Source organism: Rubritalea squalenifaciens DSM 18772 (assembly GCF_900141815.1).
Taxonomy (GTDB): Bacteria; Verrucomicrobiota; Verrucomicrobiia; order Verrucomicrobiales; family Akkermansiaceae; genus Rubritalea; species Rubritalea squalenifaciens.
On sequence record NZ_FQYR01000005.1, the window covers coordinates 573,699 to 664,655 of the forward strand.

The 90,957-nt window shown below is 52.0% G+C and carries 69 protein-coding genes and 1 tRNA gene (1 of these 70 cut by a window edge); 25 read left to right on the top strand and 45 right to left on the bottom strand.

The genetic code is table 11. The features are described 5' to 3' along the window. The 3 genes from BUB27_RS15725 to lipA form a co-directional block, all read left to right on the top strand. A protein-coding gene (locus BUB27_RS15725; RefSeq protein ID WP_159435006.1) for an SgcJ/EcaC family oxidoreductase crosses the window boundary here: on the top strand, positions 1 to 134 show its 3' end. Its footprint begins 817 nt before the window's first position; only the last 134 of its 951 coding nucleotides appear in the window; its start codon lies off the left edge, out of view; the stop codon is at positions 132 to 134. A 2-nt stretch (positions 135 to 136) separates the two neighbouring features. After that, positions 137 to 1,702 carry a hypothetical protein gene (locus BUB27_RS15730; RefSeq protein ID WP_143184816.1) on the top strand — a complete coding sequence of 522 codons (1,566 nt, stop codon included), beginning with the start codon at positions 137 to 139 and terminating at the stop codon, positions 1,700 to 1,702. 255 nt (positions 1,703 to 1,957) lie between these two features. Continuing rightward, positions 1,958 to 2,959 (top strand): lipoyl synthase, encoded by a 1,002-nt coding sequence (lipA, locus tag BUB27_RS15735; protein WP_234991771.1) that lies wholly within the window; start codon positions 1,958 to 1,960, stop codon positions 2,957 to 2,959. Between the two features lie 55 nt (positions 2,960 to 3,014). On the opposite strand, the gene BUB27_RS15740 is transcribed toward lipA, so the two are convergent. From BUB27_RS15740 to BUB27_RS15800, 14 genes are all read right to left on the bottom strand, one after another. Further along, the gene (locus BUB27_RS15740) at positions 3,015 to 3,329 is read right to left on the bottom strand and encodes a hypothetical protein (RefSeq protein ID WP_143184818.1); all 315 of its coding nucleotides are present in this window, start codon (positions 3,327 to 3,329) and stop codon (positions 3,015 to 3,017) included. A gap of 17 nt (positions 3,330 to 3,346) precedes the next feature. Further along, positions 3,347 to 4,252, bottom strand: coding sequence for a helix-turn-helix domain-containing protein (locus BUB27_RS15745; protein WP_159435007.1), 906 nt, complete (start codon positions 4,250 to 4,252; stop codon positions 3,347 to 3,349). A gap of 49 nt (positions 4,253 to 4,301) precedes the next feature. Further along, entirely contained in the window at positions 4,302 to 6,653 is a 2,352-nt protein-coding gene (locus BUB27_RS15750; RefSeq protein WP_143184820.1) for a heavy metal translocating P-type ATPase, read from the bottom strand. A gap of 17 nt (positions 6,654 to 6,670) precedes the next feature. Beyond that, a complete protein-coding gene (locus tag BUB27_RS15755) occupies positions 6,671 to 7,411 on the bottom strand; it encodes a sulfite exporter TauE/SafE family protein (RefSeq protein ID WP_143184821.1) in 741 nt (246 codons plus the stop codon). 205 nt (positions 7,412 to 7,616) lie between these two features. Next, entirely contained in the window at positions 7,617 to 9,047 is a 1,431-nt protein-coding gene (ccoG, locus tag BUB27_RS15760; protein WP_159435008.1) for a cytochrome c oxidase accessory protein CcoG, read from the bottom strand. Positions 9,048 to 9,198: 151 nt separating this feature from the next. Beyond that, positions 9,199 to 9,837, bottom strand: coding sequence for a cbb3-type cytochrome c oxidase N-terminal domain-containing protein (locus BUB27_RS15765; protein ID WP_143184823.1), 639 nt, complete (start codon positions 9,835 to 9,837; stop codon positions 9,199 to 9,201). Between the two features lie 33 nt (positions 9,838 to 9,870). Further along, complete coding sequence (locus tag BUB27_RS18965; RefSeq protein WP_159435009.1) at positions 9,871 to 10,032, bottom strand: hypothetical protein; 162 nt, start codon at positions 10,030 to 10,032, stop codon at positions 9,871 to 9,873. Between the two features lie 3 nt (positions 10,033 to 10,035). After that, the gene (gene ccoN / locus BUB27_RS15770; protein ID WP_143184824.1) at positions 10,036 to 12,537 is read right to left on the bottom strand and encodes a cytochrome-c oxidase, cbb3-type subunit I; all 2,502 of its coding nucleotides are present in this window, start codon (positions 12,535 to 12,537) and stop codon (positions 10,036 to 10,038) included. A 420-nt stretch (positions 12,538 to 12,957) separates the two neighbouring features. Further along, positions 12,958 to 13,638: a hypothetical protein gene (locus BUB27_RS15775; RefSeq protein ID WP_143184825.1), complete on the bottom strand. Its 681-nt coding sequence runs from the start codon at positions 13,636 to 13,638 to the stop codon at positions 12,958 to 12,960. A gap of 147 nt (positions 13,639 to 13,785) precedes the next feature. Further along, the gene (gene gatA / locus BUB27_RS15780) at positions 13,786 to 15,207 is read right to left on the bottom strand and encodes an Asp-tRNA(Asn)/Glu-tRNA(Gln) amidotransferase subunit GatA (RefSeq protein WP_143184826.1); all 1,422 of its coding nucleotides are present in this window, start codon (positions 15,205 to 15,207) and stop codon (positions 13,786 to 13,788) included. A gap of 39 nt (positions 15,208 to 15,246) precedes the next feature. Then, entirely contained in the window at positions 15,247 to 15,534 is a 288-nt protein-coding gene (gene gatC, locus BUB27_RS15785) for an Asp-tRNA(Asn)/Glu-tRNA(Gln) amidotransferase subunit GatC (RefSeq protein ID WP_143184827.1), read from the bottom strand. A gap of 92 nt (positions 15,535 to 15,626) precedes the next feature. After that, positions 15,627 to 16,094 (bottom strand): hypothetical protein, encoded by a 468-nt coding sequence (locus tag BUB27_RS15790; protein ID WP_143184828.1) that lies wholly within the window; start codon positions 16,092 to 16,094, stop codon positions 15,627 to 15,629. A 98-nt stretch (positions 16,095 to 16,192) separates the two neighbouring features. Then, positions 16,193 to 17,347 (bottom strand): prenyltransferase/squalene oxidase repeat-containing protein, encoded by a 1,155-nt coding sequence (locus BUB27_RS15795; RefSeq protein WP_143184829.1) that lies wholly within the window; start codon positions 17,345 to 17,347, stop codon positions 16,193 to 16,195. Between the two features lie 12 nt (positions 17,348 to 17,359). After that, positions 17,360 to 18,178, bottom strand: coding sequence for a YdjY domain-containing protein (locus BUB27_RS15800; RefSeq protein ID WP_143184830.1), 819 nt, complete (start codon positions 18,176 to 18,178; stop codon positions 17,360 to 17,362). A 127-nt stretch (positions 18,179 to 18,305) separates the two neighbouring features. Between BUB27_RS15800 and BUB27_RS15805 the strand changes: the two genes are divergently transcribed. The 4 genes from BUB27_RS15805 to BUB27_RS15820 all read left to right on the top strand — a co-directional run bounded on the left by BUB27_RS15805 (position 18,306) and on the right by BUB27_RS15820 (position 22,238). After that, positions 18,306 to 19,055 (top strand): ABC transporter ATP-binding protein, encoded by a 750-nt coding sequence (locus BUB27_RS15805; RefSeq protein WP_159435010.1) that lies wholly within the window; start codon positions 18,306 to 18,308, stop codon positions 19,053 to 19,055. Between the two features lie 16 nt (positions 19,056 to 19,071). Then, on the top strand, positions 19,072 to 20,208 hold the full coding sequence (locus tag BUB27_RS15810) for an ABC transporter permease subunit (RefSeq protein WP_159435011.1): 1,137 nt from the start codon (positions 19,072 to 19,074) through the stop codon (positions 20,206 to 20,208). 81 nt (positions 20,209 to 20,289) lie between these two features. Next, positions 20,290 to 21,288, top strand: coding sequence for a bile acid:sodium symporter family protein (locus BUB27_RS15815; RefSeq protein WP_143184833.1), 999 nt, complete (start codon positions 20,290 to 20,292; stop codon positions 21,286 to 21,288). 62 nt (positions 21,289 to 21,350) lie between these two features. Continuing rightward, entirely contained in the window at positions 21,351 to 22,238 is an 888-nt protein-coding gene (locus BUB27_RS15820; RefSeq protein ID WP_143184834.1) for a DUF3500 domain-containing protein, read from the top strand. 3 nt (positions 22,239 to 22,241) lie between these two features. On the opposite strand, the gene BUB27_RS15825 is transcribed toward BUB27_RS15820, so the two are convergent. Then, positions 22,242 to 22,706, bottom strand: a complete 465-nt coding sequence (locus BUB27_RS15825; RefSeq protein WP_143184835.1) for a low molecular weight protein-tyrosine-phosphatase — start codon at positions 22,704 to 22,706, stop codon at positions 22,242 to 22,244. A gap of 11 nt (positions 22,707 to 22,717) precedes the next feature. Continuing rightward, positions 22,718 to 23,971 (bottom strand): class I SAM-dependent RNA methyltransferase, encoded by a 1,254-nt coding sequence (locus BUB27_RS15830; RefSeq protein WP_143184836.1) that lies wholly within the window; start codon positions 23,969 to 23,971, stop codon positions 22,718 to 22,720. 94 nt (positions 23,972 to 24,065) lie between these two features. On the opposite strand from BUB27_RS15830, the gene BUB27_RS15835 reads away from it, so the two are divergent. Continuing rightward, a complete protein-coding gene (locus BUB27_RS15835; RefSeq protein ID WP_143184837.1) occupies positions 24,066 to 24,437 on the top strand; it encodes a hypothetical protein in 372 nt (123 codons plus the stop codon). An 8-nt stretch (positions 24,438 to 24,445) separates the two neighbouring features. On the opposite strand, the gene BUB27_RS15840 is transcribed toward BUB27_RS15835, so the two are convergent. Continuing rightward, a complete protein-coding gene (locus BUB27_RS15840; protein WP_143184838.1) occupies positions 24,446 to 24,883 on the bottom strand; it encodes a hypothetical protein in 438 nt (145 codons plus the stop codon). Positions 24,884 to 24,915: 32 nt separating this feature from the next. After that, positions 24,916 to 25,818: an alpha/beta fold hydrolase gene (locus tag BUB27_RS15845; protein ID WP_159435012.1), complete on the bottom strand. Its 903-nt coding sequence runs from the start codon at positions 25,816 to 25,818 to the stop codon at positions 24,916 to 24,918. Positions 25,819 to 25,993: 175 nt separating this feature from the next. Here BUB27_RS15845 and BUB27_RS15850 point away from each other — a divergent pair, with 175 nt between their 5' ends. After that, the gene (locus tag BUB27_RS15850) at positions 25,994 to 26,560 is read left to right on the top strand and encodes a polysaccharide biosynthesis/export family protein (RefSeq protein ID WP_159435013.1); all 567 of its coding nucleotides are present in this window, start codon (positions 25,994 to 25,996) and stop codon (positions 26,558 to 26,560) included. Between the two features lie 211 nt (positions 26,561 to 26,771). Beyond that, on the top strand, positions 26,772 to 28,439 hold the full coding sequence (locus BUB27_RS15855) for a glutamine--tRNA ligase/YqeY domain fusion protein (protein ID WP_143184841.1): 1,668 nt from the start codon (positions 26,772 to 26,774) through the stop codon (positions 28,437 to 28,439). Positions 28,440 to 28,490: 51 nt separating this feature from the next. Here the strand turns inward: BUB27_RS15855 and BUB27_RS15860 are convergent, their stop codons facing one another. Continuing rightward, positions 28,491 to 30,209, bottom strand: coding sequence for a sialate O-acetylesterase (locus tag BUB27_RS15860; protein ID WP_143184842.1), 1,719 nt, complete (start codon positions 30,207 to 30,209; stop codon positions 28,491 to 28,493). A gap of 18 nt (positions 30,210 to 30,227) precedes the next feature. After that, positions 30,228 to 31,076, bottom strand: coding sequence for a formyltetrahydrofolate deformylase (purU, locus tag BUB27_RS15865; protein ID WP_143184843.1), 849 nt, complete (start codon positions 31,074 to 31,076; stop codon positions 30,228 to 30,230). A 170-nt stretch (positions 31,077 to 31,246) separates the two neighbouring features. On the opposite strand from purU, the gene BUB27_RS15870 reads away from it, so the two are divergent. Beyond that, a complete protein-coding gene (locus BUB27_RS15870; protein ID WP_143184844.1) occupies positions 31,247 to 32,239 on the top strand; it encodes a 2-hydroxyacid dehydrogenase in 993 nt (330 codons plus the stop codon). Between the two features lie 188 nt (positions 32,240 to 32,427). Here the strand turns inward: BUB27_RS15870 and BUB27_RS15875 are convergent, their stop codons facing one another. From BUB27_RS15875 to BUB27_RS15950, 16 genes are all read right to left on the bottom strand, one after another. Beyond that, complete coding sequence (locus tag BUB27_RS15875) at positions 32,428 to 33,348, bottom strand: hypothetical protein (RefSeq protein ID WP_143184845.1); 921 nt, start codon at positions 33,346 to 33,348, stop codon at positions 32,428 to 32,430. Between the two features lie 511 nt (positions 33,349 to 33,859). Then, positions 33,860 to 34,039: a DUF6726 family protein gene (locus BUB27_RS15880; protein WP_143184846.1), complete on the bottom strand. Its 180-nt coding sequence runs from the start codon at positions 34,037 to 34,039 to the stop codon at positions 33,860 to 33,862. 7 nt (positions 34,040 to 34,046) lie between these two features. Further along, complete coding sequence (gene leuS / locus BUB27_RS15885; RefSeq protein WP_143184847.1) at positions 34,047 to 36,578, bottom strand: leucine--tRNA ligase; 2,532 nt, start codon at positions 36,576 to 36,578, stop codon at positions 34,047 to 34,049. Between the two features lie 160 nt (positions 36,579 to 36,738). Further along, positions 36,739 to 37,704 carry a DUF4339 domain-containing protein gene (locus BUB27_RS15890; protein WP_143184848.1) on the bottom strand — a complete coding sequence of 322 codons (966 nt, stop codon included), beginning with the start codon at positions 37,702 to 37,704 and terminating at the stop codon, positions 36,739 to 36,741. A gap of 153 nt (positions 37,705 to 37,857) precedes the next feature. Beyond that, positions 37,858 to 39,213 (bottom strand): argininosuccinate lyase, encoded by a 1,356-nt coding sequence (gene argH, locus BUB27_RS15895; protein WP_143184849.1) that lies wholly within the window; start codon positions 39,211 to 39,213, stop codon positions 37,858 to 37,860. A gap of 127 nt (positions 39,214 to 39,340) precedes the next feature. After that, positions 39,341 to 42,550 (bottom strand): PVC-type heme-binding CxxCH protein, encoded by a 3,210-nt coding sequence (locus tag BUB27_RS15900; protein WP_143184850.1) that lies wholly within the window; start codon positions 42,548 to 42,550, stop codon positions 39,341 to 39,343. Between the two features lie 106 nt (positions 42,551 to 42,656). After that, complete coding sequence (locus BUB27_RS15905) at positions 42,657 to 46,790, bottom strand: PVC-type heme-binding CxxCH protein (protein WP_234991772.1); 4,134 nt, start codon at positions 46,788 to 46,790, stop codon at positions 42,657 to 42,659. A 117-nt stretch (positions 46,791 to 46,907) separates the two neighbouring features. Next, the gene (locus BUB27_RS15910) at positions 46,908 to 49,085 is read right to left on the bottom strand and encodes a sulfatase/phosphatase domain-containing protein (protein WP_143184851.1); all 2,178 of its coding nucleotides are present in this window, start codon (positions 49,083 to 49,085) and stop codon (positions 46,908 to 46,910) included. A gap of 130 nt (positions 49,086 to 49,215) precedes the next feature. Next, positions 49,216 to 50,097 carry a 3-hydroxy-5-phosphonooxypentane-2,4-dione thiolase gene (gene lsrF, locus BUB27_RS15915; RefSeq protein WP_143184852.1) on the bottom strand — a complete coding sequence of 294 codons (882 nt, stop codon included), beginning with the start codon at positions 50,095 to 50,097 and terminating at the stop codon, positions 49,216 to 49,218. Between the two features lie 39 nt (positions 50,098 to 50,136). Then, positions 50,137 to 51,906 (bottom strand): dihydroxyacetone kinase subunit DhaL, encoded by a 1,770-nt coding sequence (gene dhaL, locus BUB27_RS15920; RefSeq protein ID WP_143184853.1) that lies wholly within the window; start codon positions 51,904 to 51,906, stop codon positions 50,137 to 50,139. A gap of 46 nt (positions 51,907 to 51,952) precedes the next feature. Beyond that, positions 51,953 to 53,926, bottom strand: a complete 1,974-nt coding sequence (locus BUB27_RS15925) for a bifunctional aldolase/short-chain dehydrogenase (RefSeq protein WP_143184854.1) — start codon at positions 53,924 to 53,926, stop codon at positions 51,953 to 51,955. Between the two features lie 95 nt (positions 53,927 to 54,021). Beyond that, positions 54,022 to 54,867: a sugar phosphate isomerase/epimerase family protein gene (locus BUB27_RS15930; RefSeq protein WP_143184855.1), complete on the bottom strand. Its 846-nt coding sequence runs from the start codon at positions 54,865 to 54,867 to the stop codon at positions 54,022 to 54,024. Between the two features lie 33 nt (positions 54,868 to 54,900). After that, entirely contained in the window at positions 54,901 to 55,704 is an 804-nt protein-coding gene (locus tag BUB27_RS15935; RefSeq protein WP_143184856.1) for an alpha/beta fold hydrolase, read from the bottom strand. Between the two features lie 36 nt (positions 55,705 to 55,740). Further along, positions 55,741 to 56,748: a sugar phosphate isomerase/epimerase family protein gene (locus tag BUB27_RS15940; protein ID WP_234991773.1), complete on the bottom strand. Its 1,008-nt coding sequence runs from the start codon at positions 56,746 to 56,748 to the stop codon at positions 55,741 to 55,743. 250 nt (positions 56,749 to 56,998) lie between these two features. Continuing rightward, a complete protein-coding gene (locus tag BUB27_RS15945) occupies positions 56,999 to 57,733 on the bottom strand; it encodes an AraC family transcriptional regulator (RefSeq protein WP_143184857.1) in 735 nt (244 codons plus the stop codon). Positions 57,734 to 58,065: 332 nt separating this feature from the next. Continuing rightward, positions 58,066 to 58,563: a Fur family transcriptional regulator gene (locus BUB27_RS15950; RefSeq protein WP_143184858.1), complete on the bottom strand. Its 498-nt coding sequence runs from the start codon at positions 58,561 to 58,563 to the stop codon at positions 58,066 to 58,068. Positions 58,564 to 58,658: 95 nt separating this feature from the next. On the opposite strand from BUB27_RS15950, the gene BUB27_RS15955 reads away from it, so the two are divergent. From BUB27_RS15955 to BUB27_RS16005, 11 genes are all read left to right on the top strand, one after another. Continuing rightward, on the top strand, positions 58,659 to 59,129 hold the full coding sequence (locus BUB27_RS15955) for a hypothetical protein (RefSeq protein WP_143184859.1): 471 nt from the start codon (positions 58,659 to 58,661) through the stop codon (positions 59,127 to 59,129). Positions 59,130 to 59,303: 174 nt separating this feature from the next. After that, positions 59,304 to 59,804, top strand: a complete 501-nt coding sequence (locus BUB27_RS15960) for an STAS domain-containing protein (protein WP_327289997.1) — start codon at positions 59,304 to 59,306, stop codon at positions 59,802 to 59,804. Between the two features lie 13 nt (positions 59,805 to 59,817). Then, positions 59,818 to 61,299 (top strand): PP2C family protein-serine/threonine phosphatase, encoded by a 1,482-nt coding sequence (locus tag BUB27_RS15965; RefSeq protein ID WP_143184861.1) that lies wholly within the window; start codon positions 59,818 to 59,820, stop codon positions 61,297 to 61,299. Positions 61,300 to 61,370: 71 nt separating this feature from the next. After that, a complete protein-coding gene (locus BUB27_RS15970) occupies positions 61,371 to 62,024 on the top strand; it encodes a hypothetical protein (protein ID WP_143184862.1) in 654 nt (217 codons plus the stop codon). After that, entirely contained in the window at positions 62,024 to 63,355 is a 1,332-nt protein-coding gene (locus BUB27_RS15975; protein ID WP_143184863.1) for an ABC1 kinase family protein, read from the top strand. The genes BUB27_RS15970 and BUB27_RS15975 overlap by 1 nt, the downstream gene beginning before the upstream one ends. A 39-nt stretch (positions 63,356 to 63,394) precedes the next feature. Then, positions 63,395 to 64,639 carry a competence/damage-inducible protein A gene (locus BUB27_RS15980; protein ID WP_200797139.1) on the top strand — a complete coding sequence of 415 codons (1,245 nt, stop codon included), beginning with the start codon at positions 63,395 to 63,397 and terminating at the stop codon, positions 64,637 to 64,639. A 182-nt stretch (positions 64,640 to 64,821) separates the two neighbouring features. Then, positions 64,822 to 65,601, top strand: a complete 780-nt coding sequence (locus BUB27_RS15985; RefSeq protein WP_159435014.1) for a LamG domain-containing protein — start codon at positions 64,822 to 64,824, stop codon at positions 65,599 to 65,601. A gap of 291 nt (positions 65,602 to 65,892) precedes the next feature. Beyond that, entirely contained in the window at positions 65,893 to 66,966 is a 1,074-nt protein-coding gene (locus BUB27_RS15990; RefSeq protein WP_159435015.1) for a zinc-binding dehydrogenase, read from the top strand. Positions 66,967 to 67,006: 40 nt separating this feature from the next. Further along, a complete protein-coding gene (gene phnA, locus BUB27_RS15995) occupies positions 67,007 to 68,242 on the top strand; it encodes a phosphonoacetate hydrolase (RefSeq protein ID WP_143184867.1) in 1,236 nt (411 codons plus the stop codon). A 16-nt stretch (positions 68,243 to 68,258) separates the two neighbouring features. After that, a complete protein-coding gene (gene phnY / locus BUB27_RS16000; RefSeq protein WP_143184868.1) occupies positions 68,259 to 69,677 on the top strand; it encodes a phosphonoacetaldehyde dehydrogenase in 1,419 nt (472 codons plus the stop codon). A 93-nt stretch (positions 69,678 to 69,770) separates the two neighbouring features. Then, entirely contained in the window at positions 69,771 to 71,081 is a 1,311-nt protein-coding gene (locus tag BUB27_RS16005) for a DUF5690 family protein (RefSeq protein ID WP_143184869.1), read from the top strand. A 63-nt stretch (positions 71,082 to 71,144) separates the two neighbouring features. On the opposite strand, the gene BUB27_RS16010 is transcribed toward BUB27_RS16005, so the two are convergent. The 9 genes from BUB27_RS16010 to mgtE all read right to left on the bottom strand — a co-directional run bounded on the left by BUB27_RS16010 (position 71,145) and on the right by mgtE (position 88,777). After that, positions 71,145 to 71,708: a helix-turn-helix domain-containing protein gene (locus BUB27_RS16010; RefSeq protein WP_234991774.1), complete on the bottom strand. Its 564-nt coding sequence runs from the start codon at positions 71,706 to 71,708 to the stop codon at positions 71,145 to 71,147. 363 nt (positions 71,709 to 72,071) lie between these two features. Beyond that, positions 72,072 to 75,521, bottom strand: a complete 3,450-nt coding sequence (locus BUB27_RS16015; RefSeq protein ID WP_159435016.1) for a LamG-like jellyroll fold domain-containing protein — start codon at positions 75,519 to 75,521, stop codon at positions 72,072 to 72,074. Positions 75,522 to 75,737: 216 nt separating this feature from the next. Further along, entirely contained in the window at positions 75,738 to 76,523 is a 786-nt protein-coding gene (locus BUB27_RS16020) for a LamG-like jellyroll fold domain-containing protein (protein WP_159435017.1), read from the bottom strand. 199 nt (positions 76,524 to 76,722) lie between these two features. After that, the gene (locus BUB27_RS16025; RefSeq protein WP_143184900.1) at positions 76,723 to 77,550 is read right to left on the bottom strand and encodes a LamG-like jellyroll fold domain-containing protein; all 828 of its coding nucleotides are present in this window, start codon (positions 77,548 to 77,550) and stop codon (positions 76,723 to 76,725) included. Between the two features lie 195 nt (positions 77,551 to 77,745). After that, a complete protein-coding gene (locus BUB27_RS16030; protein ID WP_143184901.1) occupies positions 77,746 to 78,633 on the bottom strand; it encodes a LamG-like jellyroll fold domain-containing protein in 888 nt (295 codons plus the stop codon). Positions 78,634 to 78,766: 133 nt separating this feature from the next. Further along, complete coding sequence (locus tag BUB27_RS16035) at positions 78,767 to 79,564, bottom strand: hypothetical protein (RefSeq protein ID WP_143184871.1); 798 nt, start codon at positions 79,562 to 79,564, stop codon at positions 78,767 to 78,769. An 18-nt stretch (positions 79,565 to 79,582) separates the two neighbouring features. After that, positions 79,583 to 83,020, bottom strand: coding sequence for a hypothetical protein (locus BUB27_RS16040; RefSeq protein WP_143184872.1), 3,438 nt, complete (start codon positions 83,018 to 83,020; stop codon positions 79,583 to 79,585). Positions 83,021 to 83,425: 405 nt separating this feature from the next. After that, positions 83,426 to 87,271: a methionine synthase gene (gene metH, locus BUB27_RS16045; protein WP_143184873.1), complete on the bottom strand. Its 3,846-nt coding sequence runs from the start codon at positions 87,269 to 87,271 to the stop codon at positions 83,426 to 83,428. Positions 87,272 to 87,388: 117 nt separating this feature from the next. Next, complete coding sequence (gene mgtE, locus BUB27_RS16050) at positions 87,389 to 88,777, bottom strand: magnesium transporter (RefSeq protein WP_143184874.1); 1,389 nt, start codon at positions 88,775 to 88,777, stop codon at positions 87,389 to 87,391. 128 nt (positions 88,778 to 88,905) lie between these two features. On the opposite strand from mgtE, the gene BUB27_RS16055 reads away from it, so the two are divergent. The 3 genes from BUB27_RS16055 to rnc all read left to right on the top strand — a co-directional run bounded on the left by BUB27_RS16055 (position 88,906) and on the right by rnc (position 90,444). Then, the gene (locus BUB27_RS16055; RefSeq protein ID WP_159435018.1) at positions 88,906 to 89,511 is read left to right on the top strand and encodes a hypothetical protein; all 606 of its coding nucleotides are present in this window, start codon (positions 88,906 to 88,908) and stop codon (positions 89,509 to 89,511) included. A 94-nt stretch (positions 89,512 to 89,605) separates the two neighbouring features. Further along, a tRNA-His gene (locus BUB27_RS16060) sits at positions 89,606 to 89,681 on the top strand. A gap of 79 nt (positions 89,682 to 89,760) precedes the next feature. Beyond that, a complete protein-coding gene (rnc, locus tag BUB27_RS16065; protein WP_143184876.1) occupies positions 89,761 to 90,444 on the top strand; it encodes a ribonuclease III in 684 nt (227 codons plus the stop codon). Positions 90,445 to 90,957: the final 513 nt, after the last annotated feature.

Below are 90,957 nucleotides of genomic sequence, written 5' to 3' on the forward strand. Positions count from 1 at the left end.
GGGAGGATATGGATCACTTGATCGTGGAGACTGTGAGTAAATCTCTCAATGGTCAGGTGCTGCCTAATACCAAGGCTTTCAAAATGATGAGAGCAGGAAGCGAAAATGACGATTTGAAACTAAGCGAGGAGTAATCATGAAAACGCGAATTTTACTAACAGTACTTCTGATGTTCAGCTTTGTGGTGCCGTTGGAAGCCGTCGGAATAAACCGTGGCGGCAAGGGCAGTAAGGGGGGGCATGCTTCCCGTCAGGCATCCAAGCCGAAGCCTTCAAACAAGGGACACTACAGGCCGCAGACTAGACCTGCTTCCAAGCCTGCATCACGTCCATCTAAGCCAGCTGCGAGACCTGCGCCAAAACCCTCTAAGCCAAGTGCGCGTCCTGCAACCAGACCCTCAGCGAAACCAGCAACGAGGCCAAGTGCCAAACCATCACCTAAGCCCAGCACAAGACCGGCTGGAAAACCTGCTACCAAGCCAAGTACGCGTCCTGACAAGAAGCCAGACAAACCTGATATCGGGAATCGTCCGGACAAACCCACGACTCGTCCGGGGAAAGTTCCTGATAAAAAACCGGGTAAGCCAGACCGCCCAGATATTGGCGACCGTCCTGGCCGTCCCGATGTAGGTGACCGCCCAAGCCGTCCAGGTTTTGGAGGTGGAAACAAAGTGCCAGAGCCTCCGGGCAAGAAGCCCAGACCTCCAAGGCCGGAGTGGGATAAGCCGCACAAAGACAAAGACCACAAGTATACCAAGGATACGGTGAACTGGATGTCGAACAACCGGGATACGGTGAACAAATTTGATCGAGATCGTGATCGTCGCTGGAAGGACATTGATGATCACTGGAGGGATCGCGATTGGCATAAGCACTGGGGTGACCGTGATTACCGCGATTGGCGCAGAGACATGTGGCATTATCGCGGAGATCGATGTCGTGAGGTTTGGTATCACAACAGGCATCACCATTATCATGACCACTTCTTTAACGTTCACTGGTGGGGGAGCTGCTATTGGTATCCCAGACCTATTGTCTACCATCATTGCTCGCCGTGGTGGTGGTGGAGACCCGTAGTATGGGGTACAATGGGCTATTTCTTCGGACAAGCCTTGAGCCCGGATCCGATCATCTATGACCCCGGAACGACGGTAGTCTACGAAGGCGATACGATATACATCAATGGTGAGTCGGCCGGGAATGCAGATGAATACAGGCGGGAGACGATTGCGCTCGCTAACCCTGAGCTGGAGGAGACCCCGATGCCCGGGCCACCTGAATTGGCGGAAGACGCCAGTGAAGAAGAAATTGCGGCTGCCAATGATTCAGAAAAACCAACAGGTGACTGGTTGCCTGTCGGGGTCTGGGCTCTCACTCAGCAAGAGCAGGGGGACGCCACGATGTTCTTGCAACTCTCCATCGACAAAGAAGGTGTCGTCGCCGGTGCTTACAAGAATGTGATGACGGGGGACGAACAACCTGTTGCTGGTCAGGTCGACTTCAAATCCCAGCGTGTGGCCTGGCATGTCGGTGAGGCTACCCAGACGGTGTATGAAACAGGCCTGTCCAATCTTGAGAATGATGTGGCCAGTGTTTTCGTGCATTTCGGGGAAAGCCAGACTCAAACCTGGCTACTGGTGCGTATGCCTTCCCCTGAGATGCCAGGAGAGACGGTAAAACTACCTGAGGTTACCGATAAATAGAGTGGAATACACCCTTGTTTTGAGACGGGCACCTCGACTCATGAGGTGCCTAAATCGTATGAATGGCTTCGTAGGTCCTCTAAATGGTCGGGAGTTTCGATACCTTATTGAATCAGTACGATAGCCCAAGTGCTTGATAATAGAATGCATAAGGGAAACTATGCATATCCTGAATTCAGGGTGATTTTGCGCTTTCGTTTCTGAAAATCCGTGATTACGTTCCGCCCCATGAGTTGCGCAGGCCCAAGAATGAAGATGGATCCCACCTTGCACACGGACAAAAAGCCGTCCTGGATCAAGGTACGTTTGCCCAATAACCCTGTGTTCTGGGACACCAAATCGATGGTGAAGGATCTCAATCTCGTGACCGTCTGTGAAGAAGCTCAATGCCCGAACCGCTGGGAATGCTGGGGACACGGTACCGCGACATTCATGATCGCTGGTGACAAGTGCACCCGTGCATGCGGCTTCTGTGCTGTGAAGACAGCCAGACCTGATCCACTAGAGGATGACGAGCCTCAGCGTGTTGCCGAGGCAACCAAGCGAATGGGCCTGAAGCACGTGGTGATTACCGCAGTGGCCCGTGATGATCTCAAGGATGGCGGTGCCGAGCACTTCCAGCGCGTTATTCAAGAAGTGCGCTCTGTCAATCCAGGCATCATCATCGAGGTGCTGGTACCTGACTTCAATGACCGTGACTGGGCTCTGGAGAAGGTGATGGTGGCTCGCCCACACATCTTCAACCACAACCTCGAGACGGTCGAGCGTCTTACTCCGCTGGTACGTAGCCGAGCGAAGTACTGGAGATCTCTCGCCGTTCTCAAGAAGGCTCACGAGATGGTCGAGGGCAAGGTAGCCGTAAAGAGCGGTCTGATGCTTGGTCTTGGGGAAACCCAGGAAGAGGTAGAGAAAGCCATGGATGATCTACTCGATCACAATGTTACCGTACTCACCCTCGGTCAGTATCTCAGACCAACACCTAGACACCTTCCGGTGGTGGAGTACATCAAGCCTGAGCAGTTCGACAAATACAAGGAGATCGCCCTAGCGAAAGGATTCCGCCATGTAGCGAGTGGTCCACTCGTTCGTAGTTCCTACCACGCGGCTGATTTCCGCCCAGAACTTGATGTGGTGGATGACATTGAAGCGGCACTTCGCGGAACTTCTGATTTGGAGCTCAAGCCCAGTGATCTGCCGATCCCAGGTGCCAGAGCGGACGTCTTCCAGTCCACTCTCAACCAAGAAAAAGGCGAGTAGTCCTTACCCGCCTTCCTAAAATTTTAATGTTGGTAATGAGCGCGAGAGATCGCGCTCATTCTACTTTACTGGCTGCGGCTAGGTACTTGTTGACGAGATCTTCTTCGCGCTTGGAAAGACCCGCATTCCACGCCATGCCGGGTACGACAACATGCCACTCTTCAGAGGAAATGTAGTTCGGAACGCGTTGCTCATGGCATTGAGAGCAATGCTTGAGGAAGATCGCGTGACCTTCACCCAATTCGTTAATCGGGGTGCCTGATTTTTCTGCCATGCTGGCTGATGGCGCGAATTGATCAGCAGGTTTATTCACGGTACATGCCGTCAGCAAAGCAATACCCGCGAGCGCAGAGATGATGAGTTTCTTCATTCGATTGGGTTTTGGGATTAAGCCTCCGTGAGGGCGGCTTGTTGTTGTTTGAATTCTGAAGGGGAGAGGCCGACATACCTCTGGAAAGAGCGGTTGAACTGTGAGAGGGACTGGAATCCGGTCGCATAGGCGATCTCGATGATCTTGGTGTCCTCATTCTTTGTCAGCAGTTTCTTTGCACGTTCTACCCGGTGGCGGTTGACGTATTCGATGATAGTCAGGCCAGTGGATTTCTTGAACTGCTTACAGAGGTAGCTGGAGGTGATATTGACTCTCTCGGCAAGCGTATCCAGACAGATTTTCTCCGCCAAATGCTCTTGGATGTAGGCTTTGGTGGAGTCGATGATGTCATGCTGGTGGTTGCACTTGCTGTGCAAGTGGGCAGCGAGATCGGAGAGCTGAAGAGCAAAGGCACCCAGCAGGGTAATTTGTGAATTGTAGTCCTTTCTCGTGAAGACCTTGGACTCCTGATAGAGGTTGTCTATTTTCTTGCCGCTAGAGGGTGGCAGTTGCTTCTTCACTTCGGCGAGAAATGAGGCTTCTGTCTCGCGGTCATCCACGCGAACCAGCCCGGATCGAAGGTAAGCCACGATTTTACCCTTCACATTCACCGGTATCAGTGTGGTGGTGATGTTCGCATCGCAGGAAGAAGTCAGGGCCTGGTGGTTGATGCGCTTGGAAAGCTGCAGTACGAAATCGTAGCAACGGTTTTCACAGACCTTTTGTTCCAATAGGTAGGAGCAGAACTTATTCTGGCACCGGCTCATCTCGTTCTCCGGGGTGCATCCTGTATCTGCGTGAATCAGTGAGAGGGTCTGGTTGGTGACTTGTTCGAATGCCTTTCGGTACACGGCAAACAGATCAGACTTCAGCAAAGCGAAGTAGATACTATCACGATCTATGTGCTCTTGAACATTATTCACAGACACTCCTTTAAGTTCTATTTGGAAATTACAAGCTACCATGGTCGGGTTAATTCGCAATGCAAGCAAAGCTTTGTTTGTTCGGATTATTTCTAGTGACGATTAGGATACTTAGGATAGAGCTCAGAGGCATGATGATTGCAGCGATCAGGGGAGACATGAGTCCTGAAATGCAAAATCCCAGTACGACGGCGTTGTAGAGCAGGGTGTAAGCGATGAGTTGTTTTTTGAGTCTGTTCCTCCAGCGGGACAAAAGAATGAGTTTGGGGAGAAAGCTCATGGTTTCATCGGTAAAAAGGAAATCCACGTTAGCCGTGAGCATGTTGATATTGGCAAAGGGGGCACCACTCAGGGTGGCTATGCGCATGGCGGGCAAATCATTGATGCCGTCACCCAGGTAAAGGGAGTGGTCGGTCCTCTCTATGGCTGCCACAGCGGCTTCTTTCTCATGGGGAAGAAGGCTGCCGTAGTATTCTTCGATATTTAGCTCTTGGGCGAGCTTGGCGACCCGTGACTCACTGTCACCAGAGAGAATCACGGGTTTATGCGGAAGCATCTGGTCGATCTTTCCAATGGAAGTTGGGGCTGACGCTCTGGCAGATTCCTCAAAGGTAAAGATTGCGATGTCCTCTCCGTTTTTGGTGAGACTGCAGCTGAGGTCATTCTTGGAAACCTGTTCTTCTGAAGGCCTGCCCAGAGAATACAAGTCTCCTGAGGCCGCATGGAGCGTGATGCACTTGCCAGGGATTTCTTCCAGTCTACCTGGCATATCTGGATGAATCATGCCCTCGGTGATCATGGAAGAGAACAGGGAACGGCTGAGTGGGTGGAGCGAGGCTCTGCTGAGCGTATAGACGGCTTGTTGGTCTTCCTGACTTAAGGCTTCCAGAGCGTAGGTACTTTTCAGTGTGGGTTTGTCCGGAGTGAGGGTGCCGGTTTTATCAAAGATGACTTTGCTGACTTTGCCGACGGCCTCCCAGAAGTCATCGGCAATCGGGAAGATGCCTTGGTCATGAGCCACACGGCTGCTTCGGTTATTGAGTAAGGGCAAGGCCAGACCGATGCCGCAGGGGCAGGAGACAACATAGATGGAGATCAAAACCTGAAGGGATTTGATCCAGTCTCCGGTAAAAACCATCCAGGAACCCGAGGCGAGGATGCCGATAAAGAGAATGGCCAGTAGATAGGTCTGAATGGCCTTTTGCTGGAACTTCCTGTCCTCGCTGCTTTGGTCGTCCGGGGTGAGCTGACAGAGCTTGGAAATACCTGAATCTGCCGATGTGGCTTTGGTGGTTTCTACCGTAATCGCTGTAGATGTCTGGTTGATGGCACCAGCAGGAATGGCATCAGTATGGTGATAGATCTTAGAGGTAGGCTCTCCCGTAATCCAAGCAAGTGAGAGGTCTGCTGATTTGGCGATCAGGCGTGAGTCTGCTGGTACAACCACTCCGGGTGGAATGATCAGGCGTGTGTGCTTGGGGATGTTTTCGGTAGGGATCAGTTCATTGTCTGTATCCGTGTAGTGCTCAGGGATGGTATTGTCCGTCTGGAAACGGTTCTTGGCGCGATTCAGGGAGGTAATCTGGATTTGCTTTCCCAGCAGCATGAGGAAGGTGAAGATGGCAACAAAGTCGAAGTAGAAGAGCTGCTCATGACTGGCCGCCCAGCCGATCAGTGAACCGATGTAGGCGAGGATGAGCCCCAGGGAAATGGGCAAGTCCATGTGTACGCCACCGGTTTTCAGCGCCTGCCAGGAACGTTTGAAGAAATAGGAGCCGCCAATCAGCAGAGCCAAGGTACTCGAGGCAATGGCGATTAGAGTGAGTAGCCCGGAGAGATCATCGCTGGTTTCCATGCCCGTGTAGCGAGGCAGAGTAAAAGCCATGGTGTTCATGGCCAGAGCTCCGCAGATTCCCAAGCGAATTACTAAACCGGATGAAGTTCCCTGAGTGCCGAGTTTGTTAGGCAAGATGTCGTAGCCTAGTTTATGTAGTTCGTCGGCGAAATCGCAGAGATTGGCCTTTGCCGGGATCAGAGTTACTTCAAGAGAGCCATGTGTATTGTCCGCGATGGTCTCGATGATGCCTTCCTGCTTTTTGGCAACGGTCTCGACGAGCCACACGCAGGCCATGCAGGACATGCCAGAGAGTCCCAGTTTGATATCGAGCGGCTTGTCTGGGTCACCATCGCCCAATGCTCGGTCAACGGTGTCTTGGAGCCATTTCCAGTCCCTTTGCTGGAAGGGTCTTTCACGTAGGGGTGAGAGGGAATCCTTCCCTTTGAGCTCATAGAAAACCCCGAGTCCTCCTTGATGGATGAGTTCGTAGACGGATTCACAACCACGACAGCAAAAGTCATGGTTGGATGGAGCGGGAGATGAGCAATGGAGACAGTTGGACACCGTGATGTGAGAGTGAGTTATTGACCGTTGCAGCAGCCGGGGAGCTCTTCGATGGTTTTTTCCGGGGTGGCTTCTGAGGCGGGCTGATCCTTGGCTTGCGTCGTCTCAACAAAGGGAAGCGTCCCTTGTAGCCTGACTAAGAGGATGATGGTGACCGCCACGAGGAAGGTGGATCTCAGTGGATTACGCCAAGGAGCAGGGATGATCTTGGTGATGAGCCTGGTAGAAGACTGGGCTGCCCAGAGCAGGGGAATTGTCCCCAGTGCGAAACAGAAAGCTAACAGGGCACCCGTGATGGGAGATCCACTCAGCAAGCATACTCCAAAAATCAGGTAGAGAGGGGTGCAGGGTAGGCAAGGAGAGATGAGCCCCAGCAAACCTCCAGCTATTCCGGCTGGTTTGTTCTGTGCCCAGAACTTGGCTTTGTAATAGGGGCGAGCCAGGAAGTTTAAGCGAGGCAGCTGGAATAATTTGGGAAAGGCGGTGACGATGAGAAAAGGAATCATCATCCACGGCAAGATTGCTGCCGGTGAGTGGAAGAAATAAGCCAAGGGTTGCTTGCCAATCAAACCCGCTAAAGAACCAATGAGAGTGTAGGAAACCAATCTGCCGAAGTGGTAGGAGAAGGTTTCGAGTAGAGCGTGCTCTCGGTTCTTTGCTTTGCTGGTGACCGCGCAGGCCAGAGGGCCGCACATGCCGACGCAGTGTAAGCTGGTGGCTAAGCCGGCGCTGAGCGCCGCTATGGAGGTCATTTCCATGGATTATAAGGGCATCTGTAGTAGGGCGACTACCATGAGGGCTATGCCTACTGCCATGATGGCAAACTGTGTGAAGAGGATGGTGTTTGTTCTCATTGTTAGACTGATTTGGATAACATGATGATGAACACCCAAGCGGCGATCAGAATCAGGTGCATGAGGATGACCCAGAACCAGAGGGATTTGTAAAAGTGCTTGATGCTCATCATTCAGGATTGGTTGTTTCTTGTTTTTCGTTGAGGCTGTCTTTGTAAAGGGTGGCAGCTGGTCCTAAGAATCGGGCAGTCAGTTCAGATTGGGTGCCGTCTTCAGAGGTGACTTCGATAAAGATATCAGCGGAACCTTTGTATTGGTCGACTGGTGAAAACACGGTGAAGGTCACGGTGTCTTTCTGCAGAGGTCCCAAGGTAATGGTGTTGGTTCCAGCGGAGAGTTCGAATCCAGGGCTGTTGATCAACTTGTAGGTATAGGTGATGTCCTGGTTTCTCTTGTTGGTGAGTTTGATCTGGTACTGGTTTCTCACCCCTTGCTCATTTGCGGTATACGTGGTGCCCATGACTCTGGTGATTCCGGCGTGGAAGGGCTTTGCTTTAGAGACAAAGACTGCGCCCAAGACACCTAGGCCAATTGCGGTGAAGATCATGTAAAGGAAGAGGCGGGGACGCAGGATCTTGCGCTTACCGGTAGAGATGCCAGCCGACGAATCATAGCGGACCAGGCCTTTCGGGCGATTGACCTTGGTCATGATCTCGTTACAGGCGTCCACACAGGCGGAGCAAGCCACACATTCGAGCTGGAGGCCGTTGCGGATGTCGATTCCTGTGGGACAGACATTGACGCAACGTCGGCAGTCGATGCAGTCACCGAGTTTCTTGTCCGCATCCTTGGTCATCTTGCCGCGTGGTTCACCACGGTTGTAGTCGTAAAATACGGTGACTGTTTGGTCGTCTGTCAGCGCGGACTGGAAGCGGCCATAAGGGCAGAGAATGATGCAGAATTGTTCCCTGAACCAGCCGAAGCAGAAGGTGAAAATACCGGTGAAGGCGAGGATGAATAAAAACTCAGTGATGTGCTCAGCCGGTCCGTCGGTGATGTTACTCCAGACTCCGGGTATGGAGATGAAGTAGGAAAGGAAGACGTGTGCCAGGATGAAGGAGACGAGTACGTAGAAGGACCATTTAATAGCGCGCTTGATGAACTTGGTCTTGTTCATGGGGGCCTCGTCTAGACGACGGCGCTTGGGGGCGTCACCGTCGACGAAACGTTCGATGCGGCGATAGAGATGCTCTAGGAAAACGGTGTAGGGACAGAACCAGCCACACCAGACTCGGCCTACGATGGAACTCAGCACAAAGAGCGTAAAGGCGAGTCCTGAGATGATGAAAAAGAGTACCCAGAAGTCCTGGGTGAAGAGAGTCAGCCCCATGAAGTGGAACTGACGCTTGTCGAGATCGAGAAATACAGCCGGGTACCCATTGATCTTTATCCACGGCAAGAGGATGTAGATGAGGATGAGTACCCAGGCTGTTAGCCTACGTCTCAGCGTGAAGGAACCTTTTACATCCGCAGGGTGGATGTTGTACTTTGACCCGTCTTGGTTGATAGTGGTGACGGTATCTAGATTTGGCTTCTTCACGATTGAGTCTATTTGGGTGGTTCAGGGGCTGATTCTTTTTCTGGGGAGGTTTTCTTGAGCTTGGCGCGTTCAGCGCAGTGCTTGCAGGCGGTGCATTTGTCTTTGCAGGGCTCTTTCTTTCGGTTCGGATCTGGATGGTCCATGGGTAGGGTTATTTCTTGTAGGACTTGAAGTCGTTTGGATTTGAGTCAATCAGGAAGGCAGTGATCTGGGCGACCTGTTCAGGGCTGAGCTGTGCGCCGCCCATCGGCGCCATACGCATGCCTTGTTTGTAGCCTTTGGAGTCGGCTGGCGTACCATGAAGGATCATTTTAAAAATATTCATGGGTTCACTGCCATAGGCCCATTCGCCGTCATTGAGTGGGCGTCCGGTCATGCCGCCATTCGCACCCAAATCAGCTGCATGGCAAGCCGCACAGCTCTGGATGTAGGCCTCCTTGCCCTTGGCCACAAAATCAGGATTGGTGCTGAATGTATTCACCAAGGTGTCATCATTCATGGACTCAAGTAGTTTCTGGAGTTCGGCTTGCTTGAGTTCTTCAATCTCTGTCACACGCTGGTCCATGCTTTCCTTGGAGGAAGGCAAGAGATCCAGGGTGTAGTAGACGAGATAGTAGGTCAGGAAGACTGCGATCGCTGCCCAGAGGGTGAACAGCCACCAGTTAGGGAGCTTCTGGTCAAACTCCTGAATGCCATCGTATTCGTGTTCACGAAGGACGACTTCACCTTTCTCGCGTGCATAGTCAGCGCGCTTGATAGCCTCGTTGGATGTAATGGGATCCTCGTTCATGGTCCGGTGATAATTGGTATTAGAAATGGTGGTTTATTCGTCGTGATCGATCACGGTTTTGGCGATGGCCTCGGCATGGTCCTTCTTCATTCTGACAGCATAGATGATGTTGAAGATGAAGATGCCCAGGGTCAGGAAGAAGAAGACAATGGCTGCTAGATCCTGCGGATTTTGAAGAACATAGTTTTTGATCATGTCTTATTCGTTGGTTGGGGTTTCTTTGCTGGCTTCGTCTGGGGTGAGCCATGACTTCTCTACAGGTGGCAGAGGATTGCCGTCTTCATCGACACGCTCAGGGATATTGTAGGTTCCCAGCTTCTGCATGTAGGCGATGAGTGCGATGATTTCCTTCTGGGCCAGAGTGGCTTCGATTTCCTGTCTGGGCATTTCGCCCTTCACCCATGGGATGCTTGGATTGTTATCCACAATGTTCTTGGCGATCTCGAGAGCCTGGTCTTGAGCGTGCTGCTCGATTTCAGAAGGGGTCATTTGGGGCCAAGGTACTCCGATGAGTGCCTGTACGCGGATCTTGTTAGGCAGGGCCTTGAAGTCGGTGTCCTTGCTCGCGAGGTGTGAGTAGGATGGCATGTTTGACTTGGTGTCCATGTCGCGAGGGTTCATGAAGTGGCGGTAGTGCCAGTTATTGTCTCGCTTACCGGAACGCATGACTTCGCTGCCTGTGGTGATATTGCCACCCTCACGAGCAAGGTCTGGACCTGTACGCTTGGAGCCCCACTGGAATGGATAGTCATAGATGGACTCGCCAAGGCGTGAGTAGTCACCGTAACGCACGTAGTCGGTTTCCAGCATACGGATCATCTGGGAGTGGCAGTTATAGCAGCCCTCGGCGATGTAGATGTCACGTCCAGCAAGCTCAAGCGGGGTGTAGAGTTCCTGAAGGTGGTCATCCACAGCCTCAGCTTTGGTAGTGATCGCGTTCGGGATGATCTGAACAGCACCACCGATGGCAGCAGCGAAGAAGGTGACTACTGTGAAGGGCAGGTAGTTCTTGGTGATGGTCTCATGCCATTGGCTCCAGCCAGGAACGTTCTTCTTGAAGCGATAAGCTGCAAGAGTAGCGAAGAAGACCATGCCTGCGAGGGCGAACCAGTTACCTGGATTGGTAACCCAGGCTGCGAGGGCAATGATGAAGCCCAGGAAAGCTGCGAACGGGTCCTGCTTGACGATGGTTCCGATGGTGGTGCGGTCTACTTCTGAACGGTCACGCATGACAACCTCCGCAGTCGCGTCTGTAGCCTTGCCTCTGCGACAGGTCATGAAGAGGTTGAAGGTCAGGATGAAGAATCCGAGGAGGTAGAGACCACCGCCGATTGAGCGGAAGAACAGTGGGTACTGGATATCTTCCAGAGTCTGGACGAACTGGTTCACGACAGTGCCGTTGTTAGCCTCGTTAAGAGCGAGTGACTGACCGATACCAGCAACCCAGAGAGCGGAGATGTAGAGAAGGATACCTACGAAGCCGATCCAGAAGTGGAAGTTGGCGAGAGCCTTTGAGTAGAGCTCTGTTTTCCAGAGTCTTGGGACGAGCCAGTAGAACATACCGGCGGCCATGAAGCCATTCCAACCGAGTGTTCCTGAGTGCACGTGACCAATGGTCCAGTCAGTGTAGTGGGAGAGGGCGTTGACTGACTTGATGGAGAGCAGTGGTCCCTCGAAGGTAGCCATGCCGTAGAAAGTGACACCTGCTGCGAAGAACTTGATCACGGGATCAGTCTGGAGCTTGCTCCAGGCACCGCGCAGGGTGAGGAGACCGTTGAGCATACCACCCCATGATGGAGCCCAGAGCATGACTGAGAAGAGCATGCCGAGGATCTGCAGCCACTCAGGAAGAGCTGTATTCAACAGGTGGTGTGGGCCTGCCCAGATGTAGATGAATACCAGTGACCAGAAGTGAATGATGGACAGACGGTAGGAGTACACCGGACGGTTCGCTGCCTTAGGCAGGTAGTAGTACATGATACCCAAGATCGGCGTCGTGAGGAAGAAGGCCACGGCGTTGTGCCCGTACCACCATTGGACCAATGCATCCTGCACGCCGCCGAAAATTGGGTAAGAGTGTGTGAGTGAGGTGGGGATCTGGAGGTTGTTGACCACGTAGAGCATCGTGATGGTGATGATCGTCGCGATGTAGAACCAGAGTGAGACGTAGAGGGATTGCTCGTTTCGCTTAATCAGCGTCCAGAAGAAGTTATAGCCAAAGATCAGCCAAGAGACAGCCACCAAGAGATCGATCGGCCAAATGAGCTCAGCGTATTCCTTACCTTGTGTAAGACCCAGTGGCAGGGTGACAGCTGCAAGGACGATGACGAGCTGCCAGCTCCAGAAATGAAGCCAGGTAAGCTTGTCTGATGCTACTCGGCAGCGGCAGAGGCGCTGAGTAGAGTAGTAGATACCGGCAAACATCATATTGCCCACAAAGGCAAAGATAGCTGCATTGGTGTGCAGTGGGCGGAGGCGACCGAAGGTGATGTATGGAATCCCTTCAGTTTCCAAAGTGCCGCCGGAGAGGAACTCCACAATGGGTCTAAGCCATGGGGTATCTCTAACGAAATCGATAGAGATGTTCATCTGGAGGGCGGCGAGTAAGCCTGCGCCCATTCCTACGAGACCCCAAATGATGGAGGCCCAAAGGAAATAGCGAACGCACTTGTCGTTGTAGGTTATGGTGGTCTGATTCATTTGGAATCGTTGGCTTTGGTTTGGTTGTGAGATTCTTCGTGATCGTCGTCTTCAAGGAGCGGCAACAGCGCAGATCGATCGCTTCCACGGCCTTTGTTTCGCCAAATCTCCAGTGTGAAGCACACGATGAAGACGGCGGCCAGGATAAGAGAAATAAAGATTGTTAGATGAAGGACGGGCACAGAAAGAAGAAGTTGATTACGGGCGAAACGAGCTTCGCTTTCTTGATGGTTAGACTGTCAGACTAGTGGGGGGATGGCTTCGCACATCTTGCACCGAAATAAGCAAATTTTGCACACTCTACAGAGTTTCTGATAGAAATACTAGATTAAATATCAAAGGGTTGTGCGTATTTTGCGCAAAAAGCCGCTTCGAGATGAAGCGGCTTTCGAAATCTAGTGAGGATAAAATGAGAGGATTTTAGCTTTTTTTGAGAATGCTGTTCCAGAATCTCGGGAGGTTCTCGATCAGCTGGTCATAGGCCTTCTGTTGGGCTCTTTGTTTGGCAGATTCCTTAGAGTCACCATTTCCCCAGCTTGTGGAGAGGGACTTGGTGCGGGCTGTTTCCTCAGACACGCCGTAGATGTAGCCAGTGGAGGCATCAATCAGGGTGAGGCTCACCGTGGCATTGGTGGTGTGGCTGTTGGTGGGAGCGGCGCCGAGAGTGGCTACAGAGAGTAAGGTCGAAGCATTTTTGCTCTGGTGGCTGGAGTGGAAGCGGTACACGGCAAGCATGTTGCAGCCTAGGCGACGTGCGGCTTTGCGGAGCTCAGGGTAGGACGTATCGGTGCTTTCGAGTTGCCCGGGGTCGACATTGACCATGCCTCTGATTTGAGGAAGTGAGGAGATGACTTGTTGGTGTTCCTCCCTTTCAAAATCCCGGTCCTCGATAAGGCGTATTTGGGAGCCACGGGTTTGAACGCGTGCTACGGCGATTCGCACAGGGAACTTGGCTTGAGGTCGCAGTGTTTTTTCGCTGTAGCCATGAGCTTTGCTCCCTGGGATAGGCTTAGTGGGGGCGACGTAGGAGTCAGCAGTATCGTAAACACAGCTTGTCATAAGGCTGGATGCGAGAACTGGTAGAAGGATGATTGGTTTCATAACGCTGACGTTTTAGCATCTGCAGAAGATTCGAGGTAATCGATTATCCTTTGCGATTCATCGACTGGATTGATGTTGTGAGTCATAAAAAAACCCAAGGTAAGAACCTTGGGTTTAGAAAGCTGGGGAGTATTGAGAAAGAAGTGCTTAGGCAGTTTCCAACGTTTTGCCGATCTTCAACAGAGTGTGTTCACCGAGGTCAGGGCCGAGAATCTGCAGACCTACCGGAAGCTTAGTGCCGGAGTCGCTCTCTACAGTGCCAGCTGGTACGGAGATGCCTGGAATTCCTGCCAAGTTGGCCGCGAGCGTGCAGATGTCTGCAAGATACTCCTGCAATGGATCGTCAGCATTTTCACCGTGCTTGGGAGCCGCTGTTGGAGCCGTTGGTGAGAGAATGGCGTCTACTTTCTCAAAGGCGTCCGTGAAATCCTTGCGGATCAGGGTGCGGACCTTCTGAGCGCGGGTGTAGTAGGCATCATAGTACCCGGAAGAAAGCACATAGGTGCCGAGGATGATGCGGCGCTTCACTTCAGGACCGAAGCCTTGTGCGCGGGACTTGCGGTAAAGGTCGATCAGGTTCTCTGGATTCTCTGCACGGTTGCCGTAGCGGATGCCGTCGAATCGGGAAAGGTTGGAGGATGCCTCAGCCGGAGCAATGATGTAGTAGGTGGCTACCACGTACTTGGTGTGAGGCAGAGAGATCGGAACCAGCTCAGCACCTGCTGCTTCCAGTTTGGCAGCCGCAGCATCAAAGAGAGCTTTGACCTGTGGATCGGTCGCCTCTGAGAAATACTCAGCTGGGATACCAAGCTTCAGGCCTTTGACTCCTGCATCCAGATCAGCCGTAAAATCAGTAGATTCGACATCCAGTGAGGTTGAGTCTGCCTTGTCATAGCCAGTGATCGCATTGAGGAGAAGAGCGGCGTCCTCGACTGTCTTGGTCATCGGGCCGATCTGGTCGAGTGAGGAAGCGAATGCTACCAGACCATAACGGGAGACAAGTCCATAGGACGGCTTGAGGCCCACGATTCCGCAGTGGGAGGCTGGCTGGCGGATAGATCCACCTGTGTCAGAGCCCAGGGCTGCGATGGCTGTATCGGCTGCGACTACTGCGGCTGAACCACCAGAAGAACCGCCTGGGGTGCGCTCAAGGTCCACCGGGTTGTTGGTGCGCTTGATCGCAGAGTTATCGCAGGTAGATCCCATCGCGAATTCGTCCAGGTTGGTGCGGCCCAGCGGGATAGCGCCAGCGGCACGGAGTTTTTGGATGACCGTAGCATCGTAGGGAGAGGTGAAGGCGCCTTCGAGGAACTTGGAAGCACAGGTCAGAGGCTGGCCTTTGACGTTGATGTTGTCCTTGATGGCAATCGGAATACCTCCGAGTGGCAGGGAAAGGTCAGCGTTTTTGGCTTCTTCACGGGCGGTCTCGAAATCGCAGGAGAGGTAGCCGCCGATGTCGCCGTCTTTGTCTTTCACGGCGGTTTCGATGGAATCGATGATATCGAGAGGGGTGATTTCTCCGGCGGTGAGTTTGGCACGGAGGGAAGAAATGGATTCTGTAGCTAGCATGGTGACTGGTGTCTGTTAGCGGTAATAGGTGAAAAATGATTATTCGATGACCTTCGGGACGCGAAGTTGGTCGTTGGCGGTATCTGGGGCGTTGTCCAGGAAGGCATCGCGGTCGAGGCCTGGGCGGGCAACGTCCTCACGAATACGGTCGAATACCGGAGAAGCATGGGCTGTAGGTTCGATGCCCTCGACATCGAGCTCTGAGAGCTGATCGATGTAGCCGAGAATGTCGTCGAGTTGCTTCTGGAAAGTGGTCGCTTCCTCTGGGGTAAGTTCGAGTCGGGCGAGATCCGCCACGTAGTTGACGTCGATGTGTTCCGTTGCCATGCGGGGACTGTGTATGGTTCCGCCTGCCGTGTTAAGTTTTAAGTTTGGGAAAATGTGTCTTTGCTCGGACTTCGGCAGAGAACTTGTACCCGCTAGTGAAGAACGCCCGGTTTTTGCTGTTCTTCACGGATCGTTCCACCAAGCACGAGGGCGGCTCCGAATAGGAGGAAGTCCTTGATGAGGTATTGGCCTTCAATGCTGGGCACCCACGGGAACTCCACAAAGCAGACATCCACTTTAAGAATGAGGGCTAGCAGGGTACCGGGAAGACGAAGAGCCAAGAGTAGCAGCGCGACTCTCAGCATGGGGTAAAATGCCAGACAGAGACCGATCGCGATTTCCCACCAGCCCAGAATAGGCACGACCTTTTCAGGGGTAGAGAAGTAGACGGTGTGGGCAATCAGAGAGGTAGCGGACTTGTAGCCAGCGACTTTGAGGGTGCCGAACCACAAAAAGACCAGCGCTAGGGTGAGGCGGTGGATACGGTGGCCCCATCGCTCCATCCAGTCTGAGAGCTTGCGGTCAAATGCCTGAAAGCGAGAGTCGTCGAGCTTATTCATGGTTTTAGGAGGTAAGCTAGCTTAGCATCATTTCTTGAAATAAAAAACTCCGGACTCTGCTAGAGACCGGAGTGAGAGAAATCTGTTACCTGGGAAGACTAGTTTTGCTTCTTCTGAGGCTCAGGGATGGAGTAGTAGATTTGCTCCAAAGTAAGAACCGCGTAGGCTGTAACGAGTTCCGGCTCGTTTTCCCACCAGCGGGCGTTTTCATTGATCCAAGAACCGTCTTCACGCTGAGCGTTGAGGATTTTGGTGGCCAATTCCTTGCGCCAGTCGTGCTCTACACCGTCTTTGGTCTTGAGGGTATCGATCTCCGCAGCGGTGAGCGCTTTGGCCATGGCCTGGTAGTAGTAGTAGAGGCCTTGCTCACCGAGTCCCGGATTTTCCTCCAAGGTGTAATTGTCGTTGAGCCATTTCTTCACCGCGACAACGCGTGGATCCTTATGGTCCAAGTCGGCATAGATGAGTGAAAGGAGGCCGGCGTATGACATGGAGCCGTAACCACGCAGGGTTTCTCGGCCATCGGCCTGCTTTTCAGTGCCAGCCTTGGAATTGCCTGGGAAGTAAACGAAGGAACCATCGTTGCCGATGCCTGGCTGATCGTTGGTTTCCTCAAGGTTCTGGATTCTTGAAACGAACTTGATGGCGGCATCCCAGTCGAGCTCGGGCTCAGGCTTGCCTGTGTCGTTTTTCGCATCCAGTGCATACTGCTTGGAGAGTTCCAGCGCTTCGATGGAGAGATAGGTATTGGAAAGGTCAGAGTGGGTGTATGAGCCACCGTAGCCGATGCCGCCGTCGTACTTGTTGTCGAGTTCGCCTTTGTTGTCCCAATCCTGCTGGAGATTGATGATGAAGCGGCGGGCGCGGAGGATCTCATCCTTGTAATCAGGATTGCCTGAGGCGGTGAGAGCCATGATGGAGGTGGAGGTGTTGTAGTTGGCCAAGCCTCTGCCAAAGATGGCGCCGGTATCTTTCTGTTTGGAAAGAAGCCAGGTGTAGCCTTTTTGAATGTGCTCAGGCGTTTTACCTTCTTCCAGACTTGGAGCGCGCATCGCTGCGGTGATGGCAAGTGCGGTATAAGCCGGAATGTCCTCGTTTTTCCAGTGACCGTTTTCCTTCTGAACGGACTTGAGGTAAGCATTGCCTTTGTCAATGGCATGCTTCATCTCCAGTTGTAGGGAGAGGTAGTTTTTCTCTTGGGCTGTGGCATTGAGTGTCAATGCCAGCGCTGAGAGTGCGGCGAGTGTTTTCATGATGCAGTGTTACTAGAGTTGATTCTTATCTTGTTTGCCCGGTGCTACAGGGCCGTCATAAGGTTTGAAAGTGATCGTTACCTTGGTGCCAGTCTCGGGCAGGCGCTTGGTGAATGGTTTCCAGATAGTGTCATCCTCACGTCCAGTCCCTGAATAGTTGGCAATCGATGAGCGGTCGGTGAAAATGGCTATGATGTCACCACTGGCATCTGGCTTGAACTGGCCATTGAGAACGTAAGATCCCCCATAGACCCAGGCAGCCGGAGTCATGGCCTTACCAGTCATTTCATTCTGGATGAGTTCATTGATACGAGCCGACTTCTGCTTACCGTCTTGTTCCCAAGCCACATGAATGGTGAAGCGGGCGGCGGCCTTTGTCTTGGCGTCTACTTCGTGATACTTCTCGGTAGGGCGGTTGTGTTTATCTAGGGTACGAAACAGCTCTAGTGACTCCTTGTAGCCGATCAGCTTGAGCGCGATATTAATGTGCGACGGTACTGCATCCGTAACGAATAGGGTCTCGTGGATCTTGCCGTTAGGATTGGTTAGGAGATACTCAAGCAGGACATCACGATGCTCCAGTTTGGCCTCCAGAGAGACTTCACGGGTCTTTTTGTTCAGTTTGACCAGCCCCACCTGATACTCATCTTCATTGATCTTTACGACCGCTGGATTCTCTTTTTCTTGGGCTGTGCTATCAGGCTTTTCCTCCACCTGAGCGAGCAGGGGAGATGCCATAACAGCCAGTGTAAGAGCGATCTTTAACATACTAGAAAGCTTGGATTTGGCGGGGGGGATTGCAAGCGGGAAGGTGGCAGTTTTTAGTCTCATGTCCTTAAGGTGGATAACTTTTATCCATGCTGTTTTCTTAGATGGATAGCTTAAAATAGTGCTAAGGCAAATGCGAGCTGTCTTTGTTTAGTTGCCAGCCAGCAGAATGCTCCTTAGGTTGCGTCACATGATAGTCGTCGAAGATGTGCACAAAACTTACCGTGGAGGAGGCAATGGAGAGGTTGCTGCGGTGCAAGGTGTGAGTTTTCGTTGCGAGCCGGGCAGAGTATTTGCTCTGCTGGGACCGAATGGTTCGGGCAAGACGACTTTGCTGCGAATTATATCTACCCTGATGAAGGCTGACTCTGGTACGGTGGAGGTAGCCGGGCAAAATGTGCGAGAGCAAGGTGCCGAGGTGCGCAAGCATCTGGGCTTCCTAACAGGCACGGCAGGTCTGCATGAAAAACTGTCACCACTCGAGAGTCTGGAGTTTTTCGGGCGGCTACAGGGCATCAAGGGCAAGCTGTTGAGCGACAGAATCAGAGCGTTGACGGAGCAGTTCGAGCTCGGGGAATTTTTAAAGAGGCCATCAGGCCGCCTGTCCATGGGGCAGAAGCAGCGGGTGATGATTGCACGTACGTTGATTCATGATCCGGGGGTAGTGGTCTTTGACGAGGCGACGACTGGGCTGGATGTGCTGGCTGCGAAAGCACTCACGGATTTGATCCGCCACTGCCGGGAAGAGGGGAAGACAGTGCTCTTTTCCACTCACATCATGGGAGAGGTTTCTATGCTGGCAGACGATGTGACGATTTTTCATCACGGCAAACAGGTCTATCTGGGAACTTTTGAGGATCTGAAAAGCCAACAGGTGGAGAGTACGCTTGAAGATGAATTTGTAAGACTACTCACCAGTGAGGAGGTGGCCGATGCTTGATGTCTTGCTGGCAACATTGAAAAAAGAAGTCCGGGAAGCATTACGGGATAAGCGTACGCTTTTTCTGACGATTTTGATGCCTCTGGTGTTTTATCCGGCGATGATTGCACTGACTGGGTGGATGACGGTGCAGCAGCAGGCTTCTGAAAAGACCCGGGTGATCACGGTTGGTTTTAGTGGAATCACTTCGCTCACTCCTGTGGACCAGACGGAGAATGTCCTGTGGATCAATGTGAGTAAAGAGGCTGATCCCAGTGTCCTACTGAGTAAGGAAGGCTATGATGTCATCGCGAATTTTTTACCTGAGGCAGACGATGGGAGAAGTACCGTAAAGTTGCATTACTTGGGCACGGCTGCGGGTGAAGCTACTCTCTCGAGGGTACGTATTCTCATCAGAGATCTGGAGGATCACATCGTGGAGCAGAGGCTGGAAAAGAAAGGTCTGGATAAGAGCTATATTGATCCCTTCGAGCTTGAGGTGACGGATCACGCGACCACGCGGATCAGTGCCGGTAGCAAGTTTGGCGGGATCGGAGCCTATTTCCTGGTGTTCCTTGCCTTTACCGGATGCATGGCGGTGGCCGTGGATACGGCTGCGGGTGAAAAAGAAAGAGGGACCTTGGAAGCTATCTTGGCTACCCCGGCTAGATTTCTTTCTGTGGCCGGTGGGAAGCTGATTTATGTCTCCTGCATGGGAATGCTCTCCGTGTTGGCAACTATTGGCGGTATTGGCTTGCTGATTGTCTTGGGTTCCTACGTGGCTACAGGAGAAGTAGGGGGCTTGACCTGGCCGAGTGTCTTTGCGGCGATGTTCCTGATGGTTTTGGTGGTTCTGCTCTTCGCGTCCTTGCTCTATGGCAGTTCGATTCTTTCGCGCTCCACCAAAGAAGCCCATTTGAAGGCTGCGCTGATGATGCTGGTGACAGCCATGGTGCTGATCTACTGCACACTGCCCGGTGTGCCGACAGAGGGAACCATGATGTACGTCCCGGTGCTCAATGTGGCACTGGCTCTCAGAGCAATTTGGGAAGGCCTGCTAACACCCACTCAGTACCTCGGTGTAGCGGGAATGACTCTCGGCTTGGCGGTGATGATTCTGCTGAGCGTGAGCTGGCTAGTTCGCCGGAACCCTGAGAAGGCTTTGCTCAAGTAGTGGCTGTCATACTTTGAATGAATGGAGGACATAGCCGTCGCTTGACCCGGTGAGGGGATTCCCTCATAAGCATCTGACCCCATGAAAATCCTCGCGACATGCACAAACCTCTTTTGGCTCTGGACCATAATCGGAGTCGTGTGGGCTTGGTTTCAACCAAGCGCCTTCACCTGGTTTCTCACCGGGGTCGTGCCGGGTACTGAGATCAAGCTGCTGACCGCAGGTCTGGGAGTGATCATGCTGGGAATGGGGATCACACTGAGTTGGGCAGACTTCAAGGCTGTCCTGAAGACTCCGAGGCAGGTATTTCTCGGTGTTGCTGCCCAGTTTTTGATCATGCCCTTGTTGGGCTGGTCGGTTGCGAGCTTGTTCGATCTAGAGCCGATGCTGAAGTTGGGGATGATTCTGGTGAGCTGCTGCCCGGGGGGCACGGCGAGCAATGTGATCTGTTATCTGGCTCGTGCGAATGTGGCGCTCAGTGTACTGATGACGATGTGCTCGACCTTCTTGGCCGTAGTACTGACACCCTATCTCACCAAATTCTATGCAAGCGCCATCCTGCAAGTGGATGCGGGAGCGATGATCTGGTCTATGGTGACCATCGTATTGTTACCAGTGGTGGGCGGTGTTCTCATCAATCATTTCTTCAAGGGGAAACTGGATAAGGTGAAGGCCGTTTCTCCGGTGATTTCTGTATTGGTGATCGTTCTCATCGTGGGTGGTGTGATTGGTTTACAGAAGAATTCCATCGTGGAGTATGCCGCCACCTTGTTGCCCGCAGTCTTTATCCTGCATGCGCTTGGCTTTGCTCTCGGCTACCTGACAGCCAAGCTCTTGAAGCTCGAAGAGCGCAGCTGCCGTACCGTGAGTGTGGAAGTCGGCATGCAGAACTCCGGCCTGGGCTCCAAACTAGCGAAAGACCATTTCTCGGCACTGGCGATGACCCCCTGTGCCATCTCCGCCCTCTATCACTGCATGATCGGTAGCCTGCTTGCTGCCTACTGGAGACAACGTGAGGTGGTGGAGGATGAAGCTAGTGAGGAAAGTTCTCTGCTCGCCACTGTTGAGGTGGCCGAGTAGCTGACGTCTCTGCGACTTTGTTGTCGCGCTGATGTTCTTATGGCGCTAATCTACAAGGTGCTATGAGTGCGTTGTTTTTAAGGTGGCTATTGTTGGGATGTTTCCCGGTCTTGCTGGGTGTGGTACATGCCGGAGAGTTTGAGGATTCCTTCCGCAAGGAGGTCGGGGCCTTTCTGGATACTTTGAGTGAGGAGCAGCAGGAGAATTGTATGCTCAAGGTAGAGGACAAGGAACGCTGGAAGATGGTATACCCTGGAGGGAAACGTCCTGGTGTTAGAATCGGGGATTTGAATGATACTCAACGTGCTGCCTTTGAGAAGGCGATGCGTCTGGTGCTTTCGGATTACGGCTGGCAGATGGCGAACAAGGTGGCTCTGCAGGACGGCAAGCAGGGACTGGGCAAGTACTGGCTGACCTGTTTTGGGGACCCTAGGAAGGAAGATGACTTTGCGTTTCGCGTGGCGGAGCATCATCTTACCATCGTACATCTCGAAGTAGTCGAGGGGGAGACCAAGGAGTTTGGACCAATCTTGTTAGGTTCTGATCCGCCTGAGCTGTGGAAAGAGTGTGAGATGGATTTGATCGAACTCTGGAAGACACTCGATAACCCCAAGGCCTTGATCAAAGATCGTAAGGGAGTCGCCAGTGCGGCGATGTCTGAGGGGGATGGGATCGCTTATGCTGAACTCAATGACGAAGCAAAGAAGAAGCTCAAAGCCGTTTGGGAGAGAAGGCTGAGTATCTTTACTCCATCTATCAAAGAGAGAATTAAAAAGCTCCATCAAGCCAAAGGTGGCTGGGAGCAATGCCGGGTGGCCTACTACAATGAGGAACCCGAGAAGCGATGCATCGACGGTGGCCGATGGGACTTCAAGTGCGGTATGCCAGGATTCCTTTGGGACTTGGAAACCAGCCGCACCCATATCCACATGAGCTTGTGGACGAAGTAAGGGTTAGTACTCCAACAAAATATTTTCCGCCGCGTCGAGGATGAGGTCAGCGACGAGTTCGAAGCCGTCTTGGCCGCCGTAGTAGGGATCGGGGACTTCGCTTAGGTCGCGCTCGGTGCAGAAGCTAGTGAGCTTTCTGACTTTACCATGGTATTGGCCGGAGCGGTCGAGCTTGAGAACGTTGGTGTAATTCTCATCGTCCATGGTGATGATGAGATCGAACTCGATTAAATCTTCCAGTTGGATCTGGCGGGCGCGGCCTGCGACGGGAATGTCCCGGGAGCGCAGCGTGGCGGACATGCGGGAGTCTGGCTTTTTCCCCGTGTGCCATCCCGCAGTTCCTGCGGAATCGATGACGAAGTCGTCCTCACGGTCTGCTTGTTTCACCGCATGACGGAAGATGTTTTCTCCCGCAGGTGAGCGGCAGATGTTTCCTAGGCATACGAAGAGGACGCGGGTAGGTTCCATGATTTGATCGGTTATCCTTTGGAGAGAATGGCCACACATTCGAGGTGGCGAGTCTGCGGGAAGAGATCGAAGGGCTGGACTTCCTCCAGCTTGTAGCCAGCGCCGATGAATTCCTTGAGGTCGCGCATCTGGGTAGCCGGATTGCAGGAGACATAGACGCAGCGTGATGGGCCGAAGGCGAAGAGCTGGTCGAGGAACTCCTGGTTACAGCCTTTACGTGGAGGGTCGATCACTACGGCTGTTTCTTCTGCCGGGAACTCGATATCCTTGAAGATGGCTTCTGCGCTGGATGCGAGGAAGGTGGTGTTGGTGATGTCATTCAGGCGCGCGTTCTGCGCAGCCCAGTCGGCAGCCGTCTCGGAGACCTCGACACCGGCGACCTTCTCGAAGGAGGAGGCTAGGGTGAGGGCGAAGAGACCGGAGCCGCAGTAGGCATCCACCAGATACTTGGCGCCATGCATGGAAGCGTGCTGAGCCACATAGCCGGTGAAGGACGGAAGAATGAAGGGGTTGTTCTGGAAGAAGTCGCCAGCGAGGAAGTGGAAGGAAAGATCGCCGACATGCTCGGTAGCCACGGCGCGGTTGTTGGTTTCTACTCTGCCTTCTGTGGCGCGGAGTAGGAGGGTTGCTCCTTTCTTGTAGGAATGGGCGTTGGCGTGAGCGGATTTGCGGATCTCCGGCAGGGCCTCGTTAAGTTCCTCCATGGCGATCGGGCACTGAGGTACGTCGATGATGGACTGGCGGCGGCCCTGGCGAAGGAAGCCGATGGCGTCGATCTTGCCCTTGCGTGGTTTCTGGAAGTGAGGAGTGATCTTGGAACGGTAGTTCCACTCACGTGGTGAGGCGATGGCCGGCTTGACCGGGTGGTCTATGCCCGCCATGTGCTGGAGGAGCTCGGCCACCTGGCGGGTTTTCCACTCAAGTTGAGTTTCGTAGTCGACATGCTGGTACTGGCAGCCACCGCACTCGCCAAAGAGCGGGCACTTGGGCTCACGACGGTGTGGGGATGGTTCCAGAATTTCTACAAGGTCGCCATGGGAACAGTTCTTGTCGTTACGGAAAATGCGCACCTTCACCTTTTCGCCGGGTAGGGCGAAGGGAATGAATACCACCCAGTTCTGAGGAGCATCCTCTGGCATATCTTCGGATTCCGGCAGGGAAACACGAGCGATACCGTGGCCAAGATTGGAGAGAGACTCGATGGTGAGTTCAAGCTCCTGGTGGTACTCGAAAGGAAATGCTTTGAATTTCTTGTGTGGTCGCATCGGCGTGGTGTCGGTTTCAGGTGATAGTTCTCGTGGCCGTGGATTAGGGCCTAATGAGTTTGAAGGGAAGCTGAAAGCGGTTTAGTATGTTACTATGAAGTGGTTGGCGATCATTTTTGTACTCAGTTTCTCCTCAGCGTTGGCTGAGCAGGAGGTCTGGTACAATGCGGACGGCGAACCCGTGAGGGTCACCGAGCAAAAAGAAAAGCCTGAGGAGGTCTATGTGCCACCATGGGTGCGGCGCGAGGCTGAGAAAAGCCAGTCAGCCACAGATGGTGGAAAGGTGCGTTGGAGTAAATCCCGGACCAGTGGCCGTTATTCCGGTAATTACTACCTTTACCCGGGATTTTACCGCTGGGGGTATCCACGCTATGACTATCACTGCAGACGACCACACTATCACTATGGTGGGCGCTGGGGATTTTACTACCGTGGTAGTGGCGTAAGCATCCACTACCGCAGGTAAATGGACATTTAGCGCTTCGGAGCAGTAACACCGGAAGCATTGCCGCCATCGCTGGTGGAAGTCTCTGTCTCCTTGAGATCATCCTTGGATGGGAGGCGGGTCACGTCTGGAGTCGCGAATGGGCCAGCATTTCTCATCACAGCCTTGCGCTGCGTGTTCTGTGGTCTGGTTTGAACCGTCGGCTGAGGTGATGGCAGTGTAGGGCGGACTTGTACCTGAGGCTGCATGGCAGCAGTAGGCTGAACAACGGGTGGGACTGCTGCCATAGTAGGTGCAGGAGTCTGACCATCCTCTACCGCATAAGCTGGGGTGACTTTGGTGCCATCCGGCATGACCTGACCAGTCATCGGATCATACTGCGGGTTACGCATGTTCTCATAGCTCTGGCAGCTGGAGAGACCAGCGAGCACAGAAGCAGCGATGAGGAGGCGGGTGGTGGTGTTCATGTCGGGAAGTCTCCAATCTTGAATACAAAGTTTCAAGAGATTTGATCCGCTTGGCCATATTTGTCCCCAATCCACTGAGAAATGGCCGCGAAAACCTCATTTCTGGCATCATCGTACATCAGAAGATGGTAAGCATCAGGGAAATAGCGGTGTCTTGTGTCGGTGGAGGAGGGGATGTTCCTGACAAATTCCTCGGTGAAAGCGGCGGGAGTAAAGTAGTCTTGGCCGCCATTGAGAATGAGTACGGGGTGGGTGATGTGCGTGGCCTGCTGCATCATGCCCCTGATGTGGGCTCCCAAAATGGACAATAGCCGCAATGTATAGCTTTCGATATGCCACTCATTGGTGCTGGATTGAGCTGAGTGGGAGTCACTTCCTTGAGTGACTTTGACGGTTTCATCGTCATGGAGCTGATCCAGTTTGACTCGGAAGCGGGGAAACATCCACGAGACCAGTCTAGCCAGATTGAGTTTCCAACTGGGAATTTGGTTTCCGATCTTAACTACGGGAGCGAGTAGAATGAGTCCGTCACAGTGGCTTGGCTTATCCAAGCGCGCTGCGTAGGCGTGTAAGGTGATGAGCGAGCCCATGGATTCGCCGCACCAGATGATACGAGCTTTGGGGTGGAGGTCCCTGACTAGCCGAGTGAAGGCGTAAAGATCCTGATACCACTCTTCCGGGCGATGGATGTCTCCAATGCGGGATTGGTTAGGGTCGAGACCTTGCCCTCTCACTTCGTAGGCATACAGAGCGCAACCAGGGTGATGCTTTTCCAGGTGTTCGCCCAAACCGATGTAATCATAGGAGGCTCCTGAGATGCCATGGACGCCTATGATGATGGACGCCGCTTCATCCGTCGAGCCAAAGCTACGGTAAGAGAATCTGTCGCCATCAAATGAAGTAAACTCCTGCATCTTGTGGGGGCAGTCTAGCATAGGACTGGGCTGACGAGTCGGCCTTTTTTCAGGAACTGAAGTTCTTTTTGCATTTTCTTTGAACGAATCTCTCACCATGGAGTCCTAAAGTATAATTCCAGAATGCAAATACGATGATGTGTGTATCTATCTAGTTAGATATGTGTCGTGATGTATTTTTATGCAAAATTTCCTTATGATTCGTATCTTTTTACTTCTGTTAGTCCTTCTCTTTAGTGGCATTCCTGCGCCTCTGTTTTCGCAGATCAAGACTGGAGATACCCTGCACATCTCGATCAAGGGTGTACCTGCTGAGGATAAGGGGCAAATTGATGGAAAGTACCAGGTTGGTGAATCAGGAAAGATCAAACTGCCGATCACGGGCTCGATGATTTCTGTCAGGGGGCTGAGCAACGAGCAGGTCTGCCGCAAAATCGAGAACAGCTACAAAGCCGAGCAAATCTATCAGGAACCGGTGATTGAGGTGATCAACATGGTGAAGGATGATCCTCAAGTGCAGTCATTGACCGTAGGTGGTCAGGTGAGGCGGCCTGGTGCGGTAGTGTGGAAGAAAGGGCTGACCTTGCAGCAGGCGTTGCAGTTGGCTGGGGATAAGACTCAGTTCGGTAGCAAGTACGTTTATGTGACTCGCAAGGGGAAGATGTCCAAGTACAACACCAAGATCCTGGAGCATCAGAACGTCTTGGTGGAGCCGAATGATACGATCACAGTAAAGCACAAAGGACCCTTTGAGGTCAATTAGCGCACTGTTTGGATGTGTGTGCGGTGTCGTGATGCGGGATTGGAAGCTTTTGTCCTACCCCTGCCCCAATTGTTCACCGTGGTGGCTGGCTGCGATCTCTCTAAAGGGATCGCAGTCATGCTGGTTTTGGCCTCAGTCTTAAGGTGAATGGGGTTGCATGTTGTGGGGGGATGGGGCATGAAGCGGGGAGACAATTTTTTCTTTAGAACTCATGGGCAAAAAAGAAGGTAAAAAGGATTTCATCAGACAGATCATCGCTGGCGATTTGGCGAAGGGTAAGCACGAGACCACGATCACGCGTTTCCCGCCCGAACCCAATGGCTTTCTGCATATCGGTCACGCACGTGCTATCTGCTTGAACTTTGGCTTGGCTCAGGAGAATCCTGGTGCCCGCTGCCACCTTCGATTTGACGACACCAACCCGGTGAAAGAAGACACGAAGTACGTGGAAGCCATTCAAGAGGATATCAAGTGGCTCGGCTATGACTGGGGTGAGCACCTCTACTTTGCCAGCGACTACTTTGACTATTTTTACGATTGTGCAGTCCAGCTCATCAAAGACGGCAAAGCCTATGTGGACTTGCAGTCACCTGAGGAAATGAAGGCTGGTCGTGGCAACGTCAAGGAAGCGGGTACAAACTCGCCATACCGCGATACTTCCGTGGAAGAGAACCTAGAACTCTTCGAGAAGATGAAGAATGGCGAGATCGGTGAAGGGAAGGCAGTGCTGCGTGCTAAGATCGACATGGAGTCTCCTAACATGAACATGCGCGATCCTGCGCTGTACCGCATTCTTCATGCCCACCACCACCGTACAGGTGACAAGTGGAAGATCTACCCGATGTACGACTTCGCGCATCCGCTGGAAGACGCCAAGGAGTGCATCACGCATTCCCTCTGCTCACTGGAGTTTGAAGACCACCGCCCTCTCTACGACTGGGTGGTACAGAACTGCCCGACCCCGTCCGAACCACGTCAGATCGAGTTTTCCCGTCTGAACCTTACTTACACTGTGATGAGCAAGCGCAAGCTGCTGGATCTGGTGAATGAAGGGATCGTGGCTGGTTGGGATGATCCGCGCATGCCGACTTTGAGCGGGATGCGCAGACGCGGTTATGCGCCTGAAAGTATCCGCACCTTTATCGAGGGCCGAGGCATTACCAAGTTCAACAGCAATACTGATTTTGCTTTGTTAGAAGCTGATGTGCGTGCGCATCTAAATGCCAATGCTGATCGCCGTATGGCTGTGCTGGAGCCACTCAAGCTAGTGATCGACAACTGGGAAGAAGGCCGAGTCGAAGAAATGGAGTGCATGAACAATCCGGAGAACCCGGAAGCAGGCACTCGTAAGGTTCCACTCGGTAAGGAAGTCTACATCGAGCGAGATGACTTCATGGAGGAAGCTCCGAAGAAGTATTTCCGTCTGGCTCCCGGTCAGGCGATCCGCCTCCGTGGCGGCTACATCCTGAACTACGTTTCACACGAGAAAGACCCTGAGACAGGGGAGGTGACCCAGGTTCATGTGGAGTACATCCCTGGAACCATTGGCCAGAATGCACCAGAAGGTATCAAGTGTAAGGCTGCTGTTCACTGGGTGAGCGTGGACCATGCCGTGGATGCGGAAATCCGCCTCTACGACCGCCTCTTTACCGAGGAGAATCCAGACGGCTTTGAAGGCGGTTTCATGAAGTGCCTGAATCCTGAATCACTCAATGTGATCAAAGGTGCGAAAGTGGAGCCTATCCTCGCGGAAGCAGGTAAGGAGTATTCCTGCCAGTTCGAGCGAGTAGGATACTTCTGCACGGATAAAGAAGATCACGAGCAGGGTGAGAAGATTGTCTTCAACCGTACCGTGGAGCTGAAAGCAGCCAAGTTCTAGTGGCTGACTAGCGATTTAACGAAAGGGTGCAGGTAAGGCCTGCGCCCTTTTTTATTGGGCTTTCAAGATGAACTTATGCAGAAGTTCCGGCCAAGCGATGGCGGGGTTCTGAGCTTCAGTTTGACCCGGGCGCCCCATGCCGTAGCCATGATCTTTGCCGGGGAAAATGTGAAGCTCGCAGGGAACCTGGGCCGCGGTGTATGCCTGAGCGAGAATGAAGGAAAGTTTGGCGTCTACGGGATCGAACTGATTTTGGGCGATGAATACAGGTGGGAAATCCTTTTTGACGAGCAACTCGGGAGAGGCCGCCTTGAGGTCTTCGCTCTGTGGATCTTTGCCAAACAGCGCATGGCGAGAACCTTTGTGGGAACTAGGGGCGACCATACTCGCTACGGGATAGATGAGCGCCGCGAAGTTTGGTTTCACAGAAATATCTGTGTTGAGCTCTCCTTCAAAGCTGTCTCCGAATCTTGTGGCGCACATCGAGGCGAGGTGGCCGCCGGCTGAGAAACCTATGACCCCTACTTTTTCCGGATTGAAGCCATAATTCTCTGCAGAGGCTTTCGCGATACGAATACCCTGACGCGCGTCAAGAAGAGGACCCGGGAAGCGAAAGCCCTCATTGCTTCCTTTGGTGACACGGTATCTGACGACAAAAGAAGTGATGCCTCTGGCTGCATAGTAGGCAGCCACATTTTCACCTTCTTTCATATCAGCAAGAACCCGGTAGCCGCCCCCTGGAAAGATGACGAGAGCCTGTCCTGTCGGTTTGCCCATCGCCGGGTAAACGGTAATAGTTGGTTGTGAGGTTTCGGTGATATGACCGGGGTCGAGTTGCTTGTGGGCTTGTGGTTCGAAGTCTTCTGGAAAGCCGGGAACACGATCAGGCCACAGATTGGATTGTTTGCCCGACCCTTGCAGATGGTTCATGGCTTTGGCCATTTCAGACCCGAGCTTGAGCTGTCCATTAGCGTCGTAGTGCACGGTGTCCTTGAGCAGGGTAAAGCCGTCTGTAGAAATCATTTTTGCCAGGCGGATAGCTTCAGGTTTGCCAGATGCCATGTCAGCAGCAGCCATCTGGCTACGAATGTTTTCCCGGTGGGTGAAGCGTTCAAGCGCTGGTTCGTGAGGTAGTACTTGTCCATAGACCATGGGGAGGCGGCTTACTTTGACGTCTTCGGCTAGTCGGTCACGCAGGAGCTTCAAATGCTTGGCGTAGCTATTCGCTGAGACTTCGTTCTTGCTGTCTTGCTCTCCCTGCATCCAGACAAAGCCTTTGATCACTGGCGTGTGGCCCTCAGCTTTGATGGCTTCGATGCCTTTTTGGAAGCGATCAAGCATGGCTCTGTAAAGGCGGCCTTTGTTAGGGTCTTCCGGAGTAAGGCCTGGATAGAAATTGGTGCGCTTAGGTCCAGGCTTTCCACCAAGCCATTTATTGCCGTTCCAGCCGGGGTTGAGAGGCATACCGCTGGCGGCGTATTTGAGCAAGTAGACTGGCTTGTCTGACTGGATGTTCAGGGCAAAGCCGATCTCGGGACCCATTTCGCCTTTGCGGTGTGACGTTTGAGTCTGGCCGATGACGAGAGGAGCGATGTTTTGCCCCCTGTAGATGAAGGTGTTTTTAACGGCTTTGTGATACTCCTTGGGCAAGTTCTTCAGTTTGCCAATGCCTTGCATGTTCGACTGCCCACCGAGCAGGTAGACATCGACTTCGGCGGCTTTGGCCAAGAAGGGAAGGAAGGCGAGTGTGAGGTAGCAGAGTAATTTCATAGTAGAGTGATAAGTAACTTAGTCCTCGAACACGATGGCGCGGTTTCCATCGATGATCGTGCGGTCGTACGCATGGTAACGAATACCGCGGGCGAGCGCGATTCTTTCACAATCGCGTCCCAAACGCATGAGGTCTTGCGGGGAATGAGAGTGCAGTACGCGCTTTACTTCCTGGTCAATGATCGGGCCTGCATCCAGGTCACTGGTGACGTAGTGGCAAGTGGCGCCGATGAGTTTCACCCCACGGTCATAGGCCTGACGATAAGGGTTGGCACCAATGAAGGCGGGGAGGAACGAGTGATGGATATTGATAAGCTTGCCCGCAAACTGGCTGCAGAACCAGTCTGGCAAGATCTGCATGAATCGCGCGAGTATGCCAAGCTCCACTTCTTCATTAATCAGGATCTGGGCAATCTGTTTGAAGCCTTCGGCTTTCTGGTCGCCGTCCATTTCAATGTAATGGAAAGGGATTCCTTCCTTCTCCGCGATGGCCTTGCAGTCTTCACGGTTGCCAATGATGGAGGTGATTTCCAGAGGTAGGTCACCGTGAGCAGCACGCCAAAGAATCTCGTTGAGGCAGTGTGTGGTCTTAGTCACTAGGATAGCTGTCTTCACCTTGAATGGAGCAGGACGGAAGTGCCAGGTGGCATCGAGCGATTCTCCAAGCACCTCGAAGCCTTTGATAAAGGATTCCATGCTGACATCGATCTGGTCGATATCCATTTCTATTCTTGCAAAGAATTTGGCGTCCAGTGAGTTGGTGAATTGGTTGAACTCGAGCAGGTTGCCGCCATGCGAAGCTATGTAACTCGAAATTTTGGCCACGATACCTGGCCTATCTGGACATGAGAGTTTGAGAATAAGCATGGCTTCTTTTGGTTCTGGTTGATGTGATTAGAGCGCTTTCTGAGCGGAACGGTCTCGAGATTAATCATACAGATCGAATCTTGTATCTCAATAGCCTGTCATCTTGCGTCATTTTATCACAAAATAGTACTTCCCTCATGGGGGAGGATGTAGTCTAGAACTTGTTAGTCATGAAAGTAGCGCTTTTTTCAGCCAAGGATTACGAAAAGCCTCTCTTCAGGGAGGTGATGGGGCAGGAGCATGAACTCGCTTTTTACAAGAATCAGCTGCGGGCTGATACCGCTGTCCTGGCAGATGGGGCTGAGGTCGTTGTTTCCTTTGTGAATGATTGTCTGGATCAGGCCTGTCTGGAGCAGCTCAGTGAACAGGGAGTCAAGCTGATCGCACTGCGCTGTGCGGGATACAATCATGTGGATTTGAAAGTGGCTGAGCAACTCGGGCTCAAGGTGGTCCGGGTCCCTGAATATTCACCTTATGCAGTGGCCGAGCATGCGCTGGCATTGCTGCTGGCTGTGAACCGTCACATCCACAAGGCCTATGCACGTGTGCGTGAGAACAACTTTGCCCTGCATGGTCTGATGGGATTTGACCTGAAAGGGAAGACCATCGGAGTCGTAGGCACAGGTAAGATTGGCAGAGTCTTTTGCGATTTGCTGTCAGGCTTTGGTTGTGAGGTGCTCGCCTATGATCCCTATCCCAATGAGGAGCTGAGTTCCCGAGGGGTCGAGTATGTGGCATTACCTGAGTTGATGCAGCGCTCAAAGGTGATCAGTCTGCATTGCCCACTGACTCCGGAGACGCATCATCTGATCAATGACGAGTCATTGGGTCTCTGTTCGGACGGAGTGGTCTTGGTCAACACTTCCCGAGGTGCTCTCGTGGATAGCAAAGCTCTGATCCGGGCACTGAAATCAAAGAAGGTAGGTGCGGTGGCTCTGGATGTCTATGAAGAGGAGGCTGGGATCTTTTTCGAGGATCTTTCGGATCAGGTCATCGAGGATGATGTCCTGATGCGGTTGATGACATTCCCGAACGTGCTGATGACCTCTCATCAGGCTTTTTTCACCCAGGAGGCCATGGTCAATATCGCGGAAACCACGGCAGTCAATATCAGGGCATTCATTGCGGGAGAGCCTCTGGTGAATGAGGTAAAATCGTCCTGATTAAAATTTCTGAAATTTTTTCACGAGAGTGAAAGAAGAATCCACGCGAATCGTATTCAAAAGCAGGTACACTGTAGTAATTCTCACACAGGTTATTTCAGCAATTGGTTTTTTCGTGTGTAGGTAAAAAAGCCGTCTTTGATCACTCAAAGGCGGCTTTTTGTTTTTCTCTGAAGTCAGCTAGAAGCCTAAAGCTGCAATAGGTGGAATTGACAGGCATCCTCCGTATTTTTCTTTGGCCGAGTCTTCCGTCTTTTCATGAGAAAGCTGGGGACTTCATCTGTTTTCTTGAAACAGAATCGCTCGGGAAGCTTGCTGTAAATGGAGCGTGGAGCTCCTGATGCACCGTCGCCTTTGTAGCGGCTGCCACTCTCCGGGGTATGGTAGAAGATATCCCGAATGCCAAGTTCCTCGCGAATGAAGAAAATGGCGGCACTGAGCATGGCTTCATCCCACATCTTGGAGTGGGCCTTCATGTGCCTCTCCCAGTATTGTTCGATAAACTGGGCGGGTAGCTTTTTCTGCCCACACCGTATGAATTTACGTTTCCCTTCACGGATATAATTCAGCCACCACAGGGTTTCCCGGATGCGGTCGTTTTGAATTTCCTCGATGAGAGCTTCACCTTTAGCCAGATCTAGATCGATCCTTGCCCAAGCTAGGGTGCGGTTACGACCCTCATGAATGGGGTGGTAGCGTAGCTCGAAGGGGTCGACATCACGCTCGGGAAGATACTTTTCCAGATAGCAGGCGTCGGCATTGTTCAGGTTGAGCTGGAGCACGAGATTCCAGCTCTCCTTTCCCTTGCGACTAGTTTGGACCCAATCGAATCGGTCTAGAGTCAGGCGAAATGCTTCAGCCTTCTCCGGGTAGAGCATGGCCAGCTGCTCCCTGGAAAGGGTGGTGCTACCCAGACTACCCAACCACGACCTGAGCTGTGGCTTGTTGAGAAGTTTTCCAAAGTTGCTTTGTTTGATCCAGTGAACGGCTTGTGGCTGCTCCAGGGAGTATTTAAGTAGTTGGACTGCATACCAGTCCTTGGCATAGTTGAAGAGAGTGCGCTCCTTGGGCAGGCAGGCGACGATCTCTTCCAGTTCGTCTAGTTTCATCTTGTCTGATGCGCGGAGGTGCCAAGACGTAGGCACAATGATTCCGCGGCTTTGTATCATTTAACATAGCTGCTTGTTCTCACGACACGGGTGGAGAACTTGAATAAGAATGATGCTCGAAACTGCTCTAACGAAATGGTTAGAGCGGAGCATCATCAGCTATGGACAAGAGGGAAAAGCATGGGAGTGAACTTAGGTTCGGAAAGGGAGCATAGCTACCTGAAGCTCAATGTCAAGTTAGGGCGTCTGCTCGTGGGAATAGCTTGTGGGCAAGTTGTGAATGGATTGTGAACAAGTCCTTGTGAATAATTTGTGCGCAAGATGTGGATGAGTTGTGAATAAACCTATTTTTGCAAGAGGGTACAAACATTCTTATTTCAGAGATTTCAACTCTGATGATGGTGACTAAGAAAAGCTACGATGCTTGGATAAAGGACCAGAGAAGCGTGAGTGGCAGCACTATAAATTCAGGTAATAAAAAAGGCGCGGTGGGAACCGCGCCTTTAATGTTTTAATCTTTGTCTTTCTCCTCCTCGTCGTCATCGGCGAACTGGTCGATGCCGGCGCCGATGGCCTTGCCAGTGACGGTGACGGCCGAGCTAGCCACGCTGCCTGCCACTTTGACCGGAGTCGTGATCAGGGCGCAGGAGCTGCAGAGCAGGGGAAGAAGCAGGAGTAGAAGGTAACGCATCGCTCTATTAGTTCGCTACGATGTTAACCAGACGACCAGGCACCACGATCACTTTACGGATCGTGTTACCGTCTGTGTATTGCTTCACGTTCTCGTCGTTCTTGGCGAGTTCCTCGATCTCTTCTTTGGAAGCATCCTTGCCGACCATGAGTTTGGCGCGGACCTTGCCATTCACCTGCACAACGATCTGAACCTCACTCTCGACGAGGTATTCCTCCTTGAAAGTTGGCCAGGTCTGCTCGCAGAGCTGAGTTTCGTTTCCAATGATGGCGTTCAGTTCCTCAGTGAGGTGAGGAGCGAAGGGATTGAGGCACTTGAGGAAGTCGACGAAGAGTGCGGTCGGTACCTTGTCTGCCTTGGTGAAGGCATTGGTGCAGATCATCATCTGGGAAATGGCGGTGTTGAAGCTAAGTTTCTCGATATCTTCGGTGACCTTCTTGATGGTCTCATGAGTGACCTTGAGAAGTTCCTTGTTAGAGGTGGCTTCGTCATCGGTGAGCTTGCCGCTCAGTTTCCAGCTGTCGCCGTCCTGAGTCATGGCCACACGCCAGACTTTGGCAAGGAAGCGGGACACGCCCTCCACGCCTTTCATCTGCCATGGCTTCACCTGCTCAAGCGGTCCCATGAACATTTCGTAGAGACGCAGTGAGTCGGCACCGTAGCCATTGACTACGTCATCCGGGTTGACCACGTTGCCGAGAGACTTGGACATCTTCTGACCATCTTCCCCGAGAATAAGACCCTGGTTGACCAACTTCTGGAATGGCTCGTTGGTGCTCAGGTGACCGAGGTCGAAGAGAACCTTGTGCCAGAATCGGGCGTAGAGCAGGTGGAGCACGGCGTGCTCGGTACCGCCAACGTAGAGATCTACGCCGCCCGGGTTGTTATTGGCACCCATCCAGTATTCCTCGGCTTCCTTGGAGATGAAGCGTTCGGTGTTGTTAGGATCACAGTAGCGCAGGTAGTACCAGCAGGAGCCAGCCCACTGAGGCATGGTGTTGGTCTCACGCTTGGAGGTCTCTGAGTAGTTGATCCACTCGGTAGCCTTGGCAAGCGGGCCTTCCGGAGAACCGGTCGGCTTGAAGTCTTCCATTTCTGGCTGCAACACTGGCAGCTCGGATTCGGAGACAGTCTTGTGCTTGCCATCTTCCCAAAGGATTGGGAAAGGCTCGCCCCAGTATCGCTGACGTGAGAAGAGCCAGTCACGCAGTTTGAAGTTAGTCTTGAAGGTACCCTTCTTGTTCTCCACCAGCCAAGTGATGATGGCTTTCTTGGCATCCTTGGTCTTCATGCCGTCCAGGAAGCCAGAGTTTACGGAAGTCCCATTGCCGGTGAAGCCCTGCCAGTCACTGTCGTCGTTAGGCTGGACCACCTGAATGATTGGCAGCTCGAACTTCTGGGCGAACTCGAAGTCACGCTCATCGTGAGCTGGTACGGCCATGATCGCGCCTGTGCCGTAGCCCATCATCACGTAGTCGGCGATCCACACAGGGATTTTCTCGCCGTTGACCGGGTTGGTGGCATAGGCACCAGTCGGTACGCCGGACTTGTGCTTGTTCAGATCGCCACGCTCGAGGTCGGACTTGAGTGCACAGGCTTTGACATATTCTTCGACAGCATCCTTCTGCTCCGCAGTGGTGATTTGACTTACCAGCGGGTGCTCAGGTGCCAGCACCATGTAGGTGGCGCCGAAAAGTGTATCAGGGCGGGTGGTGAAGACGGTGACTTCATTGCCTTCGATATCGAAATGAACTTCGGCACCAGTGGACTTGCCGATCCAGTTGCGCTGCAGCAGTTTGATAGACTCCGGCCAGTCGAGTGGCTCCAGGTCATCGATCAGGCGCTGAGCGTATTTGGTGATACGCAGCATCCACTGCTTGAGCGGACGGCGCTCCACGATGTGGCCTTTGTTCTTCCATTCTTCGACTTCCTCGTTTGCCAGTACGGTGCCCAGGTCAGGGGACCAGTTCACGGGAGCTTCGGAAACGAAGGCCAAGCGCTCGGCATTAATTTGCTCACGGCTGTAGCCTTTGGCCTCCAGCTCGCTGATTGGGCGGGCGGTCTTGGTATCCTCACAGAAGTAGGAATTGTACAGTTGGATGAAGATCCACTGGGTCCACTTCACGTAGCCAGGATCGGTGGTATTGACCTCACGGTCCCAGTCGTAGCCGAAGCCGAGAGACTTGAGCTGCTTGCGGAAGTTGTTGACGTTCTGCTCGGTGGTGATGCGCGGGTGCTGTCCAGTCTTGATAGCGTATTGCTCGGCAGGCAGGCCGAAGGCGTCCCAACCCATCGGGTGCAGCACGTTGTGGCCGTTCATCTTCTTGAATCGGCCGAGAATGTCTGTAGCGGTGTATCCCTCAGGGTGGCCTACGTGGAGGCCGGCACCGGACGGATAAGGGAACATGTCGAGAATGAAGTACTTCGGCTTGGAGGCATCGAAGTCCGCATCGCCCGGGTTCGGGGTGCGGAAGGTCTTATTCTCGTCCCAGATGGCTTGCCACTTAGGCTCGAAGGTATCGAATGGGAAAGGGTTCATCGCTGTCAGGTCTATTTGTCTGTTAAAGGATTAGCTGGTCCGGCTAGGCGGAACCAATGATTTGCTGCGAGGGGTTTAGCGGATTGGAGGGGATTGAAAAGAAAAACCCTCTAGGCAATGAAGCATAGAGGGTTTGGCTCTCAGCGCGGTGGCGGAGAGCTTACTTGAATTTTAGGTTGCTGGAGGCGCCTTTGATCGTGGTCGGGCCGAAGTTGAGGCCGCTGCCGCCAGTGGTGTCTCCGGTGGCTCCTTTGCTGCTCAAATTAGCCATGAAGGAGATACCTTTGCAGATTTGTGGCCATACAATGAACCAGGTCACAATCTGGAGAAAAGGAAGTAAGAAGCCGATGGCGTGGGTCAGGAAGCCACCCTCGCTCAGGCGGGGAGCATACTTCGTGTTCTCGTAATGAGAGACGACAGTGTTCCACTCCTTGGCCAGCTGACCATAAGCGACGAATACCCAGTACAAGTTAAAGAGAGGGATGAATAGGAAGCCGACTGCTTTCCCTGGAGTGACCGTGGCTCCTCCGGGCTGCAGGCAGTCCCAGGCTCGGTAGAGATAGATAAGTTGAAGAATATTGGCAAAAACCAGCAGGCCCCATCCCACGAATAAGCCAATCATCATGCCGAGACCTGCACCTGTAGTTACTGCGTCGTTTTCCAAGTTGTTGCTGGCAGCCATTGCGCCCGTAATCATCATAGGAATGAGTATACTGGCAATTCCCACAATATAGAGCATGATGAGGGTGCCGAAATTCCCTCCTTTAGCGATAGTGTGTGGGTAGATGCTTGTGGCCGCTGCCGGCTCTTCCCAAGCTTCTGCGTGTTGAGGAGTCTCTGTAGCAGAGACAGGTGAACCCTGGACTGGTGCAGTAGTCGGAGTGGAGGGGATCATCGGGTCCGTCGGGGTGATCACGGGCTGCGCTGCCGGCTCGATGGCCTCGGGCTGGGCGGGAAGGAGGTTTTCCACTGCGCTGGCTGCTACCCACTCTTCCAGACCTTCGGTCCAGACTTGGGTCTCAGTGGTAATGGCTCCAGCTTGTGCCAGTGCTTGCAGGTTTTCAGCGCTTACAGGTCCCTGTTGTTGTCCCTGTTGATCGATGTAATGCCAATTGGGTTCACTCATTTTATATATAGAGTTAGTTGTCTAGTGATTATGCGATAATGATAGAGGTAGGTATATTACTAGTCTGTGGTTAGGATTCTTCCAGTCAGAAATAAAAAAACCGTGTCTAAACGACACGGTTTTTGGGGCTAGATAGTTGATTGAGCTGCGCTGTTATCCGAGAATACTATTCCAGCGAGCGATTTCGCTTCTTACGTTCTCGATGGACGGTGCACCTGGATTGGTACGGGCCTTGAGGGCAGTTTCAAGATTGAACACATCCTTGGCTGTTGCGCCGTAGTGCTCGGAAACTTTGGTGAGGTCGAGCTGATCGAGAGGGGTCTTCGTCTCTACGCTAACAGCGACGGCCTGACCCACGAGTTCGTGAGCAGAGCGGAATGGAACGCCTTCTTTGACCAGATAGTCGGCGAGGTCGGTAGCCAGTAGAAGTGGGTCGGATGCGGCCGCACGGCAATGGTCTACATTGACGACCATGTCTGTGATCATCTCTGCATTCACTGCGAGGGCGATCTTAAGGGTGTCGATGGAGTCAAACAGAGGCTCCTTGTCTTCCTGGAGGTCGCGGTTGTAGGTGAGTGGGAGACCCTTGGCTGCGGTGAGCAGGGAAACGAGGTTGCCATAGAGGCGGCCTGTCTTGCCACGAGTGATTTCACAAACATCCGGGTTCTTCTTCTGAGGCATCAGTGAAGAGCCAGTGGTATGGGCATCCGAGAGAGTGGCAAAGCCGAATTCGCTGGAGCACCAGAGAATGAGATCCTCAGAGAGGCGGGAGAGGTGGGTGCCAACCAAAGCAAACGCAGACAGTAGCTCGATGATGTAGTCGCGGTCAGAGATTGCATCCATGGAGTTGGTGGTGACACGGTCAAAGCCCAGCTCGTCGGCGATCTGCTGGCGGTCGAGATTGATGGTGGAACCTGCGAGCGCGCCGGAACCGAGTGGTGAGACGTTGACACGCTTGCGGGCATCGGCGAGGCGGCCAGTATCTCGTGAAAGCATTTCTACGTAAGCGAGCAGGTGGTGGCCTACTGTCACAGGCTGGCCACGCTGGAGGTGGGTGTAGCCGGGAATGACGGAGTCCGCATATTCCTCAGCTTTGCCTAGGAGAGCCTTCTGCAGGTCTTCAATGAGCTTGGAAATGGTGTCGATTTCCTCACGGCAGTAGAGGCGGGTATCGGTAGCGACCTGATCATTACGGGAGCGAGCTGTGTGTAGCTTGCCGCCAGCAGCACCAATGCGCTTGGTGAGTTCAGCCTCGATATTCATGTGGATGTCTTCGAGCTCGATGGAGAACTCGAACTTGCCGGCATCGATGTCTTTCTCGATCTCACGGAGACCGGATTCGATACTGGAGAATTCCTCATCGGTGAGTAGGCCTGCCTTCAGCTGGGCGCGCGCGTGGGCGATGGAGCCAGCGATGTCATGCTTGTAGAGTCTCCAGTCATAGGAGACGGATTCACCGTACTGTTGTACGAGGTCGGCGGTAGCTTGGGAGAAACGTCCTTTCCACATGCGCTTTGTTTAATCACAGATCAGCCAGATTAACACCGGTTTTTTTGTCAGGAGTGAATTAGGGTAAAGAAAAACGCCCCGCGAAGTGCGAGGCGTTTGTTTTGAGTGGTCGTTTATCCTAAAAATCCTACTTCTTGTGAGGATGCTCCTTGAGGAGTTCGTCAGCCATGTAGAGCTGCTTACGGTCCTTGGTCTCCTCCCTCACTTTCTTCACCATCTCTGGTGTGATGACGGAGGCGTTGTTGCCGAAGCTCTTACGAACGTAGGTCAGAACCGCAGCGACTTCTTTGTCGTCTTCGAGCATGCCGCCGAATGGAGTCATCGCTCCGTTCCACTGCTTGCCCTTCACGTTGATGGGGCCCATCAGACCTTTGAGGGTGAGTTTGATGAGGCGCTCTGGATCCTCGTTAACCCACTTGGTGCCATTGAGGGGAGGGAAGCCGGCTTGCGGGAGTCCCTTGCCATCATCCTGGTGGCAGGTCGCGCAGTGGGCGTCACGGTGGTAGACTTCTTTACCGAGCTTCATGATCTTGAGCATCTCTCCCTTGTAAGCGGCTAGCTCTTTGTCTTCTTTTTCAGCAATCACTTGATTCGTCAGATCGGCATAGACTCTATCGAGCGGTGTCTTCAGCCAGTTGTCGACTGGCTGTTGCTTGGCGATGTCGATGATTTCAAGAGCAGTGTCTTTATCCAACAGAGAGGCGATGGTGATGGCTTCCATCCGGACTTGGCCATGCTTGTCTTGTGCTGCGGCGAGAAGGAGTTCTTTGGTGTTCTTGAATCTGTCCAAGTTGTAGCGCAGTGCATGGTAGGCTGCGGCTCTTACCCGGTAATCCGATGACTGCGTCAGCTCCTGAAGCAGAGAGGTGTCAATCTGGTCTAATCCCCAGCTTACCCAGAGAGCTTCCAGACGATGGCGCTCGTAGTCCGGGTCCTGCTTATTCAGACTGGTTACCCATTTCTGAAGAGCTGGAAGAACTTCGCTAGCATCGTGCCCGCGAAGCTCGCGACGAGTGCGGTAGCGGGTTCGGTACTCTGGAAGCTTGAGGTTCTCGAAGAGCTCCTCAAGTGTAGCGCCAGCCACCTTGGATGGTTTCACGAGTGGGCGTGACGGATAGGTGATGCGGTACACGCGGCCGTGTGCGTGGTCGCGGTATGGGTCACGAGCATTGTGCTGCATGTGGCCAATGAGGGTGTTAGACCAATCGATCAGATAGAGCGAACCATCTGGGGCAAATTCCAGATCGACCGGGCGGAAGTTTCCTTCGGAGGATTTGAGTAAGTCCTGTCGATGGGTGAGCTTGAAGCCTGTGCCGTCTGCTTCCACTTGGTGCTGTTTGGTGCCGAGGAAGCCGATGGTGTTGTTCAGCAAGATGTCGCCTTGTACCTCATCGGGGAAATGTCTGCTGGAAATGATTTCCAGACCAGAGGTAGGACGCACCTTCTGGGCATTCGGAATAAGGTTTGGCGGTGCTTGGTCGCTGCGGTTGTAGTGTGGCTTGGTCGTGGCTGGGATTAGCCAGTTCAAACTTGGGTCAGAAGTGTGCAGGAAGAAGCACTGACCGTAATCATCGAAGGCGGTTCCCCAGGGGTTCGGGATGTTGATCTGAGCGGTGCGCTCAAGTTGCCTTTTCGCAGGGTTGTAGCGCATGAATCCACCGTTGGTGCCGCGGACGGTACCGTAGGCTGTTTCTACATTGGAGCGCAGGAAGACGCCTTCACCCATGTAGATGGCACCAGAGGGATCTGCACAGAAGGCCGATATGGCGTGGTGGGTATCATGATCATCAAAACCACTGAGGATGAATTCCTTCTTGTCGTATTTGTCGTCACCATCAGTGTCCGTTAGTAGAACGAGGGAGTCGGACTGGGATACGTAGACCCCCTCTGGCGCTAGCTCGAAACCAATCGGAATGTGCAGGTCGTTCGCGAAGACAGTCTTTTTGTCTGCCTTGCCGTCATTATCTGTATCTTCAAAGATGAGCAGCGTGTCTGCAGGCTTTGGATCACCAATTTTGTAGTGAGGGTAGGAGGGCATGCATGCCACCCAGAGGCGACCTTTGTTGTCAAAGGAGATCTGAACAGGGTTCGCCAGTTCGGGGAACATTTTTTCATCGGCGAAGAGTTCGATCTTGTAGCCCTCCGGCAGGGTCAGGTGCTTGATGGTCTCCTCACCGGACTTGTACTCGATGTTACCGTTCTTGCCGCTGGGGCGGAAGTTACTTTTGATCTTTGGAAGTTGGTAGGTTTGGGCGTCTGCCGCAGCGACGTCGAATGACTCACCCTGAGCGGTCGCCCAGATGGCTTGGTCTCTGATCGCAGCCATCTCGCGGTTCTTTTTGATCTCGTGAGGATAGTTGTCCGGGCCGAATGGCTTGTAGCGCTGGCCGTAGACGTGAACTCCGTTAGGGATCTTGTAATCCTGGTGCCAGACCCAGTTCTTTTCTTGCACGGCAGCGTGAAGGGCCTTCATGTCAGGTTGTTTGACCTGACTTTTTCCGAACAGTGTACTAGTCAGGTGGTCTGCGAGCTTCTGGTAGCCGGCGTCATTGAGTTGGCGTCCATCGATAGTGAGAGCGTCTTTGCTATCCTTGTACCATTGCTTTGAGGCGGAGAAGAGGTCGACAAAAGGAATCTCCTGTTCCTTGGCTATGCGAGCCATGTATTTGGTGTAGAGGGCAAGGTTGGTATTTTGTACTTTGCCAGAAGGTACATTGATCTCTCCTGACAGATCTTCGACAGCAGTTGGAGAGATGAGAATCACACGGAGAGGCGAATCCTTGCCGTAGTTTTTGGTTTTGAGGTGTTGCAGGTACGCTGTGAGCTCTTTCTCGAATCGGTCGAGATCAGCCTCACCTTGTTCAGCGGAGACAGAGCCAAAGAAGCAGAGCGCCAGGTCAGGTTTGAGTAGATCCTGCCAGGCGTCAGGTGTCGGGTAAAAGCCAACCGGGCCTTTGCTCCAACGGGAATTGGTGGGGGAGGAATAAGCAGGGGAGACCAGGTCTTTGGCTCCAGGGAAGGAGAATTGATCCTTACGCCCGGCATTAGGGCGGAAGCCGGGGGTATTCCCCTCATCGGCTAGATTGCGGATGAAGAGATTGGCCTCTGGAAAGCGGGCATGGAGGGCGGTTTCCAAGTGCCCGAACTTCATCATGCGGGAGGCGACGCCATTGCCTTCGATGACGATACGGGTATTTTTATCCAGTGAAATAGATGGTTGTATCGCGGGAGAGGCTGGAGTGGTTGAGGAGGCTGGTGCTTCGCCCTCTTTTGAGCAGGAGGTAAAGAACCCAGCAGATAAGACCGTGGTTAGAGAGAGCAGATGGTGAATTCTCATGTTAGGATCGAGGTGTGTTATGTGTATGGATGTAGTGAGGATCGAAAAAGGCACTACATGAAGTTGTAGTGCCTTTGTGGTTAGTCAGCTGTTCTGGCTACAAGAATTAGTTCTTGTGAGGGTGCTGCTTAAGCAGGTCAGGAGCGTTAAAGAGCAACTTCTGAGCTTTGATCTCAGAGCGAATCTTCTTCACCTGATCAGGGCTGATGTCTGATCCGTTGTTGCCGAAGCTATTACGGACATAGGTCAGCACCGCAGCCATTTCCTTGTCATTGAGGAGGCCTTCGAACGGAGTCATGGAGCCGTTGTACTCTTTACCTTGAACGGTGATCGGTCCCATCAGACCTTTCAGGGTGAGCTTGATCAAGCGATCAGGGTCTTCATTAACCCACTTGGTCTTGGTGATAGGTGGGAAGTTAGCAGCTGGAAGACCTTTGCCGTCTGCCTGGTGGCAGGTGACACAGTGGGCTTCACGGTGATAGACTTCGTGACCCAAGAGCATGGTCTTGAGTTTAGCACCTTTATACTGCTTCTTGAGCTTGGCAACTTCTGGGTCAACTTCTTCCGTTGTCTGGCCAGAGAGGTCACCGTGGGCTCTGTTGAAAGAACCTTTCATCCAGTTGTCGACTGGCTTCTTCATGGCTGCATCCACTACTGGAAGACCTTCGGACTTGCTCAGCCAGGAAGCAGTGACAACTGCCTCAAGGCGAACTTGACCGTGTTCATCCTGTGCTGCTGCAAGGAGGAGTGCCTCTGCATCGTCAACCTTGTCCAGATTGTAGCGCAGGGTGCGGACTGCTGCGGCACGCACACGGTAGTCAGAAGAACCGAGGAGCTCTTTAAGCAGAGTCGCATCGACTTCGTTCAGGCCCCAAGTAACCCAGAGGGCTTCGAGTCGGTTATGATCGTAGTTAGGATCATTCTTGTCGAGACCGGCTACCCACTGCTTGAGGGCAGGAAGGACGTCTCCAGCTTTGCGTCCACGAAGCTCACGGCGAGTGCGGTAACGGGTACGGTACTCAGGAAGCTTGAGGTTCTCAAGCAGCTCTTTGATAGGAGCTCCTGCTACATTAGCTGGCTTCACGAGTGGGCGTGATGGGTAGGTGATGCGATACACACGGCCGTGTACGTGGTCACGGTATGGGTCACGAGCATTGTGCTGCATGTGGCCGATCAGGGTGTTAGACCAGTCGATGAGGTAGAGAGAACCGTCTGGAGCGAACTCAAGGTCCACAGGGCGGAAGTTACCGTCGTTGGACTTAAGTAGGTCCTGGCGATAAGTCAGTTTGTAACCAGTGCCGTCTGCTTCAACCTTGTGCTGCTTGATACCAAGGAAGCCAATGTTGTTGTTGATCAGGATGTCTCCCTGCATTTCCTCTGGGAAATGACGACTGGATACGAACTCAAGACCTGAAGTAGGGCGCACGTTGTGCTGAGCAACCAAGTTTCTGGAGGCGTTAAAACCATGACCATACTTGGGCTTGATCGTGCCAGGCATCATCCAGTTCAGGGCTGTGCCTGAGGTGTGGAGGAAGAAGTTCTGACCGTATTCGTCAAATGCGATACCCCATGGGTTAGGGATATTCAGCTGAGCGGTACGCTCAAAGTGTCTCTTGGCTGGGTTGTAGCGCATGAAACCACCGTTGGTGCCGCGAACAGGACCGTATGGAGTTTCGATGTTGGAGTGGAGGAAGACACCTTCACCCATGTAGATAGCGCCGGACGGGTCTACGCAGAATGCGGAGATCGCGTGGTGAGTATCGTGGTCATCAAAACCACTGGCGATGATTTCTTTCTCGTCGTACTTGTCGTCACCGTCTGTGTCCTTGAGGAGGACAAGGGAATCAGACTGGGAAACGTAAACACCTTCTGGAGCGATCTCGAATCCGATTGGGATGTGAAGGTCGCCAGCAAAGACGGTCTTCTTGTCAGCCTTGCCGTCATTGTCGGTGTCCTCAAGAATGAGCAAGGTATCAGTTGGCTTTGGATCACCTACTTTGTAGTGTGGGTAGGAAGGCATACATGCCACCCAGAGACGGCCTTTGTTATCAAAGGAAATCTGAACCGGGTTAGCCAATTCCTTGAACATGCGCTCGTCTGCGAAAAGTTCGATCTTGAAGCCTTCTGGAACGTTGAGTTCCTTGAGAGCTGCATCACCGTACTTATACTCTTCAGTGCCGTTCTTGTTGCTTGGCTTGTAGTTTGTAGGAACCTCTGGAAGCTGGTAGGTTTCTTTGTCCAGCTTGGCGAGAGACGCCATAAGATCGAAGTCGTTACCTTTTGCCAGTGACCAGATAGCTTTGTCTCTAAGTACTGTCATTTCGCGAGTCTTCTTCAGCTCGTGAGGATAGTTCTGAGGGCCAAAGGGGTTGTAACGGCGGCCATAAACGTGAACTCCGTTAGGGATCTTGTAGTCCTGATGCCACATCCAGTTCTTTTCCTGAACCGCAGCAAGAACCTTCGCTCTTCTGTCATCGGCTTTGGCACCAGTTTTGCCAAAGATCTTGTCAGCAAGGTAGGGAGCAAGCTTGGCATAGCCAGCGTCAGTAAGCTGCAGGCCGTCGATAGTGAGCTTGTCTTTGCTGGATTTGTACCATTCAAGAGAAGGAGTGAATACATCTACGAATAGAGCACCGTGCTCAGCACAAACTTCCTTCATCGCTTCAGTGTAAAGCTTCAGGTTATCATTACGCTCATCTGGTGACGGTACGTCATAGAGGTCGGATACATCTTCAATCGCTGTTGGTGATACAATAGCGAGTTGAGGAGCACTCTTACCATTGTATTTCTGGCTGAGAGTGTGGTCGATGTAGGCAGCGAGTTCTTTCTTGAAACGCTCTACATCACTCGGGCCACCGAAAGAGGAGTTAAAACCGAAGAAGGAGATGATGGTATCAGCCTGCAGGCGAGTGGTCCACTGGTCAGGTGTCTCAAAGTGACCGGTCGCGCCAGTGCCCTTCTTGAATTCATCGCGGACAAGATCCTTGGCGCCAGGGAAGGCATATTGGTCCTTGCGACCTGGATGCGGACGGAAACCTGGAGTGTTACCCTCGTCAGCCTTGTTACGGATAGTAAGGTCAGCTTCTGGATAGCGCACGTAGAGCTCTGTCTCGAACTGGCCAAACTTCGCCATGCGGGATGCGAGACCTGCACCTTCGATCACGATGTTGTTGCCTTTGCCCACGTTCAGCTTCTCGGGAGCAGTGACTTCAGCAGTCGGGACGATATCAAGCTTGGATGTGGAGGCTTTGATCAGGAAGTCTTCTGGCTTCTTGTTCTTTTGATAGGCCTTGAAGGAGTACGGGGAAGGATTCCATGCACCAGGAAGGGTGACGTCCGCCTTGGCTGGAACATCCATCTTGAGACCCCAGTAGACACCGTTGACAACAAGACGACGAAGGTCTTCATCTACGAGGTCGGTAGCTGCACCCATCGTGGTGGTGAGGATGCGATTGACTGTGCCGTCCTCGTGCTTGAACTCACGGGTCCAGGCGATCGGCTGCATCGGGTCATTCTTCTTGCCTTCAAGGGCAGGAGATTTTGGATCGAGAGTCTTGGTGACCTGTCCACGGAGAAGAATCGTGGACGGCTTCAAGGGATTAGCGCCATAGACGTCTGTTGTGCCGAAGATTTCGCCCACGCCGTTCAGGACAGGGTGATTCTTGTTTTCAGCTTCTACTACAGAACGGGTACCTTGAACCTTGTGCTTACCGTGGTGGCTCACCCAAGTCTCTCCAAGTACCTGGCGGCCGAAACCTCTGTGCCAGCCTGTTTCTTTGGAGGCGTTAAAGGAATATTTGAACCACTTGCTGTCTTTAGGGAATTTGAACGCATGTGTGGATGTGCGAAGCGCCACGATTGGAGTGCCACGCTCCAAGGCGTTTTCGAAACGCTGCATGGAGGTGTCATCCCAGTTGCGGAATCGCAGGCCGATGACGATGGCATCTGCGGAATCCAAGGAAATGGAGTTAGACAGAGACTTCTGGTTGTCTGGATTGACAATGCCGTTTTCATCAACAGAGAAGAGGACAGTGCATTTGAAGCCTTGGCTGGAGAGAATCTGTGCCAGCATGGGCATAGACTCCTCGGAACGGTATTCTTCGTCGCCTGAGAGCAGGACAACGTGTTTTCCATTGGCTTTGCCAGCAGGCTCCAGAACGAGATGATCTGCTGGCTGTGCGGCTTGCAGAGCACCGATCGTCAGAGTCGCTGTAAAGGCGATTGTTATCGATGGTTTCATAGATTTTGTGTGGTTTTCAGTGAGTGAATTTGAAGTGTAGTTCTGTTTACATATGAGGCGCTATCGGCCTTACATATGTTATCTGGGTAAGAGGTTGTGCAGTTGCTTATTATAGGCTTATTTAGTGATGGGTGAGAGACCTAATTTATTGAGAGTGGGTTCAATGGCCTCAGCCCAGAGTTGATATCCTTGCTGTCTAGGGTGCAGGGCATCTGGCATGATTTCTTTGGGGAGAGTTCCTTTATCGTCCAAGAAGACTTGAGAGATGTCTTGATAGAAGATGTGCTTGTCATCTGCGTAGTCATCAATGAGTTCATTGATTTCCTCATTGCGTTTACGCATTTTGCCCTCAGGGCTTGCGTCACGGGGGAAGACCCCGAGTAGGAGAATTTTGGTGTCAGGGGATTTGCTGCGGATCTGGTCAAGGATCGCACGGATGCCTTGTGCTGTCTCGAGAGCCGGTTGCATCTTATGCCCTGTATTGTTAGTGCCGATCATAACCACGGCCACCTTCGGCGTAAGGCCTGTGAAGTTGCCATTCTGGAGGCGCCACATGACGTGCTCTGTGCGGTCGCCGGAGATGCCCAGATTGACCGCATTGCGAGGAGCATAATACTTCTGCCAGGTGTCTTTGCCGTGCGTCTCCCAAGCTTGGGTGATGGAGTCTCCAATGAAGACTATCTCAGCTTTCCCAGAGCCATTCTTAGTTCTTTTGTTGAGCAGCTTATGGCGTTGCTTCCACCATGGTTGCGGGCGACTGCTCGGAATGGTGGCGCTGCTGACGTGGTACTCTTTTTTGAGTTCGTCGTATTTGCTTTGTAGTTCTTTAAGCAGCTTGGGATCCTTGCCGTGGATACTAACGAGTTCATTAGGGTCATTCTTCAGGTCGAAGAGGTTCCATTCTTTGGAACGGGGGAAGTGGATGAGCTTGTAGCGCTCTGTGCGTATACCGTCATGCTGAGGGACTTGGTGCTCCCCGCCATGATCGTAGTAGGCGTAATAGATGGCATCTCTCCATTCTTTGGAGCTACTCTCGACGAGTGGGAGAAGCGACTTGCCTTGCATCTCACGCGGTACTTCTGCTCCTGCGGCGCTGAGAAGGGTGGGGGCGTAGTCAATATTCTGAATGAGCTCTTTATGCTTTTGACCAGGCTTGATGTGCTCAGGCCATCTGATCAAGAATGGCATGCTGAGTGACTCCTCAAACATCCAGCGTTTATCAAACCAGCCGTGCTCACCCACATAGAAACCTTGGTCGGATGAGTAGATGACGATGGTGTTCTCGGTGAGGTTGCTCTCGTCCAAATAGTCCAAGACTCGTCCAATGTTCTCATCGACTGACTTCACGGTACGCAGGTAGTTTTTTGCGTATCGCTGGTAGCGCCAGAGGGCAAGGTCCTTTTCAGTGAGTTTGCCAGCCTTCCATTGTTCCAGAAGCTCACGGTTACGTGGTTCAAAGAATTTGTCCCAAGCTTTCTTTTGCTCGGGGCTCATGCGTGGGTATTCCACGTCCTTGATGTGATTGCGGCCAGGCAAGTTGTATTCTTTGACGAGTGGTGAGGGTACTTTGAGATCGTAATCCCAAGCCATGTGCTCAGCGATACCCATCGCGTGCTTAGCAAGTGTTGCAGAGCGGTTCTTGTAGTCGTCAAAGAAGGTGGAAGGGACTGGAAGGTCTTTGCCATCATAAAGCTCCAAGTGGCGAAGAGCTGGTGAGAAGGTGCGGTGTGGGGCCTTGTGTTGGCAGAAGAGAATGAACGGCTTGTTAGGGTCGCGCTCTTCCTTGAGCCATTTGAGGGAGAGATCGGTAACGATGTCTGTAGCATAGCCTTGGTAGCGTTTACGGCCACCGCCTTGCTGGAGAAGGTCAGGGTTGTAGTAGTTGCCTTGTCCGGGGAAAATTTCCCAACGGTCGAATCCCACTGGTGTGGACTTGAGGTGCCACTTACCGAAGATGGCTGTCTGGTAACCGGCGTTCTGGAGTAGTCGGGGAAGCGTGGTCTGGTGTCCATCGAAGGCTGCACCGAGGTTTCCTGTAAAGCCGTTGAGATGACTGTGCTTGCCAGTCATGATACTTGCACGGGATGGGCCACAAATGGAATTCGTGCAAAATGAATTTTGAAAAATGGCGCCTTCCTCGGCGATACGATCTATGTTGGGCGTTTTGATCGTTTTGGAGCCATAGGCTGATATGGCGGATAAAGCATGATCGTCAGTGAATAAGAAGACGATATTAGGCTGTTTTGCAGCGGTGCAAACGGCTGTGAGAGCGAGGTACAATATGTATTTAAACATGCCCATAGTACTGACGAAAAATGCTAATTATTACAATGGATGACTGAGTCTGTTTTTTGGGGGTGAGAAGCCCCGTGCGAAAGGCCGCACGAGGCTAATATTGTGATAGAGCAAGTAGATTGCTCTTTGTTTACTTCGCCTCGTTGGAGAGGTCGTTGTAAAGCTCGAGGGCCTCAGTTGGCTTGAGGTCGTCGTGAACCACGCCAGCAACGGCCTTGATCATGGCGAGTGGGTTTTCGGACTGGAATACGTTACGGCCCATGTCCACACCTGCTGCACCACACTGGATAGCATTATAGCAAAGCTCGAGAGCTTCGAGTTCTGGAAGCTTCTTACCACCGGCGATAACCACTGGTACTGGAGTACAAGCTACGACCTTCTCGAAACCTTCTGTGTAGTAGGTCTTCACGATGGAAGCTCCGTTTTCAGCACATACGCGGGAAGCCATGCCGAAGTAGCGAGCGTCGCGAGCCATGTCCTTGCCAACTGCTGTCACACCCATCACTGGGATGGAGTACTTCATGCCGATGTCTACCAGCTTGCTGAAGTTTGCGATAGTCTTGTGCTCTGTGGTGGCTTCACCAACAGAAATCATGGCGGCCATAGCGGAAACGTTCATGCTCACTGCTTCCACTTCATCGATCAGAACGTTGTGGTTCATTTCGGTGAGGATGGTGGTGCCTGTGTCTGTACGAAGACAGACTGGCTTGGTGTTGTCCGCAGGGATGCTAGTGCGGATCATACCGCGTGTACCCATGAGACAGTCTGCATGCTCTGCTAGAGGTGCGATGTTGAGGTCGATGCGCTCAAGGCCGGAAGTTGGGCCCATGAGGAAACCGTGGTCGAACGCCAGCATGACTGTGCGGCCGGACTTCCTGTTGAAGATACGAGCCATGCGGTTCTTAAGACCCCAATCCATACCGTCCATACCCTTGAGGTAGAAACTCTTGGATTCCGCTGCGATTCCGAGGCCGAAGTTGTTGCCTTCTCTGATGTCGTCTGTGTCTGCCATATTATTAGCTAGTTATGATGTTTGTAATGATTGGTTAGATTATTTGTTGATATAAAGGTCCATGGTCTTGAGGATGAGTGACACGGAGATGGCTCCGGCATCTGGAAGACCGAGTGTTTTCTCACCCAGAGTCTTCGCTCTTCCCATTGTGGCGATCATGTCCTTGGAGGCTTCTTTGCCTGCTTCAGCGGCGAGAGCCGCGGCGTGAATGGCTTCGCTCAATGGCTTGTCGATGTTCTCTTTGGCGGCTTCGGCAGCCGGGTGGAGCGCATCGATCATGGTTTTGTCGCCAGGTTTGGCACCACCACGATTCATCACGTCCTTGAGGGAACGGTTGAGCAGGTGAGAGAGCTCATGTGAGCCGAAGTACTCGGCTCCTGCCATGGTTTTACCACCGGCAAGGAAAAGTGAGCCAAAGACGACTCCTGAAGCGCCACCCATGGTGGAGAGAAGTGCGGAGCCTGCGGTCTGATAGAGGTCGCGCAGGTTGGCGAAGGTGTGTTCTTCCACTTCGTTTTTCAGAGCGGTGAAGCCACGTGCCATACCCAGGCCGTGATCTCCGTCGCCGAGGTCTCGGTCAGCCTGAGAAAGGATAGGCTCAGCCTTGATGATGGTGTCTGCGATTTCGAGGACCATTTCCTGTGCCTCCTCCAGTGTCAGTCCCTCGCTGGATTGCGTCAGGCTTGGATCCAGTTTCGTGGTGATCGGGCCAGTTACTTTCTGTACTCGAGTGCGTGAAGGAACCGGAATAGCTGCCTTTGGTTTGGACACTTTGAGTGGACCTTCCATCTTTGAGTAGCAGAAGGATTCACATGGCATGGACCAGTACTGCTTGAGTTCTTCATCGACACGAGTCACAGAGAAAGAGATGCCGGCCATTTCCTGGCAAGTAACATATGGGCCGATGACCACATCAAAGATTTCGATGCCTTTGGCCTCGAAGTACTCCTTGGCTTTGCGCATGCAAACCAGGCACTCCATCATAGTGGTGGCACCGAGGGAGTTGATGTAGAAGATGATTTCATCGCCTGATTTGAGAGCATCAACGTCAGTGTCCTTCTCGTAATCCTCAAGAATCAGGTCAAGCACCTTCACGGTCAGCTCGTCTGCCGTAGTCATGTCGATTTCTCCGACACCAGCCTCACCGTGGATGCCCATGCCGAGACCAATCTTGCCTTGCTCAAGTTCGAAGGTGGCTTTGCCGGTGGCGGGGATAGATCCCGGAGCCATGGCTACACCAACAGAGCGTGTCTGGAGACAGGTTTTTTCGGCGACTGCAGCAAGTTCATCAAGGCTGGATGCTGTCTGTGATGCAGCTCCTGCGATCTTCACGATAGGGACCAGACCGGCAATGCCGCGGCGGTCTTGCTTGCGCTCTGGTGGTGCGGAGCAAACATCGTCAGCAATGAGAACGGTGCGTACATTGGCCCCGTCAGCTTCAGACAACTCTGCGCCAACGTCAAAGTTCATAACATCACCAGCATAGTTACCGTAGAGGTAGAGTACGCCGTTACCGCGATCCACGGCATTGGTGGCTTCATGGACAATGTTCGGTGCAGGTGCTGCAAAGATGTCACCGCAAGCAGCCCCATCAGCCATGTTCTTGCCTACCATGGCGTGGTAGATTGGCTCGTGGCCAGCACCTCCACCAACGAGGAGCGCGACTTTGCCTTCAGGGATATCATTCTTGACGATAGAGCGTCTGCCGACTTTGTAGCACTGGCCGTTATAGGCTTCGACCAGACCTTCGAGTAGCTCGTCGGCTGCAGCTAGAGGGTCGTTCAGTAGCTTTGGGTTAAAATTAGACATAGTGTTTTGTGATAGAGATGTGTGGGGTTATTGAAATGGTTTTTTGTTAGATGATGCGGTCGTTGCCGCCATCCACTGGAATTTGAGCACCTGTTGTCTTGCCGAATAGTGGGGATGCCATGGCGGTGACCATGCGGCCTACATCGGCTGACTTAATCTCGGTTTTGAGCAGGTTGCGTGTTTTGTATTCCTCGACAGTCAGGCCATAGCGCTCTGCAGATCGTTTAAGGTTTTCTGGAGTCCAAAGCTTGGTGTCGAACACGGCATCCGGGTGGATGATGTTACAGCGGACACCTTGTGGGGCGAGCTCAAGTGCAGCCACTCGGCAGAGCTGGTTGAGGCCAGCCTTAGCACAGGAATAGGATGCTGCGCCTGCTCCTGGAGCATTCACATTACGTGAACCTACCAGCACGATAGCGGGATCGATACCGTGTTTGAGGAAAGGAATAGTCTCGCGCAGAAGCTTCTGGTGAGAGGTGAGGTTCACTGCGAAAGATTTGTCCCAGTTCTGCTGTTCTAGGTCTTCCAGATAAGCGCCTGCTGTGAAAATGCCTGCGTTGGAAACAAGGATATCGAGACCGCCATATGTTTCCACGGTGGTTTCTACGATTTTCTTGATCGCCTTGTCATCGGTGAGGTTGGCTACAAGTCCAAGTGCACCGATGCTTGCCATGGTTTCTACGATTTCCGGGTTGAGGTCGACCCCAACGACGGTTGCGCCAGCCAGAGCAAGCTGCTCGGCGCATGCGAAGCCGATTCCCGCTGCCGCCCCAGTGACGAGGGCAATCTTGCCTTGGTGTTGTGGTTTGTTAGAACCTCCTTTCTTCAGCTTGGCTTGTTCAAGCTCCCAGTATTCGATTTCGAAAAGGTCTTTGGCAGGAAGTGCTTTCCAGGAGCCAAAGGCTTTCTCTGTTTGAATGATCGTGGCTACGGAGTGGTCAGCAATGTCAGCAATGATATTGGCTTCCTTTTCAGTCGCGCCAAAAGAGACGACACCGTGGTCAGCCCAACCTGCCCAGCGTGGTGCGAGGTCAAGGATGCTTTCTCCCTTGGCGTGCTTGTCAAAGTACTTGGTGTAATCCTTACCGTATTTCTCAACCGCCTTATCAGCATCACCGGATGCCGCGAGATAGAGAGGAAGTCGCTTGGTGCGGATTGTGTGATCGGGAGTGACAGGACCGCGCTTGCAGAGATTCGAGAGGTTGTCGACAGTGGCGAAGTCTGCTGCTGCCTTACTGGTAGAGAGCTTGGCGATACAGGCTGTGCCGCGAGATTTGGAGACAGCTTTACGTAGAGCGGCCAAACCGAGGAGGTTCTTCTGTAGTTTGGCTTTCTTCTTGGAAGCTTTCGGAAGGTGCTTGGCAATGTACTTTTCGGCTTCGGTGACCTTTTTGATCATCAGGTCGTAGGACTTCTTGGCATCATCATCAAAGGTGAAGATGCCATGGTTCATGAGGATGAGGCCGTCTACTTTGGATAGATCTTTTCCTTCGATGGCTTTCTGCACTGCCTTGGCGAGTACGAAGCCAGGCATGACGTAGGGGACTACGATCATGGAGTCTCCATAGCATTGTGCTACGTGCTTGTTGCCGTCCGGGTTGTTCGTTAATGCGAGAACTGCGTCGGCGTGAGTGTGATCAACGAACTTTGCTGGGATAACGGCGTGAACGATGGCCTCGATAGATGGATTGGGAGCAGCTGGGTCCAAGAGACCAAGGCGTTGTTGCTCGACCATGTCGGCATCTGAGAGTGTGTCTAGCTCAGCAAGTTTGAGAAGAGTGTCCATGCGGACTGCTGGGAAGCCTGGCTTTTCAATGGTAGCGAGATCCCAGCCGGAACCTTTGACGCAAAGTACGTCTACATAATTGCCGAAGAAATCTTTGACGGTAGTTTTGACAGAGGTGTTGCCTCCGCCATGGAGTACGAGATCTTCCTCCTGGCCGAGTAGGCGAGAAGTGTATACGCGCAGGGCTAAGTCGTCTTTTTTCGGGGCGTCAGCTGCCTTGTAAAGGTTCTTCATCTTAGAAGTCGTTGTCGATAAAACTTGTTATTGAGAGAGGGGGGGTAAGTGCGCCCCACCTTGGCGGGGCGCACTTGTTCGGATGGCTTGCAGTGTTACCCGACTAGCGGGAAAAGGTTTTCTTTGCACCATTCACCGTTCTGAAGGGTGACTTCATCCGGGTGCTTGATGGCGTGTTCACACTCGTCTTCACAGACGATCCAGCCCTTGTAGTTACGTTGGACGAGGAACTCAGTGATCTTGTGGAAGTCGATCTTGCCGCTGCCCATTTGAGCCCATGGCTCAGGGCCGTTGCCTGAGAAATCCTTGTAATGGATGTGGTTGATCAGGTGTTGCCACTTGGTCATGGTTTCGATGACATCCATGCCACCGCGAATGATGTGACCTACATCTGGAGTCCAGCCAGTGACGGTTGGATCAAGAGAGCTTAACACCACGTCATAGTCTTCCTGAGTACGAACGAGTGATCCCGGAGGAGAGTTCGGGTGGAAGGAGCACTTGAGTCCAGCCTCGGCAGCACGGCGTGATACGCGGTTCACATTGTTGACGAGATTGAGGCGGCGCTGCTGGAGATTGTGGCGGCCGTTAGGCAGTGGCACGGTTCCGAGAGCTACACCTGGGAAGTACTCCTTAAGTGTGTTGATGGTCCAATCGGCACATTCACGCTCGGACTCAGTTTCCTCTTCATTTTCCCAAGTACAGACAAGGGCAAGGGCTGTGAGTTCGATGCCAGCCTCTTCGAGGTCTGCCTTCATTTTAGCAGGGTCTTTCCAGTCGCCGAGCCAGTAGGTGTCGTATGGTTCGAGAACCATAGGCTCGATGCCAGTGAGGCCAGCTTTCTTGATGACCTTAGCCATGTGGCTAAGCTTGTTGTTGTTGCCTTCACCGTAGCCGTCCATGAACCAGGTGTAGACTTGAGAACCGAATTTGATATCAGACATGTTGTTAGTTTTTAACGTTATAGTTTAAATGTGTTAGTGGGCTTGGAGCCACTCGCTCGTGCGGGCGTTGAAGTCCGCCATGTGCTCGAAATGGAATGCGTGACCCGCATCATCATAGAAGTAGGTTTCGCTGTTAGGGATACCGCCAGCGACTTCATTGGCCATCCAGAGTGGAGTAAAGATGTCGTTCTTTCCTCCGATCACCAGACATGGTGCTGTAATCTTGCCGAGGTCTGCAAAGACGTCGTGGTTCTTACATGCTTCAGCCTGGGCTGCGAGGCCGTGAAGTGGCTGAGGTGTAGGGTCAAGATCCGCACCTTGCTGCCCTTCTGCGAGTGAAGCGAAGCAATCGTCGTTATCGAAGAATGGCTTAGTGAAGATGAGCGTTTGTAGCCAGTGCATGAATTCACCCGGTGTGAAGCGGGCTTTGCAGTTCACCATGTGGTCAAAGATGTACTTCGCATAGCGATCACAGCGCGCCCAAGGACACATCAGGATAGCGCTGCTTACTTTCTCAGGGTGGCGAAGCATAAGCTGCTGGGCGATAATGGAACCCATGGAGCAACCTACGACGCGGGCTTTCTCGATACCGAGAGCATCCATGAGTGCCGCATAATCATCTGCCATCATGGCGGAGGTGTACGGGCCTTCTGGTTTGTCCGTGGCGCCTACACCACGGTTGTCCGGCATGATACAGCGGAAGTGTTTTGACCACTCCTCTGCATGTGCTTCCCAAACAGCACCAGGGGCGGTGATGCCCATGATGCAGATCAGCGGATCTCCTGAGCCTTTCTCAGTGTAGCTGATTGTGATTCCGTTGGCTGCTACTGTTGGCATAGTAAGATAGAGCGTTTGAGTGTTTAGCCTCCAGTATTAAACCGCAGCTTGTACCTTGAGCATGGCATCAAGGATCGCGTTCCAAGTTGACCCTTGTTCGAGTACTGCATTATCAAACATGCATCCATCCCAGCAGATATGCTTGATGCCGCGCTGGTCGTAGTCTTTCAGCCACATCTCGGAGCAGCGGGTGATGTCGAGCTTGCCGTTTGGATCGTCTGCCTGGCAATGACGGCCAGTTTTGTCATGAGATCCGGTGCCGTGTACTGAACCGTCGTTCTGAGCCACGTGGAAATCGATGGTCCAAGGGCGGAGTGCATCGGTCATGGTTTTATAGGCTGCCCAGAATTCTTCTTCACTATAGCCTTCCTTGAGAAGTGCGTGCTCAGGAGCATTGTAGCCGAGAAGGTAGAGATAGGTGTGAGCCAAGTCAGCTTGGAAGCCAACGGTGGAAGGCATGCCTGTTTCTTCAAGCGTGTTGAGCATGTGCTTCCAGGAGTGCATACCACCCCAGCAGATTTCACCTTCGGCAGCAAGACGCTCACCGTGCTCGGCAGCTACTGCGCCAGCGCGTTGGAAAGTTTCAGCAAGGAGTTTGGTGTTGGCTGCTTCATCTTTGGCGAAGTCGGCTGGGCCACCCGCAGAGTCGATACGGATGATGCCATAGTCACGTACGCCGTTTGCCTTGAGGGCGTCTGCAATCTTGCAGGAAACGGCTACGGCGTGAACGAAATTGTCGCGGTCTTCCTCGGAGCCAAAGGCGCAGCCGCCTACCGTGCCGGGCCATACTGGAGCTACGAGAGAGCCTACCTTGAAGCCTGCCTCAGCAATCTGATCAGCCATGCGCTTGATGTCGTCATCGGAAGCATTTGGGTCTGTGTGTGGGTGGAAGAGGAAAAGGTCCACGCCGTCGAAGTGCTTGCCATCGACTTCAGCATTTTTGGTGAGCTCCAGCATGCGGTCGAGAGAGATAGGAGGATGGTCGGTGCCTTCTTCCTTGCCTACGAGGCCGGGCCACATCGCGTTGTGTAGTTTTAGTGACATATGGTTTTATTGTTTTTAGTATGAATTGGATTAATCGAAATCTTTAGTGATGGTTGGGCAACATAGTCTTGTCAGGGCATTCTGTATTGTACGATCAGGCTTTGTTTTTGTATAAAATCGGCGTCCAATGTCATGGTGGGACGCAAACACACAGCATGCCAGAGATAGCAAGGATGGCATGCTAGACGAAAGTAAGAGTGAGGGCAACCATTCAAACTTGGTTGCCCAGTACTGGGGGATTTGGGCCTTATTAGCTGCTCGCCCGGTGTCTTTTGCGGTACGAAAGAGGGGTCTCGTTCATGATGCGTGAAAACTCACGTGAGAAGTGAGACTGGTCCACAAAGCCGCAATTGGCCGCGATCTGAGACAAGGGCATACTATCATGACTGAGTTGATAACAGGCATCTTGGATCCGCAGGTGGCGGATGTAATGCAGAGGAGTCATGTGTAGGTGCTTCTTAAATTTCCGTTCGAAGGCACTCACTGAGAGGTGAGCCATGCGGGCGAGATCCGTGACTTTCAGCGAATTTGAGAAATTTTCCCTCATGTGTTTGAGGACATCTCCCAGCTCTGAATCGATATCGATACCTGAAAGACCCGAGGCGAATGGTCTTGTTGTCCCAGCTACCGCGATAATTTTTCCTGATTGGTTGCGCAGGGCCACTTTGGTGGTAGAGGACCAGTCGACGAAGCCTTTGCCGCGAGGTACCAGCTCTACTTTGTTGTGAATGGGGACTCCTGTCTCTAAGACTTGGCGGTCATCTTTGGCGAAGGCATCTGCTCTGGATGGTGGAAAGAAATCGTAGTCAGTCTTTCCTAGTATCTCCTCTGCGGGGGCTCCGATTTTTTCACAGAGCCTGTTGTTCACGGCTACAAAGCGTAGGTCCTTGTCTTTCACAAAATACAGAAAACCCGGCAGATGCTCGAAGAGTGATTCTCCGTGATCTGTTAGTTGGTTTTCTTGGAAGAAGGACAAGTCTTTCATGCTGTTCTCCGCTAGCTATAAATGATATCGGGCCTGGAGTAGATAATAAGTTTTCACCTGGGAGGATATTCAGGTGTCTCATGACTCTTCCGGGTTGACATATGAATAATTATTCATATTCCTGTTCATGTGTTTCCGAGACTCGTATTTATTGGACTCTGCGTACTCTGTATCTGGCTGACGAACTCCTGTAGTCAAGCCGGCGCCAGAGAGGGGCAGCATACCAGTGAATCTAATGTCGAGAAATGAGGGGCTCATCCGCTACTAGGCAGGAAAATCCGCTGGAGCCTGAGCTCAGTCTGTAGTCAATTGACTGGAAAAATTTTTGGCGATCAACGCTTCTTAGGTAGGCGTTTGCCTTCCACCCTGGCCTTGATGAGGTTTGGGCAGGATCCCTTGGTACGAAGCATCTCACAGCAAGCTTCAATGCGGATTGATTGTCTAACGGGCCTGAAGCCCATCCTGCGGGTGAGGCAGTCATTGAGAAGTTCCAGGTGGTTGTCCTCAAATTCGGTCACATATCCACAGTCCACACAGATAAGGTGATTGTGTGAGGGGGAATTGTTGAAGTTAGGGTCGTAGGTCTTCTGATCTTCGCCCAGATCAATTTCCTGAAGTAGTCCGGCCTCTACGAGGAGGGACAGCGTGCGGTAGAGAGTAGCGCGAGATGCTTTGGAGTTGGTCTTGCGGATGCGTTCCCAGAGCTCGTCAGCCGTAAAATGATCCTTGGATTCAAAGATGGTATCTACGATGGCGTTGCGCTGTGGGGTACTGCGTAAGCCTTTCTTTTTGATAAATTCGTTGAGCCTGGTGTGAATGTCTTCAGTCATCTTTACTTGCTAGAAGACTAGTCATTATCTGAAAGAGTTGAAGTTGGCAATATTGGGGGTTGGCTTTTTCAAGGAATGCGTGCTGTATTGTCGCAATGATCCGCAAGATCCCCATGCTAATGATGCCAGTATTGCTCGTGTCCTGTGCGAGTGATGAGCCAGTGCTGGCTGTAAACAAATTCCATCTCCGTGATGCTGAGGTAGTTGGCCGAGATTCCGCTATGATCCGGGGCGAGCAGAGACGCCTGCTCTACGGAGCTGTTTCCATGGAGGAACAGAAGCAGCGACTGGGTGAATATTTCACCGTCAGGTGGAAGCTGGATGAGGGATCTGCAATGGCTCATCATGGGGATACCCAGGTGATCCTGAAATACCAGCAAGCAGGCACCGCTTCAAAAATTTTAAAAATGTCCCGACGCTACTCAAAAGGGGTGAAAAAGGGGGTAAGTGAGTTCGAAATCAAGGGGGAGGACTACCAATCCAATGGCAGAGTCTTGGCCTGGCGGGTGGAGCTGGTTCATGCCGGTAAAATGGTGGCGAGTCAGCAATCCTACATGTGGGACTGACCCGATGCAGATTACCCCGGGCGGCAGGGCACAATTTATTCAAAAAAAATCAGTTTTTTTAAGGATAAATTTACTTGAGATAAGATTGACTGTAGCTCCCAAGAGCGTATCGTGGAGGAGTAGCTGATAGAAGCTCAGCGGTAACAAACAGTGAGTAACACAAACGCCATTTATGTGGGAGCATTTGACGAATCGATTTGGGTTCGTTGCGAGGGTAAAGGCTCTTTCATGAACAGCCCCCTAATCAAGACTTGGGTAGATCAGCAGCTTGAGGCTGGATGCAAGTGGGTTGTCGTGGATCTAGAGCCATGTACTGGTATGGATTCTACCTTCATGGGGACGCTGGCTGGAATAGCGATGCGCCTCAACAAATTGCCCGAAGGGAAGATGGATGTTATCTCCGCAGGAGAGAAGAACAGCCAATCACTGGATGATCTGGGTCTGAGTGCTCTGATGAGCATTTGCGAGGACGAGGGAGACTTGGCTGAGAAGGTCAAAGAATACCGCCCCCAGCTACAAGAGTTTACCCCGGGCGCCACTGTTGGTGATCGCACCCAGCATGTTTTCGATGCTCACAAGACATTGGTGGAAGCAGATGACAGCAATACGGAAAAGTTCTCGACGGTCTTGGACTGTCTCGAGGCCGAACTAGCCTCCCGACGAGCGTCCTCCTAAGAGCCGAATATCCATGAGTATACGTGCCATCTTCAGCGGGCTTATGGAGGAAGGGGATCTTGGAATTTTCCTGAGCTTGGCCTTGTGTGTCACAGCCTTGCTTGTGGTCTGGATTTCCCTGAAGAAAGCGAGAGAGCTACTCAGGAAGGTCAAGGTGGAGAAAGAGGTCCTGGAGGGGGAAGAGCACAGGATGTTTGAATTCCTGCATATGCTGGGTCATTCACTTGAGAAAGATCACAGTGCGAGCAAGCTGAACCGGGAGATTGTCGAAGGTATCTCTAACTTGGTGAAGGCGGATGGCGCAGCTATCTATTTGCTGGATAGGAGACGCGAAAACCTATTGCCGAAGTATCTCAGTAAGCATTGCCCGCCACTTATCGGCTTACCTGTTGAAGTCCTTCAGATCACCAAAGGCGATGACAAGGCACTGCGTAGTCATGTGAAGCTGAGCAAGGTCCCATCCAATGAGGGGGTGCTCGGGGCTGTGCTGGGATCTGGAGTTCCTCAGGTTATTGTGGATCTTAAGAATCATGATGCCTTCAAAGATGCGTTCATTCACTATGAGGGAGACTATACCGCCATGGGAGCTCCCTTGAGTTATGGAGGCAAGGACTTGGGAGTCATCTTTGCCGCGCGCAAGCATGAGACAGGTCTCTTTACCAAGAGTGAGTTTGATCATTTCAGGTCAGCCAGTGAGCAGGCATCATTCGCCCTGGGGAATGCCATGATTCACCGGGAGGCTGGTGAGAAGCGCAAGATGGAGAGTGAACTGCGTACGGCTCGTGAAGTGCAAAGCGTTCTCCTTCCCAATGAGCAGCCTAATATCCCAGGCTATCGCATTGAGGGGATGAACAAACCTGCACGCATCATCAGTGGTGACTACTATGATTATATTCCCCTCGGTGATGGACGCTGGGCCGTTGTGATCGCGGATGTCTCAGGTAAGGGTGTGGCTGCTGGTTTGTTGATGGCGATGTGCCGAAGTGTCTTGCGTGCCGAGCTAGTACGAGATCCGGATCCGCTTAAGGCGATGGATCAGGTGAATCGCCAAATCTTTCCAGATATCCGCGAGGATGCTTTCATCAGCCTCGCACTCTATGTGATCAATGAAACTGACGGCAAGGTCCAGTTGGTAAGGGCTGGGCACGATAAAGCCCCATTGCTTCGTAAGGGGGCTAAGGGAGTCGAGTGGCTAAAACCTCCAGGGCTAGCGATTGGTCTGGATGATGGTGATGTCTTTGCCCGCGTGAATCGCATCCACGAATTCGAAATGGAGTCAGGTGATTGCCTGCTGATCTATACGGATGGTGTGACCGAAGCTGAGAATCTGAAGGAAGAGCAGTTCGGTCATGAAAGAATGGTCGAGGTCTTTAGTGAGGCAGCTCCCTTGGGTGCTGAAAAGATTGTTAGGGATATGGAGCAGGCGCTCCATAAGTTCGTCAGCGGTGTCCGCCAAGGGGACGATATTACGATGATCGCGGTGGAGAAGCGGTAGTCATCATTTTGGCTTCTTTTCTTTCAGTAGCTCCATTGACTTTATCCGGATGCATCGTACTCGTGTAGAGTATGAGCGAAGAATCTGTAGTCTTGGATAAAAAGGGTATCGAGGATGCTTACTGGCGTTACCTTCTGACTGAAGGAAAGCGCCCAGCCTCGGTGTTTGCTTTCTGTGAGCATGTGGGTCTTGATGAGGGCGCATTCTATGAGAGCTATGCGGGTTTTGAGGCGATCGAAGCTTCTTATTGGAAGCGCCTGATAGAGGAGACTCTCGAGGTGCTGGAGAAGGACGAGGATTACGCTGAATACCCAGCTGAGCAGAAGTTGCTGGCTTTTTTTTACACCTTCTTTGCACACGTGCAGAAGCATCGATCCCGTCTTGTTAGCTATTTTCCTCGCCCAGGATTGGCGGGGATGAAAGTACTGCAGCCGATGAGAAATCGTTTTCTGGAGTACGCCAAAGGTATCGTCAGTGAGGGGCTCTCGGAAGGAACCTTGGCAGATAGGAAGAAACTCACCGAATATTATGATCGAATGATGTTCGAACATTTTCGGGTGATAATCGAGTACTACCGCAATGACCAAAGCGAGGGTTTTGCGGATACGGACGCCTTCATAGAGAAGACTGTACGTCTAGCCGTGGATGGAGCGCGCGCCGGAGTTCTCGACTCTGCGCTGGATTTGGCTCGTTTCATGATGCGTAAACTCCCTTCAGCGAAGTAATGAAAGAGCCTCAAGATCAGAGAGAGCAGACATCCATTCCTAAGCACAAGATTGGTCGCGCGGCATCCCTCGCCGGAGCTGGAGTGCGAGTGGGGGTGAATTATCTGAAGTATTACGGGAAGAAGAAGCTGACGGGTAAGGATGAGAAAGACCGGTTTCACGAGCTTACCGCAGCCGAGACCTATTCTACCTTTTCCAAGCTCAAGGGTGGCCCGCTCAAATTGGCGCAGATGCTCAGCATGGACAGGAACCTGATTCCTGAGCAATACGTGGATGAGTTTTCCAAGGCGCAGTATTCTGCACCACCGTTGAGCTTCCCCTTGGTAGTGAATACGTTCGTGAAGGATGTTGGCAAAAAGCCGGGAGAGCTTTTTGATGCCTTCACGCACAAAGCCGTGGCGGGGGCTTCGATCGGGCAAGTTCACCGTGCCGAAAAGGATGGCAAGAGCTACGCGGTGAAAGTTCAGTATCCGGGCGTGGCAGATAGTCTGAAGTCCGACCTGGCGATTGTGAAGCCTATTGCCATGAAGCTCTTTCAGTTAGATGCCAAGGCGATCGAGCCTTACCTGAAAGAAGTGGAGGCAAGGCTGCTCGAGGAGACGGATTATGAGCTGGAGTTGAGGCGCAGCGTGGAGCTGGCCAAATCTTCTGAAGAGCTTCCTGGGACCCGGTTTCCAGCTTACTTCCCGGAGTTAAGTAGCAAGCGAATCCTGAGTATGGAATGGGTGGAGGGATATTTGTTAGATGTCTATGCAAATAGCACCGCTTCCCAGGAGGAGAAGACACGTATTGCTCAGACCTTATGGGATTTTTATCATCACCAAATCCATGGGCTGCGGCTATTCCATGCGGACCCGCATCCTGGTAACTTCAAGGTGCATGAGGGCGAGCTGTGGGTGCTGGACTTTGGCTGTGTGAAAGAGCTGAGCAACGAATTCTACCGGACGTATTTCCAGCTTTTGAATCCAGATGTGTTCAGGGATGAGGAGAAGCTGAAGCCTGTATTGTATGAGGTTGGCTTGCTGCTGAAAAGCGACAGCCCACATGAGGTGAGAAAATTAATGCAAGTCTTTCAGGAATCCATCGAGCTCTTGGCGAGACCCTTCGTTCACGGTCAGTTTGACTTTGGTGATGAGGCCTACTTCAAGGAATTGGCCGACTTTGGTGAGCGCACACGCAAGGATGAAGAACTACAACAGCTGAATACCTCACGAGGCAATGCAGACGCACTTTATTTAAACCGTACTTACTTTGGTCTCTATAATTTGGTGGGGAGCCTAGGAGCTACGGTGAAGACGCGGATGCCGGATTTCTCTGTCTTTACTGCGTAATTTTAGCTGCGTCATCGATGGGCTGTGCTAGGAATGGGCATGCACATAGAGGTGGTCAATACGGGAACAGAGCTATTGCTGGGTACAACTTTGAACAGTCACGGAGCCTGGATCGGGCAACGCCTGATGGAGCAGGGACTGAGAGTTGCTAGGCAGACGACGGTTCCTGATGGCGAACCCGTGAAGCAAGCTCTAGCAGAAGCGATCGAGCGTAGTGAGGTGCTTATTGTTACCGGGGGGCTTGGTCCAACCAGTGACGACCTAACACGAGAGGCAACGGCTGAGGCAATGGGGATAGAGCTCATCGAGGACGAGCATGCCTTGCGTGTGATTGAGCAGTTTTTCGCCAATCGTGGCAGACCCATGGCAGAAGGTAACCGCAAACAGGCTTTGACTCCATGTGGAGCAGAGGTTTTACCGAATCCGAACGGCACTGCTCCAGGCGTTTATGTGCCTCCTCGTCTGGGTAAAGGTTCTCCCTGTGCTGTGTTTCTTCTGCCGGGACCTCCGAATGAACTGTATCCTATGTATCAGGCCGAAGTGCCTCATCGTCTGGCTGCCCTGGCCAACTTGGATGCTGACTCAGGCATGCATGAAATGAAATTCACTGGGATCGGTGAGAGTGATTTTCATGATGGTGTGGATCAGAAGTTGCATCAGATTGCGGGGCTTGAGATTGGTTACTGCGCTAGACCGGGAGAGCTGGATTTAAGATTGATTGGCAGTCCTGAAGCTCGTGAGAAAGGGCGTGCTATTGTGTTAGCTGAATATGCAGACGAGTGTATCAGCGAAGGAGGGAGAAGTCTGGAGGAGACCGTGGTGCAGCTGTTAACGGACCAAGGTCTCAAGTTGGCTTTAGCCGAGAGTTGTACCGGCGGGCTAGTAGCCAGTCGTGTGACTGATGTACCTGGAGCTTCTGTAGTGTTGACACATGGATTTGTGACCTATGCTAATGAGGCAAAACGAGATGTTCTTGGAGTGCCGCAGGGTTTCCTGGAGAATTATGGAGCGGTGAGTGAAGAGGTGGCCAGGGCCATGGCTGAAGGCGCTCTCCATGTTAGCGGGGCGGATGTGGCGGCGGCTGTTACTGGGATCGCAGGACCCGGCGGTGGCAGTGAAGAAAAGCCTGTGGGCACCGTCTGGATAAGTGTGGCACGTAGAGACTCTGAAACCATTACCTTCAAAGCCTTTAAGCCGTGGGGGAGAGACGTTTTTAAAATGGTGGTCAGTCAATTGGTTTTAGATTCGGTAAGAAGAGTGGCGATGAATCTCCCACTTGCTTGATTCTGTGCTTTTGTATCGAGAGTAGTCTTGATCGTCTATAAGATTAAAGTTTCACAAAAGAAACATTGTGGTGTTTTCGTTTGTAGGTTACGCAGAATCTACTCATACGCCACGTCATGTTTACTTGCAGTCATAAATTCAAGATACGAAACGCCCTGTTAGCAATATGGGGATGTACTTTCATGGTTACACCAACTTTGTTGGCCAATGCTCCGATTGGTAAAGGTCTGAAGGTTTACTGGTCCATGGATCGGAACGGCGCAGCTTTGTCGAGGCTTGATGGGCATTTGAATGCAGAGGTTTGTAATGGCGCTCATATCTCAAAAAAAGGTGGCGTGCTGGGCGGTGCTCTGTTGCTAGATAAGAGTAAAGATCAATACGCGCTAGTGGGTGGGAGTGTCTTGGATGATTACTCAAAGTCGCATGCGGTCTCGCTCTGGCTAAAGCCGGCGAGCCTCCCGGAACATGGCTCGGCTCGAAGAGATTTTATTTTGGAAAGTACCAAGACGGCTGAACCTTCTGCTGTTAAGGCGTACCATTTGTCGCTTGGATTTAGAGCCAGTAAGACCGATCCAAATAAAGTAAACTTGGAATTACACACCTACATTTTGGCTCAGTCTGAGGATCCGAAAGTGGCTTCCAAAGCGATACACCAAGGGCCGTTTGTTTGTGACTTGGACCGCGTGATCTTTAATTCCTGGACTCATGTCGTGATGTGCTTCGATTCAAAAAGTCTGGAGCTGTACGTAGATGGAGCACTTGTCGCTCATCATGATCTAGAGACGTCCGGAGCTGCTGTAAAAATTGGTGGTCTGGTGATAGGAGGTCATCGTGCCGGCTCTGGCCGGAATTTTGACGGCTTGATCGATGAAATTTGTGTTTGGGGAAGAGCATTAACTCAGCTGGAAATACAAACGCTTTACGGTGGAGGTATTCCTGACCCCCTCGTGGTCAGACCATAGAGTTGGTGCGGTGCAGCCTTCTCATCCACCCTTCAGTCTACAGAAATTCAGGTGTTCAGCTAGACCAACTAATAAGGGGCTGCACAGTCTGGGGGAGAAAGAATAAATATTTCCTAAAAGAAACATTGTATTATGCTGGGATCTCGTATAAATCCAGTGGCAATCCGCTTGCGTGGTTTCGAGAAAGCTAATACATTTCCGAGTGGGGCTTTCTGATCGACAACTGATATCATGGTTTAAATAGCGATTCTAATGACACTTATGAGCCTTTCATCTACCCCATCACATACTTTGAAACCCTACGAGACACACCGTGAAGTGGAGATTGAGCGCGTGCGTATGTTATTTCTTGGAGCGCATCAGCCATTTAAAAGGGAAAGTAGCCAAGCCAAAGTCAGTTTGTTTGGTTCTGAGGTGCTGGTGAGGATGACATTGGCCAGTGTGTGTGGTTCTGATTTGCATACCTATGAGGGGAGACGTTCGAGTTATTTACCCTCGGTTCTAGGGCACGAGGGGGTCGGCGTGGTTGAAGCGGTAGGGCCGGAGGGGGATGAAAGCATGGTCGGCAAACGCGTGACCTGGACCTTGACGGACACCTGTGGCTGTTGCTCAGCCTGTACGGATTGGGATATTCCCCAGAAGTGTGAATCTCTCTTTAAGTACGGACATGCTGAACTGGAGGGGGGAAGTGGCCTTAATGGGTGCTTTGCGAGTCACATCGTGCTCAGAGAAGGTACCAAAATTGTTGAGTTACCTGAGAAGCTACCAGACAGCTACGCGGTGCCCGCTAACTGCGCTCTGGCAACAATGGTTGCAGTGGTCGAAGAGATTCCAGCGTCAGTGGAAAAGGTGTTAATTCAGGGTGGGGGGCTGCTCGGCATTTATGGTGTGGCTCTGCTTAAGGCTCGTGGGGTCAATCAGGTAGTGGTGACGGACCCTGTGCCTGAACGTCTTGAGCTAGCCAAAGAATTTGGTGCTGAGGTGCTCGATGCGAATGAGATGTCTGGCTTGGAACCTCAAATTTTTGATGCAATTATTGAAGTTGCAGGTGTTTCGTCGGTAGTGCCAGATGGTTTGCGTGTACTTCGACCCGGAGGAGTCTACGTTTTTGCCGGCATGGTACATGAGCAAACGGAGCTGGATGTTCTCGGTGTGGACATCGTGAAAGGCTGCTTCAAGATCATCGGGGTGCACAACTATGGTGCGCGCCATCTCGAAAAGGCTGTCCAGTTCCTGTCAGAACATCAGAATGATTTTCCCTACGACAAGCTCGTGTCGCCAGCACTGCCTCTTTCAAAGCTAGATGACGCCTTTGCTCTAACCCTTGAGCGGAAATGGCACAGGGTTGCTGTCCAGCCAGATTGAATTTTATACCTGAATCAGGTATTTCACGAACTATAACAACATGTCTACATTCCACGCTAACAACCGTAGTTACTCTCCTCCAAGCCGCCCAATCGCAGTGATATGCATTGATGGTTGTGCCGATGAGTATATTTCAGAGTCTATTGCACAAGGTAAAATGCCTCGTCTAGAGGCCATGGTGAAAAAGGGATACCGCGGTATGGTTCGCGGAGCCCTTCCTTCATTCACTAACGTGAATAACTCCGCCATCGTCACTGGCATGCCGCCAGCTGTGACTGGCATCTGTGGCAATTTCTTCCTCAACCCGGAGACAGGTGAAGAAGTGATGATGAACTCTCCTGAGTTCCGCCGTTGTGATACGCTTTTGAATGCGGCTGCCGATGCCGGACGCAAGGTGGCTTTTATCACGGCCAAAGAAAAGCTACGTACCGTACTTGGTGATGGAATCGTTGAGCGTGGCGGTATCGTCTTCTCCTCTGAGAAGGTCAATGAAGCCAAGAAGGAGACTCATGGTGTGGATAATGCCGAGGACATCATCGGTAAGCCTAGACCAGAGATCTATTCTGGTGATGCTTCCATTTACGTGCTCGAGGCTGGTGCTGCTCTCGTGGAGCAGGGCAAAGCAGACTTCCTCTACCTTTCGCTGACAGATTTCATGCAGCACAAGTATGCGCCAAGTGATCCTGAATCTCTGGAGTTCTATGGGCAGATGGATGAACAAATTGGTCGTTTGCTGGATGCAGGTTGTATCGTCGCAGCTACTGCGGATCACGGGATGAATGCCAAGAACGATGAAAATGGTGAGCCTAAGGTCATCTACGTGCAGACACTGCTGCAGGAGAAATTTGGTGAGGGTGTGAAAGTGATCTGCCCGATCACAGACCCTTATGTGGTTCACCATGGAGCTTTGGGCTCATTGGTGATGGTGCATTTGGATGACCTTTCCCAGACTGATGAAATCATCGACTTCCTGTGGCGTCAGGACGGAATCACAGAAGTTTACAACCGTGAAATGGCTGCCTTGAAGCTTGAACTGGCACCTGATCGAATTGGAGATATCTGTGTTCTTTCTGGCCGTGATGTCGTCGTAGGTAAAACGCCAGCGGATCACGATCTGAGTGTTCTCAAGGGTGGTCTTCGTTCACACGGTGGTCGTTATGAAGAGATGGTGCCCTTACTGCTGTCGGAACCTTTGAATGATGAGTACAAGAAAATCGCCGCAGCGGATCCTCGAAACTTCGATGTGTTCGCCTTTGCTTGTAACGGTGCTCTCTAACTGATCAAATGATGTCATGAATTTACCAAGTTACATTGCTGGCGAGGCTGTGCATTCGGATCAGAAGTTGGAGGTTTATTATCCGTGGGACAATTCTCTGACCGGCACGGTCTCCAAGATTTCTCGTGCGGACCTGGAGAGAGCCATCACGACTGCTTTGGAGGGACAAAAGAATCCTCTTAGCCGCTATGACCGCCACGCCATTCTGCGCAAGGCTGCCCAGCTGATGGCTGAGAACCGTGAGGAGATGGCCAAGGTGATTTGTCGTGAGACTGGTCTCTGCATGCGTGAAACTCGCTATGAGACTGGACGTACTTCGGATGTCTTGGAGTTTGCCGCAGCCGCAGCATTGGAAGATGACGGGCAGGTGTTTTCCTGTGATATCTCGCCGCAAGGCAAGAACCGCAAGATCGTGACTTTTCGCCAGCCTCTGCAGCTGGTCAGTGCGATTACACCGTTCAACCATCCGCTAAATCAAGTGGCTCACAAAGTTGCTCCTGCGATTGCTGCCGGTGCACCGATGATTCTGAAGCCGTCCGAAAAGACACCACTCACAGCGATTCGCTTTGCCGAGATCATGTATGAGGCTGGCTTGCCAGGTTGGATGCTCAGTGTCTTTGTCGGTGATTTGGATGAGATCGTTCAGCCGATGATTACGGATGATCGTGTGGAGTTGGTCTCCTTTACTGGCTCTGTTCAGATTGGAAAACTGATCGCTAGTCAGGCCGGCTACAAGAAGACCTGCCTAGAGCTGGGCGGGAACTCTCCACTGATTATCCTGAATGATGCTGACCTTGATAAAGCTGTGACTTTGGCTGCTGAGGGTAGCTTCCGTAACTCAGGCCAACGCTGTACTGCGGTGAAGCGGATTCTTGTCCAGGAAGGCATTGTCGAAGAGTTTACCAAGCGTTTTGTAGAGAAAGCTAAAGAGTATGTATCTGGTGATCCAGAGGACTCTGAAACACGTGTTGGTACGGTCATCGATGAAAACGCGGCTATCGTGCTCGAGGAGCGCGTCAAGCAAGCGGAGAAAGATGGAGCTAAAGTCTTGTTAGGTGGTGGCCGCCGAGGAGCGTTGATGGAGCCAACTGTAATTGCCAATGTGCCCAGGGATACCCCTATGGTGGCAGAGGAGAGTTTCGGTCCATTGGCTCCAATCATCACAATAAAAGATCTGGATGATGCGATCGAGTACTACAACTCCGGCAATTTCGGACTGAGTTCGGGCATTGTAACGAATGATCTGCAGGCTGCGCTCAAGGCTGCTAAACATCTCCGCACAGGTACCACGAATATCAACGAAGTGCCTGGATACCGCATCGAGAAAAGCCCATTCGGCGGTATCAAGGATTCCGGTCTCGGTATCAAAGAGGGAGTCAATGAAGCTATGAAATTCATGACGACCACAAAGACCTTCTCCTTCCCCTGGGAGTAGTCAACGAGTCACAGACTCGTTTCTTCTTAAACCCAATCCATGCAGAGAACGAGGTCACGAGCTTGGCCTCGTTTTTTGTAAATGCTCAAACCCATGCAAAATGAATTTAATGTGACCCGAGTCGGTAAATGGCTCGGTCAGCAACCGACCTTCGTTTTCGTCCTCTATGCGATGATTGCGGCCTTCAGCGCATATGCGAGTATGTATGCATTCCGCAAGCCATTCACCGCAACAGGATACGAAGGGATTTCGGCATTCACTTTGTTTGGAGTAGCATTCAGTTACAAGCCTATCGCGGTCATTTCCCAGCTATTGGGCTACATGAGTTCCAAGTTCATTGGCATTAAGGTGGCGTCTGAGGCTACGATGAAGCGACGCGTGCCTATGGTGCTCTGCTTGATACTCTTTGCCGAGTTGATGCTGCTGGGCTTTGCCATCGTACCGGCTCCTTATAATCTGATATTCTTGTTTCTCAATGGTCTTCCCTTAGGGATGATCTGGTCACTTCTGTTTGGTGTGCTTGAGGGGAGGAAGGTGACTGAGTTTCTGGCTTTGGCCATGAGTGTGAGTATCATTTTCTCCTCTGGCATTGTGAAGAGCGTTGGTGTCTGGACTATGGAGCAATGGGGGATCGCAGAATTTTGGATGCCTTTCGTCACTGGCTTATTGTTTGTGCCTCTCCTGCTCATTTCATTGACCATGCTGTATCAGGTTCCTCCTCCCTCGGCAGAGGATATTGCCAACCGTACTGAGCGAAAGCCGATGAATCATGTGGAGAGGCGAAAGTTTGTGCGGACGTATTTCTTTGGCGTTTTCTGTCTGGTCTTTGGCTACCTGTGCCTTATGGCCTATAGGGACTTAAGGGACAGTTTTATGGATTTGATCCTCACTGACCTAGGCCATGAAGTGGATTCCTCCACCTTTGCAGGGATCGAAGCTAAAGTGGGATTTATTGTCTTTGGTGGAATGATTTTACTCTGGAAGGTGAAGAATCACCGTGCAGCGGTTTATGCGAACCTAGGGCTCATCTCGTTGGGGGCCTTCGTCTTGGGTGGTGCCACGATCCTATTGAATTATGGGATGCTGGGCCCTAAGGCATTTTACTTGATGAATGGGATTGGCCTCTACATCGCTTTTGTTCCCTATCAGGTTATGTTGTTAGAGCGCTTGCTGGCCTCTCTTCATACGGTAGCTACGGCGAGTTTCTTGATCGCGCTGGCGGATTCCTATGGTTACCTGTCCACCGTTTCCCTGTATTTGTCACGAGATTTGATTTCTCAATTCATGGGGGTCGAGATCCAGTGGCTTACCATGCTCATCGTTGCGAGTTATGTGGTGATGACGGTGGTGCCGATTACCTGTCTCATGCAGATCCTCTATTTCAGGCCACGTCTTAAGGCCTAAAAATGAAAATGGCGTTCACTTGGATCAGTGAACGCCATCATGAGAAAATAACTTGTAGCTAGATTACTTGCCTCGTTCCAGGAATACGCAAATCAAGCGAGCTTCTTCATCATGAGGGTTGTTGACACAATGGGGCACCGTAGCATCGAAATAGGCGGTGTCGCCTTCGCTCATTTCGTAGGTGTCATCACCGATGGTAAAGATAACCTTGCCTTGTTTGACCACGAAGAACTCCTCACCTTCGTGAGGTTTGGCTGAATCTCGGCCTGACTTGGAAGGGATGATCAGCTCGAAGGGATCCATGCCGCGATTCGGCCGCTTGTGTGCCAGATCGTAGTATTGAATCGTGGATTCACCGGCATCGCGTTCTACCTGTTTGAAGTCGCCTTTACGTAGAATGCTGACTTCGGTCTTGTCATCTAGTCCTTCAAAAAGTTTCTCCATCGGCATGTCCAGCGCGGATGCGATTTTGACGAGTGTCGGGAGGGAAGGGGTGACTCGGAAATTCTCTACTTTGGACAGGATGCCCTTTCCTAGTCCTGAACGTGCAGACAGGTCATCCAGGGTGTAGTTGCGATCCTTGCGGGCGTTTTTGATACGCGATGCGAGTTCAACCAAGTTTATCATGTCAAAAAATTGTGAGAGACTGGCTATAAAGTCAATTCTCCTCTTTGCCTAAAAAGGCAATAGGTGTCACAAACGGAAACTTATCACCCAAAGTTTCTCAAAAGAAATATTGTGCATCATGGGGAAGCGTGTACGATAGCTGCATCAGATTGAGTTTACCGAGCTGGTTTCTCAATCTGAGCATTATATTACGTCCGAGTACGGGGTTATATAGTGTATTTTCATTGAGAGCAGAGTTGCCCTGTCTGGCTTCGGCTGGGCAGGGCAAAATACTTTTTTCAGTTTTGTTTGTTACATGTGAATCACAGCGGGTGTGGAATTAGTGACTCCTCACCCGCTGTGAAAACAGAAAGGAAACTTTTCTTATTCGGTAATAGGAGAGAAGAGAATACGTAGAAATTCTTCTTGTTGAGCGCTGATCGGATTTGTTGAGCGTACGGTGACTTCCTCTAGACCATCAGCCTTGGGGGTGATACTCACTATTTCGGTGCCGAAGCTTGTCCAGCTATCTAGGATGCCCAAATCCATGGATCTTTGGACTTTGAGTTCAAGTTGATCGAGGGCAGCCGTATTGCGCTGGAAGGTGATACTCTGGTAGACCTGATCGGCCATACTGACTGAGCTACGCCTATATGGGGACTGTGTATCCTTTTTATAAGGAAGGGTGCCAAAACCGAACTCTTGCTGGGCAGTCAGACCGTCCTCATCGTAGTCAGACTCGGCATCGAGAGCGGAGTTTTTATTGAGTGAGAACAAATCCTCCCACCAGTCAGGCATGCCATCACTGTCAAAATCTTGATAGCTAATGTGGGTGGGGATCTCAGTAGGAGCACCATTACCGTAGAGGCTGTTGATTTCCTGCTCAGTCAGTACCCGGTTCCAAATGGCTATTTCATCAATGAGTCCGTCAAAATTTCTCCCGGTCTTATTTCTGTGGCCGCCGATGACCAAACCTCCAGTTTCAGCGATTGGAGCTGCTGTGGACAAGGCATGTGTGGCGACGACTGTCCCGTTGAGGTAGAGCTTTAGTTCTGTGCTATCGAAGGTCACCGTAACCAAACTCCAGTCTGAAAAGAGGGTGCGGTCGATATCTGTATCGAATCCGCCCTGAGCTAGTGTGCCTGGGGCTTGCTGGGATCCCACCGCTTTAGGGACGAGTGTCTCTGTATGAAGTTGCAGGTTCACTTTATCCGATGAATTGGCAGAGGCGCGGAGGCCGACAGAAATAGCATAACCAGATGTTGATGCATTCGGTAGACCTGTGTGGTTATTGACACAGCTTTCCATGATGAACTGGCGCTCTGAGGAACCGTGAGCCGGGAGGGTAGCGGGTTTGATCCAGGCGCTGGCAGTGTAGGCGCTGGCGTTATCATCTAGGAAGCTACGCGGGATATCTACATATTGCTGGCTGGCGTTGGAGAGTTCCAGAGCACCGCCTCTGACTCCGCCTGTAGCACTGATCTTGGCTCCATTGGGAGCTGCGCCGTGGAGTCTATCTCCGAGTACAGAGCTGTTCTCATAATTGTCGTCAAATGTCCACAGGGCGCGCAGTCCTTTGGAAAGGCTGTTGGAGTCTTTCGGGCTGAGATCAGTGTAGGGCACTACGATTTCCAGGTTAGTTACTCCATCCTTGTCGAGGTAGCGGGCAGTGAGCTCGGGAATGTTTTTCGTGGTGTCGGCTGTCAGTGTTAGAAATTGGTTTGCGCGTTCACGGGACCACTCGAGCGAGGGGTGATAAACATTGAGTGAACTGATCACGCTCTTGTGACCGGGAGACATGATGAAGTCATGCAGGTCATAGCCTACACGCTGTGGGTGCATGAGGTAGCGGGCTACGTGGATATCTCCGCCAAAGAGGACTACACCTGGAATCTTTTCGTCACGGATGATATCCAGGAGTTTGTCCCTCTCGGCATAATAGGTGTACATGTCGTCCGTCTCAGAGTTTTTCTTGTCTTGCCAGATCTGGCCCTGAAGTAGCACTTTGAACGGTGCCTCGGAGTTTCTGATAGAGTCTAGTATCCACTGCCACTGCTCATTACCAAAGCAGGTAGATTGAGAGGAATCCACAGGGGAGGCTTCTGTCTGGGAGAACCAGCGAGGGTCGAGTAAAAAGATCTCCATGGCCCCCATGTCCACCTTGTGGTAGATACCGGCACCACTGCCGTTTCCATATTGGTCATGCGCGCGATACTCTACAAATCCACGACGCGTATTCACCTTTCTGCTGGCGGTGCTGAGTCCATTCCCGTTGTTGAGGCCAAAGTCATGGTCATCCCAAGTACCTACAACGGATACATTGCAACCAAGAGCTGCCAGTGAAGGTTGCTGGAGGAAGTAGCGGTGTTTGTTCCTAATGACGCTCAGATCACCCGTGTCTACGTAGGGGGTGTCTCCGGATAGACAGAGAAGGTCAATATTTTGGTTGCCCATTTCAGCCCAGACGCCGTCTGTGGTGTCATTGGCGCAGGAGACAAAGGCGGCGGTAAAGAGTTGCCCAGTACGCTGTAGGGGTACAGTGGTAAACTGGTGATTTTCAGTGCCTCCTGCGATTTCGTAAGAAGTGTCCTCGGAAACGATTTCCAGGATCGAATAATGATAGGTGGTTCCCGGTGCTAGGCCGCTGATATGGAATTTGGCGACGTAGTCATTCTCGGCCTCATTGACTGTGTCCTGACTGGCCACCACTTGATCGTTTGCGTCGGTGACAATCAGTCTTAGGTCACGTTCTGTCCGCTCAGGGCTATAGAGCAGGTAGGCCTCGTTTGTCTTCACGGTACCGACAAAGGGACCCACCGGATCAGAGGCGCTGGATACCTTGGTCACTTCAATAGCAGATGAACTGCTAGTGTTGCCGTTCAAAGCGACCAAGTGATATGTGGTGTTGCTCTCCGGCGAGACCGAAAGACTTCCAGAGCTTGCCACATTACCTACGTCCGGGCTGATCCATACGGAGGTGGCTCCGGTGACGTTCCAGCTTAAAGTCGTGCTGCCATTGTTGATGATGACCGCTGGGTCAGCTGTAAAAGATTCAACAGTAGGAGCGACTTCCGGCGTATCATTATCGACGAGCGCTTGCTCGTCCATACCTAGCGCGTAGACCTCGGTTATTTCAGACTCGTTCAGAGTTCGGTCCCAGATCGCCACTTCATCAATCAGGCCGTCAAAGCCTCGGGTGGTGACGCTGTCTCTGGCAGCGCCAATGTTGAGGCCATTTCCGGAGAAGGATGACGAGGCGATAGTGAGCGTGCCTGTATTCTGCCCATCGATGTAGGTGGTGATTACAATGTCCGTGCCATTGAGCTCATAGGTTTGTAGAATGTGGTGCCAGCCTGGAAGGGCGGCATCGGCAATCACATATTCCGAGCCGGTCGTGTATGGCTGGCCGTCATTGAGTCCAGCGTTACCCACTCCAGAGTCCCTAAGCCCGTAAGAGATGGTGTAGTTGTTGGTGCTCTCATAGACAAAATAACGGTCTGAGCTGTTCGTAGAGGATATGGGATCATTCAGCTTGTACCAGGCACTGATGCTGAAATTCGTGCCCAGTGTGTTGCCTTGGCCGAAGCTGGCATTGATCTTCATGTGGTCATTGTCCGCTCCTTGTAAGGAAACGGCGGAGCCAGCACGGCCTCCAGAAGTTCCAGGAGTAGGCGTGTTTATGGAGACAGCATCTGCCAGTCCTCCACTGCTGATGTAGTTTGAGCCGTTATTCTCAAAGTTGTAGTAGCCTACCAGACCCTGATCCAGGGCCGCAAAAGCGGCTGGGATAGAGAATGACACGGTGGTGATAAATAGTGAGCGGAACCCTTTCATGATACTTGATTTGGTTGCCATTCCTCTAAAGTCCGGAATGGCGGTGTGTTGGTGTAAAGTTGCTTAACGTGACAAATATGTTTCTAAAGAGAAACTTTACAAGTGGAAAGGTGGGGTCAAATGACTGTTTCTGTTTCTGTTTCTGTTTCTCAGAATACAAAAAAGCCGCTTCTTCTGAAGCGGCTTTGATGATGGTAAAAAGGATGAAGCTATCGACTATCGGCGGCGGCGAAGGATGAAGCCGAGGCCTGCGAGACCGATAAGGGCTGTGCTGCTTGGCTCTGGGACTGCTGCTGCTGATGCAGTCTGCAGATTGGAAATTTCTCCACTAGAGAGAACGCCGTCATAGAAAGCCAAGTCATCGATCTGGCCATCGAAGTTACGGCCTGTGCCTGCACGGTGTCCTCCGATGACGAGGCCGCCAATGGCTGTGGAATTGCGCTCAAGCGTGCCTACCTGTACACCGTTAATATAACCAGTGAAGAGCCCGCCGCCACCTACTGCGCCATCGGCATCAAAGGTGAGAATAGCGTTTGTCCAGGTGTTCTGACTAACTGGAGCCGAACGCACACTTCCATTGTCTCGAATATAGAATTGTGCGTCCAAGTCGGTTTGTAGACCGATGGATGTGTTATAGTCACTGGCTGTAGTTCCAATCGAATCTCCTCGAAGATCCTCCAAAATGAATTGACGGCCATCATAAGTTGGGTCGTCATTGTAGAACCATACGGAGACACTGAAGTCTGTTCCTGCAGAAGTGAGATCAGCTGTTTGCACGGCATATTGTGAGGAATCACGGTTGAAATCAGCCGCATTTCCAAACTTGCCAGTTACGCCACCTGCGGTGGCTCCGTTGACGGCGCTAAAGTCAGCGCTCGAGCCTCCGATATCTGCTGTAAAATCAGAGTCAAAGCTCCAGTAGTGTGTGATTGTCGCAGCTTGAACACTGGCTGTAAGGCCAATTGTCATGGCGACAGATTTTAGCGTGTGTTGTAGTTTCATAGTATGAATGAGGTTTTGTTCTTGTTTAGGTACCAATGTCTCTCTGGGAGACATTAAGTTGCATATAGGAAACTGTTTTATATGTGAAGCGTTAAGTTTCTTAAAAGAAAATATGTTTCTATGTGGGAAATGAGGAGGTAAGCCAGCCTTCTTGGTAAAAGGCTGAGCATGGGCTAAACAAATTCCAGAGAGGGGAGGGTTAGCGTTTACGGCGCAGAATGAGGCCTAAGCCGGCCAGACCGAGTAATGCGGTAGATGATGGTTCTGGGATTAGCGTTGTGCCAGTTTGTCCAAGCGCATAGACTTCGGAGATTTCGGAGGAGTCGAGGACGCGATCCCAGGCTGCAAATTCATCGATTTTACCATCCATGGCACGGCTCAGGGCCGTATTTCTGGCATTTCCAATGTTGATGGAATCAGAGGAAAGTTGCTCGGTGAGTACCGTGATGGTCCCAGGCTGTGCTGCCCCGTCAATATAGGTGGTGATGGTGGTATCGGTACCGTCACTGTCGTAAGTGATGAGTACATGCTGCCAACTGCCTTGAGTATGGACGTCGGCATGATTGGCAAACTGATCCACTGGCTCAGTATTGGTGTAGGTTTGAGTGTCGTTGAATCCGTTATTGTTGAGTAGGTTACGCACTCCGTAAGAAAGGTCGTAGTCGGATGCGCCCTCGAACACGAAGAAGCGGTTTGCCGCGCTGGTGGCGTCAGTGTCTACGTTGTACCAAGCAGAGACGGTGAAACTGTCTCCTAACTGGTTGCTTCCGCCGCCACCGAAACCTAGGCCTGTATTGAGAAGGTCTCCTGTAGTACCGGTAAATTCTGCTGCATTGCCGGATACCCCGCCAGCGACTCCGGTATAGGAACCTGTGCCTGCTTCAGTGAGGTCAGGGCCAGAGCCAGCTTTATTGGTGAGGTCTTCCATGTCGTAATAGACGATCAAGCCTGATGTGATTGCAGCTTGCATCGTGCCAGCCATCACGAGGGCGGCAAGAGAGGCTGATAAGGTGGTTTTATAGTTCATGCAGTTTTTCTACTGAGGTTTCATTAAATAACCTTTAAAGGTTATATAGTTGCATACAGGAAACACTGTTTCTGTCAATTACATATGTTTCTCTAGGGAAACATATTCGCCATGAAAAGCCATGAGATGAAAAATCCCGTTTACAAAAGGGAAAACGGGATGTGCTTGCGTAGGGCGAGAGAGCTCACCCTGCAACTAGCGGCGGCGTTGGCACATGACGCCCAAACCAGCCAGGCATAGAAGCGCCATTGCTGATGGTTCAGGTATAGCTTGGCCAGTTAGCCCAAGATTATAGAGTTCGTTGACTTCATCAGAGGTGATGGCCCGATCATAGATGGCAACTTCATCGATCATTCCGTCCCAGTCGCGTTCGCCAGACCCAGAGCGCGAATCCCCAAAGTGTAGGGTACTGAAATCAAAGCTGGCTGCAGCGCCTGTGTCCAGAGTCACTCCTTGAGAGCTACCATTGAGATAGTATTCGCCAAAAATATCGTCACCGGATTCTGTAATCACCAATACGTGGTGGTCCCATTCGCCTTCGGCAAATCCAGTGTAAGAACCGACAAAGTTATTGTCTCCAATATAGACCGAGTAATCGTCTCTACCTGTAGTGCTGTAATTGCCAGCGGTTCCGATAGAAAGATCATAAACGCCACTATCTCCGGTTTCAAAGGCATGGAAACGAGCGCTGCCATTGGAGGCGCCCGGTGCAAGATAGGTCCACATGGAAATAGTCATGGTTTTGCCCAGCTGAGCCGTGCCTAGGGAAACTGACATGAAGTCATTGGTCGCATCGACAATGTTAAGGGCATTGCCCGCGAGTAAGGTGCTGCGGTCACTCACGCCGTCGCCTGGGTCAAAGCTGCTATCGCCGGTAAATCCTGGGCCGCTGCCTGAATCGAACGATCCACTCACCCAGGTGCCATTGTAGCTTGATGCGCTGGGTGCTTTATTTGCCAGTCCTGCGGTGCCGGATTCTTCAAAATCGTAGTAGGCTACCAATCCTGAGGTAATGGCCGCATCTGCCGCACTAACGATACCAAGTGTGAGTATGGCTGCCAGCCATGTATGCTTCTGTTTCATAGTAAATATTTGTGATCTTCGTGGTGTTGTTTTGTTTTTTGGGAAACTTTGTGGAAGTTTTGTTTCTAGAAGGATTCTATAAATGTTAAGAGGGAAACAAAGTTGACACAGTGCGAGAAAAGAAAAGTGAAGGCTATTCTCCTCTGTGTGGGCTTTCGGTCAGGAGTTGCGTCTGGATAGGCTTTTTCGCTATCTGAAACATATCGTCAAAGATCAGGACGGTGTATCTCTGTGGGGTGTCCAGCATGACTGTATTGTTCATCAGGCTGAGAACACCTTGCTTGGTATTCGCGTGGACTGAGAAGCTGGCGTAGTCTTGGTCAGCACTCGCAGTGGGGATCTCAATGATCTTCACATCCTGAGCATTGACCCGGGTTTTTAACTCACCCAGAGCTAGGGCACAATCGACGGAGGACACATTGATGACTCGTAACGATTTGCTTGGGAAGTGTGTCCAGTCATTATTCAGCACTCGCGTCTCGTAATCAGACCAGTCTTTCTTGGTGGTTTTCGGGTATAGGAGAAGGAGAAGTTCCGAGTATGCGGTGTCATTTTTTGCCTGGCTCTTACTTTCCTTGTACTGGTAGAGAAGCGCCCCGTTTTCCGGTTTGGTCACAATTTTTAAACTAGTCTCCTTGTCGAAGGTGATTGGACGGGATCGACGGTTCAGTGTCAGGGGGATGATGGCTGGATCAGCCTGATGTTTTTTTAGGGCGTAGAGTGATTGTGGAGGCAGGAAACGTGCATGGACTTCCTTTTCCTTGGTGAGAGTGGCTCCTTCTTTGTCTTTACCGATGGTCTCAATCACGGTAGGTGGATGTTGGCCCACGGGCAGGATGCACAGGCTTTTTGATCCTGAATCGGAGCCGTGTGAGGAGGGGGATGAGATAACGCAGAGAGAAGTGGCGAGTGTGAGTAGTGATTTGGTCATACGTACGTGTGGAGTGACTTAGAGTTCTTTCTTGTTTAACCACCTGAAGGAGACGATTTCGAAACGTCTGCCTAACTTAGACTGAGGGCTATTGTCTTTTAGAGGATTGAGTCCAGTGGTATCGGGAGCAATAGGTGTAGCTCTTCTCTGGACAACAGCCTCGCAGTAGACTTCCGCTTTGATTTTTCCTTGTGAGTCTCTGGCTTGTCCGCAAGTGCGGATCACAAAGGTATCTGATCTGGCCGAAAGGTAGGGACCCATCGGTTGTAGCAGATCGGCTTGCTGAAGATAGTTAGGGGCTCCAGCGGTGGTGTGCATCGGTTTAGCTTTCTGAATTTCTCGAATATTTTGGCCTGACGTAGGTTTCAGATCGGTGGAGTCGATGGTGAAGTTGTCATGATGTTTATTTAGTTCGGCCGCATCGATGGCTGCTTGCAAAGCTCCCTTAAGCCCTGTCTCGTCATCTCTGAGACGTCTGTTTACAAAGTCAGAGAGGGAGATAAAAGGACCACGCTGTTTGACTTCCGCGACAATCTTTTCAGCAAGCAGGTCGATCTCTTGATCAGAGAGGCTGCGATAGCCCGACCAGGCATCATTGGATTTGCTGGATTGGTCTGGTTTGGCTGTGTCTGCTGCTCCGCTAAGCGGAGTCAGGGAGCGTGGGAATGCTGCGCGGTCCTTCGCATTCTGGTCTTGATCAGGTGCCGCATCTTTCGTGGCGAGCAGCAATGCTTTCCAAGCCTCGATCGAGGTTGAGTTGACATTGAAGGCGCCCACGATGGCAAGATTGCCGGCAGACTCATGGTAGCCTGCATCATTCTCCTCAGAAATTTTCGTGCGGCGTAATCGGGCATTTTTAAGGAGCTCGTCAGTTTGTCCGTTCAGGTAAGCTTTCACCTTGTTTGTCTTGTTGCCTGAGAGATAGAAGCGGTCCCAGAGCTGATGGTTGATCTCATAAGAAAGATCGTGCTGAAGTTGGTCAGGGTCTTTACCTCGCCATTGTGTGTTCGTGTGGCCAAATGCTGCGACCTGAAGGAGGTCTCGTGCCTGGACCGCTCGGTTATTGTGTTCCAGCTTTGCTGAATTCCAGCCGCCATAAGCGTCCCAGTTTGGAGCAGTGCCAGTCAGGGGGGCACGGGGGTTTGCCCAGGAATTGCCTGTTGCATAGGATGGCTGCCAGGAAAGTGCGGAGACGGGGGCATGCTGGAGCTGAGCCAGAGAGGTTAGGCCGATCTCTGGATCAGGAAGATCAAAGAGTGTATAGCGGGGGCGTGACCATTGCTGAGGGGACGCAAAGGGATTGCCGCCAAATTTTCCATTGCCGAGAGGGATAGGGGCGGTGGCATTCCAGCCGGTCATGGGATCCCAGACGTCTCTCACAAAGTTGCCAAAAAACTTGGGATCGACACCGCTAAACAAGCTGTCCTGAGGAGTGCGCAGGGAGAGATGAGCCTGAGCATTGTTGTTGATGATGAGCGAAGACTGAAGAGCGTTCTTGTTCTGACCAAGATGGTTCTGATTGGTCGGAGTTTCCTCAATCCATCTCAGGCGGGCGCCATCTTTCGTCTTGTAATAGGGCTCGTTCAGCTGAGCGATTGTAAAGTCTTCGATGGGCTGGAAGTCGGTAGAGCGCCAGCCGGTACCGCGTTCCGGATTTCGTCCGTCTCCATAAGCAAAGTGGTAATTGATCTTCTGGATGGCCACCCAATCGTCATGGGTGGACTGCATGTTGAAGAAGCGGGGTGCTGGACTGCTAGGATAGGCCTTTAAATCAAGTGATAGATCTTCGATGCGGCCGCCAGCGTAAAAGCGATAGCGTAGGTTCGTGGGTTTGGTCTTAAAGGTTTTCTTGATGGTGTCGTCTACGTAGAAGTTCTTGTTAGCGGCTGGCGTTTTAGCGCTCAGCTTATTGAGGGCAACGACACCTTTTTCATAGCGTGTGGAGCCATTGGAAGCTTTGCTAAAGACAAGGCATTCTCCAGGTTCAAAGGTGGTCGGTTCCAGGGTGAAAGCAAAGGATCCATAGGTGATGCCCGCACCGTATTTTGCCTGTGCCAGGCTAGGTAGAGTCATATCAACAATCGAGTTGCCCGAGGCATCATTGAGGATGACACTGCGCACCCCCATGATTCTGAGATAGACGACTAGTTGGTCTGTCGTGATCGTGGTGTTGTAGGGATTCCACAAGACGACGCGTGGATAGACGTGTAACCTCAGTCGATACTGGTCGCCCAATTTGTAATAGGTAAGGTTCTTGTAGATGCTGCCTTCAACCATGAGAGGTTTGATAGACGCTTTTGTCTGATCCTGGAGATCATAGAGCTTGTTATTGATGAACGCATCTTCAGGAACCGTAGCGTGCTTAGGAAGTGAGAGTGCTAGCTGGTTGTTGTTGCCCTTCGCTGCAACACCCTGCTCGACCCAGCTCTTGAGTAGGCCGAATCTCGGAGACATTTTCTGGTGCTTGGTGTCATCCCACTTGATACCCTGAATCTCAGCATCCTGAGCGTCCATAGGGCCAATGAGTCGGCTGTTGAGTGTGATTCCGGCGGCTAGGGTGTTGTTATTCTTATCTTTGAGAGGAGATTGATCTCCTTCGAGTAGGAAACTACTTAAATCCTTTCTGAGACCGCCTCGTAAACTATCGGCAAGTACTCCCTCGGAGTAGACAGTGTAGTCATGAAACTGCTCTTGGGTGATTGATTTGCTAGAAAGGGCAAGCGTTTTGCGGCTGAGCATGCGCTCGGGTGTGTCTTCGAGATTTTTCCACTCGGATTGGATGGCGCTATGATTGAGGCCCGGGCTGGCTGTGAGCCAGCTGTAACCTTCATCAGGTTTGTTCATGTCTGGTTTCTTATCGTTGTAGGGATGATCGATAGCCAGTCTGGCTTTGACTCCCTCATCCCCGACCCACCAAGCGTAGGACCCTCTATCGTTTACTTTCACCAAAGGGGCGATGACTTCCGGTTTATCCTGGCCAGGGCTGGACACTAAGGTGACTTTTTCATCTTTCCATTCACTGATCGGATCAGCTGTTGTTACCGCTGGTGAACTGACCAACCAAGCGAGGGCGGAATCTTGCTTGAGAGCCGGTGTGTTAAGAGGTGACTGGGTTCTGTCATCAAGTAGTCCAGCAGCTTTGAGAGACTTGTCTCCTAAGTCATTGCGTTTGATCAGAGGAAGGCCCTGTTCGTCTGTCGTCTTCCAGACGCCTGTCCAATAAGGGTTGGCTACTGAGTCGATCGTGGGTGTGCTAGGGTCACTGTCGAGAATTCCTGCTGTAGCTGTAACCCTCTGGTCTTGGCCTGCGTATTCTTGAAGCTTGCCAAGGGCTGTTTGAAGCGCCAGGCGCGCATTGGCCTCTGCTTCCGCCTGATAGCGGTCTTGCAAGGCAGATCTAGATTCATTACTGCTCATACTGATCGCACCCAGTGCGATGAGGAGGAGTAATGACATCACGCTCAGTGTCGATATGAGAGCAAAGCCTCTACTATGCCTGTCCTGAGGCAGTTGCTTTTTCTCAGTCTCTCTGCCTGAATAGAATGTGTTTGATGTACTCTTCATCTCTTATGCCAACGATAGATAGCAATTAGAGGTGTTTCTCGAAAGGTAAAAAGTTATTCATGGGGCTATTCTGACACATTCCATTGACGTAATATGTGTGATAGATTTGAAGGTGAAATTGCCAAATCTACAGATTTTAGGGGTTCCGCTGAGGGTTTGATATGTAAAGTATGGTGGCGCGTTATGTTAATTCAGGGGCGGAAATTTTAGTCGATTGAAAATGATTCACTCGGCCTAAGCAAAAAACCGCATCCGAGAGGATGCGGTCAGGCAGAGGGGGGAGCAAGAGAGGCTATCTCAGGCGTTATAGCCAAGCCATGGTCCGAGCCATTTCTCGGCTTCCTGGATGCTCCAGTCCTTTCGCTCAGCATAATCTTCGATTTGATCCTTTTGCAGGTCGCTGACAGCAAAGTAGCTGGACTCAGGATGTGAGAACATGAGGCCGGATACTGCCGCGCCAGGATGCATGGCGCAGGACTCGGTGAGCTCTACACCAGTCACATCGGAGGCCTTGAGCAGGTCGAAGAGTATGGGTTTCTCGGTATGGTCTGGCTGGGCAGGGTAGCCTGGTGCAGGGCGGATACCACGGTAGAGCTCCTTGATGAGTTCATTGTGGTTGAACTCATTCGGTCTTTCGTAACTCCAGGCCACACGCGCACGGTGGTGAAGTAGTTCAGCAAAAGCTTCGGCCAAGCGGTCGGCAATAGCTTTAATCATGATGCCTTTGTACGGATCGTGCTCACTAGTTTCCACTTCCTTGGCCCATTCATCTGCTCCGTGGATTCCTACCACGAAGCCGCCGATGTAGTCCTTGCCTTCAGGGGCCACATAGTCACTCAGGGCCATGTGAGGTTTGTTTGATGTCTTCTCAATTTGCTGACGAAGCGTGTGGAAGGTGGCGACCTTCTCGCCGCGTTCCTCGTCCTTCCAGACAGTGATGTCGTCGCCGTCTGAGTTAGCCGGGAAGAAGCCATAAACGCCGCGGGCCGTGAAGCGCTTGTTAGTGATGATATCCTCTAACAGATCTAGAGCATCATTATAGAGATGTTGTGCCTGCTTTGCCCCTTCAGCATCCTTGGTCTTTAGAGTCTTGGTTTCACGGTCCCAAACACCACGCAGTTCCCAAGCGTGGAAGAAGGGCGTCCAGTCGATGTACTCAGCGAGTTCTCGTAGTGACTGCTTGTCCATCACACGAGTCCCGGTGAATTCCGGTTGGGCTGGCTGATAGGTGGCCCAATCATATTTTGGCTTGTTCTCGCGTGCTTTTTTGAGGGAGATGGAAGGCTTGGACTTCTTGTTAAAATTCTCGCGGAGCTTCTGATGCTTCTCTTCGTTTTCTTTGATAAACTTCTCTTTGCCGTCCTTGCTGAGCAGGGTGGTCGTAACCGGAACTGAGCGTGAGGCGTCGAGTACGTGCACGATGGGGCCTGAGTAGTTCGGAGCGATCTTCACTGCGGTATGCGCTGCTGAAGTAGTCGCACCTCCAACTAGGACGGGTAGCTTCATGCCGCGTCGCTCCATCTCGGAAGCGACATGAACCATTTCATCCAGTGAAGGGGTGATGAGGCCGGAGAGTCCGATGACATCTACATGTCTTTCCACGGCGGTTTCTAGGATCTTTTCACAGGGAACCATGACGCCGAGATCGATCACTTCAAAGCCATTGCAGGCGAGAACGACACCGACGATGTTTTTGCCGATGTCGTGCACGTCACCCTTCACAGTGGCCATAATGACTCTCCCTGCGGAAGATGATTTCTCGGCCTGCACAAGAGCCATCTCATTAGAGAGCTCTGGGTTAGCTGCTTGGATCTCCTTGATCTTTTCAGCGAGTTTCTCGGCCTTCTCTTCTTCCATGTAGGGTTCTAGGTAGGCTACGGACTTCTTCATCACTCGGGCGGATTTGACCACCTGTGGAAGGAACATCTTACCTGCGCCGAAGAGGTCGCCTACCACGGACATGCCGTCCATGAGTGGGCCTTCGATTACGCGGAGAGGCTTGAGGTATTTCTGACGGGCTTCTTCGGTATCCTCATTGATGTAGGTGTCGATGCCTTTGAGCAGGGCATGCTCCAGTCGTTTTTCAACAGACTCCTCACGCCAGGCAAGGTCCTCTGCCTGCTGCTCTTTTTTGATGCCCTTGAATTGTTCGGCAAAGTCTAGCAGTCGCTCAGTGGCATCAGGATCGCGGTTAAGAAGAACGTCCTCGACATGTTCTAGAAGGTCTTTGGGGATCTCGTCGTATACCTCCAGCATCCCTGCGTTCACGATGCCCATGTCCATGCCGTTCTGACCAGCGTGGTAAAGGAAGGCTGAGTGCATCGCCTCACGCACGACATTATTACCACGGAATGAGAAGGACACGTTGGAGACTCCTCCAGATACTTTAGCTCCGGGGAGGTTTTCTTTGATCCACTTGGTAGCCTTGAAGAAGTCGACCGCGTAGTTGTTGTGTTCCTCGATGCCTGTCGCTACAGTGAGGATGTTAGGGTCGAAGATGATGTCTTGTGGGTTGAAACCTACTTCGTCGACGAGGATGCGGTACGCGCGCTCGCAGATACGAATCTTATCCTCATAGGTGGCGGCCTGACCGTTTTCATCGAAGGCCATGACGACGACTGCTGCGCCAAATTTCATGACGGTGCGAGCGTTGCTCTTGAAAGCCTCTTCGCCTTCTTTGAGGGAAATGGAGTTTACGATGCCTTTGCCCTGAAGGCACTTTAGGCCAGCTTCAATGATCTCCCACTTGGAGGAGTCGACAGTGATGGGCACTTTGGTGATGTCTGGCTCTGATTGTACGAGATTCAGGAAACGGGTCATCATGTCTACGCCGTCGATCAGGCCGTCATCGAAACAGATGTCGATCACGGGGGCGCCATTGTCCACTTGTTGGCGGGCTACAGAGAGCGCGTCTTCCAGTTTGCCCTCTTGGATGAGTTTGCGGAAGCGTGGTGAACCGGCCACGTTCGTGCGCTCACCGATCATCAGGAAATTCTTATCCTTGGTGTGGTTGTAGGGCTCGGTGCCCGACAGACGAAGCAATGGCTCTAAGGTAGGGATTTCTCTCGGCGTTACATCTCTAACAGCATCGGCGATCGCTGCGATGTGCTCAGGGGTGTTGCCGCAGCAGCCTCCAGCCATGTTGATGAATCCAGACTCGGCAAAGTCTCTGAGCTTGGCGTACATGTCTTCAGGGCCAAAGGGGAAGCCTGTCTCAGAGAGGGCATCAGGCATGCCTGCGTTCGGGTAGCAGGAGACAAAGGCTTCGGAGACATTGCTGAGTTCCTCGATGAAGGGGCGCATCTCGTCCGGGCCAAGGGAGCAGTTTAGGCCGATGGCGAGAGGTTTCACATGAGCGACGGCATTCCAGAGCGCTTCTACTTTCTGAGCGGAAATCATGGTTTCACCTCCACGGCCCACGGCGGCAGAAATGATGATGGGAAGGCGGAAGCCGTCTTCCTCGAAAACGTCTTGAGCCGCGACGAGTGCAGCCTTGGAATTCAGCGCATCAAAGATAGTCTCGATCATCAGTATATCCACGCCGCCTTCCACGAGGGCCCGGATCTGGCGTTTGTAGTCCTCATAGACTTGATCGAAAGTTACCACGCGGAAACCTGGATCGTCTGGGTCCACCGCGGAGTTGTTCAGGCCAACAGTCATTGGGCCGATAGAGCCTGCCGAATAGCGCTTGATACCAGTCTCAGCCTCTACCTGATCACAAGCCTCACGGGCTAGCCTCGCCGAGGCGACATTGATGTCCCATGCCAAGTCTTTGAGGAATTCGTCGTCTAACACCTTTTGGTAGAACTCCGGATCCTTGCGGCCTTTACCGGTTTCACGCGGATCTTCCACGAAGAACTCGGACTGGGCGATGGAAGTGCCCGAAAAGGAGTTGGTCTCGATGATGTCTGAGCCAGCGCGAAGGAATCGAAGGTGGATATCTGAGATGACATCAGGTCTGGTCAGGCAGAGGATGTCTCCATTGTTCAGGATGTCCTTTTCAGAGTCCTTGAAACGTTCGCCTCTCGCATCTTGTTCTGTAAGACCATATCCACGAATGGTGGTCCCCATGGCTCCATCGAGCATGAGGATGCGTTCTTTTAGGGCTGCGGTGAGTTCGGCGGTGGCGTCTGGTCTAGGCATAGTTAATCCGTTGATTGTCTGCCCGCTGATGGGGCAAGACGGCGGAATTTACTAGGCTAAAATGCAGATGCAAGTACACATATCGTCAAATCAGGATATGTTGATTTGAGGTGTCTGCTACAATCCAAGAATGGACTTGGCGATCAGGAAGTAAATTACCATGCCTGTAACGTCGACAATGGTCGTAATGGCTGGTGCAGCCACGACCGCTGGGTCGATTTTGGCGGCACGAGCGCCAATGGGAAGCAAGGAGCCGACCAAGCTGGACGTAGTGATCTGGGTGATCAGGGCAAATGCGATGGCGATGGCGAATTTGGTGAAGCCGATGCTCTCAGGCATGCCGTCATAAAACATCGGGACGACGAAAACGGTGATGAGTGCCATTCCTATGCCGAGCAGGGAGCCCAGTAGGAGGCCAAGACGCAATTCTTTGAGAGCTACACGCATGGTGGTGCCTGGTTCCAGTTCTCCCAGGGCCATAGCACGAATGACCATGGTCGAGGCTTGTCCCCCCGTATTACCTCCTGCCGCCACTACCATGGGAAGGAACAGTGAGAGAATGAACAGCTTGTTCAAGACGCTCTCGAAGCTGAGCATCACAATACCGGATGCGATAGCCATAATCGCGAGACCGAAGAGCCAAGGGAAGCGGCGTTTAAAGTGGGTGAGTGTCCTCGTGTTGAGGTAGGTCTCTTCAGAGACATCACCAGAAAAACCGGCCATTCTCTCCATATCCTCGGTGGACTCCTCTTCGATAATTTCAAGAGCGTCATCGTGGGTAATGATACCTAGAAGGCGATCATACTCATCAACCACGGGGAGCACGATCAGGTCGTACTTGGAGAACATCTGTGCAGCTTCTTCCTGATCGGCAGTGGCCAGAATACAGTGCTCGTAAGGACGCACGATATCTTCGATAGGGGTGTCCCAAGTATTGAAGGCGAGATCACGGAAGCGCAGTAGGCCGACCAGGCGGCCTTTGCTGTCGACCACGTAGATCCGAGCGAGTGATTCGGTCTCTTCATGCTTGGCCCGCAGGCTATCCAAGGCCTGTTTGACATTCATTCCAACTCTCACGCGGCCGAAGTGGGTCGTCATGCGTCCACCAGCAGTGTCCTCGTCATACTTGAGCAGGGACTTCGTGATTTCAATGTCGTCTGGCTCTACTAGGTCAAGCAGGCGGCGGCGGGTATCGTCGCTCACATCCTGAAGCATATCCACTCGGTCATCGTCGGACATCTGGTCCAGCATTTCCCTTTGCTCATCCTGATCGAAGCGCTCGATGGTCTCTTCAATCAGTGATTCCGGGAGCTCGGCCATGACGTCAGCGAAGGCTTCCGCACCAAGAGTCTCGGTGAAGAAATCGCGGTCCTCCTCGCTTAAATCCTCGTAGCAATCCGCAAGGTCGGCGTAGTGAAGTTGCTCAGCTAGCCTGTGGAATTCCTCCGCATTTCTGTTTTCGGTTGCTTCGAGTAGCAGTCGCTTGATCTCGTTGTCCTCAGGCATGCGCTCAATCTAGCGGAATCATACACTATTGAAAGACCGAATACGTAGGATGCTTGAATAATTGAAGAGCGGGAATTCCGTGCTTGTTAGGGCTTGACCCAGCACGGGTGAAAAATCAATGATAGCTTATGAATTCGAATGGAATGACACCATATCAGGCACCGGAGGCTGCCGGCTCTTCAGACTTGACTGCTAATGAGGTGCCAAGTGAGCAGCCAAAGGTGTTTGGAATCATCCATATCGTCTACTCAGTGCTAGGTGGGCTGAAATCGCTGGCGTTCCTGGGTGTCTATTTTGCCATGGGGGCCTTGATGGGGCAGATGAAGGAAGGCCTGAAGGAGGAGGGGATAGACTTTGAAGTGTTCAAGCAGATTTGGGATATCATGGGTCGGTGGATGTTGATTGAGGGTGTTGTCTGCTTGGTTCTGGGCATTATCCTATTCATCGCAGGTATCGGTTTGTTGAAGCGTAAGATGTGGGGGAGGAATCTTAGTATCGTATGGGCGGCTTCCCGGATTGTATTGCTGATAGCTAGCTTGGTTGTGATGTTGCCGCATCAGAATGAATTACAGGAGTTGTCACAGCAAATGAATGGTCAGGAAGTGTCTGGCATGGGGGGGATGCAGCAAAGTATGGGCAACCTTCCATCCATTATTATGGTGCTAGCATACCCTGTGGTTACTTTGATATTCATGTTCGGATCTACCATGAAGAACGCTCTCAGAAAGGGTTAGGTAGACAGGTCAATTTTTTTGAGGATTTTAATGCTTTTTTGTCTTGCCAAGACTTCGGGAATGATTAGGTTGCGCCCCGCAGACCACCAACATGGTGACCGTAGCTCAGTTGGTAGAGCCCCGGATTGTGATTCCGGTTGTCGCGGGTTCGAGTCCCGTCGGTCACCCCATTTTTTTACACTTTGAACTTTCAATGAGGTCTGCAGGTAATCTAAAGCCCAGCCTCACTATTTTTTGATAATCGATGGTATGGAAACACTAGAACAGCGTTTAGGTTACAAATTTCGAAATTCACTTTTGCTTGCCGAAGCGCTGACTCATCCCAGCTTGGCATACGAGACACAGCGTCCGCACTTTGATAACCAGAGATTGGAGTTTTTGGGAGATGCGGTACTTCAGTTGGCGCTTACGGATCATCTCTACACGCTCTTCCCGGGTTTTGCGGAAGGGGATCTTACTAAAATGCGAGCGCGTTTGGTTTCCAAGCAGGCCTTGACCCGCTTTGCGAAGCAGATCCACCTCGGTGAGTATGTTCTTTTAGGCAAGGGGGAGGAATCCAGTGGTGGAAGAAAGAGGGCCTCTACATTGGCGGATGCTTTCGAGGCGATCTTGGGGGCTGTTTATCTTGATGGTGGATTTGATACTGCGCGTGATCTTGTGCTCAAGGTGGCGGAGCAGGAGATAAAGAAGATTGCCATGGAGCCGGAAGAGAAGAATCCAAAAGGGAAGCTTCAGGAGATTCTGCAGGCTATCCAGCCTGAGAGCCCAGTGTATCGCGTGACTAGTGAGTCTGGACCAGACCATGATAAGCAATTTGAGGTAGAGGTTACCTGGCAGTCTAAAGTGTTGGCCTGTGGAAAAGGGCGTAATAAGAAGGAGGCCGAAGCTTCTGCTGCTTCCAAAGCGATGGAGGAGAGAGTCTGGGAATCCTAAAAGGGGGTTAATAGAGCTGTTTTGTGAAGCGCGGGTCATTTGATCCGCGTTTTTTTGTGCCCTTTTCAAATCAATATAGGGTGGATGATGGAATTTCTGAGCCTTGTGAAGTGGTGAAATGGGGTGAATTAGTTAAGCTATGTTAGGTAATCTAGATCGGGTTGAAAAAAAGGTCTAACAATGTGATGAGTTTGCGTGGCTGGATTTCAGTGAGTTGTGAAAATGGGGTGAGAAAACTTTGAAAAAAGGTGCTGAAAGATGTTGACCCGGACCGGGAAATATGTAGATTGCGCCCCGCCCCGCCAGCCGGGGGGCACGGAAGAGACCGGAAAACGGAATGCCTGATACGCTCAGCAGCCGGGGTTCGAATCTCACCGGAACGGATCTTTAACAAGCACGGTCTGGCCAGTATGCGGCCTCTCGAAAGAGGGTCGGAAGGACTGGATCAGATGGAAGAGGAAAGACTGAATTGTGTGCTGCGGACGGATGAGAATCCGGCGCAGACGGCAGATG

Excerpts from the sequence above, each read along its gene's own strand:
- BUB27_RS15730 (WP_143184816.1), top strand. The coding sequence starts at position 137 with ATGAAAACGCGAATTTTACTAACAGTACTTCTGATGTTCAGCTTTGTG.
- lipA (WP_234991771.1), top strand. The coding sequence starts at position 1,958 with ATGGATCCCACCTTGCACACGGACAAAAAGCCGTCCTGGATCAAGGTA.
- BUB27_RS15740 (WP_143184818.1), bottom strand. The coding sequence starts at position 3,329 with ATGAAGAAACTCATCATCTCTGCGCTCGCGGGTATTGCTTTGCTGACG.
- BUB27_RS15755 (WP_143184821.1), bottom strand. The coding sequence starts at position 7,411 with ATGGAAATGACCTCCATAGCGGCGCTCAGCGCCGGCTTAGCCACCAGC.
- BUB27_RS15765 (WP_143184823.1), bottom strand. The coding sequence starts at position 9,837 with ATGAACGAGGATCCCATTACATCCAACGAGGCTATCAAGCGCGCTGAC.
- BUB27_RS18965 (WP_159435009.1), bottom strand. The coding sequence starts at position 10,032 with ATGATCAAAAACTATGTTCTTCAAAATCCGCAGGATCTAGCAGCCATT.
- ccoN (WP_143184824.1), bottom strand. The coding sequence starts at position 12,537 with ATGAATCAGACCACCATAACCTACAACGACAAGTGCGTTCGCTATTTC.
- BUB27_RS15775 (WP_143184825.1), bottom strand. The coding sequence starts at position 13,638 with ATGAAACCAATCATCCTTCTACCAGTTCTCGCATCCAGCCTTATGACA.
- gatA (WP_143184826.1), bottom strand. The coding sequence starts at position 15,207 with ATGCTAGCTACAGAATCCATTTCTTCCCTCCGTGCCAAACTCACCGCC.
- gatC (WP_143184827.1), bottom strand. The coding sequence starts at position 15,534 with ATGGCAACGGAACACATCGACGTCAACTACGTGGCGGATCTCGCCCGA.
- BUB27_RS15790 (WP_143184828.1), bottom strand. The coding sequence starts at position 16,094 with ATGAATAAGCTCGACGACTCTCGCTTTCAGGCATTTGACCGCAAGCTC.
- BUB27_RS15795 (WP_143184829.1), bottom strand. The coding sequence starts at position 17,347 with ATGAAAACACTCGCCGCACTCTCAGCGCTGGCATTGACACTCAATGCC.
- BUB27_RS15800 (WP_143184830.1), bottom strand. The coding sequence starts at position 18,178 with ATGAGACTAAAAACTGCCACCTTCCCGCTTGCAATCCCCCCCGCCAAA.
- BUB27_RS15805 (WP_159435010.1), top strand. The coding sequence starts at position 18,306 with ATGATAGTCGTCGAAGATGTGCACAAAACTTACCGTGGAGGAGGCAAT.
- BUB27_RS15815 (WP_143184833.1), top strand. The coding sequence starts at position 20,290 with ATGAAAATCCTCGCGACATGCACAAACCTCTTTTGGCTCTGGACCATA.
- BUB27_RS15820 (WP_143184834.1), top strand. The coding sequence starts at position 21,351 with ATGAGTGCGTTGTTTTTAAGGTGGCTATTGTTGGGATGTTTCCCGGTC.
- BUB27_RS15825 (WP_143184835.1), bottom strand. The coding sequence starts at position 22,706 with ATGGAACCTACCCGCGTCCTCTTCGTATGCCTAGGAAACATCTGCCGC.
- BUB27_RS15830 (WP_143184836.1), bottom strand. The coding sequence starts at position 23,971 with ATGCGACCACACAAGAAATTCAAAGCATTTCCTTTCGAGTACCACCAG.
- BUB27_RS15835 (WP_143184837.1), top strand. The coding sequence starts at position 24,066 with ATGAAGTGGTTGGCGATCATTTTTGTACTCAGTTTCTCCTCAGCGTTG.
- BUB27_RS15840 (WP_143184838.1), bottom strand. The coding sequence starts at position 24,883 with ATGAACACCACCACCCGCCTCCTCATCGCTGCTTCTGTGCTCGCTGGT.
- BUB27_RS15845 (WP_159435012.1), bottom strand. The coding sequence starts at position 25,818 with ATGCTAGACTGCCCCCACAAGATGCAGGAGTTTACTTCATTTGATGGC.
- BUB27_RS15850 (WP_159435013.1), top strand. The coding sequence starts at position 25,994 with ATGATTCGTATCTTTTTACTTCTGTTAGTCCTTCTCTTTAGTGGCATT.
- BUB27_RS15855 (WP_143184841.1), top strand. The coding sequence starts at position 26,772 with ATGGGCAAAAAAGAAGGTAAAAAGGATTTCATCAGACAGATCATCGCT.
- BUB27_RS15860 (WP_143184842.1), bottom strand. The coding sequence starts at position 30,209 with ATGAAATTACTCTGCTACCTCACACTCGCCTTCCTTCCCTTCTTGGCC.
- purU (WP_143184843.1), bottom strand. The coding sequence starts at position 31,076 with ATGCTTATTCTCAAACTCTCATGTCCAGATAGGCCAGGTATCGTGGCC.
- BUB27_RS15870 (WP_143184844.1), top strand. The coding sequence starts at position 31,247 with ATGAAAGTAGCGCTTTTTTCAGCCAAGGATTACGAAAAGCCTCTCTTC.
- BUB27_RS15875 (WP_143184845.1), bottom strand. The coding sequence starts at position 33,348 with ATGAAACTAGACGAACTGGAAGAGATCGTCGCCTGCCTGCCCAAGGAG.
- BUB27_RS15880 (WP_143184846.1), bottom strand. The coding sequence starts at position 34,039 with ATGCGTTACCTTCTACTCCTGCTTCTTCCCCTGCTCTGCAGCTCCTGC.
- leuS (WP_143184847.1), bottom strand. The coding sequence starts at position 36,578 with ATGAACCCTTTCCCATTCGATACCTTCGAGCCTAAGTGGCAAGCCATC.
- BUB27_RS15890 (WP_143184848.1), bottom strand. The coding sequence starts at position 37,704 with ATGAGTGAACCCAATTGGCATTACATCGATCAACAGGGACAACAACAG.
- argH (WP_143184849.1), bottom strand. The coding sequence starts at position 39,213 with ATGTGGAAAGGACGTTTCTCCCAAGCTACCGCCGACCTCGTACAACAG.
- BUB27_RS15900 (WP_143184850.1), bottom strand. The coding sequence starts at position 42,550 with ATGAGAATTCACCATCTGCTCTCTCTAACCACGGTCTTATCTGCTGGG.
- BUB27_RS15905 (WP_234991772.1), bottom strand. The coding sequence starts at position 46,790 with ATGAAACCATCGATAACAATCGCCTTTACAGCGACTCTGACGATCGGT.
- BUB27_RS15910 (WP_143184851.1), bottom strand. The coding sequence starts at position 49,085 with ATGTTTAAATACATATTGTACCTCGCTCTCACAGCCGTTTGCACCGCT.
- lsrF (WP_143184852.1), bottom strand. The coding sequence starts at position 50,097 with ATGGCAGACACAGACGACATCAGAGAAGGCAACAACTTCGGCCTCGGA.
- dhaL (WP_143184853.1), bottom strand. The coding sequence starts at position 51,906 with ATGTCTAATTTTAACCCAAAGCTACTGAACGACCCTCTAGCTGCAGCC.
- BUB27_RS15925 (WP_143184854.1), bottom strand. The coding sequence starts at position 53,926 with ATGAAGAACCTTTACAAGGCAGCTGACGCCCCGAAAAAAGACGACTTA.
- BUB27_RS15930 (WP_143184855.1), bottom strand. The coding sequence starts at position 54,867 with ATGTCTGATATCAAATTCGGTTCTCAAGTCTACACCTGGTTCATGGAC.
- BUB27_RS15935 (WP_143184856.1), bottom strand. The coding sequence starts at position 55,704 with ATGCCAACAGTAGCAGCCAACGGAATCACAATCAGCTACACTGAGAAA.
- BUB27_RS15940 (WP_234991773.1), bottom strand. The coding sequence starts at position 56,748 with ATGTCACTAAAACTACACAACGCGATGTGGCCCGGCCTCGTAGGCAAG.
- BUB27_RS15945 (WP_143184857.1), bottom strand. The coding sequence starts at position 57,733 with ATGAAAGACTTGTCCTTCTTCCAAGAAAACCAACTAACAGATCACGGA.
- BUB27_RS15950 (WP_143184858.1), bottom strand. The coding sequence starts at position 58,563 with ATGACTGAAGACATTCACACCAGGCTCAACGAATTTATCAAAAAGAAA.
- BUB27_RS15955 (WP_143184859.1), top strand. The coding sequence starts at position 58,659 with ATGATCCGCAAGATCCCCATGCTAATGATGCCAGTATTGCTCGTGTCC.
- BUB27_RS15965 (WP_143184861.1), top strand. The coding sequence starts at position 59,818 with ATGAGTATACGTGCCATCTTCAGCGGGCTTATGGAGGAAGGGGATCTT.
- BUB27_RS15970 (WP_143184862.1), top strand. The coding sequence starts at position 61,371 with ATGAGCGAAGAATCTGTAGTCTTGGATAAAAAGGGTATCGAGGATGCT.
- BUB27_RS15975 (WP_143184863.1), top strand. The coding sequence starts at position 62,024 with ATGAAAGAGCCTCAAGATCAGAGAGAGCAGACATCCATTCCTAAGCAC.
- BUB27_RS15980 (WP_200797139.1), top strand. The coding sequence starts at position 63,395 with ATGCACATAGAGGTGGTCAATACGGGAACAGAGCTATTGCTGGGTACA.
- BUB27_RS15985 (WP_159435014.1), top strand. The coding sequence starts at position 64,822 with ATGGTTACACCAACTTTGTTGGCCAATGCTCCGATTGGTAAAGGTCTG.
- phnA (WP_143184867.1), top strand. The coding sequence starts at position 67,007 with ATGTCTACATTCCACGCTAACAACCGTAGTTACTCTCCTCCAAGCCGC.
- phnY (WP_143184868.1), top strand. The coding sequence starts at position 68,259 with ATGAATTTACCAAGTTACATTGCTGGCGAGGCTGTGCATTCGGATCAG.
- BUB27_RS16005 (WP_143184869.1), top strand. The coding sequence starts at position 69,771 with ATGCAAAATGAATTTAATGTGACCCGAGTCGGTAAATGGCTCGGTCAG.
- BUB27_RS16010 (WP_234991774.1), bottom strand. The coding sequence starts at position 71,708 with ATGATAAACTTGGTTGAACTCGCATCGCGTATCAAAAACGCCCGCAAG.
- BUB27_RS16015 (WP_159435016.1), bottom strand. The coding sequence starts at position 75,521 with ATGAAAGGGTTCCGCTCACTATTTATCACCACCGTGTCATTCTCTATC.
- BUB27_RS16020 (WP_159435017.1), bottom strand. The coding sequence starts at position 76,523 with ATGAAACTACAACACACGCTAAAATCTGTCGCCATGACAATTGGCCTT.
- BUB27_RS16025 (WP_143184900.1), bottom strand. The coding sequence starts at position 77,550 with ATGAACTATAAAACCACCTTATCAGCCTCTCTTGCCGCCCTCGTGATG.
- BUB27_RS16030 (WP_143184901.1), bottom strand. The coding sequence starts at position 78,633 with ATGAAACAGAAGCATACATGGCTGGCAGCCATACTCACACTTGGTATC.
- BUB27_RS16035 (WP_143184871.1), bottom strand. The coding sequence starts at position 79,564 with ATGACCAAATCACTACTCACACTCGCCACTTCTCTCTGCGTTATCTCA.
- BUB27_RS16040 (WP_143184872.1), bottom strand. The coding sequence starts at position 83,020 with ATGTCATTACTCCTCCTCATCGCACTGGGTGCGATCAGTATGAGCAGT.
- metH (WP_143184873.1), bottom strand. The coding sequence starts at position 87,271 with ATGCCTAGACCAGACGCCACCGCCGAACTCACCGCAGCCCTAAAAGAA.
- mgtE (WP_143184874.1), bottom strand. The coding sequence starts at position 88,777 with ATGCCTGAGGACAACGAGATCAAGCGACTGCTACTCGAAGCAACCGAA.
- BUB27_RS16055 (WP_159435018.1), top strand. The coding sequence starts at position 88,906 with ATGAATTCGAATGGAATGACACCATATCAGGCACCGGAGGCTGCCGGC.
- rnc (WP_143184876.1), top strand. The coding sequence starts at position 89,761 with ATGGAAACACTAGAACAGCGTTTAGGTTACAAATTTCGAAATTCACTT.